This is a genomic window from Oerskovia sp. 140933, assembly GCF_059651515.1.
In genome coordinates, this window is sequence record NZ_JAMXIO010000010.1 from 1 (window position 1) to 115,343 (window position 115,343).

The following is a 115,343-nucleotide window of genomic DNA, read 5'->3' on the forward strand; positions in this document are numbered from 1 at the left end:
CACGTCAGAACGACCGCAACCCCGTTCTCGGCACCCGGGTCACTCGCCCGGGTAGACCACGCCCACCTGACGACGGACCTCGTCCATGGTCCGCATGACCTCGAGCGTGCCCTCCCACGTCATGCGGGGGCTCTCGGTCAGGCCGGCCTCGAGGCAGCGCGCGACCTCGGCCGCCTGGTACTGCTTGCCCTCGCCGCGGAATCCCTCGTAGCGCCACTCGGCGCCGTCGTGGCGGACCACGCGGAACGACGTCGGGGCGTAGAACGTGCCCTCGACCTCGACGCGCCCGGCCGTCCCGGAGATCGCCGCGACGTTGGGCGTCTGCGACCACAGCGTGGTCGACAGCGTGGCCAGGGCCTGCCCGTAGCCGAGCGTCATGCCGAGCTGGCCGTCGACCCCCGTCTCCGTGAGCGCCCCGACCGCGGTGACCGACGACGGCGCCCCCAGGACGTCGTGGGCGAACGACACGGGGTACACGCCCAGGTCGAGCAGTGCGCCGCCTGCGAGCCCGGGCGCGTAGAGCCGGTGCTCGGGGTCGAACGGGAAGTACTGGCCGTGGTCGGCGGTCACGTTGACGATCTCGCCGATCTCGCCGCGCGCGATCACTCCCCGCAGGGCCGCGACGTGCGGCAGGAAGCGCGTCCACATGGCCTCCATGACGAACACGCCCGCGGCCCGCGCGGCGTCGAGGATCTCGCGCGCCTCGGCCTCGTTGCGCGTGAACGCCTTCTCGACCAGGACGTGCTTGCCCGCGGCGATCGCCAGCAGCGCGTGGTCGCGGTGGTGCGAGTGGGGCGTCGCGACGTACACGACGTCGACCTGGGGGTCCTCGACGAGGTCGGTGTAGTCGGTGTGTGTCGTGTGGATGCCGTGCTCGGTCGCGAAGTGCTCGGCCCGGGCGCGGTCGCGCGAGCCCACGGCCACCACGCGGGCGCGCGTGTGGTCGCGCACGGCCTCGGCGAACGAGCCCGCGATGTTGCCGGCGCCGAGGATGCCCCAGCGCACGGGGGGCGCCGTCCGAGGATCGGGCACGACGCCGGAGATCACCTCGGGGAGGTCGGCGGCGGTCGCTGCGAGACGGGGCAGGGAGTCGGGGCGGTCGGTCGGTGCCGCGGTGCGGGCGTCGTTGCTCATGGGCTCACGCTATCCCCGTGAGAGCGCTACCACGGGTCATTGCCCGAGGTGTGGTCGCAGGACGCGACCAGGTGGCGCGCTCTCGAACCCCTCGATCGAGGTCGTCCCGCCCGCCAGGACGACCTCGCCCCGTCCTCGACCCCGCCCTCGGCCCGCGACCGTTCACTCGCCCGGGTACACGACCCCGAGCTGCGCCCGTGCCGCGTCCATGACCCGCATCAGGTCCAACGTGTCCTGCCACGTCATGCGCGGGCTCTCCGGCACGCCGGCCGCGACGCACCGTGCGACCTCCGCGGCCTCGTACTGCTTGCCCGCCGGCACGAACCCGTCGTACTCGCGCCGCGCCCCGTCGGCCCACACCACGCTGAACGCCGTGGGCACCATGAACCGGTCCGCGACCTCGATCCGGCCCCCCGTACCCGCGACCACGAGCGACGTCGCGGACCGCGCCAGGACCGACGAGGACAACGTCGCCGTCGCCCTGTCCCCGTACCGCAGCACCACGGTCGACTGGGCGTCCACCCCGGTCGGAGCCAGCAGACCGACCGCCGTGACGGCGTCGGGCACGCCCAGGAGGTCCATGGCGAACGCGAGCGGGTAGACCCCGATGTCGAGCAGCGCCCCACCCGCGAGCTCGGGCGCGAAGAGCCGGTGCGACGGGTCGTACGCCGCGGCGGACCCGTAGCCCGCCGTGACCGACCTGACCTCCCCGACCTCGCCCTGCGCGATCAGCGCCCGGATCGCCGCCACGTGCGGCAGGTGCCGCGTGAGCATGGCCTCCATGACGAACACGCCCGCGGCCCGCGCCGCGTCGAACACCTCGCGGGCCTCGGCCTCGTTGCGCGTGAACGCCTTCTCGACCAGGACGTGCCGGCCAGCGGCGATCGCCAGCAGCGCGTGGTCACGGTGGTGCGAGTGCGGAGTCGCGACGTACACGACGTCCACGTCGGGGTCGGCGACCAGCGCCTCGTACGAGCCGTGCACGGCCGCCGAGGGGGCGTGCCGCTGCACGAAGTCCCGCGCACGGTGCTCGTCCCTCGACCCCACGGCCGCCACGTGCCCCTGGGTGAAGGCCCGCACCTCGTCCGCGAAGTCCGCCGCGATCCTGCCCGCGCCGAGGATCCCCCAGCGCACTGGCGGGGCGTCCCCCGGGGAGGGCACGGCGTCGAGCACGTTCACCACGGCGTGAGAGACCATGCCTCCACGCTACTGCCGACCGCTGGTCCCGCGGCCGGGCGCGGCCCGCGGGCGGCCGCACAGGGCCGACGCGCGCGGCCCGCGGGCTGCCGCACCGGGCCGACGTGTCGCACGTCGTGCCCGTCCGGGGTCAGGATGGAGACTCGTCGACCGAAGGGGGCCTCCGATGGAGCCCACGGCTTCCCCGACCAGCCCGCCCGGGTCCGCCCGGCCGGGGGACGCGCCTCCCGGGGCTGCGGCGTGGGCCCGCGGCCTGGTCAAGACGTACGGCCAGGGCGAGACGGCCGTCCGCGCGCTCGACGGCGTCGACGTCGACTTCCGGTCGGCCGAGCTCACCGCGATCATGGGCCCCTCGGGCTCGGGCAAGTCGACGCTCATGCACTGCCTGGCCGGGCTCGACGCGCCCACGTCGGGCAGCGTCGTGATCGGCGGGACCGAGGTGAGCCGGCTGTCGCAGCGCCGTCTCACGGCCCTGCGGCGGACCCGGATCGGGTTCGTGTTCCAGTCGTACAACCTGGTTCCGACGCTCACGGCCGCGGAGAACATCACGCTCCCGCTCGACATCGCCCGGGTCCCGGTGGACCGGGCCTGGTTCGAGGAGGTCGTGTCCGCGGTGGGCCTGGGCGACCGCCTGCACCACCGGCCGTCCGAGCTCTCGGGCGGGCAGCAGCAGCGGGTCGCGTGCGCGCGGGCCCTGGTGTCGCGGCCGTCGGTCGTGTTCGCCGACGAGCCCACGGGCAACCTGGACTCGCGCTCGTCCGCCGAGGTCCTGGGCTTCCTGCGGCGCTCGGTCGACGAGCTGGGGCAGACGGTCGTCATGGTCACGCACGACCCGCGCGCGGCCTCGTACGCGCACCGCGTCCTGTTCCTGACCGACGGGCGGATCACGGCCGACCTCTCCGCACCGACGAGACGCGACATCCTCGACGCGCTCGGGCAGGCGGAGGAGGACTGATGCTGCGGGTCGCGCTGCGCGGGGTCCGGGCGCACCTGGTCCGCTTCCTGCTGTCGACTCTCGCGGTCATGCTCGGCGTCGCGTTCGTCGTGGGGACGTTCACGTTCCGCGCGATGCTGTCCTCGACGTTCGACGAGATCATCGCGACCACGCTCGTCGCCGACGTCTACGTGCGCGGCGCGGAGGAGATCGACGACACGACGAGCGCGGGCACCTCGTTCGGGACGCCCCACAGCCCTGTCCCGGTCACGCTCGCGGACACGGTCGCGGGGGTCGACGGCGTCGCGCGCGCCGTGCCCGACGCGTCGGGTCCGATCGTCCTGGTCGCGGCCGACGGCACGGCCGTCACGACGTCGGGCCCCCCGAGCATCGGGATCGCGGTGGGCCCCGACGAGCCGACCGTGACCCTCGCGAGCGGCGCCTGGCCCGTGGGCGGCGCGCAGATCGCCCTGGAGGAGAGCGCCGCGTCCGCCGCGGGCCTGACGACGGGCGACACGACGACCGTGGTCCTCGCGGGCGCCCCGCAGCCCGTCGCGGTCACGGGGATCTTCGCGATCGAGGCCGCCGCGGCGGGCACCATCCTGGTGGGGCTCGACCCCGCGACCGCGCTCGCGACCTACGCGCCGGACGGCACGGTCCCCACGATCTCCGTCTACGCCGAGGGGGACGTGTCCGAGCAGGACCTCGCCGAGCGCGTCGCGCGGGTCCTCCCGGCCGGCACCGAGTCCGTCACGGGCGAGGCCGTGCGCGAGGAGGCCCGCCAGGGGGTCGAGGAGATCCTCGGGTTCATCGAGACGTTCCTGCTCGTCTTCGCGGCGATCGCGCTGTTCGTCGGTGCGTTCATCATCGCCAACACGTTCGCGATGTCCGTGCGCGAGCGTCAGCGCGAGTTCGCGCTGCTGCGGGCGCTCGGCGCCTCGCCCGCGCAGGTGTTCGCGTCGATCGTGGCACAGGCCGTCGCGGTGGGGCTGCTGGGCGCGGCCACGGGCGTGGTCCTGGGACGGGTCCTGGTCAGCGGGCTGCGCGCGGTGTTCGGCTCGACGGGCATGGAGCTCTCGGGGCGGGTGCCCCTGAGCGCGACGTCGGTCGTGGTAGCGATCTCGCTGGGCGTCCTGGTGAGCGTGATCGCGGCCGCGGTCCCGGGCCGCCACGCGGCCCTCACCCCGCCGGTCCAGGCCATGCACGACGACGTCGCACCGGACCGCGGGACCGGCACCCGGGCGGTGGTCGGGCTCGTACTGGTGGTGGTCGGCGCCGGCCTGCTCGTGCTGGCCTCGCGGCTCGGCAGCTCGGCGTCGGCCGACCCGACCGGGTGGGCTCCGGTCGACGACCTCGACCCCCGCGTCGTGCTCGCGGTCGGCGCGGGCGCGGTCCTCGTGGGGGTCCTGGTGCTGTCCCCCGCGATCGCGGGGGCCGTCATCACGGTGCTCGCGGTCCCGGCCGTCGCCGCGATCCGCCCGCTCGGGCGCCTGGCCCGCGGCAACGTCACGCGCAGCCCGCGACGCACCTCCAACACGGCCGGTGCGCTCCTGATCGGGATGGCGCTCGTGAGCGCGACCGGGGTCATCGCGGCCTCGACGCAGGCCTCGGTCCGGTCGATCGTCGACGAGCAGATGCGGGCCGACTACGTGGTCCAGGCCGCAGCCGCCACGGGCGCGCTCCCGCCAGGGGTCACCGATGCCGTGACCGGGCTCCCCGCCGTCGGGCAGGCGCTCGCGCTGCAGCTCGGGACCCTCGACGTGGACGGCCAGGCCAGCGGCGCCACGGTCGTGCCGCCCGGGTTCTTCACCGAGGCCCTCGACGCGCCCGTGGTCGAGGGCGACCCCGACCGGGCGCTCGACGACGGTCAGGCCGTGGTCCGTCGGGCCGCGGCCCGTGACCACGGCTGGGAGGTCGGCGACGCGCTCACCCTCACGAGCGACGACGGCGCACGCACCGTGGAGGTGCGCGTCGGGGCCGTCGTCGACACCCAGGTCATCTCGTCCGACGTGGTGCTCGCCGACGCGACGTACGCGAGCGTGGGCGCACCCGAGATCCCGACGTGGGCGATCTACGTCACGGCCGCTCCCGGCACCACGACCGCCGAGCTGCGCGATGCGCTCACCGACGCCGTCAAGCCCTTCCTCGTGGTCTCGGTCCTGGACCGCGAGGAGCTCGCGAACGCGGCCGCGGCCCAGGTCGACCAGGTCCTCGTGATCCTCTACGCGCTGCTCGGGCTGTCGATCGTCATCGCCCTCCTGGGCATCGTCAACACGCTCGCGCTGTCCATCATCGAGCGCACGCGCGAGATCGGGCTGCTGCGTGCGGTGGGCCTCGGGCGCCTCCAGCTCGCGGGCATCATCACGATCGAGTCCGTGCTGACCGCGGTCTACGGGACCGTGCTGGGTGTGATCACGGGCATCGCGATCGCGGCGGCCCTGCCGGGGGTGCTCGCCGAGCAGGGGCTCACGAGCCTCGCGATCCCCTGGGGGCAGGTGCTCGCGGTGCTGGGGCTCGCGGTCGTGATCGGGCTCGTGGCGAGCGTGTGGCCGGGCATCCGGGCCTCGCGCCTGCCGGTCCTGGAGGCCGTCACGGTCGACTGACGCGCCCTGCGCCCCGGCGCTCGGGGGCCCGGCTCGCGCGTCGGGACACCGTCACGTCCACGTCGCTACCGCGCCTCGACGGGCGACTGCGTGACGGCCGGGTTCCGGTAGCGACGCAGGGGCACGTTGCGCCACGCGACCAGCCCGACGGCGACGCTCGCCGCGAGACCGCCCGCCACCAGGGCGACGGGCGCCGAGGTCAACGCCGCGAGGACCCCGCCGCGGAAGTTGCCCACCTCGGGGCCCGCGACCCCCACGACGTGCTCGACCGAGGACACTCGGCCGCGGAACTCGTCGGGAGTCTCGAGCTGGACGAGCGCGCCGCGCGTCACGACCGACACCGTGTCCGCCGCCCCCGCGACCGCGAGGCACGCGAGCGCGAGCCACAGCGGTCCGGCCAGCCCGAAGCCCGCGAGCGCGACTCCCCACGTCGCGGCGGCGGCGAGCTGCAGCGCGCCCGACCGCGGCGCGCGCGTGACCGCACCGGACAGCAGCCCGGCACCGATCCCGCCCACCGCGACCGCCGAGAGGAACAGCCCGAGGGTCCGCGGGTCGCCGTCGAACCGGATCTCGTTGACGAGCGGGAACAAGGAGACGGGCATCGCGAGCACGGTCGCCGCGACGTCCGTCGCGAACGAGCCCCGCAGGGTCGGCCGCTTCCAGACGATCGACCAGCCGCCCGCCGCAGCCCGACGACGACCGGGCCGTCCGTGGTCCGCCGGTCCGCCGCCCGGCACCTCGACGGGCGTAGGCACAGGCGCAGGCACAGGCGCGGGTGCGGGTGCGGCGTCCGACGCGGGCGGCGCGGGCGGCGCGGGCGGCGCGGGATGCGTGGGCACCGGCGGGAGCGGCGGCAGCCGCACCAGCCCGAGCAGGGCGACCACGGCCGCCGCCACCTGCACGCCGTAGGCGGCCGCGAGGTCCCAGCGCGCGACGACGAGGCCTGCCAGCGCCGGCCCGACGAGCATGGCGACCTGGAACGCGAGGTTCTGCAGCGCGAGCCCGGCCGCGACCTGGTCGGCGGGCAGGAGGCGCGGCGGCACCGTCCGGCGCGCGGGCGAGCCCAGCGCGTTGCACGCCGCACCGAGGCTCACGAGACCGAGCAGCACCCACACGGACCGGTTGCCCGCGAGCGCCTGCGCGGCGAGGCCCACCGCGGAGAGCACCTGGCCGGCCGACGCGAGGCGCATGATCGTGCGGCGGTCGTGCACGTCGGCGAGGTGCCCGCCGACGAGGCCGAGGGCGAGCAGGGGCACGGCGGTCGCGAGGCCGATCGCACCGGTCCACACCGGGCTGCGCGTGAGCTCCCACACCTGCAGCAGCACCGCGACCGTGGCCACCTGGAAGCCGAGGCCGCCGACGGCCGAGCCTGCCCACAGGTCGCGATAGGCGGCACTGGTGCGCAGCGGGCGCAGGTCGAGGAGGTCGTCGCGCACGTCAGGGAGTCTCGGGTCCCGGCGTGCCGGGCGTCTGCACCGGGTGGCCCGCGGCGTCGAGCCGCTCGACGAGCCGGGCGCGCAGGGACCTGCTCGCGAGGACGCGTTCGAGGTCGGCGACGACGGCGCTCAGCGCGTACGGCAGCTCGTCGTCGATCTCGGCGATCGACTCCTCGGTCGCGCGCCACTCGGCCTCGAGGAGAGGGACGAGCGCACGAGCCTTGTCGGTGAGCGCGACGCGGCGCGTGCGGGCGTCCTCGCCGGACTCGGTCTGCACGAGTCCTTCGCTGCGCATCGCGGTCACGGTCTGGCTCATGGCCGAGTGCGTGCGGCCCAGCGACGCGGCGAGCTCGCGGATGGTCAGCGGCCCGGTGTGGGCGAGTCGGATGAGCGGGTAGACGAAGCGCGGTCGCACGCCGTCGACCCCGCGGTCGGTGTAGACGGTGCCGATCTCGTCGTCGAGCCGGCGCAGCAGGGCGTGCAGGGAGTCCCAGCGTCCGGGGACGGCGGTCGGGTCGATGGATGTCACAGCACTGTTATAACAGCACTCATACAAACCTGTCGAGGCAGTGCTCCGACAGGCGGTGGACCGCTCCTCGACATAGCGTCGAGGAGTCGACGGTCCGCCGGAGCGAACCTCCACGCGCGGCCGCGACGTCCCTGTCCCTACCCGAGGAGGTCCCCATGTCCGAGGTCCCGATCCGCACCCTCATCAGCCCCCTGCGCTACGTGCAGTCGCGCGGCGCGCTGTCCCGGCTCGGTGAGTTCGTGGCCCCGATCGGCACCAAGCCGCTGATCGTCGCCGACGACGTGGTCTGGGACATCGTCCAGGACACCGTCGCCGAGTCCTTCCAGGCCGCGAACCTGCCGCGAGCGCGTGAGGGCTTCGGCACCTACGCGACGGCGGCCGAGGTCGACCGGCTGGCCCGGCGCATCCGCGAGACCGGCTCCGACGTGATCGTCGGGATCGGGGGCGGCAGCACGATCGACGCCGTCAAGGCCGCCGGGCACCTCGAGGGGATTCGCTGGGTCTCCGTACCGACCGTGGCATCGACCGACGCGCCGTGCTCCGCCCTGTCCGTCATCTACACCGACGAGGGCGCGTTCGAGGAGTACCGGTTCTTCCCGCACAACCCCGACCTGGTGCTCGTCGACACCCAGCTCGTGGCCGACGCGCCGGTCAGGTTCCTCGTCGCGGGCATCGGTGACGCGCTCGCCACCTGGATCGAGGCGCGCGCCGTGGCGCAGGCCCACAAGACGACCATGGCGGGCGGACTGCCGCTCATCACGGGCACCGCGCTCGCCGAGCTCTCGTGGAAGATCCTGTGGGAGAACTCGCTCGCGGCGATCGAGGCCGTCAAGGAGCACCTGGTCACGCCCGCGGTCGACGCCGTGGTCGAGGCCAACACCCTCCTGTCCGGGCTGGGCTTCGAGTCGGGCGGTCTCGCGGCGGCCCACGCGATCCACAACGGGCTCACGGCCGCGCCGCAGACCCACGGGCTCACGCACGGCCAGAAGGTCAACATCGGGTCCCTGACCCAGCTCGTGCTCGAGGGCGCACCGTCGCAGGAGATCCGCGACTTCGTCGAGTTCACGACGCGCGTCGGGCTGCCCAACACGCTGACCGAGATCGGGCTCACGACGGCCGACGTGGGCGACCTGCGCCGGGTGGCCGAGGCCGCGACGGCACCGGGAGAGACCATCCACGCCATGCCGTTCGAGGTCCGCGTGCCCGAGCTCGTCGACGCGCTGCGCTCGATCGAGGGCCTGTCGCGCTCGATCCGGGCGGACGCCGGGCTGCCCGAGCCGGTCAAGCACACGCACCACTGAGGACGCGAACGTCGAGGCCCCGGCCTGCTCCCTCCAGGGGCAGGCCGGGGCTTTCGACGTGCGCGGGCCCGGCACGGTCCGCCGGCAGCGACCGCTACTTCTTCTCGGCCGTCGCCTTCTTGGCCGGCGCCTTCTTCGCGGCGGGCTTCTTGGCGGGGGCCTTCTTGGCCGGGGCCTTCTTCTTCGCCGGGCCCGCCGCGCGCTTCTCCGCGAGGAGCTCGATGGCCTGCTCGGGCGTGATCGACTCGGGCGTCACGTCGCGCGGCAGCGTCCGGTTGGTCTCGCCGTCGGTCACGTAGGCGCCGAAGCGGCCGTCCTTGATCACGATGGGCTTGCCCGACGTCGGGTCGTCGCCCAGCTCGCGCAGCGGCGGCGTGGCGGTCGTGCCACGACCGCGCTTGGGCTGCTTGTACAGCTCGAGCGCCTCCTCGAGCGTCACCGTGAACATGGCCTCCTCCGACGGGAGGGTGCGCGAGTCCGTGCCCTTCTTGAGGTACGGACCGTAGCGGCCGTTCTGCGCGGTGATCTCGACGCCCGTCTCCGGGTCCGTGCCCACGACGCGCGGCAGGGACAGCAGGCGCAGCGCGTCCTCGAGCGTCACCGACTCGAGCGACATGGTCTTGAGGAGCGACGCCGTGCGCGGCTTGGGCAGCGCGGCCTTGGCCTTCTTGAGGGCGGCCGCCGAGAGCCCCTCGTCGAACGTGGGTTCGGGGAGCTGCTCGGTCACGTAGGGGCCGTAGCGTCCCGCACGGGCCACGATCGGGTGCCCCGACCCGGGATCCGTCCCCAGGATCCGGCCGTCGTCGGCCCCCGCGGCGAGGAGCTCGCGCGCCTTCTCGACCGTGAGCTCGTCGGGGGCGAGGTCGTCCGGGACCGAGGCGCGCGGAGGGTTCTCCCCCTCCTTCACCGGCACCGAGAGATCCTCGACGTAGGGTCCGTAGCGCCCCACCCGGAGCTGGATGCCCTCGCCGACCGGCACCGAGTTGATGTCCCGCGCGTCGATCTCGCCCAGGTCGTCGACGAGCTGACGCAGCCCCTCGCCCTCCTCGCGGCCCGTGCCGTCACCGAAGTAGAACCGGGTCAGCCACGCGACGCGGTCCTTGTCGCCCGCCGCGATCGCGTCGAGGTCCGCCTCCATCTCCGCGGTGAAGTCGTAGTCGATGAGCCACTCGAAGTGCTCCTCGAGCAGGCGGATCACGGCGAACGCGACCCAGCTCGGGACGAGCGCCTGGCCGCGCGGCAGCACGTAGCCGCGGTCCTGGATGGTCGAGATCGTCGACGCGTAGGTGGACGGGCGGCCGATCCCGCGCTCCTCGAGAGCCTTGATGAGACTGGCCTCGGTGTAGCGCGGCGGTGCCGACGTCGAGTGCCCGTCGGCCGTGAGGTCACGGCCGTGGAGCAGGTCGCCCTCGGCCATCTGCGGCAGGCGGGCGTCCTCGTCGTTGCGACGACGCCCCGACTTCGCGGGCGTGCCCTCGGCGGACTCGCTCGCGTCGTCGGTGCCCTCCTCGTACGCGGCGAGGAAGCCGCGGAACGTGATGACCGTGCCGGATGCCGCGAACACGGCCTCGGGGGCCGGGCCGCCCGGCTCGTACGTCGTCCCGGCCAGCGGTGCCACGGCCTGGAGGCGGACGGGGGCCGCCAGCCGGACCGACGCCGTCGAGCCCTTGGCGTCCGCCATCTGCGAGGCGACCGTGCGCTTCCAGATGAGCTCGTACAGCTTGAACTGGTCGCCGCTGATCTCCCGGGCCACCTGGGCCGGGGTGCGGAACGAGTCGCCCGCGGGGCGGATGGCCTCGTGGGCCTCCTGGGCGCCCTTCGACTTCGAGGCGTACACGCGCGGCGAGCCGGGCACGAACTCCGGCCCGTACAGCTCCGCGGCCTGGCGGCGCGCGGCGTCCGTGGCCTCGGCCGACAGCGACGGGGAGTCCGTACGCATGTAGGTGATGTACCCGTTCTCGTACAGCGCCTGCGCGGTGCGCATGGTCTGCCGCGAGTTGAAGCGGAGCTTGCGGCTCGCCTCCTGCTGGAGGGTCGAGGTCGTGAACGGCGCCGCGGGGCGACGCGTGTACGGCTTGGTCTCGAGGCTGCGGACCGCGAAGTCGGCCCCCTCGAGCCCACCGACCACGGCCGAGGCCACCTGCTCGTCGAGCTGGACCGCGCCGTCGCGGGCCGCGGCGGGCTTGAGCCGGCCGCGGTCGTCGAAGTCGCGGCCCGAGGCCACGCGCTTGCCGCCGAGCTGGACCAGGCGCGCGTCGAAGCCCTTGTCGGCGTCCTGCGCCCCCTTGTCGGCGAGCGAGAACGTGCCGGACACGTCCCAGTACTCGGCCGGGACGAACGCCATGCGCTCGCGCTCGCGCTCGACGACCAGCCGGGTCGCGACCGACTGGACACGGCCTGCGGACAGGCCCTGGCGGACCTTGCGCCACAGCACCGGCGAGACCTCGTAGCCGTAGAGGCGGTCGAGGATGCGGCGCGTCTCCTGCGCGTCGACCAGGTGCTCGTCGAGGTCGCGCGTGTTCTCCAGAGCCCGCTCGATCGCCTCGCGCGTGATCTCGTGGAAGACCATGCGGTGCACGGGCACCTTGGGCTTGAGCTCCTCGAGCAGGTGCCACGCGATGGCCTCGCCCTCGCGGTCCTCGTCGGTCGCGAGGTAGAGCTCGTCGGCGTTCTTCAGGGCGCGCTTGAGCTCCGCGACCTTCTTCCTCTTGTCCGCGTAGACCTCGTAGTACGGCTCGAAGCCCTCGTCGACGTTGACCGCGAACTTGCCGAACGGGCCCTTCTTCATGTCCGCGGGCAGCTCGGACGGCTGCGGGAGGTCGCGGATGTGCCCCACGCTCGACTCCACCTCGAAGTCGTCACCGAGGTAGCCCTGGATCTTGCGTGCCTTCGTGGGGGACTCCACGATGACGAGCTTGCGACCTGAGGACATCCGTTCCTGCTTTCCGTTGCTGCTGACTGTGGCTCGTGCCCGGGGCGGTCCCCGGGTGGGCCGAGAGATCACCGGGTCGGCCGAGAGGTGTGACGTGTGCGCGGGGCGTCGGGCACGGCGTGCGCCCTGGATCCCGCAGACCTGTTCCCACCGGCAGCCTATGACGTTACGCCACTCGCGCCGGGCGGCACCTTATCCGCTGTGGACGGCCCGCGGGGTCGACGGGCCGTGGACGAGCCGTGCCGGCCGGGACGTGGCCTGCCTCAGCAGGAGCAGCACCGCGAACGACACCGACGTCACGGCGACGACTCCCAGCGCGCCGCCCACGTAGGCCGTGGTCTCCGCGACGTCCGTCATGTCCCAGCTCGCGGGGTGCACCTCGCGCAGGCACCACGCCGCCCCGAGCGCGGCCGCGGCGCCGCCGAGGATCATGAGGACGGCCAGGACGACCGACCCCGGGTACCCGCTCCCCCGCCCGGCGGGCAGCTCGTCGAGCGCGCTGGACGGCGTGAGCGCGAGGGCGAGCGCGGCCCAGGCCGTCACGACGAGGACCGCCGCGACCACGTCGCTCGGCCGGTGCCAGTGCCCGACCAGGGTCGAGACGCCCGTCGCGACCGTGTACGTCCCGCCGAGCACCGCCACGGCCGGGCGCGCGGCCCGCGGGACGGCGAGGAGCAGCGCGACCGCGACCGACGCCGCGACCGTGGTGTGCCCGCTGGGCAGCGTGTTCCCCACGCCCCAGCCGCCGATCAGGTCCGGCCGGTCGAGCACGGCCTTCTTGAGGAACTGCGTCGTGATGTTGGACCCGACCACGACGAACGCCACCTGGACGGCGAGCCCCCAGCGCCGCCGCAGCAGCGCGATGCCCATCGCGATCCCCAGGCCCAGCACGACGAAGCTCACCGAGACGACGTCGAGCACGGGCTCCGCGACCGCCCACAGCGTGCCCCGCCCGTAGTCGGAGCCGCGCAGCGCCGCCTGGTCCAGGTGCTGGCCCTGCTCGGTCGCGACGAAGTACCGCCAGACCTGCCACACCAGGACCGCGGAGACGAGGGCCGTGACGCTCGCCGCGACCCTGGCTCCCACGTTCGTCGCCCCGAGGTCCGGCGAGTGCCGGGGACCACCGGCTGCGCCTCGCGGCGAGGCGGGTGGCCGGACGTGCGGCGGGGGCGACGCGGCGGGAGGAGAAGTCACCCGTCCACCGTAGGTCACGGCGTGTGGGGATCCGGCGAAGAGAACGGGCAGGTCAGCGCGTGGCGGTGGGCGGTCCTCGCGTCATCCGCGCAGCTCGGTCGGCACCTCCCCGTGCCCCTCGTGCAGGAGGCAGGCGACCGACCGGCCCGGCTCCCCGACGCCGGGCAGCCCCAGGGACGTGGGGCCCAGCGCGGGGTGGACCTCGGCGCACGCGTCCATGACGTGCGCGCAGCGCGGCCGGAACGGGCACCCGCTCGGGAGCGCCTGGAGGTCGGGCGGGGACCCGGGGATGCCGACGAGAGGCCGCTTGGGACCGTGCAGGGGCGGGAACGAGTTGAGCAGCCCGTGCGTGTACGGGTGGCGGGGACGCCGGTACACGTCGCTCGCCGAGGCCTGCTCGACGATCTCGCCCGCGTACATGATCGCGATGCGGTCGGCGACCTCGATGAGCAGCGAGACGTCGTGCGTGATGAACACGACCGAGAAGCCCAGGCGGTCGCGCAGCTCGATGATCTGCTCGACGATCTGGCGCTGCATCACGACGTCGAGCGCGGTCGTGGGCTCGTCCATGATGAGGACCTTGGGCTCGAGCGCGAGCGCCATCGCGATCATGACGCGCTGGCGCATGCCGCCCGAGAGCTGGTGCGGGTACGCCGAGATGCGGTCCGTCGCGATCCCGACCATCGACAGCAGCTCGGCGGCCCGCTCGTTGCGGTCGAACCGCGACATGTCCGGGCGGTGCGCGGCGATCGCGTCGGTGAGCTGCTTGCCGACCCGGTAGACCGGGTTGAGCGAGTTCATGGCGCCCTGGAACACGATGGCCGTGTCCTGCCAGCGCGAGCGCCGGAGCTCCTTGTCGCTCATGCGCAGGAGGTCGACGGGCTCGTCGCCCGTGGCCCCCGTTCCCCCGTGGAACAGGACCTCGCCGCCCGTGATGAGGCCGGGCGGGGGCAGGAGGCGGGTCGCGGCGTACACGAGCGTCGACTTGCCGCAGCCCGACTCGCCCGCGATCCCCAGGACCTCGCCCTCGTGCAGCGTGAGGTTCACGCCGCGCAGGGCGCGCACGGGCTCGGGGCCGTAGCCGTAGGCGACGTGCAGGTCGCGGATCTCGAGCACGGGCCTCCCGGACCCGGCGGGGGCGCCGGGACGGGCGTGGTCGGTGACGGTCATCGGACGTTCTCCTTGCGTGCGGTCGTGCCGTCGGTGTCGCGGTCGTCGTGCGAGGGCCCGGAGGACGTCCCGCCCGGGGTGGGCGTGCTCGCCCCCGTGCCCGACGCCGTCGCACCGGTCGGTGCGGGAGACGCACCCGGGCGCGTGGCGCCGTCGGGCCTGCTGGTGGTCGCGCCTCCCGCTGCCGGCGCTCCCTCGCGGACCACGGCCGTGAAGCCGATGCGCGGCGAGATGCGGCGCTTGCGCAGGGCGCGCGGGCTCGCGCCCGTCGAGCGCAGGCGCGGGTTGACGAACTCGTCGATCCCGAAGTTGATGAGGGTCAGCGCCATGCCGAGCAGCGCGATGCACAGGCCCGCCGGGACGAACCACCACCACGCGCCGCGCGAGAGGGCCTGCTGCTGCTCGGCCCAGAAGAGGATCGTGCCCCAGTTCCAGTCCGAGATGGACGTCACGCCGATGAAGGCCAGCGTCGTCTGCATGAGGATCGCGAACGTCACGGTGCCCACGAAGCTCGACGCCATGATGGCCGTCAGGTTCGGCAGCGTCTCGAACCACACGATGCGCCACGTCGACTCGCCGTTGGCGCGCGCGGCCTCCACGAAGTCGCGGCGACGCAAGGACAGGGTCTGGGCACGCAGGATGCGCGCTCCCCACGCCCAGCTCGTCGCCGCCAGGATGAGCGCGACCGTCAGACCGCCCGCGTCGGGGAGCTGGCCCGCGACGATGATGATGAGAGGCAGCGCCGGGATGACCAGGAAGATGTTGGACAGCGACGAGAGCAGCTCGTCGCTCACACCGCCCAGGAAGCCCGCGCTCACTCCGACGAGGATTGACAGGAGCGTCGCCCCGATGCCCGCGACGAAGCCGACGATCATGACGCCGCGCGTGCCCACGAGGATCTGGGAGAACACGTCCTGGCCCACGTGCGTGGTGCCGAGCCAGTGCGCACCGCTCGGGGGCTGGAGGATGTCCGAGGACATCGCGCTCGGGTCGTAGGGCGCGATCCACGGGCCGATCACCGCGAGGACCGCGAAGAAGCCCAGGATCGCGAGCCCCGTGAAGGACTTGCCGTTGCGCAGGAACAGGAGCTTCTGCTTCTTGCGCGAGCCCTTGCGGCGCACGGGCGCCTCGGGAGCGAGGGGCTCGGCCCCGCTGTCGAGCTGGGCGTGGTCCATCTGGACGGGGATGCCGGTCATCTTCTCAGCCCTCCTGTCGGGTGCGCGGGTCGAGGACCACGTACGCGAGGTCGGCGAGGATGTTCGCCACGAGAACGGACAGCGTGATCATGAGGAAGATGCCCTGCATGAGGGGGTAGTCGTGCGCACCGATCGCCTGCAGGAGCGTGAAGCCCACGCCCTGGTAGGAGAAGACCTTCTCCATGACGAGCGTCCCGGACACGATGAACCCCAGGGACAGCGCGAAGCCCGAGACCTGCGGCAGGATCGCGTTGCGGGCCGCGTAGCCGAACATCACGCGGCGCTCCGAGAGGCCCTTGGCCTGCGCGACGGTGACGTAGTCCTCCGAGGTGACCGTGACGGTCATGTTCCGCATGCCGAGGATCCAGCCCGCGACCGAGGACAGCACGATCGTGATCGCCGGCAGCGTGCCGTGCCGGATCACGGAACCGACGAACTCCCAGCTCCAGCCCGGCACCAGCCCCGGCTGGTAGGCGCCCGACGACGGGAAGATCGGCCACGTCACCGAGAAGAGCATGATCGCGACCAGGCCCAGCCAGAAGTACGGCACCGACGAGAAGAACGTCGTGACCGGCAGGAGGCCGTCGGCCCACGACCCGCGACGCCAGCCGATGACGACGCCCAGGAACGAGCCGAGCAGGAAGCTGATGACCGTCGCGATGCCGACCAGACCGATGGTCCACGGCAGGGCCTGCGCGATGACCTCGCTCACGGTGCTCGGGAAGAGCATGATCGACAGCCCCAGGTCGCCCGAGAAGAGCATCTTCCAGTAGTCGACGTACTGCTCCCAGAGCGAGGCGCCGGAGTCGAGACCGAACAGGACGTAGAGCGACTCGCGGGCCTCGGAGCTGATGCGCCCCTGGTTCTTGTTGATGAAGGACGACACCGGGTCGCCGTCCATCATGCGCGGGATGAAGAAGTTGATCGTGATGGCCGCCCACGCGGTGACCACGTAGAAGACGATGCGTCGCAGGAAGTACTTCATGCCGACACCCCCACGCGTGCGGAGCCGAGCTCGGGGAGCAGGTCGGGATCGTCGACCGCGGACGCCTCCACGTAGCCCCAGCAGGCCACCTGACGACCGTCTCCCACGGGCACCAGTCCGGGGACGGTGCTCCGGCACAGGTCCGTCGCGAACGGGCAGCGCGGGCTGAACCGGCAGCCCGCGGGCGGGCGGACCATCGACGGCGGCTCGCCGTTCGCACCCGTGCGGTCCTGCGCCGCGAGGTTCTCCGGGTCGGGTGCCGAGCGCACCAGGAGCTGGGTGTACGGGTGCGCGGGCTCCTGCGTCACGAGCTCGCTCCCGCCGTGCTCGACGATGCGGCCCGCGTACATGACCCGGGTCTCGTCGGCGAAGTACCGGGCCGAGGCGATGTCGTGCGTGATGTAGAGGATCGCGATGCCGAGCCGGTCGCGCAGGTCCTTGAGGAGGTTGAGGATGCCGATGCGGATCGACACGTCGAGCATCGAGATGGGCTCGTCGGCGAGCAGGACCTCGGGGTCCGCGGCCAGGGCGCGGGCGATCGCGACACGCTGGCGCTGGCCGCCCGAGAGCTCGTGCGGGTACTTGTCGACGTACCGCTCGGGCTGGAGCTGGACCCGGTCGAGCAAGGCCCCCAGGGCGTCCTCGAGGGCCTGCCCGCGCAGCCTCGGCTGGTGGATCCGCAGCGAGCGCGTGAGCGTGTAGCGGATCGTGTGGACCGGGTTGAGCGACCCGAACGGGTCCTGGAAGATCATCTGCACGCGCCGGCAGTACCGGCGGAAGGCGCGGCCGCGGTGCGCGGTCACGGGCTCGCCGTGCAGCAGGATCTCGCCCGACGTCTGCGTGTACAGGCGGGCCATGAGGCGGGCGATGGTGGACTTGCCGGACCCGGACTCCCCCACGAGCGCGACGACCTGGCCGCTGCGCAGAGAGACGTCCACGCCGTCGACCGCGTGCACCACGGCGTTCGAGCGCAGGCCCCGGACGGGGAAGTGCTTGGTGAGCCCGCGGGCCTCGAGGACGGGCGCGTCGGGCGGGGGCGCGAGGGCGCCGTGCGTGTCGGAACTCATGGTGAACCTGACTGCTGGGGGGAACGGGGTGGAGTCAGCGCTGACCAGCTGCTCGTGAGGGGGCGGGGCCGCCGCCGGGCCGTGGTCGGGCCTGGCGGGAGGCCGAGGAACGAGGCCGGATGGTAGGCCCGGCGACGGCCCCGCCCCCTCACTCACGAGCAGTCACGCGATCAGGAAGCCGGCTTCAGCTTCGTGAGGATGAGCGACGCGTTGGCCGTCGTCGGCTGCGGGTTCGCGTACGGGTCCTCGTCCGAGGGCCAGCCCACGAAGTTCTTGGTCGAGTACTGGGCCGCGGCCGGGCGCCCGAGGAGCGCGATGGTCGGGACCTCGTCGACGAAGACCTGCTGCACGGTCTCGAGAGCGGCCGTGCGCTCGGCCTCGTCCGTCGCGTTGGCGTAGGTGGCCAGGGCCGCGGTCGCCTCGTCGCTCGTGAAGCGGCCGAAGTTCCAGTTGGCACGCTCGCCGAGCGGCATGTACTGGGCACCGTCCATCTGGTTGGAGTACGTGTCCCAGGGGGTGGCCCCGCCGTCGGTCCAGTGCATCGAGGCCTGGAAGTCGCCCTCGGCGATCGCGGTGAACCAGGCGTCGGCGTTCTGGCCCTCGACCGTGGCCGTGATGCCCAGGGGCTTGACCGCGTCGGCGACCATCTGGAGCTCGGTCAGGTAGTCCGACCAGCCCGTCGGGTTCGTCAGCGTGAAGGTCACGGCGTTGCCCTCGGGGTCCTTGAGGGTGCTGCCGTCGAGGGTGTAGTCCGCGTCGGCGAGGACCTTCTTGGCGCCGTCGACGTCGACCGTGTACTTCTCGCCCTGGAAGGGCGCGGTGATGAAGTCGGTGCCTGCGGGCTCGGGCATGCCGGTGACGTTGGTCAGGGGCGGGAAGACGCCCGACGACGCGAGGTCGGAGATCTGCTGACGGTCGAGGACCATCTGGACGGCCTTGCGGACGGCGACGTCGTCGAACGGCGCGGTCTCGGTGTTGAGGAACAGCGCGTCGACGCCCAGGCCCGTGGGCGCCCACTGGTTGTTCACGTCGGGGTCGGCCTCGATGTAGACCTTCTCGTAGTCGGGGATGAACGTCCACCCCCACTGCGCCTCGCCCGAGACCAGGGCGTTGGTGAGCGCGTTGTTGTCGTTGTACGAGCTGTAGCGCAGCTCCTTGACGCCGAGCTCGCCGCCCCAGTAGTCGTCGCGGGCCGTGAGGGTCGCGGCCTGCGCGGTCCAGGACTTGAGGGTGTACGGGCCCGTGCCGACGGGCTCCTCGTTGGTCCAGGTCGTGGGGTCCTCCACGTCCTTCCAGACGTGCTCGGGGACCACGAAGAGCTGGAGGATCTGGGCCTGCTTGACGAACTGTCCCGAGGTGAACGAGACCGTGACCTTGTTGCCGTCGACCGCGATGTCGCCGAAGGGCAGCGCGAACGTGTTGAGGCCCTCGTTGTCCTTGCGGATCTGGAACGAGTAGGCGATGTCCTCGGCCGTGAAGTCCTCGCCGTCGGACCACGTGACGCCGTCACGGGCCGTGAGGGTGAGCTGCGTGTAGTCGGCGTTCCACTCCCACTCGCTCGCGAGCCACGGCGTGGGGTCCTCCGAGGGCCGCACGGTGTTGACCTGGGCGAGGGGCTCGTAGATCGCGAACGCGTAGCCCAGCGACATGGCCGAGGACGTGTTGGCGAAGGGGTTCGAGTTGTCGGTCTGCGGGCCGTTGGGCATCCCGATGGTCAGGACGTCCGAGCCGCCTGCCGACGATGTGCCCCCGTCTCCGCTGCTGCCGCTGCACGCGGTGGCGACCAGGGCGAGCGTCGTGAGCCCGATGATCGCCGTGCTGATCCTGCGCTTGTTCATGAGTGCCTCCTTGCACTGAAAATCTGGACGAACCGTACGTGCGGTTCGCGACGAACCGGTCATCTAGCGGGTAGAACTGGGTCGAGCGGGCGGTGCGGTGGTGCTGGTCGTGCCGGCTGTGCGGTCGGGGGACGGCGGCGCGTGGACGGCGTCGTCCCCCGGGGTCAGGCGGGCAGGGGCGCCCGGAGCCGGAGGTCGCGGATCGACCTCCCGGCCCGCAGGACGTGCCCGCCGGCAGCGGTGACCCACTGCTGCGACGGGACGTCCCAGGTCTGGAGGGCGCGCACGGGGATGCGCACGCGCGCCGTGGTGGTCTCCCCCGGGGCGGCGTCGACGACCGCGAAGCCGCCGAGCCAGCGCACGGGGCGGCGGGGAGCGTCGGGCGCACCCGACGAGAGGTCGGGCTCGACGTAGACCTGGACCACCTCACGGCTCGTCCGGGTCCCCGTGTTGCGGACGGTCACGTCGAGCAGGACGTCCGGGCTGCCGCCGGGCCCGGCACCCCCCTGCTCGTCGGGCAGGCCCGGTGCCCCGGCGAGGGTCGCGCCCACGTACTCCCACGTGGACCAGCCGAGGCCGTGACCGAACGGGGCCGCGGGGGACGCCCCCGTGCGCTCCCAGGCGCGGTAGCCGACGTCGAGCCCCTCGGCGTACTCGACGACGCCGTCGAGCGGGATCGCGTGCGGGACGGGGACGTCCTCGACGCGCGCGGGCAGGGTCCACGGGAGGCGACCGGAGGGTTCGGTCACCCCGAGCAGCGCGTCGGCGAGGCCGGTCCCGGCCTCCTGACCGCCGAGCCACGCCCACAGGACGGCTGGGGCGTCGTCGAGCCAGGGCAGCAGGACCGGGGCGCCCGCGTTGACGACCACGACCGTGCGGGGGTTGGCCTGCAGGACGAGCTCGACCAGCCTGTCCTGGTTGCCCGGCAGGTCGAGGTCGGGACGGTCGTAGCCCTCGGACTCGACCTCCTCCGTGGTCCCGACCACGACGATCACGACGTCGGCCTCGCGGGCCGCGGCGACGGCCTCGTCGAGCAGCTCCTGGGTGGTCGCGCCGGGCAGCCGGTGGACCAGCTCTCCGCGGACGAACGACGCGTACCCGACGGCGTGGACCACCTGGAGGGTCGCGTCGAGGTGCGCGGCGCGGGCCTCGGCGACCTCGACGGTCACGGTGCGCGCCACGGGGTGGTTGTGCCCCGAGCTCAGCACGACGTCCTCGTCGACCACGACGTCGCCGGTCGAGACGACCCTCCCGTCGACGGTCACGGTGTGGACGCCCACCGTGCCGATGCCGAGCTCGTGCGTGCCGGGCTCGTCGAGGTCGACGACGGCGCGGACCCGCACGGCCGCGGCGTCGGCGCGGACGTCCTGGATCCAGCCGTCCCACGCGGGCGCTGTGCGGGACTCGAGGACGGTGCCGTCGGCGTCGAGCAGCTCGACGCGCAGTCCGGGGGCACCCGTGACCGGGTCGCTGCACCGGCCGGGGACGTCCAGGGCGGGCGGGTTGGAGCGCGAGCGGGCGCCGTCGTGGACGAGCAGGCGCGTGCCCTCGGGCAGGCCCGCGCGGATCTCCTCCGCGGGGGTCGAGACGCGGTCCGGGACCACGAACGACGAGCCGCCGCCCTGGAGGAACGGGGTGGTCGCGGCGGGGCCGAGGAGGGCCACGGTCAGCGGGCGGCCGGGAGCCGCGAGGGCTGCGGGGTCGAGGGGCACGAGCCCGGCGGTCGCGCCGCGACCCCCCTCGCCCGCGGGAGCGGCCACGGGCTCGTTCCTGAGCACGACGACCGAGCGTGCGACGAGCTCACGGAGGAAGGCGGCCGACGCCTCCCGACCCGTGAGCCCGTCGCGGGCCGACGGCGCGGAGGAGGGTGCGCCGTCGGGCTGGGGACCGGTCACCGGTGCGGTGCCGGGAGCAAGGGTTCCCCCGAGGTCGAGCGCGCCGACCCGGTGGGCCAGGCGCAGGAGGCGCAGGACCTTGTCGTCGAGCTCGCCCTCGGCGACCTCGCCCGAGCGGACCGCGTCCAGCAGGCCGTCGCCCCAGGGGCCGTCGGGGCCCGGCATCTGCAGGTCGAGACCGCCGCGCACGGCGCCGCCGATGCTCTTGGTCGCGACCCAGTCGCTCACGACGACGCCGTCGAAGCCCCACTCGTCCTTGAGGACACCGGTGAGCAGCGGTCGGTGCTCGAGCACGGGGGCCGCGGTCTCGCCGTCGTCGACGCCCGAGTAGGCGCCCATGACGCTCCAGGCCCGGGCCTCGCGCACGACGCGCTCGAACGGCGGGAGGTAGACCTCGCGCAGCGTGCGCTCGTCGAGGCGCGCGAGGTAGCGCGTGCGCTCGGTCTCGGAGTCGTTCGCGACGTAGTGCTTGACGCTCATGCCGACGCCGTTCTCCTGGGATGCGCGCACGAGCCGGACCGCGATCTCCGCGGTCAGGTGCGGGTCCTCGGAGTAGCACTCGAAGTGGCGGCCGCCCACGGGCGTGCGCTGGAGGTTGATCTGCGGGGCGAGGACCACGTCGACGCCGTGCCGGCGGGCCTCGGTCGCGAAGAGCGCCCCGGCGCGGGCCGCGAGGTCGACGTCCCAGGTCGCGGCGAGCGCGCTGGGGGCGGGGAACATCGCGGAGGTCTGCGGTGCGGCCGGCTCGCCGTGCGCGTCGGTGGCACCGCCCGTGCCGCGCACGCCCACGGGGCCGTCGGACATCGCGACGGCCCGCAGGCCGATGCGCTCGACCGGGGTCGTGGTCCACATGCCGGCGCCGACGACGAGGGAGACCTTCTCCTCGACCGTGAGCGCTGCGGCGAGGAGCACGAGGCGTTCCTCGGGCCCGTCGACGACGACCGCGCCCTCAGGGCTGACGTCGGGGGTGACGTCGGTCGTGACGTCGGTCGTGACGTCGTGGGTCTTCAGTGACACCAGGTGCTCCGTTCGGACGGCGTTGTCTGCTGGCCGACATACAACCACACTTACTGACTCGTCAGTAAGTCAACGCAGATCACAGTATGGTTGCGGTCATGACAGAGGCGACACCGGCGCGAACACGCCGCCCGCGCAAGGGCACCGCAGCCCGGCGCGAAGAGATCCTGCGCGCCGCGATGCGCGTCTTCGGGTCCAAGGGGTACCACCAGGGCTCGCTCGCCGAGGTCGCCGAGCAGGTCGGGATCACCCACGCCGGGGTGCTCCACCACTTCGGCTCCAAGAACCAGCTCCTCATCGAGGTGCTCGAGTTCCGGGACGTCGTCGACGTCGAGCACCTCGAGGGCAAGCACATCCCCGGCGGGCTCGACCTGTTCCGCCACCTGGTCACCACGGCCAGGATGAACGCCGAGCGCCCGGGCATCGTGCAGGCCTACACCGTCCTGACCGGCGAGTCCGTGACCGACCAGCACCCCGCCCGCGACTGGGCCACGAGGCGGTTCGCAGGCCTGCGCGGCGACATCACGAGCGCCCTGCGCACCGTGATCGACGAGCGCCGCGCAGCCGGGCTCCTGACCCCCGAGGACGACGTCGAGCTCGACCCGGCCGCGCTCGACCGCGCGGCCAGCACGATCATCGCCGTCATGGACGGGCTCCAGACCCAGTGGCTGCTCGACCCCGAGGCGGTCGACCTCGCCGAGGCCACGGCCTTCGCGATCGAGGCCATCCTGGCCTCGACGCTCGCGGCGTCCCGCAGGGAGCGGCCGCTGGACTGAGGACGCACGACGGCCCCGGCGTCGCCCCTCACAGGCGATTCATAGGATCGCCACAGGCGCCGCGAAGCCACCGCGCGCACCATGGACGCATGACCACGACCCCCGCGCCCACGGAACCGCTCGTCTCCCCGCGCGCCCCCGAGCGCCTGACCCGGGCCGACGGCTCCCCCGTGCGCGTCCTCGTGGTCGACGACGAGCCCAACCTCGCCGAGCTCCTCACCTCCGCGCTGCGCTACGAGGGGTGGGACGTCTCGACGGCCCTCGACGGCCAGTCCGCGATCCGCACGGCCCGCGAGGTCGGACCCGACGTGATCGTGCTCGATGTCATGCTCCCCGACCTCGACGGCCTGTCCGTCCTGCGCCGCATCCGCGCCACCTCCCCCGACGTCCCGGTCCTGTTCCTCACGGCCCGCGACACCGTCGAGGACCGCGTCGCCGGGCTGACCGCGGGCGGCGACGACTACGTGACCAAGCCGTTCAGCCTCGAGGAGGTCGTGGCCCGCCTGCGCGGCCTCATGCGCCGGGGCGGCGCGACCGCGCGGCGCGAGGACTCGACCGTCGTCGTGGGCGACCTGGTCCTCGACGAGGACTCGCACGAGGTGTTCCGCGGCGGAGACCCCATCCACCTGTCGGCGACCGAGTTCGAGCTCCTGCGCTACCTCATGCGCAACGCGCGCCGTGTCATGTCCAAGGCGCAGATCCTCGACCGCGTCTGGAACTACGACTTCCGCGGGCAGGCCAACATCGTCGAGCTCTACATCTCCTACCTGCGCCGCAAGATCGACAAGGGGCGCGCGCCCATGATCCACACGCTGCGCGGCGTCGGGTACGTCATCAAGCCCGCCGAGGGGGCGTCCGTGCCCGCGGGCGGCACTGGGTCGGCGGGCAGCACGCCCGACGGCGCCGCGAAGGCCTGACGCGTGACCTCACCCCGGACGTCGCTCACCGCCCGCCCGCGGACCCTGCGCCGACAGCTCGTCGTCGTCCTCGTCGGGATCCTGCTCGTGCTCAGCGTCGCGCTCGCCGTGTCCTCGACGCTCGCGCTGCGCACGAGCCTGGTCGACAAGCTCGACCAGGAGCTGACCCAGGCCAGCGAACGCGCCGAGCGCGGACCGTTCGACCGACCCGGCGGGGTCGCGCCGCCCGGGACGTCGGACGGCACCCCGGACGGCACCCCCGACGGCACGACCGGCGGCACCTCGGGCGACGGCAGCGGGCAGACCGACGGTACCGCCGACCCGGCAGACCCCGGCACGTCGTCGGACGGCTCGGCCCAGGACCCCGGCGCCGGGACGTCCCCGACCGGTGCTCCGCCGTCGGGCACCGAGTACCAGAGCCCCCTGCCCCCCGGGCAGGGCGCCGGGACCATCAACGTCGTCTACGACGACGGCGAGGTCCAGTTCGCGGGGTACGTCGACGACCTGGGCGACCGTCGCGAGCTCGACGCCGCGCAGATCGCCGACCTCGAGTCCGTGCCCGCGGACGGGAGCCCGCACGACGTCGAGGTCACCGACCTCGGGACGTTCCGCGCCATCTCCACGACGACCCAGCACGGCGAGCCGTCGATCACCGCCATGAGCACCGAGTCGGTCACGCAGACCCTCGAGGGCTACCTCCTGGTCGAGGTGGTGCTCGCGGGCATCGGGATCGCGCTCGCGAGCGTGCTCGGGACGTGGCTCGTCCGACGCTCGCTGCGGCCCCTCGACTCGCTCGCCGACGCGGCCGTGCACGTGTCCGAGCTGCCGCTCGACCGCGGTGAGGTCGAGGAGATCCCCCGCGTCGACGAGCAGTTCACCGACGAGCGGACCGAGGTCGGGCAGGTCGGTGCGGCGCTCAACCGCATGCTCGACCACGTCGAGGCGTCGCTCACCGCCCGGCACGAGTCCGAGACCCAGGTCCGACAGTTCGTCGCCGACGCGAGCCACGAGCTGCGCACCCCCCTCGCCTCGATCCGCGGGTACTCCGAGCTGGTCCGCCGGTCCCCCGACCAGGTCCCGCCCGACACCCTGCGCGCCCTCGACCGCATCGAGTCCGAGGCCGTGCGCATGGGCGAGCTCGTCGAGGACCTGCTGCTCCTCGCACGGCTCGACGCAGGGCGCCCGCTCGACCGCGAGCCCGTGGACCTCGCGGCCCTCGCGATCGACGCGGTCGCGGACGCGCACGCGGCCAGCCGCGACCACGTGTGGGAGCTCGACCTGCCGCTCGCCGCGGGCGACGAGCCCGTGCTCCCCGACGACGGCCCGCCGCACGGCACGGAGCCCACCGCGGGCGACGACGAGCGTGACGAGCCCGGCCCCGGCGACCGGCCGCGCACCGGCGGCGACACGCTGACGCTCGACGGCGGCGGCATCCTCGCCGAGGGGGACGCCCTGTGGGCCGACGGGGACGACGCGTTCGACATCCCCGACGTCACGGTCGTGGGCGACGAGGCGCGCCTGCGCCAGGTGTTCGCGAACCTGCTGGGCAACGCCCGCGTCCACACCCCGCCCGGCACGCGCGTGGTCGTGGGCATCCGGCCCGACGGCGACGACCACGTGGTCATCTCGGTGACCGACGACGGTCCCGGGATCCCGGCCTCGCTGCGCCCCTCGCTCTTCCAGCGGTTCAGCCGGGGCGACTCTGCGCGCAACCGGGTCGGCGGCTCGACCGGGCTGGGTCTCGCGATCGCGCAGGCCGTGGTCCAGGCGCACGGGGGCGAGATCTCCGTGCGGGACGCGACCGCGGCAGACCTCGCCCGGCCGAGCGACGCGGGCCGGCCGAGCGCGACCCGACCGGGGGCCGACGACGCGGGGCGCGCTCCGACGTCGGGCACGACGTTCGAGGTGCGGCTGCCGCGGAACGTCGTTCCGTAGCCGGTCGAGAACGGGGTTGAGGTCGCCATTCGTCGGATGGCGACCTCAACCCCGTTCTCGGCACCGGGACGAGCGGCTCAGAGCGCCGCGTGCGCCTCCTTCTCGGCCTGGTACTCCTCGATCGTGAGCGTCCGCAACCTGGAGTTGCGGCCCGTCGGGTTGTCGACGTACCCCACGGCCGAGATGTACGGCTCGATCACGTGGATCTTCTGCAGCGGCGTCACGATGAGCAGCTGGAGACCCAGGCTCTTGAACAGCTCGAGCGCGAACCGCGTCGACTCGTCCGACCCGCGACCGAACGCCTCGTCGATCACCACGAACCGGAACGCCTTGGACCGCACCGCGCCCCAGTCGAGCTTGAACTGGTACGCGAGCGAGGCCGCGAGGATCGTGTAGGCGAGCTTCTCCTTCTGACCACCGGACTTCCCGCCCGAGTCCGAGTAGTGCTCGTGCTCGACGTCGTCCTCGCGCGACCGCTCAGAGGCCGACAGGACGAACCAGCTCCGCACGTCGGTCACGCGGCGCTTCCACGCCTCGTCGGCCTCGGCCTGCCCCTCGCGCCCGCGGAACCGCTCGACGATCGCCTTGACCCGCAGGAACCGCTCCTCCGAGTAGTACGCGACCGTCTCCTCGCCCGTGTCCTCGTCGCGGCGGCCCTCGAGGTCCAGCCCCAGGACGCCGTCGGTGCACGCCCGCAGGTCCGCGCGGAACTCGCGCACCTCGGTGTTGGGGGTGGGCGCCATCTCCAGGCGGATGTACCGCCCCGGGTTGTAGTCGATCGCGCGCAGCGAGTCGTTGATGATCTCGACGCGCTCGCGGATGAGGTCGGCCTGCTTGGACAGCTCGGCGTGGAAGCCCGCGATGTCGCGGATCGTGTTGGTGTTCAGGTACGTCTTGAAGTCGACCTCGAAGCGCGGCAGGTCGTCGCGCGTGAGCCGCTCGTGCAGCGCCCGGTACTCCGGGGCCGAGCGCACGTCGTTGTCGAGCTCCGTGGTCTCGACCGGGTACGCCGCCCGGAACGCCGTCATCTGGGCCGCGATGCGCGTGCCGAGCTGGCCCTGGCGGGCCTGGGCCTCCTCGACCTGTGCCGTGAGCCGGGTCCGCAGGGCGCTCTCCACCGCGTCGGGCTCGACGTCGCCGGGCGCGCCGCCCTGGGCGGCGGCCTGCGTCCCGGCCTCGGTGTCGAACAGCCGCGCGAGCTCGTCGACCAGCCCCGCGTCGAGCGGCCCCTGCTCGGTCAGGACGCGTGCCGACCGGTCACGCTGCGTGCGTGCGCTGTCGAGCGCGTGCTTGTCGGCGCCCGCCGCTGACAGCAGCGCGTCGCGCTCGGACGCGATGCCCGCGGCCCGGCGCGCGAGGTCACGGAGCTGGTCCGCGATGCGGCTGAGCTCGGTCGACGCGCCCTCGATGCGCCGCTTCTCCTCGTGGAGCTCGGCGATCGCGCGCACGGGCTCCTCCCAGTCGAGCTCGCGCCACTCGCGGAAGACGTCGAGCCGGTTGAGTGCTCCCGAGCGCGAGATCGCCGCGTTCTTCTCCCGACCGACCTCGTCGCGCCGCTCCTCCAGGGCCGTCCGCCGCGTCGCGACGTCGGTGGCCTCCTCGAGCAGCGCGTCGATCTTGGCCTGGTTGCTCCAGCCCAGGACGTAGGCGCTGCGGTCGCGGACCGCGCGGCGGTCGTCCTTCTCGTGGTGGCTGGCCGAGTGCTTGACTTGCCCCTCGCGCGTCACGGCGCGCGGTGCGCGCTGGAAGTCGGCGAGCGTGTCCGCGCACACGTAGTCGGCGCGGCGTTCGAGCTCGTCGCTCAGCCAGGTCGCGAGCTCGCCGTCCTTGACCTCGAGCAGGTCCGCGAGGAGCGGCCCGTCGTCCCGGCTCGCGACCTTCCCGACGCCGCCGCGCGCCGTCCCGGAGCGGCCCCCGGCGGGCGCGGGCACGCGGTGGTAGACGAGCTTGGAGCCCAGGTCGTGCGAGTTGATCCAGGCCGAGACGGCGTCATAGTGCTGGGCGGGGACGAGCAGCGAGAGCGCGAAGCCTCGCAGCACGCGCTCGGCCGCCCCCTCCCACTCGGCGTGCTCGGCGCGCACCCCGACGAGCTCGCCCGCGAACGGCAGGTCCGCGTCCGTGAGCCCGACGTCGGAGCACAGGCGGGCACGCAGGTCCAGGCTCGCGCGGGGCAGGTTGGACTCGCGGTCGGCCAACGACCGCAGCTCGGCGTTGATCTCGCGGGCCTCGGCCTCGACCGCGCGCAGCTCGGCGGCGACCTCTCCGGCCCGGCCCTCGATCTCGCCGAGGACGTCCTGGGCCGCGGACTGGAGGTCGGCCGCGCGCTCGCGCAGGGCCGTGAACTCGTCGCGCGACGCCACGGGCTCGAGGCCCGCAGCCACCAGGTAGCGCGCGTACTCGTCGGCCTTGGCCCGGCGTTCGGCACGCTCGACCTCGAGGCGCGCGACCTCGCCCTCGATCTGCGCGAGCCGGTCACCGCCGTGCCCGGCACGCTCGACCTCGAGGCGCTGGCGCTCGGCGTCGAGCAGCGCGAGCTCCTCCTTGAGGCGGTCCAGGCCGTCGGCGCGGGCCGCGGTCGACGCCTCGAGCTCGCCGATCCGCACGTCGAGCGCGTCGACGCGCCTGCCCGCGGTGAAGCCGCGCAGCGCCTCGCGCTGGGCCGCCAGGGTCCGGACCTGCTCCCCGGCGGCGTCGTACGCGTCGGCGTCGGCGAGCAGGGGCGCGAGCTGGTCGATCTGCGCGCGGGCCTTGACCACGGCGTCGTGCGCGCTCGTGAGGTCGTCGAAGTGCGCGACGAGCTTCTCGGTCCAGCGGGCCGCGTCGAACGGCTCGAGCATGTGCTCGCGCACGAACTCGTTGAGGTCGCCCACCGACTTCATGGACACCGTCTGGTGGAACAGCTCCATGGCCTGCTCGGACTCGATGCCGAGCAGGCGCCGGAAGTCGCGCCCGTACTCCGGGAAGTGGTCGCGGATCTGCGCTCCCGACTCGCGCAGGCGGCGGCGCAGGACGTTGATGTCCCCGTCGAAGCCCGCGAAGTCGTCGGCGATCGTCATGGGCGAGGTGCTCGTGACGTAGAAGCGCTCGGGCTGCCCCTGCGCCCCGTCCTTGAGCCAGAACACCTGCGCCAGCACGGCGCGGGAGTCGAACCCGCGGTTGGCGAACTCGCCCAGGATGACCGAGTAGGTGTGGCCGCGCCGCAGACCCACGTGCCGCGAGGCGCCCGTGACCTCGTTGCGCTCGGACTTGTAGTGCCCGGCCACGTAGGAGCGCAGCGTGCGCTCGCGCGTGTCCGCGCCGGCCGCCTTGTTGTAGCTGATGCGGTTCGCGGGGAGCAGGAGCGTCGTGATGGCGTCGACGATGGTCGACTTGCCCGAGCCGATGTCTCCCGTGAGCAGCGCGTTGCGGCCCTCGAGCTCGAAGCTCCACGCGTACTTGTCGAACGTGCCCCAGTTGAGGACCTCGAGGCGGTCGAGGCGGTAGCCCGACCGCTGGTCCAGGTCCGCTGCCGCGTCGTGCAGCTCGACCGCGCTGAACAGTGCCTCGGCCATCAGACGTCCTCCCTCTCGGTGCCGGGTCCGTCGCCGCTGCCGACCGGGTGTCCGTGGTTGCTCTCGTCGCCGTCGCGCGCCACGCCGGCCTGCTCGGCACCGACCAGGGCGCCGCCGTCGCGCGACGCCAGCTCGGCCGCGTACTCCCCGAGGCGTGCGTCGAAGTCCGCGAGCCACTGGCCGTCGACGAACGCCTTGAGGATGCGCCGCACCTCGTACGTGTCCGGGGTGTCGGGCACGGGGCGCAGGAAGCCCAGCTCGACGACGCGCCGCACGTTGGCCTCGACGCGGTCGCGCGCACGGGCCTCGTTGCTGGACCCGGGCAGGAAGACCTTGACGAGGTCCACGATCTCGTCGCGCGTCAGGACCAGGCGCGTGTCGCCGCCCTCGGAGTCGAACTGCGCGAGCCGCTTGCGCAGCAGCGCGAGCAGCAGGCTCACGTCGAACGACAGCTCACGGCGCGCGACGAGGCGCGGGATGAACGTGCCGTCGTGCTCGTCCTCGGGCTGCGCGCGCAGGTACGCGTACCCCTCGGACTCGTCGATCACGATCTCCAGGCCGAGCGTCGCGACGAAGTCCCGCGCCTGCGCCTCGAGCGCGAGCAGGTCGCGCCACGTGCGCGTGCCCGCCTCGCGGTAGACGACGCCCTTGACGAGCGACGTCACGACGAGCGAGAGCTCGGGGCTCTGCCCCCCGGGCTGCCCGGGGCGTTCGGTCCGGACGGGCTGCTGGCTCACGGGGTTCCCTCCTGGGGGGACGGCTGGGGGGACGGCTGGGGAGACGGCTGGTCGGTCGTGCCGGGCGGGGCCTGCGCGAGCGAGCGCGCGACCGCGCCCGCGAGGTCCTTGGCGCCCGTGCGGGCGAACGTCACGCGCGGGACGCGGGCGACGCGCACGCGCGGTCCGGCGGGCCGCACGGGGTACCCGTCCTCGTCCACGGCCGCGGCGTCCGGGGAGTCGGGCGCGTCGACGACCCACCGCACCTCGTCGGTGTGCGCGGGGTCGTGCACGACGGCGAAGCGCGGGTCGTCGAGCGACAGGTACGTCACGAGCTCCGCGAGCCCCTGCTCGAGGGGGTTCTCCTCGACGAGCTGCGCGAGCGAGACCTGGCCCCGGCGGCGCAGGGCGTCGCGGACCGTGCGGCTCAGCCGCTCGGGGTCCACGTGGACCTGCGTGAACAGGGCCGACGCGTCGAAGTCCGCTACGCCCGCGGTCACGCCCTCGCTCGCGAGCGGCTCCTGGTGCTGGGGCCGGTACAGGGGGCGCTCGGTCGGCAGGTGCACGTCGACCGAGGTCGCGTCCATGGTCGTCGCGAGCGGCCCGGTCTCGGCGGCCCCCAGGCGCAGGCGGTCCGGCGCGTCGCGCAGCGCGAGGGCGCGCGACTCGATGCTGCGTAGGACGTCGATCACGCGCCGGTTCTCGAGCCACACCTGGTCGTCGAGGAAGCGGCGGAGCTGCTCGGACAGGACGCGCACGGTCGACTGCGTGCGCTCGCCCGCGTCGAGCCAGTCGTAGTGGATGCGGCGCAGGCGGCGCCCGGCAGCGCGACCGGTGATGCCGGGGGCGGCCTCGCCGTCGTCCCCGACCTGCTCCTCGAGCGCGGGCAGCGCCTGGACCTTCTCGACGAGCCCGGCGAACTCCTCCTGGCGCTGGCGGTCCAGGAGGAAGTCGTAGAACGCGTGGAAGCTGCGGCCCTGGTCCGAGTCCGCGATCGCGGACCTGCTCCCGACGACCGCGTCCAGCAGGTCCCCCTTGGCGCCGTCCCAGCCCGTGATGCGCTCGCGCATCTCCCGGTCGAGGTTCCGGAAGTTCGCCTCGACCTCGCGGAAGTCGGCGAGCAGGTCGGCGGCCGTCCCCGTGAGCTGCTGGTAGCGGTCGCGCTGGGCGGCGGCGTCGAGCAGCGAGAGCTGGCCCGCGCGCACGCGCTCGATCTCCTCGTCGATCCGCGCCCGCCGCGCCTCGAGCTCGCGCAGTCGCGCGTCGGCGTCGGACTCGGTGCCGACGGTGAGCTGGCGCAGCAGCTCGAAGACCGTGTTGAGACGCGACTCGGTACCGACGAAGCTGCGCTCGCGCAGCGCGGAGACCCACGAGACGGCCTTCTCGACCGCGGGGGTCGCGTCGTAGTGCGCCTCCTCCGAGCCCGTCGGGTAGAACTTGCGCAGCCAGCCCTGCTCGGGCGCGGACCAGTGGTCGAGGTAGGCCTTGGGCGAGCGGGGATACCTGCGGGGCTCCGTACCCGGGTCGCCCCCCTGCGGCCCGACGGCGTCGGTCCCCGCCACGGGCACGTCCCCGTCGGCCGCAGGCCGGGGCTGCGCGCGCGCAGGCACGGGGCCGTCGATCGCGTACAGCGCGTCGTCGAGGAGCGAGACCAGCTCGGCCTCGCCGATCGAGCGGACGTTCTGCTCGACGAAGACCGTGCCGAGGAAGCTCAGCGCGAGCGGGGCGTTGTCCGAGCGCAGGAGGCGCCAGGCGGGGGTGCGCCGCAGGGCGTCGATGTCGTCGTGCTGCACTCAGGCCCTCTCGTGCGTGTCTGTTCTCGGTGCCGACCGGTGGGTGGTCCGTGCGCCGGATGGAGCGGTCGCTGCAGGGGGACCGCACGATCAGCCGCACGGAGCATCCTAGGCGCCGGGCCCGACGATCCTCGGATCGGCACGGCCGCCAGGCGCACCGGGTCCGCGGGCGCGTCGCTCCGGGCGCAACCTCCGCCGCGTCCTCCGTCGAACGATGTACGCGTGGCGGGCGAGGATCGGCGGGGTGGGCGACGCCGTCGGGCCCGGACCCGACCAGCATGGACACCATGGCGACCCTCCTGGAGAACCCCCTGGTCCTGCTCGTCCTCGCGTGCGAGGTGGGCTTCTGGGTCGTGCTCGGCGCGGGCCTGTTCGCGCGGTACGTGCTGCGTCGGCGGCGGCTCAGCACGGTCCTGCTGCTCAGCGTGCCGCTCATCGACCTGCTGCTCGTGACCGTGTCCGTCGCGGACGTCGCGAGCGGGTCGCCCCCCGAGGCCGTGCACGGGCTCGCGGCCGTGTACCTGGGGTTCACGGTGGCGTTCGGGCACTCGGTCGTCCGGTGGGCCGACGCGCACGCCGCGCACCGGTCCGGCGACGGGCCGAAGCCCGTCAAACCACCCGGCGACGGCCTGGCGGGCCTGGTCCACGAGGTGCGCGAGCTCGGCAAGGCCGTGATCGCCGCGGTGATCGCGCTCGGGGTGATCGCGACCCTCTCGACCGTCGCGGGCACCGGGCTCGTCGCCCCCGACCGGTGGCCCGACGACCCGCTGTGGACCTGGGCGCTGCGCGTCGCGGTCGTGCTCGGGGCATGGGTCGTGCTCGGTCCCGTGTGGGTGCTGCTCGGGCTCGGGAGCGGCGCGAAGGACACGGGTGCTGGGCGCGGCGAGGGTCCGGCCCCCGTCGGGTCGGCCGGGCCGGACGAGCCCGTGGCACCGGCGGACCCGGCGAGGGGCTACCGGTCGGGCGGCGCGAACGGCGACCGGTCGCCGAACCGGTCGAACGTGTCGAGGTAGCGCGACCCCCACGACACCCGGGTGATCTCGTCGAGCCCGAACCACCTCGGCGCCCGTTCCCAGCGCCCGGCCGTGCCGAGAAACCTCAGCCCCAGCCCTTCGGCCGTCAGCTCCTCGACCGCCCCGGGGAAGCACTCGTCGGGCGCCGTGCCCTCCGCGTGCACCGCGAGCACGCGGTTCGCCCGGGCGACCGACCGGACGACCCCGTCGACCGACGCGAGGTCGACGTCGAGGTCCGGGAGCGGCGGGGGCCACGCCCCGAGCCCGGACGCGGCCCGCTCGACGAAGCGCTGGTCCGAGCGCCGCGCCCGACGGACCCGCGTCACGTCCTCGGTCCGGATCGCCTCGTAGCCGTCGGCGTGCGCCCGGTCCGCCAACGCACCGACGAGCGTCCAGACACCCGTCGCGAGCACCACCCCGTCCAGCAGGTCGACGCCAGGGCCCAGGGCGCGGCGGTGGATCGTGACGACCGCACCGGTCGTGCGCGCCTCGTCGAGGGTGGTCGTGCGGGACATGGCCGGAGCGTACCGTCCGGGCCCGCCACCCGACCGACCGTTGCGGGCCCGGGCCGGACCGGCCCGCGGGCGAGCACCGCAAGGTCAGGCGTCCAGCCAGTCCTTGGCCGCCGCGAGCAGCTCCGCGTCGTCGAGCGACGCGTCGAGCCGCAGCCGCGGGTCGGTCCAGTCCGCGAGCGCCCGGGCCCGCTCGGCGAGCGACTCCCACCCGGGCTCGGGCAGGGCGGGGTAGCGCGTACCGCGGGCCGTGAGGCGCTCGCGGTGCAGGTCCTCGTCCAGGAGCTGCACCTCGACGAACCAGAGCCGGGTCCCGACGCGCGCCGCGAGGTCGACCCACTGCTGCCGGGCCGCCGGGTGGTCGTTGACCGCGTCGACGATGACCGCGTGCCCCAGGAGCAGGTTCTCCTCCGCGACCGACTCCACGGCGAGGTAGGCACCCAGGCCCGTGACGTCGTCGTGCACGGCCCCTGCCCGGAGGTACGCGTCCTCGACGGGGTCGACGCTGAGCACCACGGCCCTCAGGTCGCGCGCGAGCAGGCGCGCGAGTCGACTCTTGCCCGTCCCGGGAAGTCCCGCCATCGCGATCAGCACGATCGTGAGACTAGGCCCTCCATGTTTCCGGGGCGCGTCGAGCGTGCGTGGCGTCAGCCGCCCCCGGTCGAGAACGGGCGTCTGCGCGGTCGAGGACGGGGCCGAGGCCGCCACCGGACCGGTAGCGGCCTCGACCTCGTCGTCGACCGGAGCCGCTACGGCGTCGTCGCTCCCAGGGTGTACGCGCCGGAGCCCGCGTACGCGTGGACCACGTACCGGTAGTACCCGGCCGTCCCCGTGTACGTGAGGGCCTCGGCCGCCCCCGGCGACGTCGACGACGCGACGTTCGCCCACGCGGACCCGCTCCACTTCTGCAGGTACAGGTCCAGGTCAGACCCGGCCGGGCCGCTCAGGCAGACGCGGTGCACGCCGCTGCCCTGGACCGTGACGTAGGAGCCGTTCGGCTGGGCGACCGACGCCCCGGCCGAGACGCTGCCCTGGTAGGACCGCGCGTAGCCCGCGCACCCGACCGGCGGAGGCTCGGTGCCCCCACCACCCGACGTCACGAGCGTGAGCCCGTACGCGGACAGCGCCTCGTTGACGGGCTGGAAGTACGTCGTCCCGCCCGACGAGCAGTTGCCCGACCCACCGGACGTCAGGCCCTGCGCCTGGTTGCCCGCGACGAGCGAGCCACCCGAGTCGCCGGGCTCGGCGCACACGTTCGTGCGGATGAGCCCCGAGACCGTCCCCTGCGGGTACGTCACCGAGCTGTCGTACGCCGCGATCGTGCCGCACCGCCAGCCCGTCGTGGAACCCGACCGGCAGACCGACGACCCCACGGGCGCGGCCGTCGAGCCCGCGACCGCGACGCGGCCGCCGCTGTAGTTGTTGACCGCCCCGACCGGGGTGTTGCCCGCGTCGACCTGCACCCACGCGTAGTCGTTGCCGGGGAAGCTGGACCCGCGGAACGTGCCGCCCGGCCCCGAGGTCCGGGTGCCCGTCGTCCCGCAGTGCCCGGCGGTCACGAACCCGCCGTTCACCGCGAAGCCCACCGAGCACCGGCCGCCCGAGCCCATGGTGTACGCGTTGCCGCCGACCACGTCGATCAGCGGCCGGGGAGCCTCGGTCGTGGTCACGTAGGTCACCGCGTCGGCGGGGACGCCCGCGCTCGCGGCCGCCCGCTCCGCGAGGGCGCGGCCGCCGTCGTGCACGTTGACGACGACCTGGTTGGTCGTGACGTCGACGTACCAGCTCGGGACCGCGGCCGGGTCGGTGAGCTCGCCGTCGAGCGCGACCTTCCACGCGTCGAGCTCGGCGAGCGTGTGGTCGACGACCACGGGCGTCGCCCCGGCCGCCCGGACCTCCTTCGCCTCGGTGCCGTCGGCGACGCCGACGTACAGCCTGTTCCGGCCGGGGTCCACCCAGGCGCCCGCGTAGGCGTCCAGGTTCTCGGCGAGCGCGTCCTCGGTGCTCGCCGCGTCGGACTGGAACGCCAGACGCTTCGTCGCGTCCTTGGCGGTCAGCCCCAGGTCTCGCTGGAGGGCACGGAGCACCTCGGGCGAGACCTTCGAGGAGGTCTGGGGTGAAACGGTCGGAGCGTCGGGGGTGGGTGGCGCCGCGCTCGCGGCGAGCGCCGTGGGTCCGGCAACCATCGCCGTCGCGGCGCACGCCGTGGCGAGCGTCCTCCAGAATGATCGTGCCATCTCGCTGTCCCTTCGTCGGGTCCCGGGATCGCCGGGTGAACGAGGCTCACGCTAGGGAGCGGGACGTGGGGCGCACAGATGCCAGCCAGGTCATACCGGGGCGTTATGTGAGGGTCTCCCCGTAGGAGTCGAGCCAGCACAGGTAGCGGGGGCTGCGGCTCACGGCGTCGTGGTGGGACCGCACCGCGGCGTCGACGAGGACCTCGACGGGCAGGTGCGACGCGCCGCCGCGCCAGCCCACGTAGTGCGCCCACCGCAGCGGGGCGTCGTCGAGCGGGACGACCTGCGTCCCCGGGGTGTCGGGGAACGTCGGCTGGACCAGGGCGACCGCGTGGCCGGCCTGGACGAGGTCGATCACCGTCGGCCGGTCGGCCTCGCTCAGGCCCGACGGCGTGAAGCCCGCCCGCGCGCACGCCTGCGCGAAGCACCGCTCGAAGCAGCCCTCGCCCGGACCGCTGAGCCACACCTCGTCGGAGAGGTCGCCGAGCGAGACCGACGAGCGGTCGGCGTGCGGGTGGGCGTCCGGCAGCAGGACGAACACGGGGTCGACGTCGACGCGCCACCACGTCACGCCTCCTGGGGTCGGCGGGCTCGCGTCGGAGCACAGCCCCACGAGGGCGACGTCGAGCGTGCCGACCGCGAGCTGGTGCGCGGTGTCGTCCACCGACCAGCTCGTGGCGGTCGTGACCCGGACCTCGGGCAGCCCCGTGAAGAGGCGGTGCACGAACCGCCCCGAGAGCGCGCTCGCCACCGTCCCGACGCGCAGCGTCCCCGGGCCGTCCTCGTCACGGTTCACGTGCTGCTGCACGTCGTCGAGCAGGGACTCCATGGCGGGCAGCACCATGCGCGCCCTGCCCAGCACGAGCTCGCCGAGCGCGGTCGGGTGGGCGCCGCGCTGGTCGCGCGTGAAGACCTGCCCACCGAGCGCGCGGTCGATGCGGTTGAGCTGCGCGGTCAGGGCGGGCTGCGCGATCCCGAGGGCCGCCGCGGCCCGCGTCACGCTGCCCTGGGCCGCGACGACCACGATGAGCCGCAGGTGACGGAGCTCGAGGTCCATGGGCCTGAAACTAGCGCGGAGGGTGGGTTCCCGCGCCTCGTCGGCGGCCACGGGGTTCCGCGCGGTCGAGCACGGGGTTGAGGCCGTCATCGCTCGGATGACGACCACAACCCCGTGCTCGGCCGGTCGCGGCCGGTCGCTGGTCGGGCTCAGCCGGCCTGCGCCGAGACCTGCGCCGAGACCTCGGCGTCGCTGCGCAGGATGCAGAGCTCGTTGCCCTCGGGGTCTGCGAGCGTGACCCACCCCGAGCCGTCGGGGCGCCGGTGGTCGGCGAGCTGCGTGGCCCCCAGGCCGAGGAGGCGCTCGACCTCCTGCTCGCGCGTGGCGTCGGTGGGCCGCAGGTCCAGATGGAGCCGGTTCTTGAGCTCCTTGCCTTCCGGGACCTCGATGAACAGCAGGCGTCCGCGAGACTCGGCCGGGGCGTCGGTGCCGCCCGGCGGGAAGATCATGCACTCCTCGTGGCCCGGCAGGTTGGGGTCGTCGGGGTCCTCGACGTAGCCGAGGACACCGCACCACCAGACCGACTGCGCGTAGGCGTCGCGAGCGTCGAACGTCGTGTGCTGGATGCGGGAGGTCATGGGCTCAACCTAGGCAGGCCCGGCGACCGGCGCACGGCCATTCCGGTCGCCGCGGTCGAGCACGGGGTTCCGCGCGGTCGAGCACGGGGTTGAGGCCGCCACCACCCGGTTGACGACCTCAACCCCGTGCTCGGCACCTCGCGCCGGAGAGGCTCAAGGCACCAGGAACCCGTCCCGTACGAGGCCCCGCACCGCAGGCAGCAGCTCGCCCGCGAGGTCCCCGACCGGCACCTCGAACAGGGACGCGATCGCCCCGATCAGCTGGCCCACGGTCAGCTCGCCGTCGCTCGCGCCCACGAGCGCGGCCAGCCCGGTCGACGCCTGGAGCCCACGTCCCAGGCCGTCTCCCTGCCGCACGATGACGACGTTCGGGTCCTCGGCGCCGGGCGTCAGGTACCGCTCCTCGGTCACGTCGGGCGCCACGGACAGCCGGGACGACGCGAGCGCGGCGTCGTCGCGGGCCTCGAGCCAGTCGTGCGCGGCGAGCGAGGCCGCGAGGTGCCCGCCGAGCGGCTGGCGCACCGACCCCGTGTGCTCCTCGAGGCGGCGCAGGCTCACGCCGTGGCCATCGGCGGGCTTGCGGAGCGTCACGATCCCGAACCCCACGGCCTCGACGTCGCGCGTCGCGAAGTCGTCGAGCCACGCCTCGTACGACGCTGCCCACGCGGCGGGCTCACGCTCGGGCGTCGTGCCGCCGTCGCGGATCCACGTCTCGGCGTACTCGGCCGGGTCCAGGACCTCGCGCTGGACGACCCACCCGTCGAGCCCGGCCTCGTCGAGCCACGCCCCGACGCGCTCGGTCCACGGCTCGCCGCGCCGGTGCTCCCAGTTGCCGAGCATCTGCGCGACGCCACCCGGTGCGAGCACGTCCCCGACGCCCAGCACCAGGTCGCGCACCAGGTCGTCGCCCGCACGGCCGCCGTCGCGGTACTCGTACTCGGGGATGGTCCCCGCCCCGGCGGCGCGCGGCGTGATGACGAACGGCGGGTTGGAGACCACGAGGTCGAACTGCTCGCCCGCGACGGGGTCGAGCATCGAGCCCTCGCGCAGGTCCAGGCTCACCCCGTCGAGGGCCGCGTTGAACTCGGCGAACCGCAGCGCACGCCGGGAGATGTCGGTCGCGACGACCGACCGCGCGTGCCGCGACGCGTGCAGCGCCTGGATGCCGCAGCCGGTCCCGAGGTCGAGCACCCGCCCCACGGGAGTGCGCATGGTCACCTGTGCGAGCGTGATCGAGGCCCCGCCCGCCCCCAGCACGTGGTCTCCTGCGAGGCGTCGTCCGGTCGCGAGCTCGCCCAGGTCGGAGGCCAGCCACCACTCGACCGGCCCGGCCGCGTCGGCCGCGGCGTAGGGGCGCAGGTCGAGCAGGGCGCGGACGCCGTCGTCGGGCCCGGCGCCCGCCGCAGCGACGAGGCCGAGGCGCGCCGCGCCGTCCGTCCCCACCCCGGGCAGGGCTGCGTCGAGGTCCGCGCGGCGGACCTCGAGGCCCAGCAGGAAGAGCGCGGCGAGCACCGCGCGAGGCTCCCTCCTGCCCGACGGCGTCGCTCCCGTCGCGTCGTCGAGCGCAGCCCGAGCGACTCGCAGCGCAGGCACGGCCTGCTCACGGTGCAGGGCCGCGGACGCGAGCGGGCCGAGGAAGTCCTCGACCCCGTCGACCGTGTAGGAGGCGGCCGCGAGGTCGTCGCGCAGGAGCGGCAGGAGGTGTGGGTCGATCGTGGGTTCACCGAGGGGCATACGACCATCCTCCCCCGACCCTGCTCACGCGCCGCACGCCGGGCCGGCTCGGGTCACCCTCCGCAGGTGGTGTCCAGGTACTCCGTCACACGCGCCGACGCGGCCGTCATCGCGTCGGTGTCCAGGTCCTTGCCGGCGTCGTCGAGGGCCTTGACGATCTCCTTCGGGGAGTCGCTGTCGGCCTTCGCGAGAGCCGTGGCGGCCGTCGAGACGTACGACGTCACGGTCTTCCAGTCGGCCGCGACGTCCGCGGGCGGCTCGACGCTCGTGAGCGCGACGCGGGCGTTCTCGAAGCCCGTGACGAGGGTCCGCGGGTGGTCGACGCTCATCGAGACCTGCGCGGTGTTGGCTGCCGCCCAGGCCGCCTCGACCTCCGCGCAGAACGACGTGTCGACCGCGGGGTCCGGCTCGGTCCCCTCCGCGGCCGCTGCCGCAGCCTCCGCGTCGGCGGCCGAGGCGGCGTCGGTCGCGGCGTCGACCGCGGCGCTGTCCGTGCCGGCGTCGGCGGTGCTCTGGGTGGCCGTCGGGGACGAGGCGGGGGTCGCGGCGCCGCCTCCGTCCGAGCATGCTCCCAGGGCGAGGAGTCCGACGACGGCGAGCGCCGCCGTCGGGCGCAAGAACGAGGTACTCATGCCTCCATGATGCGGGCTCGGGCCCGTGCGCCGAAACTCCCCGCCCACCGGAGGTCGGCCCATGGTGTCCACGACGAGCCCGGTGTGCGTGACGGCCGAGCGCGATGAGGCCGGACATGAAGACGACCTCGACCATCGGGGGCCACGAGTCGTGAGGCAGCGGGCCCGACCCCGGTCCTCGCTGATAACCATACGGGCGTATCAATTACTGCTGGTGCGCTGCCGTACCGGATTGCGCCTTTTCTCCCTAGGATGGTCACGTGGACGCGACACAGGGGGACCCGCACCGAGGACGATCACGCATCGACGACGACCCGTCCCCCGGCGGGACGGCCCCACCGGCGCCCACCCGGACGGTCGGGCGGGTCGCGCCCGGCGCGCGGCCGCGCAGCAACGACGCACGGACCCCCGTCCAGACGCGCAGCAACGACCGGCAGCGCGCCATGATCAACGCTGCCGCCAGGCTGCTCATCTCCGAGGGGTTCGGCGCGGTCACGCACCGGCGGGTCGCCCGGGCCTCGGGCGTGCCTCAGGGATCGGCCTCGTACTACTTCCCGTCGAGCTCCTCGCTCGTCAAGGCCGCCGTCGAGGCCGCCGAGGACCTGCGCTGCACGGCCGCGACCGAGCGTGCCGAGACCCTCGTGCGACGGGACCGCGGGACGACCACGACCGCCCGCCTGCTCATCGAGACGTTCTACGCGCCCACCGTCGACGACTCGGTCGTCGACGTCCGCCTCGACCCGATGCTCACCGCCATGCGCGACCCCGCGCTGCGCCCCATCCTGCGAGCGTCTCGACCCCGCCTCCTCGCCGCCCTGAGGACGGTCCTCGAGGCGAGCGGCTACGAGCACGTCACCGACGTCGACCTCCTGGGGCACTTCATCGACGCGTCCCTGCTGTCCGCAGCGTCCTACGGGACCGAGGACGTCCTCGACCGGGCGACGGAGACCACGGCGCGGCTGCTCGAGCACTGGCGCTGAGCCTCCGTCGAGGACCTCCGGGTCACCGCTCCGACGGGGACTCTCCCGGCACGGTCGACCCGCGCACCACGAGGCGCGGGGCGAGCACCTCGTGCCGGTCCTCGCCCCGACCGCCCAGCCGTTCGAGCAGCAGCTCGACCGCGAGCTCCCCCATGCGCCCCCGCGGCTGGTGGACGCTCGTGAGGCGGGGGCGGGCCCGCCGGGCGAGCGCCGAGTCGTCGTACCCGACGACCGCGAGGTCCTGCGGCACGCACAGGCCCCGGTCGTGCGCGTGGTCCAGGAGGTCGAACGCCTCGACGTCGTTGCGCGCGAACACTCCCCGGTAGCCGTCCTCGACCAGGTCCGCGACCGGCACGCCGGGGCCGACGACACGGATCTCCTCGGTCAGGCCGTGGCGCCGCATGGCGGCCTCGTACCCGGCCCTCCGTGCGAGGCCCGCGGGGCGGGCGCTCCCGCTCACGTGCGCGATCCGCGAGCGCCCGAGGCCCACGAGGTGGTCGACCGCGAGCGCCGCGCCCCGCGCGTCGTCGTTGGTCACGGTGTCGACGCCGTCGACCGCGCCCAGCGGTCGCCCGACCATCACGACGGGTGCGCGGCGGGCGGCGGCGCGCAGGTGCTCCTCCTCGAGCCAGGAGCTGATCACCACGAGCCCGTCGACGTTGAGGCTCAGCAGCGTGTCGAGGTGGCCCGCGAGGTGCCCACGGTCGCGGGACCCGTGGACGAGGAGCACCGAGAAGCCCGCCTCGCGGGCGGCCTCCTCGACGCCCGTGACGATCTCGGTGTGGTACGGGTTGTCGAGGCTCGACAGGACGGCCCCGAGGAGCATCGTGCGGCCCTGCTTGAGGCTGCGCGCGAGGGCGTTGGAGCGGTAGCCGAGGTCGTCGGCCGCACGCCGGATGCGTTCGCGCGTGCGCTCGCTCACGCCCGGGTCGCCGCGCAGGGCGAGCGAGACGAGCGACTTGGAGACGCCTGCGTGGGCGGCGACGTCGAGGAGGGTCGGGCGGGGGTTCACCGGTCCATTCTCCCCTCCGGACCGCCCTGGTCTGGAACGTTCCATATGTTCGGTCGGCGTTCGCCCGCCGGACACCCGGGGGACGCCGGGCCGTCGCTCCCCGTACCTACGGTCCCACTGTGACCACGACCGACCTGCCTCGCCCCGTGCCCCTCGCCGGCGCCTCCGCCGTCCCCTCCGCCGCAACCGACGCCCCGGCCGACGCCCCCCTGCCCACGCTCCCGACCGTCGAGGTCGGCGGGACGGACCGACGCCCGTCGCCCGGCCTGGGCGTGCGGCCCGACGCGCTGCTCCTCGACTTCGGCGGCGTGATCTTCCAGACGACCAAGCGCCCCGAGGGCTACGGCGAGCTCGCGGCCCACCTCAGCGAGGTGCTCGGCCGCGCGGGCCACCGTCGCTCACCCGAGTCGCTCGAGCCCGTGCTGCGCGGGGGCGTCAAGGCCCTCAAGGACTGGAAGAACGCGTCGAGCCGCCGCCTCGCACCGCTCGAGCTGGACCACCGGACGATCTGGCACGACTTCCTCGCCTCCCCCCTCCCACCGGCCGAGCGCGAGGTCCTCGCGGGCAGCGCGGGCACGCTCCTGGCGCGGCTGACCGCGACCCTGAGCGAGCACTCCGTGCGCCCCGGGATCCCCGAGCTGCTCGCGACCGCGACCGAGCTCGGCGTCACGGTCGGGATCGTGTCCAACGCCCACTCGGGCCGCGCGCACCGCACGCTGCTGGCCGCGCACGGCCTCGACGAGGCGTTCGGCGTGCAGGTCTACTCGGACGAGGTCGGCCTCCGCAAGCCGCACCCGGGCATCATCACGATGGCCGCGCGTGCGCTCGGGACGACGCCCGGGCGGACCTGGTACGTGGGCGACACGCTCGACCGCGACGTCGTCGCCGGACGTCGCGCCGGCGTGGGGGCCGTGATCCTCACGCGCCACCACAGCGACGTCCCGCCCTACCCCGTGACCGACACGGCCGACGCCGTGCTCGACACCCCCGAGGGCATCGGTGACCTGCTGCGGGCGTCGGAGCCCGTCGCGCCCACCAGCACCCTCGACAGCACCCTCGACGCGGCGGGGGCGACGGGGGCCGAGACGCGCGCGCCGAGCGCACGGCCCGCGGCGCCCGCGCCCGCGGGACGCCCGTCGGCGCTCCTGCTCGACCACGGCGGCGTCGTCGTGACCTCGGTGCCCGACGACGCGGCGCGCCTCGCGTTCGGCCGTCACCTCTCGCAGCGGCTCGCCGTCGCGGGGTACACGCTCTCACCCGAGGAGGCGGTCGAGGCCGTGGCCGGGGCGCGCGTGCGCCACCGCGCCTGGAAGGACCGGCACGAGGGGGCACCCGCCGCGGGCACTCCCGCGGACCCCGCAGCCGGGTTCGTCGAGGACGTCGAGGAGATCGACGCGACGACCTTCTGGGTCGAGCTGGTCGGCCCGGCCCTCGCCCACCTCGGGGACGGGATCGAGGACTGGCTGCGCGCCGAGGCGTACGCGCTGATCCTCGAGTACGCGCGCTCCAAGAGCCTGCCGACCCTGCGCCCGGGGGTGCGCGACGTGCTCGAGGCCGCGCGCGCCGGCGGGGTCCCCGTCGCGATCGTGTCCAACACGGTCTGCGGACGAGCGGTCCGCGACGAGCTCGAGGCGTTCGGGATCGACCACCTCGTGGGCGTGCACGTCTACTCGGACGAGCTCGGCCACCGCAAGCCCGACCCGGTCACGGCCCGCACGGCCCTGACCGCGCTCGACGCCGACCCCCGGTCCGCGTGGTTCGTCGGGGACAAGCCCCACCGTGACGTCCTGGCCGCGCGCGGTGCGGGCGTCGGGACCGTCGTGCTCGTGCGCGGCGGGTCGAGCAGCGACGCGACCCTCGACGCGGCCGACGGCGCCCTCCGGCCCGACCACGTGATCGCCGAGGTCGGGGACCTCCTGACGCTGTGGGCGCCCGCTGTGCCTGCGGCGCCCGCGCGGCACGGCCGCTGACCCGGCAGCCCAGGCCCTTCCCCCTCACCGCACGACCTGTCACCCACCGCAGCACCGACCGCAGCACCGACCGCCCCAGGAAGGCACACCATGAACGGCTCCGCGAGCTCCACCGCCCCGGCCCGTCAGTCCCCGCCCCCCTCGTCCTCCCGGAGGCGGGCGGCCCCCGTGAGCGCCCTGCGCCGCCGCCTGCACGACCCGGACGGCATCAGCAGCTCCCAGAAGCTCATGATCCTCGTGCTCTCGATGACGCTGTTCGGGGTCTCCGACATCGTCACCGGGATCGTGCCGAGCATCGAGGTCGGCCCGTTCGAGCTCGAGGTCGCGTACTTCGCGTTCATCCCCGTGGTCCTCGCCGCACTGTTCTGCCCGCTGTGGGTCGCGATCGGCGCACCGCTCGGCGAGATGGTCTTCTCCGACATGCTGCTCGGCGACTTCGGCGGCCTGGGCGAGCTCGAGGGCTTCCTCCAGCTCCTGCTGGGCATCTACGTCGCGGGCTGCATCGTGCGCGACCCGCGCAACCGTCGCCAGCTCGTCGCGGCGGCGCTCGCCCTGGTCTCGATCGACAAGGTCTCCTCGGGGCTCATCGACCTCGCCAAGGTCGGGATCGGGATCGACCCGGAGACGCTCGAGGAGTCGAACGGGTTGTTCCAGGCGGTGCTGGTGTCCGAGTCGATCGAGCTCGTCATGGCGCTGCTCGTCACGGGCGTCCTGTTCGGCGCCCTGCCGGCCCTGTGGCTCGCTCCGCGCCTCTACGGGAAGATCGAGCCGCTCATGGGCCTGCGCCCGCGCGACCCCCAGAACCCGCCGCGGCTCGTCGGGCCGCGCGGCACGCCGTTCTGGCTCATCGGTGTCCTGGCGCTGCTCGGGGCCGTGGCGATCGGCGTGGTCTCGCAGTGGGAGGAGTTCGTGGGCCGCGAGGGCGGCCTCATGACGCTGGGCGCGTTCCAGCCCGACTTCGTCGACGAGTACGGCACGGCCTACCTCTGGGTCGCGCTGACGGTGGCCGCGCTCGCGGTCGCCGGGGCGTGCGTGCTGGTCGCGGTCCTGCGTGCCCGACGGCGCCGCGACGCGGGTGCACCGCTCACCCCGTCCTCGCAGCAGCAGGCAGCGGACCGGGGCGAGGCCTGATGCCCGCGCCGGCCCTGGCGATCGAGGTCCGCGGGCTCACGTTCCGCTACCCGGGCGCCGAGGAGGACACGCTGCGCGGGGTCGACCTGCGGATCGAGGCGGGCGACTTCGTCGCCGTGGTCGGCGGCAACGGGTCCGGCAAGACCACGCTGTGCAAGACGTTCAACGGCCTGGTCCCGCACTTCTGGTCGGGCGACCTCGCGGGCTCGGTCCACGTCCTGGGCCAGGACACGGCAGAGGTGGGGGTCGCCGAGCTCTCGCACAGCGTCGGGTACGTCTTCCAGGACTTCGGCAACCAGCTCGTGCGCCCCACGGTGCGCGACGACGTCTCGTTCGCCCCCGTGAACTTCGGCCTGGTCGACTGGGAGGAACGCACCACGACCGCGCTCGAGACCCTCGACATCACGTCGCTGGCCGACCGGTTCACCTGGCAGCTCTCAGGGGGCCAGCAGCACCTCACGGCCATCGCGGGGGCGATCGCGCTGACCCCCTCGGTGCTCGTGGTCGACGAGCCCGTGGCCGAGGTGGACCCGCACCGCGCCCAGGAGATCTACGAGCACCTGTCGCGGCTCAACCGGGAGCTCGGCATCACGATCGTCGTGGTCGAGCACCACGCCGAGTTCGTGGCCCGCTACGCCCGGTCGGTGGTCCTCATGGCTGACGGGCTCCCCCGCTGGCACCTGCCCGTGGCCGAGGCCCTGGCGCGGACCGAGGACCTCGAGGCCGCGAACATCCCGGTCCCGCAGGTCACCGCGGTCGCCCGGGCGTTCGAGCCGCACGGCCCGGTGCCCTCGACCGTCCCCGCGGCGATCGGGTGGCTGCGGGACCGGCGGCTCGCCGGCCCGGCGGCGACGGGGCTGGGGCAGGGCCCGGTCGGGGGCGCGGCGACGGACAGCGCCGGGGCAGACGGCCTGGTGGCCGACGACCCGAGCACCAGCGCCCCGGTCGCGACGGCCGTGCACCGCGGCCCCGTCATCGCCCGCGTCGAGCGGGTCACCCGTGCCTACCGCACGCTCGCCGGTCCCCGGTCGGTCGTGATCGACGGGCTCGACCTGGACCTGCACGAGGGCGAGCGCGTGGCGCTCGTGGGCTCGAACGGTGCCGGGAAGTCGACCCTCCTCAAGCTCCTGTCCGGCCTCGACGTGCCCGACGCGGGCAGCGTGAGCGTCGACGGGACCGACACCCGGACCGTCTCGGCCGCCGAGCTCGCCGACACGGTCTGCTACCTGTGCCAGCGCCCCGAGGAGATGTTCCTCAAGGACTCCGTCCGGGCAGACGTCGCGATGCACCCCGCCGGACGACGGGTGCCCGGCACGGCGTCCCTCGTGACCGAGGTGCTCGACCGCGTCGACCTGACCTCGCTCGCCGACCGGGACGGGCGGCTGCTGTCCGGCGGCCAGCAACGGCGGGCGACGCTCGCCGTCGGGCTCGCGATGCGGCCCCGCCTGCTGCTGCTCGACGAACCCACGTCGAGCCTCGACCTGCGCAGCCGCGACGACGTGATCGACATGCTCGCGGCGCTCGCGGCGCACATCCGGTGCACCGTGATCGCGACCCACGACATGCACCTGGTCGCCGAGTGGGCGGACCGGGTGATCGTCCTCGACCAGGGTCGGGTCATCGCCGACACCGATCCCCGGACCCTCTTCTCGCGCCAGGACCTCCTGCGCCAGGCCCGGCTCGTCCCGCCACAGGTCGTCCAGCTCGGGGCGGCCCTCGGGCTGGAGCCCGTCCCGCTGTCGGTGCCCGAGCTCGTGGCCCGGCTGTCCCTGCGGTCCACGACCCCCGACACGACCGCACGTACCGACGGGAGGCTCTCGTGAGCAGCACCGGCGCCACGACCACGCTGTCCGCGGAGGTCCCCCCGCGCTCGGCACCACGCACCGACGCTCCCCCTCCGACCGGCGCCGGGCGCGGGCGGTCCTCGCGGCTCCGCCGGGCCGACGGCGAACGGCTCTCGCTCGAGTGGATCAAGCTCGAGCTCATGCGCGTCGCCTACGCGACGCGCGGCGGGTTCCTCGCCCGGCGCGACCCCCGCGCGGTGCTCTTCTGGTACGCCCTGTGCGGGCTGGCCCCGTGGTTCACGTACGACCTCACGGTGCTCGCGATCCTGTCCGTGATCGCGGCGGGCACCGCGCTCGCGGCGAGGATCGGGCCCCTCCTGCTCGGGGTGTTCGCGCTCGGGATCGCAGGGCAGTGCCTCTACCTGCTGGCGCTCGTCTGGTTCCTCCAGGGCGACGCGACCGCGATCCACGGGCTCGCGGTCATCACGCTCAAGCTCGGCACGGTCTCGCTCGTGAGCATGGCCGCGTTCGTCTCGCTCGACCCCGAGAAGCTCTCCGACGCCCTCCTCGCGCTGCACGCCCCCGCGATGCTGGGCTTCGGGGTCAGCTACGGCTACCGGATGCTGCCGCTGCTGATCGACGAGTTCCACACGATCGTCGACGGCCACCGCCTGCGCGGACCACGCGCGACCCGGCACGGCCTGCTCGGCTGGCGCACCGCGAGGCGGGTCTCGCTCATCGTCGTCGAGTCGTTCTACCCGCTCATGCTCAACACGGCCAAGCGGACGCGGACCACGGTCGAGGCCCTCGAGACCAAGGGGTTCACGACCGAGCGGCGCGACGACGCCGGTCGCCGCATCCGCCTCGCGCACCTGGCGTTCGGTGCGGGCGACGTCGTGCTGCTCGCGACCTCGCTCGCCGTCGTGGTCGCGGCGTTCGCGGTGGGCACGGCGTGGCCGGTGCTGGGCTGAGCCGGTGAGCGGCGCGTCAGGCGCGGGCCGGGTGATCGCCCCGCCCGCTCCTGACGCGCCGGCGCACGAGCCTCAGCTCGCACGCACCGCCTGCGGCTCCTCCGCCATCTGCTCGCGGTCCACCCGCGCGGCGCGCAGCCTCGACAGGATGACCGCGCCGAACGCGATGCCCGCCGCGACCACCGCGATGCCGATGCGCAGGACGTGGTTGGCGTCCTCGGGCACGCTCAGGACCACGACCGCGGGCGCGATGAGCACCGCGACCAGGTTCATGACCTTGAGCAGAGGGTTGATCGCCGGGCCGGCCGTGTCCTTGAACGGGTCGCCCACGGTGTCCCCCACGATGGTCGCCTCGTGCGCGGGCGACCCCTTGCCGCCGTACGCGCCGTCCTCGACGATCTTCTTCGCGTTGTCCCACGCGCCGCCCGAGTTCGCCAGGAAGACCGCCATGAGCACGCCCGCACCGATGGCCCCCGCAAGGAACCCCGCGAGCGGACCCACCCCCAGACCGAAGCCCACCGCGATGGGCGCGAACGCGGCCAGCAGGCCGGGCGTCGCGAGCTCGCGGAGCGAGTCGCGCGTGCAGATGTCGACGACCTTGCCGTACTCGGGGCGCTCGTCGTACGTCATGATCCCGGGGTGCTCGCGGAACTGGCGGCGCACCTCGTAGACGATCGCGCCGGCCGCACGCGTCACGGCGTCGACCGCGAGGCCCGAGAACAGGAACACCGTCGCGGCCCCCAGGATGACCCCGACGAGCGTGATGGGCGAGATGATCGAGTACTCGAGCATCGACACGACGAAGCCCGTGCCCGGGTCGGTGATGTCGGCGAGCGCACCGCCCACCGCGTCCGCGTAGGACCCGAACAGCGCGGTCGCGGCGAGGACCGCGGTCGCGATCGCGATGCCCTTGGTGATGGCCTTGGTCGTGTTGCCCACGGCGTCGAGGTCCGTGAGGATCTGCGCGGCCTCCGGGTTTCCGTCGCCCGCCTCCCCGACGGACATCTCGTAGATGCCCTGCGCGTTGTCCGACACCGGGCCGAACGTGTCCATCGCGACGATCACGCCCACGGTCGTCAGCAGCCCGCAGCCCGCGAGCGCGATGAGGAACAACGACAGCCAGACCGACCCGCCCGCGATGAGGAAGACGCCGCAGATCGCCGCCGCGATGATGCCCGCGGTGTACACCGCGGACTCGAACCCGACCCCGATCCCGGACAGGACGACCGTGGCCGCACCCGTGCGCGAGGTGGCCGCGACATGGAGGGTGGGCTTCGACGTCGTGCCCGTGAAGTAGCCCGTGACCCACAGGATGACGCCCGCCAGGACCACGCCGATGAGGACCGCGAGCGCCGCGACCACGCGCGGGTCGCTCGTGACGTCGCCCAGGTCCGCCGTGCCCGACAGCTCGGAGAACGACGACGGCAGGTACACGAACGCCGCGACGCCCGCGAGGACCGCGCCCAGGAGCGCCGAGAGGTAGAAGCCGCGGTAGATGGACCGCAGACCGTTCTCGTCGCCGCGCACGCGCGTGATGAACACGCCCAGCACCGCGACGAACGCACCGATCGCCGTGACGATCAGCGGGAAGACGAGCCCCTGCTCCCCCATGGCGGCCTTGCCCAGGATGAGGGCCGCGACGAGCATGACGGCGTACGACTCGAAGAGGTCCGCGGCCATGCCCGCGCAGTCCCCCACGTTGTCCCCGACGTTGTCCGCGATGGTCGCCGCGTTGCGCGGGTCATCCTCGGGGATCCCCTGCTCGACCTTGCCCACCAGGTCCGCACCGACGTCCGCCGCCTTGGTGAAGATCCCGCCTCCGACGCGCATGAACATCGCGAGCAGTGCAGCCCCGAACCCGAACCCCTCGAGCACAGCCGGAGCGTCCCCTCGGTACAGCAGCACCACGCCGGCCGCACCGAGCAGGCCTAAACCCACGACGGACATCCCCACCACGCCCCCGGTGCGGAAGGCGACGCGCGCGCCCTCCGCCCGGCCGCCTGGCCGGGTCGCAGCCGCCGCGACGCGCACGTTGGCGCGCACCGCGAGCCACATGCCCAGGTAGCCGATGCACGCCGAGAACCCGGCACCGACGAGGAACGCGACCGACCGGCCGACCTTGATCCCGGCGTCGCCGGGCAGGAGGAACAGCAGTCCGAACACGATCACCGCGAACAGGGCCAGGGTCCGGAACTGCCGGTTGAGGTAGGCCGACGCCCCTTCCTGGATGGCCTGGGCGATGTCCTGCATCTTCGCGGTGCCCTCCGGGGCGGCCAGGACCTGGCGTCTGAGGACGAACGCGAAGACGAGCGCAGCGAGGCCTATGGCCCCGATCACCGCGACGATCGTGAGACTGGTGGAGCTGAGCGTGAGCATCCGTCCTCCTTGACGACTGCTGGACCGGGGTCACCGGCTGGCCCCCGGCACCCCCGGAGGATGCGCCCGAGTCTAGCCATGTGTGGCATGGGTCACGCGACGGGCAGGACGGCGCGACGAGGCACGTCCGACTTCACCCCCAACGATCCGACGACGCCGACCGTCATGATCAGTGACACCGCCCACCACGGGCGGTCGGGCGAAGGAACGAAGGGGGAACGGTGGCCGACTGGGAAGACGAGCTCGCCGCGCTGACGACACAGCGCGGGACGGCGCTCGTGGAGTACGCCTACCTGCTGTGCGGGAACAGGCGTGACGCGGAGGACGTGGTGCAGGACGCACTCGTCAAGGTGTTCTCGAGGCTGCGCGGGAGGGGCCCGGCAGCGGCACGGCAGAGCACGTCCGTCGCGACCGGGAGCGGGACCCGCCTCTTCGCGCTCGAGGACGCCGCAGGGCACGACGGTCCCACCGTCACGCACCTCGAGGCGTACGTGCGTAGGACGATCCTCACGCTCTACCTCGACGGCTACCGGCGACGGCGGCACTGGCTCGGGCTGCGGCACGTCGTCGCGCGGAGCGACTCCGTGCCCGGGCCGGAGTCGCCGGCCTCCGCCCGTGCGGACACCGCCAGGGCGCTCGCGGGGCTGACGCCTCGCCAGCGCGCGTGCGTCGTGCTCCGCTACTACGAGGACCAGACGGTCCCACGCATCGCCGAGGACCTCGGGTGCGCCGAGGGGACCGTCAAGCGACACCTGTCCGACGCGATGGTCGTCATGCAGCGGACTCTCGGGGCGACGCCTCCGGTCGCCGCGGCCCCGGTCCCCGCACCGCGCACGACCACGGTCGTCGCACCGGATCTCTCCTCGACGCGCCCCGTCGAGGCATCACCGAGCACGGCGAACGGGAGGAACCCGAAGTGAGCACCACCGACAACGGCCCCGCGAACCACGAGGACGGCATCGGGCGCGCGCTGCGCGACCTGGTCGACGACGCGTCCCTCTCCGGGATCGGCACCCACCTCGACGTCGTCCGGCGGCGCACGCACCGCCGTCGGGCCGCGAAGAAGGCCGCCCTCGGGGCGACCACGGCGTGCGTCGTCAGCGCGCTCGGCATCGCGGCCTTCTCGCTGCCCCAGGTCACGCAGCCCGCTCCCGTCGCCCCGGCGGAGTCGCCCGCGCCGGCGCCGAAGCCCTCCGAGACGCCGGTCGCGCCGGACGAGACCCCGACGTTCCCCCCGGGCATCACGGACGCGGCCCTCGCGTGCCGGCAGCCTGCCCCGGCACCGACGGGCGACGACCTCCCCGCCCACCTGACCGTCGGGGTGCCGGACCTCACGGTGCGGACCGCCACCTCGGCGGTCGCACCGGTCGTCCTGACCTTCGACGGCGACGCACGCCTGCGCTACGTCGACTCGGCCACCGGCGCCTACGTGGTCGCCCAGGACGGCGTGATCGTCAGCTCCTCGCTGCCCGCCGCGCAGAGCACGGGCGAGGCGACCCCCGCAGCGGGCTCCTCGGCCTCCTGGGAGGTCGGCGTCGCAGCGGTCGCGGCGTGCGACCCGGCCGGCACCCCCACCCCGCTCCCCGCGGGCGACTACGAGGTCTTCGCGCTGCACCGCCTCCCGCTCACGGGCTACTCGGCCCTGGGCCAGGACGGGACCTGGGGCGCCCAGACGACCGGGACCCTGTTCGACGGGTGGCTCGTCGGCGCCCCGGTCCCGCTCACGGTCACGCCCGAGCCCGCACCGGTCGTCGTCCGGGACGTCCTGTACGCGGACACCTCGCCCGTCTTCGAGGCGCTGCGGGAGGCCGCGGCGGCGGGCGCTCCAGCCGCCGTCGACCTCTTCGTCGACGAGGCGTCCTACCCGGTCGGGGAGGGACCTGACGGTGAGCTGACGATCACCGTCACCCCCGACGACGACATCGGGGAGCGGTCCCGCGCGACCAGCGACGACGGCTGGGCGCTGATCGTCCGCGGCGGGAAGAAGTTCATGGACCACCCGGAGGACGGCCAGTCGTTCGCCCGACTGGTCGGCACCTACTCCGTGACCCTCGACGACTCCGGCGGCACGCCGACCTTCACCCTCCAGGTGGTCGACGGCGGGACACCGGCCGAGCCTCCGGCGAGCACGGACGAGGCCGTCTGCACGGCCTACTTCGACGTCATGAACGGCGTCGAGGGGGCGTCCGACGCGACGTCCCTCGCCCTCGACGGGGACCTCCTCGCCCTGGCCGCCGACACGGCCCCGGCCGCGAGCTCCGCGATCTACGGGGACGTCCGGTCGCGGTGGGTCGACTCACCCCGTGTCTGGTGGGCACTGGTCCGCTCTGTCGACCTCATGCGGACGGTCGACCTCGCCGGTGACTCCATCGTCGGCGCGTGCTCGGTGTTCTGGGACCACTGAGCCGTTCCACGGTGGCCACGGCCCCGTCCACCCCGGGAATCTCCCGGCGGTGGGCGGGGCCGCTGCCGTCCCACCTCACGTCCACCCCGCTCCTGCGCTTGAATGAGGTCACCGACCTGCACCGAGGAGCACCCATGCCCCGCTCGACCACTCCCTCCCGCACGACCGCCCCGCCGTGGGCGGAGGCGGTCGCGTCGTGGACGGGGAGGATCGTCCAGGCAGTCGCCTTCTGGCTCGTGCTCGCCCTGGTCCTGCTCCTGTTCGCCCCGGGGTTCGTGCGGACCGTGAGCGACTGGCTCGCGGTGCTGAACCTCCCGACGTTCCCGAGCGTGTTCTCGGTGGTCCTGGTGGGGGTCATCGCGAGCGGTCTCCTGCGGCGGCAGCGCGCGGCCCTGTGGTTCGTCGTGCTCGTGTGGCAGTTCCCGGTCGCGGTGCTGGGGCTCGCGGTGGGCCTGCTGTGGGTCTTCGACGACGACAAGGAGGCCCTGCGGGCCGACGGCCTGGTGCTGTCTCCCCTGGAGATCGCGTCGTGGGTCGTGGCGGTGTCGGCCGTGGTGCTGCTGGTCGCGGCCCGGTTCGCGTTCCCTGCCCGGGTCAGCAAGGGCGCGTGGTGGCGCGCGATCCTCGTGCTGGTGGGCGGGGTAGCGGTCTCCGCGTCGCTCACCTTCCTCCTGCTCGAGGTCTTCCCGAACACGCTGCACGGGATCCGCAACCGGGTGAACTGGAGCCTGTCGGTCGCGATGGGGCTACGGCCCAGCGACTACCCGCTCCACGCGGACGGTGCGGGGCCGGCGTGGCTCGCGCTCGTCGCCGGCCTGGTCTCGGCCCTGGCGCTGGTGCTCGCGATCGCGGTCTTCATGCGGTCCACGCCGCACGACGCCAAGGTCGAGGCCGCGGACGAGCTCGCTGTCCGCAGGCTCCTGCTCGAGCACCCGAGCGACGACTCCCTGGAGTACTTCGCGACGCGCTGGGACCGCAGCGCGATCTTCTCCCAGGACGAGCGCGCGGCCGTGTCCTACCGGGTCGTCTCGGGCGTGTGCCTCGCGGCGGGCGACCCGATCGGTGACCGGGCGAGCTGGCCCGACGCGATCGAGCAGTGGCGCTCGCACGCCCGGCGCTTCGGGTGGGTGCCCGCGGTGCTGTCGACGAGCGAGCTGGGCGCCAAGGCGTTCCAGGCGGTGGACCTGCACCCGATCGCGCTCGGCGACGAGGCGATCATCAACACGCGGACGTTCACGCTCGACGGCCCCGCGATGCGGTCGGTGCGGCACGCCGTCGCCCGCCCGGCCCGCGAGGGCTACCGGGTCCTGGTCCGCCGCCAGGCCGAGATCCCGGAGGACGAGCTCGCGGCGCTGGTCGCCGCGGCCGACGAGTGGCGGCACGGCGAGGAGCGCGGCTTCTCGATGTCGCTGAGCCGCCTCGGGGACGCGGCCGACCCGCGCGAGATGATCGTCTCCGCGCACGACGCCGACGGGAACCCGCGCGGCCTGCTGTCGTTCGTGCCGTGGGGCCGCAGGGGCCTGTCGCTCGACGTCATGCGGCGCCACCCGCAGGCGGTGAGCGGCGTGACCGAGCTCATGGTCACCGAGCTGGTCGCGGCCGGGCGCGGCACGGGGATCGACAGGGTCTCGTTGAACTTCGCGATGTTCCGCGGGTCGTTCGAGCAGGGGTCGCGGATCGGCGCGACGCCTGTGCAGCGGTTCAACCGTCGCGTCCTGCTGGTCGCCTCACGGTTCTGGCAGCTCGACTCGCTGTACCGGTCGAACGAGAAGTACCTGCCGGACTGGAAGCCGCGCCTGCTCTGCTACCAGAACGCGAGCCAGCTCACGCAGGTCATCCTCGCGGTGGGGCAGGCCGAGGGCTTCCTGCCGAACACCCCGAACCTGTTCCACCGCCGGGACCGGTCGCCGGACCTTCACCGGCCCGAGGTCTCCGCGGCCTTCGCCGAGGCCGTGCGGGCGCAGGAGACCGCGCTGCTCACGGTGTCCGCGCCGACGCGCCGCCTGACCGAGCAGCAGGCCATGCGGCACGCCAAGCTCGAGGTCCTGCGGGCGGCGGGCATGGAGCCCTACCCCGTGTCGGTCCCGCGCACGGTCTCGGTCGGCGAGGCCGTCCGGATCGGCACGTGGCTCGCGTCGCCCGGCTCCCCCGCGGCGACGTCCCGGCCCGACGGCGCCGCACCGGTCGGGGCCGACGCCTCACCGGGCACGGTGGACGCCCCGGGCACGGTGGGCGCCCCGGGCACGGTGGACGCCCCGGCCGACCTGTCCGTCGTCGGGCGGGTGGTGCGGCTGCGCGACCACGGCGGCGTGATCTTCGCGGACCTGCGCGAGGGCACCGACGAGATCCAGGTCATGTTCACCGCGGACCGCCCCGGCCCGGACCTCGCGCTGTGGCGCCGGGCCGTGGACCTGGGCGACCAGGTGAGCGTCACGGGAGACCTGACCCGGAGCCGTCGTGGCGAGCTGTCGCTGCACGGCACGGCCTGGTGCATGGCGTCCAAGGCCCTGACGTCGCCGCCCGACAAGCACCGCGGGCTCGCGGACGCCGAGGCCAAGGTGCGGCTCAAGCACATGGAGCTGGCCCTCGACACCCGCACGGCGCAGATCCTGCGGGGGCGGAGCGCCGCCGTGCGGTCGCTGCGCGAGTCGCTCGCGGCCCGCGACTTCATCGAGGTCGAGACCCCGATCCTCCAGCGCGTGCACGGCGGCGCCAACGCCCGGCCCTTCACGACGCACATCAACGCGTACGACCTGGACCTGTACCTGCGCATCGCGCCCGAGCTGTTCCTCAAGCGGCTCGCGATCGGTGGCGTCGGGCGGGTCTTCGAGCTGGGCCGCAACTTCCGCAACGAGGGCGTGGACGCGACCCACAACCCCGAGTTCACGTCGCTCGAGGCGTACCAGGCCTACGGCGACTACACGACGATGCGCGAGCTCACGCGCGAGCTCGTCATCGAGGCGGCGATCGCGGTGCACGGCGAGCCCGTCTCGCGCCGGGCGGACGGGACGGTCGTCCGGCTCGACGGCGAGTGGCCGGTCCGCACCGTGCACGGGGCCGTGTCCCGGGCCGTCGGCCAGGAGGTCACCCCCGACACCCCGCTGACCACGCTCCAGGCGATCTGCAGCGAACGCGGGGTGCACATCGTCCCGGACGCGACGCACGGCGCGATCGTCACCGAGCTGTACGACGCGTTCGTGGAGGGGCAGACCGTCGAGCCGACCTTCTACACCGACTTCCCCCTCGAGACCTCGCCCCTGACGCGCACGCACCGCCGGGACCCGCGGCTCGCCGAGCGCTGGGACCTCGTGGCGTTCGGCGCCGAGCTCGGGACGGCCTACTCCGAGCTGATCGACCCCGTGGACCAGCGCGAGCGCCTCACGCAGCAGTCGCTGCTCGCCGCCGCCGGCGACCCCGAGGCCATGGAGGTCGACGAGGAGTTCCTGTCCGCCCTGGAGTTCGCGATGCCGCCCACGGGCGGCCTCGGGATCGGGGTGGACCGGGTGTACATGATGCTCATCGGGGCGAGCATCCGCGAGACGCTCGCGTTCCCGTTCGTGCGCCCGTCGGGTCGTGGCTGAGCCCGCGGGGACGCACCTGGCCAACCCTCGCGTTCCGGACACGGCGTGACCGGGGGCGCAGTTCCGGTGGGTGGCTCGTCCGGACGAGTTTTCCGCACCACGGTGCCGTCCATGCCGTCTCAGGTGTCGGGGGCGTCACACAGACGGATAACGAACGAGTAACGTAGGCCGCGATCGGGCGCACGACGGACGGCAACGACCACTGGCTCCCGCACCACGAAGTCAGTACCCCGACCTCCTGCCGGAGGCCGTCCGAGAGCACAGGAGTCCCGTCAGGTGGAAACGTCCGCACCGGTCCAGCAGCGCCCGCACGGCGCCGCACCGACCCCCACGCGACGTCAACGTCAGGCCGAGCTTCGAGCACGCGAGCTCGCTGCCGCCGGACTCGACAACCGCTCCCGCCCCGAGCACGCGCCGGTCCCGCACCGCCACACGGCCGGTCGCCCCGCGACGTTCGCTGCGTCCCAGGCCGCCCCCACGGTCCCGGCAGCCCACGCCGCGCACACCGCTCCCTTCACGCCGGTCGCCGAGGCGGCCCCCGTCGCCCCGCGGACCAGCGCGTTCGCCCAGGTCGCGCCGGCCCCTGCGGACGCTGCGACCGCAGCGACCCCGTGCGCCTTCCCCTTCCCGCCCACGGGCATCCGCCGCGCGGCCCCCGAGCCGGTCGGCTCGATGCAGACCCCGTCCGGCGAGATCCCCGTGGTCCTGGTCCCTGCGCCGACGCCGCTGCGCTCGGTCCCCACTCCTGTGGTCGCCCCCGCAGCCGTGGACGCGGCCGCTCCCGCGGCCGACGTGATCTTCCCGCCGCTCAGCCGCCGCGACCGCCGGTCGGGCGCCCCGGCGACCGGCGCGACCCCCGTCGCGCCCCAGACCCCGGCCCGCGGCACCCTGTTCGGGTCCCGCCTCGTGGCGCGCGCCGCGACGGGCGTCGCGTTCGTCGGTGCGCTGGCGTGCGTGCCCATGATCGTGCCGGGTACGGCGTCGGGAGACCTCGCCCCCGGTGGGCAGCGCTCTGACCTGGCCGACGACGAGAACGACAGCACGACGACGCTCGCCGAGCAGGGCCCCTCGGGGGAGGACGAGCTGCTGGAACGCGCTCAGGCCCTCCTCGCGGGCACCGACGCCGACGCAGCCGTCGCCGGGAACCCGCAGGCCCTCGAAGCCGCCCGTGCTCAGCTCCTCGCACTCACCGACAGCATGCTCGCCCAGCGCAGCGAGGGCTCGCAGCGCGCGTCCCGCTCGTCCGAGCGCACGTCGCTCGAGGACAGCACCACGGTCGCCGACCTGACGGTCGGCGAGGGCGGCGCGGCACCCGTGACGGGCGAGGACATCGAACGGGCCATGGAGCAGTTCGCGATCCAGCGCGGGGACTACGGGGAGATCGCGTCCGCGGTCGTCACCCCGGCCCCCGCCACACCGCAGGAGCTCGCGGCCGAGCGTCGCGTGCGTGCCGCGACCCTGCTGGCCCAGTGCGGATCGTCGAGCTACTCCAACGGCAGGATCCCGTCGTCGGCGATGACCTCGCTGTCGTTCGCGTCGGGCCACATGCTGCGCTGCGACGCTGCCGCCATGTTCGAGGAGCTGTCTGCCGCGTACGCGCAGCGCTTCGGCAGCTCGATCCCCATGACGGACTCGTACCGCTCCTACGGGCAGCAGGTCTCGACGCGCGCGGCGAAGCCCGGCCTCGCAGCCGTGCCGGGGACCTCCAACCACGGTTGGGGTCTCGCGGTGGACCTGGCGGCTCCCGCGTCGAGCCCGGGCTCCGCCCAGTACAAGTGGCTGCGCGCGAACGCCCCGCTCTTCGGCTGGGACAACCCCAGCTGGGCCCGTCCCGGCGGCTCCAAGCCCGAGCCCTGGCACTTCGAGTACGCGGCCGGCTGGTAGCAGCGCCTCACCGGAAGGCCGCCCCCGGATCAGGGGCGAGCGCCCCCTCGGGCACCTGACCGCGCAGGACCTGCGCGACGACGTCGGGCCTCGTGAGCGGGAACAGGTGCCCTTCACCCGGGAGGCCGTAGACCCTCGCCCCGAGGTGCGCGCCGAGCTCGCGCGCCTCCCGCAGGAACGGGCCCTGACCGCGTCGTCCCCACCCGACGAGCTGGACGGGCCGGACCGCCAACCGCTCCAGGGCGTCGGCACGGGCCGCGAAGAGGCGGGTGACGCGTTCTGCCTGGGCCCAGCTCTGCTCGTACTGCCCCACCATGAGCCGCCATCCCTCGGGGGTGCCGTACCGGCGCGCGGCCTCGTCGTCGGGCATGGGGTCGGGGCGGTGCGTCCCGTCGTACCAGGCCCGACGACGCAGCGAGGCTCCGCGTCTCGTCACCGCCCGGCAGCGCGAGAGCAGGGCGCCCCCGGCATGGATCAGGCGCTCGGCGAGCAGGGTGAGCCCGACCGGGGCGGGACGCTCGGGGCTGCGCGGCAGGAACGGCGTCGTCGGGTCGAGCAGGAGGACCGCACCGAGCTCGTCGGGGTGCGTCAGCGCCCACTCGATCGCGGCCAGCCCGCCCACGCTGTGGCCCACGAGGCCGATGCTGGCAGGTGCGTGCCGACCGGACAGGCCCAACGCCGCCCGGATGCTCGCCACGGGCGCGGTGACCGCGGTCTCCCACGAGTCGAGGACGAGGACGGTCGCGGCCGGGAACTGCTCGCGCAGCACGCGGGCGACGGGCTCCATGTCGGAGGGGGCGAGCAGGAGACCGGGCAGGACGACCCACGTGCCGGGGGGCGGTGCCGCGGTCGCCGGGATCATGCGCCCCAGTCCATCACGCGCGCCGGGGACCTGCCTCGGCGAGGGCGTGGACGGGCGCGGCAGGCGGAGGTCGGCGAGACGACCGGGGGCGCCGCGGACGCTGCGGGGCCGCCAGGACCTGCGCCGCGAGCACGAGCACGACCGCGAACGCCACGACCTGGACGCGCTGCACGATCCCCGTCCCCACGGGCAGCGGGCTGCCGAACAGGCCGATCGCCCCCGTCGCGACCCCCAGGACGGGTCCCAGCGCGCCCGCGAGGCGCGCCGAGAGCCCCAGGAGGCTGCGCCGTCGGGCACGTGCGAGCCCCACGACCCCCGCGCTCGCGACGAACGACCCCACGCCCGACGCCACGGACGAGTACGTGTGCGCCTGGTGAGCGAGGCTCACGGACCCCGCGTCCTCGCGCGCGGCGCACTCCCCCAGCGACAGCGCGCAGTCGAGCGGCAGCAGGGCGTCGGCCACGGTAGCGACCCCGAACCCCACCAGCGCCCATGCCGTGATGCACTGCGCGAGGCTCGCGGCGGGGTGGCCGAGCGCACGGCGACGCCGGTGCGCGAGCACGAGCAGGACGAGACCCGTGACGACGAGGACCCCCGCGACGAGGTCGGTCGACCGGAAGAGCCCCGACGTCGGCTGGTCGAGCGCCGCGAGCTCGGACAGGTAGGAGCGAGCCGGGTCGAGGGGCCACCCGACCACCGCTTCCAGGACGACCCCCGCATAGAGGACCCCTGCCAGAGTCAGGAGCGCCTGGGCGACCACGGCGAGCGGGCACCTTCCGACCGTCGGCCGTGCCGTCATCGGTGCACCACTGGTCCTCCCGTCCGCCGGCCTCCTGTCGGATCACCCCACGAATCCACCCTCGCCCGCTACAACGTTCTGACGGACCTGTTCGTCTCCGGTGACGAGAGGATAGTTCGTCCACCCCGAGGAGCCACATGTCGAGCACCACCCCCAGCGAGGGACGGCGCGTGCACGCAGCCGACGCGCGCCTGACGGAGCTCGTCCGTGCGCGTGGACCAGCCCTGGTCGGCTACGCCTACCTGCTCGTGGGGGACAGGGGGGCAGCGGAGGACCTCGTGCAGGAGGCGTTCGTGAAGGTGTTCGTCCGCGTGCGGGACGCCGGTCCGCCCGACGCGATGGAGGCCTACGTCCGGCGGACGATCCTCACCCTGCACATCGACTCCTACCGCAGGTCTCGACGGTGGGCAGGGGTCCGGCACCTGTTCGCGACACCGGAGCGCCACGAGCAGCACGCCGACGTCGAGCAGGCCACGGACATCCGGTCGGCGCTCGCGTCCCTCTCGACCCAGGAGCGTGCGTGCATCGTCCTGCGGTACTTCGACGACCTGACCGTCCCGCAGACGGCCGAGCGGATGAAGCTCCATCCCGGAACGGTCAAGCGCTACCTCCACCACGCGGTCGCCAAGCTGGAGTCCGTCCTCGGCCCGTTGGACGACGGCGCGGTCACCCACGACGAGGACCTGACCGTCCTCCCCCTCCTCTCCCGACCCACCAACTCCCGGAGCGCTGACTCATGACGAGGATCGACGACGAGCTGCACGCACTGAGCGAGACCGTGGCGCACGACACCGTCGGCCCGGCCCCCGAGGACGTCGTCCTGCGGGTGCACCGCTCGAGGCGCCGACGTCGGACCGCCCTCGCGGGCGGGGTCGGCGGCCTCGCGCTCGCCGTCGCCCTGACCGCGGGCGCCGTGGAGCGGTCCGCGATCCGGCCGGACGCCACGGGGCCCGCGGAAGCGCCGGTCGCGTCTGGCCCCCTCGCGGGCGACACCGTCCGGTGCGGCACGCCCGAGAGCGACATCGTCCCGACGACGACGCTCACCCTCTCCGACGTCAACCCCTGGGAGGTCGAGGTCACGAACGTCTCCGACACCCCGTTCTTCGCCGCCTCCAACGGGTCGGCGCGCACGGTGCTGGTCCAGGACGGTCGGGTGGTCGCCATGACGCTGATGGAGGGGCAGCCCCTCGTCCCTGTCGACGTGGGACCTGGCGAGTCACAGGTGCTGGGCGTCGCAGGGGCCCAGGTGTGCACGGGTGGGGAGGACGACGGGACCTCCGTCGTCCCGGCGGGGACCTACACGGCCTATCGCGTGCTCCAGGTCGACGAGCTGGCCGGGCCTGACGCGCTCGACACCTGGGACGGTACCAATGGCACGCCGGTCAGCATCGTCTCGGCGCCCTTCTCGCTGGAGGTCACCGACAGTGTCGACGCGTCCTCGTTCGCGTGCGGTGCGGCGGTCCCGGACCACCTGGTCGTCGAGGCCGGGCTGCGGCTCGTCGCCGGTTCGACCGGGGCCCTGCCCGAGGACAAGACCCCGGACCTGTCGCTGTCCCTCGTCAACGGGACCGCTTCGTCGGTCACGATCGACGCCGACGGGGGCGCTGTCCACCTCGTGCAGGGCGGCGTCGTGGTGGCCGAGACCGTCGGCTTCGAACGGGGCCTCCAGGCGACGCTCGCTCCGCACGACTCCGTGCCGGCCAGCTTCGTGGCCCCCGACTGGTGCCCCGGCGTCGACGCGACGCAGCTCGACCCGTCGAGGATCGTCGCGTACGGCACCCTCGTCGTCGCTCCGTCCAACGGGACGATCTCGATCATCGCGACAGGAGGGCCCTGGCGGGTCTCGGATGCCGACGTCGCCCGGATCGGCACCGAGATCGGTGGCGTCGTCAGCCTGGGCCCGTGAGGGTCGGACGGTCTCAGGCCACGAGAGCCTCGACGCCCGCGACGATGCGGTCGATCCCGAACTCGAGCTCGGCCTCGGCCGAGTACGCGGACTGCTGCAGCTCGCCGACCGTGGCACCCACCCTGCCGGCGACGACGAAGGTGCTCATCGCGCTGATCCGTTCGAGCAGCGGCGCGTTGGCCGTCCACCACTCGTCGTCGGTCTGGCCGCTCTCCTCGTGCGCGAGGCGGGCCGCGCGGGATCGTCGCGCGGCCGTCGTCGCCTGGCCGACGACGAGGGTCACGGTCGCGTCCATCGCGACGTCGCTCAGGCCGACGCCCTCGATCGCGCGGAGCTCGACGTCGTACTTGCGGGTCTCCCCCGGGCCGAGGACGGGGCGGGCGAGGTCGATGTCGAGGAGCCACGGGTGGGCCGCGAACAGGTCCCAGTTGGCGCGAGCCACGGAGCGCAGCCGGTCCTGCCAGGTGTCGCCGGGGGCCTGGTCCTGGGGGTACAGCTCGCCGTAGGCGCGGTCGACCACGAGGTCCACGAGGTCGTCCTTGTTCTGGACGTAGGTGTAGAGCGACATGGTGCCGATCCCCAGCTCGGCGGCGACCTTGCGCATGGACAGCCCGGTCAGCGCCCCCTCGGAGTCCGCGAGCCCGACGGCGGCCCTCGCCACCTCGTCGGGCGTCCGGGACTGCTGGGGTCCTCGCGCGCCGCGGTCCCCGTGCAGGCCCCAGAGGAGGGCGAGGGTGCGCGCGGGGTCGCGGGGGGTGGCAGGGGACGACGGCGTCGGTGTCGGCACGGAGGGCCTCCTCGGGAGCGATCGGGGATGATCGAGGGAGGGCTCGAGTCGCCCGACCTGTCGAGAATGTTCTGCGTACATCGTACGTTGATCGGCTCGGAAGTCCGCCGTACGACGCACCAGGAAGAGAGGTCCCGTGCCGCGACCCGCGCCCCACCCGACAGCCGTGCCCGAGGCCCCGGTCGACACCGTGCTGGGCGTGCTCGACGCCTGGGCCACGGGCGACGGCAGCCCGGCCGAGGTGTTCTGGGGCGCCGTGTGCGCCGAGGCCCTCGCGCACGTGGCGGCGGGCCGCCTCGTACCCGAGGTCGCGGCCGGTCGCGCCGGGTGGAGGGTCGGCCCGCTCGACGGCGGCTCGCTCGACCGCGTGGACGCCCTCGCGGACGCCATGCCCGTCGGCACGACGGACCTCGACGTCGCCCCCGCGGCCCGCGACGCCCGACCGCCCGCGGGGGACGACCGGGCGGCACGCACCGACCGGGTGCGTCACGTCATGAACGCGGTCGCGGACCTCTGGGTCCGGCACGCGGGAGCGGGCGCCGACGCGCCGCGCGGCCTGGCGGGCACGCTCGTCGGCGGCGCTCCGGACGAGCCCGGCCGGTCCCCGCACGCTGCCGCCGGCGACGACGCCGCGGTCCCCCCGGACGGGCTGGCCGACTGGTCGCGTGACGCCGCGGCGCTGCTGGACCCCCGGGTGACGGTCGTCCTGCGCCTCGAACCGGTGGCCGGTCCCGGCACGTCCCCCGCCGAGGACGACCTCGCGACCCACGACTGGCTCGCGACCGTGGTCGTGCGCGGTCACGACGGCTCGCGCACGGCCGACGAGCTGTGGTCGGCCGCACGGTCCGACCCCTCGGCCCGCGAGGCGGTCGGCGACGTCCTCGTCCTGCTCCGCGCGGGCGCCGCAGCATGGTCGCCCCTCGACGGGCTGCTCGACCAGCCCGTGCCCCGGGCGCTCGTCCTCGCACCGGCCGACGTGCGTGAGCTGCTGGACGAGGGCGCGGCGGCACTCGGCGCGACGGGGATCACCGTCGAGTGGCCCGCGAGCCTCGCCGGTCAGGTCCGGTCCGTCGCGGTCTTCTCACCGGGCGAGGCACCGACCGGCGCGACCGGCGCGCTCCCCGCCCTGCTGCGGACCCCGGCACGCGGCACGGCGCACCGCGGCCCGTCGGCGCCCATGACGCTCACGCACGAGCTGACGCTCGACGGCGTGCGCCTCACCGCGGCCGAGCGCGAGCACCTGGCGCGCGTGCACGCGCAGGGGCGCTCCGCCGTCGTGCAGCTGCGGGGGCGGTGGGTCCTCGCCGATCCCGCCGTGGCGCGTGCCGCGGCGCAGCGCCCGGCCCAGCCCGTCTCGGCGCTCGACGCGGTCTCGGCCGCCCTCACGGGCGTGGCGCGCGTGGGCGACCAGGACCTCCTGGTCACGCCCACGCCGTGGCTCGACCGGCTGCGAGCCGAGCTCGAGGACCCCGCCCCGGCGCGCGACGTCGTCGCTCCCGAGGGGCTGCACGCGTCGCTGCGCGACTACCAGCTCGACGGGCTGCGCTGGCTCGCGCGCCTGACCGGGCTGGGCCTGGGCGCGTGCCTCGCGGACGACATGGGCCTGGGCAAGACGATCACGCTCATCGCGCTGCACCTGCACCGCGCCGGCGCCCAGCGCACCGTGCCCGACGACGCCGCGCCGCCCGCCGGGGGCGGCACGGGTGGCGGGCCCACCCTGGTCGTGTGCCCGGCCTCTCTCCTGGGCAACTGGGAGCAGGAGGTCCGCCGGTTCGCGCCGGGCGTCGCGGTGCGACGCTTCCACGGCGCGTCGCGCGACCTGCGCGGGGCCGCCGACGGGTTCGTGCTCACGACCTACGGGACGGTCCTGTCGGACGCGTCGCGCAAGGCCCCGGTGCTCGCGGCGCACCACTGGGGTCTCGTCGTCGCGGACGAGGCGCAGCACGTCAAGAACCCGGGGTCGGGCACCGCGAAGGCTCTGCGCACGATCCCCGCCGAGGCCCGCGTGGCCCTGACAGGGACGCCCGTCGAGAACAACCTGACCGAGCTGTGGGCCGTCATGGACTGGCTCGTCCCCGGGCTCCTGGGCACGCGCGGGGAGTTCCGGCGCCGGTGGGCGGACCCGATCGAGGGGACCCGCGACCCCGTGCTGGCCGAGAGGCTGTCCCGCCTGGTCCGCCCGTTCCTGCTGCGACGGCGCAAGTCCGACCCGGGGATCGCGCCCGAGCTGCCACCCAAGACCGTGACGGACCAGGTGGTTCCCCTCACGGCCGAGCAGGTGGGTCTCTACGAGGGCGCCGTGCGGTCTGCGCTCGAGGAGATCGACCGCGCCGAGGGCATGGGGCGGCGCGCCATGATCGGCGGGCTGCTCACGCACCTCAAGCAGATCTGCAACCATCCGGCCCAGTACCTGCACGAGGAGGAACCGCGGCTGTCGGGGCGCTCGGGCAAGCTCGACGCGTTCACCGAGCTCGTCACGACCATCAGGGCCGAGCAGGGCGCGATCCTCGTGTTCACGCAGTACGTCGCGATGGCCCGCCTGCTCGAGTCCTACCTCGCACGTCGTGGGGTCGCGACCATGCTGCTGCACGGCGGGACGCCCGTGGGCCGGCGTGAGCAGATGGTCGCCCGGTTCCAGGCCACCGAGGGGCTGCCACCCGTGTTCCTCCTCTCGCTCAAGGCCGCGGGCACCGGGCTCAACCTCACGCGGGCCGACCACGTCATCCACTACGACCGGTGGTGGAACCCCGCCGTCGAGGAGCAGGCCACCGACCGGGCGTACCGGATCGGTCAGACCCGGCCCGTCCAGGTGCACCGCCTGACGAGCGAGGGAACCATCGAGGAGCACGTCGCCCGCATGATCGAGTCCAAGCGCGAGCTCGCCGACGCCGTGCTGGGAGCCGGCGGCGTCGAGGGGGCGATCTCCGAGCTCGGCACCGCGGAGCTGGCCGAGCTCGTGTCGCTGCGCGTGGGCGGACCTGACCGCTTCCCGGTCACGAGCGACGAGAGGGGGCGCCCGTGAGCGCCGTCGGCTTCCCGGCCTTCCCTCCGACGGGCACCGCCGCGAAGGGTGCCGTCCGCCGCGGCCAGTCGTGGTGGGCTCGCGCCTGGGTGAGTGCGATGGAGGAGTCCGCGCTCGACGCGGGACCGCTCAAGAAGGGGCGGGCGTACGCGCGGACGGGACGGGTCGGCCCGATCACGGTCAGCCCGGGCGCCGTCCAGGCTCGCGTACAAGATGATGACGGCGAGATGTACCACACGGTCGTCTCGCTCGAGCCGCTGACCGACGACGAGTGGGACCGTCTCCTGCGCGCCCTCGCCGCACGCTCCGGACGCCTCGCCGCGCTCCTCGCGGGCGAGATGCCCCGCGACGTCGTCGCCGCCGCCGCGGACGCCGACGTCACGCTCCTGCCCGGCATCGGCGACCTCGAACCCGAGTGCGACTGCCCCACCTGGGACCTGCCCTGCCTCCACGCCGCGGCGCTCAGCTACCAGGCCGGCTGGCTGCTCGACGCCGACCCGTTCGTGCTGTTCCTCCTGCGCGGACGCTCGCGCGAGCAGATCCTCGACGGGCTGCGCGACCTCTCGACGCCGGGACCGGCAGCCGCCGCGGCAGCCCCCGACCCGACCGACGCCCGCGCGAGCGACGCCGGGACCGACGCGCGGGCGAGCGACGCCGGGACCGACGCGCCGCCGTCGGGCTCGCGCGTCCTCGGAGAGCTGCCCCCGCCACCCGACGTCCCCGAGCCCCCGCCCGCCACCGACCTGCTGCCCGGCGTCCCGGACCGGACCCCCGACGGGACGCCCGTGGACCTCGTGGCGCTCCGCGCCGTGCTCGCCGCAGCGGCCCGCACCGCGGCCGAACGGCTCACCGCCCTGGACCGCTGACCACCGGCACGGGTCGGCGCAGTCGGCGCGGTCGACGCGGCTGACGCGGCCGGCCTCAGACCGAACGTTCGAGGAGGACCATGACCTCGTAGTGCGTGGTCTGCGGGAACATGTCGAGCACCCGGCCCCGCACGGGGAGCAGCGACGGCATGGCCGCGAGGTCCCGGGCCAGCGACACGGCGTTGCAGCTCGAGTAGACGACCCGCTGCACGGTCGACGACTCGAGCCAGCCCGCGAGCTCCGCACCGATCCCGCGCCGCGGCGGGTTCACGATCACGAGGTCGGGAGCCCGCTCGGCCGAGAGCGCGAACGCGGTCGCGTCCCCGGCCCGGAACGTCACGTCGTCGAGCCCGGCCTGCGCGGCGCTGCGCTCGGCGCTCACGATCGCCTCGCGGCTCGACTCGATCCCGACCACCTCGCGCCCGGGCGCCGCGCAGTGCAGCGCGAAACCTCCCACACCGCAGTACAGGTCCCAGACGCTCGACGGCGCGGACTCGTCGACCCACTCGCGCCCCTGGCGGTACAGGGCCGCCGCGACCTCGGTGTTGGTCTGGAAGAAGCTCTGCTGACGCAGGTGCATCTCGATCCCGTTGACGCGCATGGTCAGGGTGTCCGCGTCGGTCAGCAGGATCTCCTGGTCGCCCTCGAGCGCGGCCTTGTGCTCGGGCAGGATGTTGACCGACACCACGCGGGCCTGCGGCAGCGCGTCGAGCAGGCTCGGCAGGTGCTTGCGCAGACGCGAGACCGGCTCCTGCGAGCGCAGCACGAAGCGCACCATGAGCTCGCCGTCGGGCGACTGCGTGACCAGCAGGTTCTTGAGCTCCCCGCGTCGCGTCGTCACGTCGTACGGCGTGAGGGCGGCCCGCGTGACGAAGTCCGCGAGGACGGGGAAGACGGCCTGGAGGTCGGCCGGGTAGAGGCCGCAGTCCTCGAGGTCGACGCCGCGCCCGCCCGCGTCGAGGATGCCGAGCGTCGGGTGCTCGACCGTGCCGCCCACGACCATCTTGGCCTTGTTGCGGAAGCCCGACTCCCGGCTCGCGACCGGACGTTCCCACCGCAGCCCGGCGTGCGCGGCGAGCAGGTCGCCCGCGTGCCGCTGCTTGTCGGCGAGCTGGGCGGCGTACCCCTGCCCCATGAGGGTGCACGAACGGCACTCGTGGGCGTCGAAGTGGGGGCACTGCATTCCCCCGATCCTACGGGGCGAGGCTGGGAGCGACCGCCGCCGCCCGCGGCCTACGGTCGGTCGCGGCGGCCGATCACGACGGTCGCCCCGAGGTCGTGATCGGACTCGACCCGGGCCGTGAGCCCCGCGCTCTCGAAGAGCCCGACGGCGACGGGCGCCTGGCGCGCGCTCGTCTCGATCAGGAGGTGACCACCCGGGGCGAGCCACTCCGCGGCGGCTGAGGCGACGCGACGGTGCACGTCGAGCCCGTCGTGCCCGCCGTCGAGCGCGACGCGCGCCTCGTGGAGCCGCGCCTCGGGGGGCAGGGTCTCGATCGCGTCGGTCGGGACGTAGGGGGCGTTGACGACGAGCACGTCGACGGTCCCGCGCAGCCGCTCCGGCAAGGCGTTGTACAGGTCCCCCTCGTACACCTGTCCAACGAGGTTGCGTCGCGCGCAGCGGACGGCCGCGGGATCGACGTCCGCCGCGTGCAGGTCGATGCCCGGGTGCCGGTCCCGCAGCACCGCGCCGAGCGCTCCCGTGCCGCAACACAGGTCCACGACCGTCGACCCATCCCCCGCGAGGCCGGCGGCGAGCGTCGCGAGGGCCTCAGACCGACGCCTCGGCACGAACACCGTGGGCTCGACCAGGATGCGCAGGCCGCAGAACTCGGCCCAGCCGACGACCTGCTCGAGCGGCAGCCCGGCGACCCGGCTCGCGACCATGGCCCCCAGCTCCGCGGGCGACGTCGCCGCCGCGACGAGGACCTCCGCCTCGGCCTCCGCGAACACGCAGCCGGCGGCACGCAGGGTGAGCACGATGTCCGACGAAGTCATGGGAGGACCGACGCTACTCCCCCACGCGCGGGCAGGCGGACAATGGACGCATGCCCGACGACGCAGCCCCCGCCCGCCCGACCGTCACCGCCGCCCGACAGGCCATCGCCGCCACCGTCCCGTCCGCCCAGGCGCGGGACCACGCCCAGGACCTCGCGCGGTTCGTCGAGTCCTCGCCCTCGTCGTTCCATGCGGCCCACGAGGTCGCCCGGCGCGCCGTCGAGGCAGGATTCACCCTGCTCGACGAGGCCGACGCCTGGCCGACCTCGACCGCGGAGGGGCGCTACGTCGTCGTGCGGGACGGCGCGGTCATCGCGTGGGCCACGCCCGCGGGGGCCGGTGCCACGACGCCCTTCGCGATCCTCGGCGCGCACACCGACTCCCCCGGCTTCAAGCTCAAGCCCAAGCCGACCACGGGCCGCGAGGGCTGGTGGCAGGCGGGCGTCGAGGTGTACGGCGGCCCCCTGCTCAACTCGTGGCTCGACCGCGAGCTCGAGCTCGCCGGGCGCCTCGTGACGCTCGACGGCCGCAGCCACCTGGTGCGCACCGGGCCCCTGCTGCGCATCCCCCAGCTCGCGATCCACCTCGACCGCGGCGCCAACGACGGCCTGACGCTCGACAAGCAGCGGCACACCCAGCCCGTGTGGGGACTCGGCGCCCTGGGCGCTCCCGACGCCGACCTGCTGGCGCTCCTCGCCGAGCACGCGGGCGTCCGGGCCGCTGAGGTCGGCGGGTACGACCTCGTCGTCGCCGACACGCAGGCCCCCCGGATCTTCGGCGCGCACGAGGAGCTGCTCGCCTCGGGGCGGCTCGACAACCTGCTGTCGGTGCACGCCGGGCTCACGGCGCTGCTCGACGTCGCGTCCGGTGGTGGCGCGACCACGGGCCAGGGCGGCGAGGCGCCCGTCGCGGTCCTCGCGGCGTTCGACCACGAGGAGATCGGCAGCGAGACGCGCTCGGGCGCGAGCGGGCCGTTCCTCGCCGACGTGCTGGCCCGGATCAGCGGCGGGTTCGGCGCGAGCGACGAGGACCGGCACCGCGCGCTCGCAGCGTCGCTGTGCGTGTCGAGCGACGTCGGGCACTCGGTCCACCCCAACTACCCCGAGCGCCACGACCCGGCCAACCGACCGATCGCGGGCGGCGGCCCCATCCTCAAGATCAACGCGAACCAGCGGTACGCGACCGACGCCCACGGCGCAGCGGCCTGGGCGGCGGCCTGTGCTGCCGCGGGGGTGCCGAGCCAGGAGTTCGTCTCGGAGAACACCGTGCCGTGCGGGTCGACGATCGGGCCGCTGACCGCGACCCGGCTCGGGATCCGGACGGTCGACGTGGGCGCGCCCATCCTCTCGATGCACTCGGCGCGCGAGCTCACGGCCGTCGCGGACCCGTACCACCTGTCGCGGGCGATCGCCGCGGTCTTCGCGGGCTGAGGCGCGCGGTGCCGAACCCGAGGTTGGTCAGGCACCCGCCACCGTTTGCCTGACCAACCTCGGGTTCGGCACGCGCGAGGACCAGGTGGGAGACTCGGAGGCGTGCCCAGACCGTCGCGAACCCCGGAACCGGACGACGCGTCGAACCACCCGTCGGACGGCTCGTCGACCGTCGGCCGCCCGGACGCGGGACCTGGCACACCCACCGTTCCGGACCGTCCCGGCGCCCTGCTCGACGTCCTGCTCGCGGGCGGCCGCCGCGCCGACCGGCTGACGCACGTCGAGCACCTGCCCGGGCGCCCCGGTCTGCACGCCGACTGGCCCCGCTGGGCCGACGCCTCGCTCGTCGCGGGCTACCGCTCGATGGGGGTCGAGCGGCCGTGGGCCCACCAGGTCGAGGCAGCCGAGGCAGCGTGGTCCGGCCGGCACGTCGCGCTCGCGACCTCGACCGGCTCCGGCAAGTCCCTGGCGTTCTGGCTCCCGGCACTCACCGCGGTGCGCGCCGACCGCGCGGCCGAGTCCCTGGCACCGGGCCGGATCGAGAGCGCCCGCTCGCGTGGCACGGTCCTCTACCTGAGCCCGACCAAGGCCCTCGCGGCCGACCAGGTCGACGGCCTCCAGCGACTCCTGGACGCGTCGCGCGCCAACGACGTCAAGATCTCGACGTGCGACGGCGACACCTCGTTCGAGGAACGCAAGTGGGTCCAGGAGTACGCCGACGTCGTGCTGACCAACCCCGACTTCCTGCACTTCGCGCTCATGCCCAACCACCGGCGCTGGGCGAGGTTCCTGCGCAACCTGCGCTACGTCGTCGTCGACGAGGGGCACTCCTACCGGGGCGTGTTCGGGGCGCACGTGGCCCTGGTGCTGCGGCGGCTCGCGCGGCTCGCGGCGCACTACGCGCCGACGCCACCTCCCGGGACGTCGGCCGCGGACGGCGCCCCCCGAAGCCGCCTCACGTTCGTCGTCGCGTCGGCCACCACGGCCGACCCCGCGGTCAGCGCCGGGCGCCTCGTCGGGGTCCCGCCCGAGCAGATCGTCACGGTCGACGCCGACACGAGCCCCGCGGGCCGCAAGACGTTCGCGCTCTGGCAGCCCCCCGAGGTCCTGGGCTACGAGGCCGCGCAGGCCCGCGCCGCAGCGGCCGACCCGGCCGCCGACGCGGCCCTCGCCGAGTCCCTGCTGATCGACCCCACGGCCCACGACGAGCTGGGCCTCACGAGCGACCCCGACGAGCCCGCCACCCCGGGCGACTCCCCCGAGCGACCACGACGGTCCGCGACGGCCGAGGTCGCGGACCTCCTGGCCGACCTCACGGCGGCCGGCGCCCGGACCCTCGCCTTCACGCGGTCGCGGCGCGGCGCCGAGTCCGTGGCGACCCAGACGCAGGACCACCTGCGCGTCGTCTCGCCGCAGCTCGCGCGCCGGGTCGCGGCCTACCGCGGCGGGTACCTGCCCGAGGAGCGCCGCGCGCTCGAGCAGGCCCTGCGCAGCGGCGCGGTCCGCGGCCTCGCGACGACCAACGCGCTCGAGCTCGGTGTCGACATCTCGGGCCTCGACGCGGTCCTCATCGCGGGCTGGCCGGGCACGCGCATGTCGGTCTGGCAGCAGGCGGGCCGCGCCGGGCGGGCGGGCGCCGACGGCCTGGTCGCGTTCGTCGCGCGCGAGGACCCTCTCGACACCTACCTGGTGCACCACCCCGAGGCGATCTTCGCGGCACCGCTCGAGGCCACGGTGTTCGACCCCGCCAACCCGTACGTCCTCGCGCCGCACCTGTGCGCGGCGGCCGCCGAGGTCCCGCTCCGGCAGGCGGACCTCACGACCTTCGGCGACCCCGCCGCGGTGACCGAGCTCCTGGGCGTTCTGGTCGCACGGGGCGCGCTGCGCCGTCGGGCGTCCGGGTGGTACTGGACCCACGCCCAGTCCGCCGCCGCGATGACGGACCTGCGCGGCTCGGGCGGCTCGCCCGTGCGCGTCGTGGAGTCGGGCACGGGGCGCCTGCTCGGCACGGTCGACGCGGCCTCGGCCGACGGCTCGGTCCACGACGGCGCGGTCTACGTGCACCAGGGCGTGAGCTACGTGGTGGAGACGCTCGACCTGCGCGACGGCGTCGCGCTCGTCGCGCGCCGCGACGTCGACTTCGGGACGTGGTCGCGGTCCGTCACGGAGATCTCGATCCACGGGATCTCCGACCGGGACACCGGCGAGGCCCCGGCGGCGGTCCCGGGAGAGGACCCGGGCGACGGCCCGACGGCGGAGCCCGCCCCGGGCGACGACCCGTCCGCCCCGCAGGGCTCGGCACCGAACGAGGTCACGCATCCCGCGATCCACCGGTGGTGGGGCCCGATCGGCTGGGGGTTCGGGCCCGTCGAGGTCACGAGCCAGGTCGTGAGCTTCCAGCGCCGGCGCCTGCCGGACCTGCAGATCCTGGGCGTCGAGCCGCTCGACCTGCCCGAGCACACCCTGCCGACGACCGCCGTGTGGTGGACGGTCCCGGCCGAGGTCCTCGAGGCCGCAGGGATCGACGCCGAGACGGCGCCGGGCGCGCTGCACGCGGCCGAGCACGCGTCGATCGGGCTGCTGCCGCTGCTCGCGACGTGCGACCGCTGGGACCTGGGCGGGGTGTCGACCGCGATGCACGTCGACACTGAGCAGGCCACGGTCTTCGTGTACGACGCGTACCCGGGCGGTGCGGGCTTCGCCGAGCGCGGGTTCCACCTGGGCGCGACGTGGCTGCGCGCGACCCGTGCCGCGATCTCGCGCTGCCCGTGCGCGGACGGCTGCCCCGCGTGCGTGCAGTCGCCCAAGTGCGGCAACTTCAACAACCCGCTCGACAAGGCCGCGGCGGTCCGGCTGCTCGACGCCGTGCTCGCGCACGCGCCTGCCTGACCGTTCGCACGCACTCGACGACCGCAGGTCGTCACCGCGCCGACGCCGGTCCTGCCCGTGCGGCAGCCCGCGCCGTCCCGAGCGCCCCGGCCCACCCCGTGGCCTCGCGCGTGACGTCGACCCGGACGACCCCGTCGCCCTGCTCGACGCACGCCACGACCTCGGCGCCGTTGCGGTCCGCGGTCTCCCGCGCCGTCGGGCACGCCTCCCACCCCCGCTGGAGGGCGGTGGCGGCGGCGAGCGCCGCGAGGTCAGCCGCTGCCTGAGCCTGCCCGCGAGCCGCCTGGGCCGAGGCGAGGGCGGCGAGGGCGAGCCCCAGCACGAGGGTGACCGCGACGAGGCCCAGCGCGAGCACGGTCCCCGAACCGCGCTCGCGCCCCGTCGCGGCGCGGCGAGGCCCACGCCGGTCGGCCGTCGCGCGCGGGCTCACGGCTCGGCCCAGGCGACCGCGGCGCCGCGGGCCTGGAGCGGCGAGCGCGAGAGCCAGCCGCCGACCACCGGCTTGGCGACCCGCACCTCGACCCAGGGGTCGCCGCGCGAGACGGTCACGGTGGCCTCGCTCCCGGCCACCTGCCCGACGACGGCGCGCACCGCCGCGTCGTCCTCGCCGATCGCGACGGCCCGGGCTCCCGCGCGGGCGGCGTCGGCCGCCTGGAGCTGCGCGTTCGCCGCGGCGGCGAGCGTGAGGACGGCCGCCAGGACGAGGACGACCGCGGGCATCGCGAGCGCGAGCTCGGCCGTCACGGTGCCGCGTTCACGGTCCCGCGACCCGTCCCAGGGGCGGCTGCCCGGTGCCCGGCCACGAGGCCGCCCCCGCGTCCTGGCGCCCGCCACGTCAGCCGACCGACAGGGCGCGCTGGATGATGCCGAGCAGCATCTCGCGCACCTCGCCGCTCCGCAGGATCGCGATGAGCAGCCCCGCGAACCCGACGGCGGCGATGGTCGCGACCGCGTACTCGGCGGTCGCGAGCCCTGCCTCGGGGTCCTCGCCGCGGGCGCGGGCGAGCAGCCCCGCTCCTGTCTCTCTCGCTCGGTGCATGACCGTCATGGGTGCCTCCTGGCTCTCGTGGCCCACCCGTCGCGGGCCGTGCTGTCCACTGTGGCGAGCCCGGCGCGGGGCGCGCTGGGCCGGAGACCGCCGCTGTGGAGCGTGGCGCTGGCGGATGCCCTGTGGACGGCCCGCCCAGTTGCCACCGCAAGTCGAAGGCACACGCTTCGAAGGACTACTCGGGACTGATCCACACGTTGTCGTTCTGGATGTTCGCGACGCGCCACAACCCGCCGGGCAGCTTGTCGACGGGCACCGCGATGCACACGTCGCCCGTCGACGTGCCATCCGCGTACAGAGTCCCTGCGTTGTAGAGCGCCCCGTTCGTGAAGCACATCGTGCCCGAGGTGACGTCGAAGCTGGTGCCGTCCGCTGCGACGTACTCGAACCAGACGTGCGCCCAGGCCGCGGCCCCCTCGTTCGCGAGGTCGATGCCCTGGCCTGCCAGGGCATCGGCGTCGACAGTGACGGAGAAGTTACCGATCAGGAACGCCTCGCCCGGGACGGGGCCCGGCAGATACTCGTTCTCGGCTGCGACGACGGCAGCACCGTCGGGATTGCTCGCATTGAGCTGGACCGTCCACGCGGACTCATCGCTGAGTCGGCGAGACTCTCCGATCGCGAGAGGGGCTTCCCTCGTGCCTGTCGACGGCACCGTCTCTTCGGGAGCCGGAGAGGGCTCGGGGCTGGTCGCCTCGGCAGACGCGCTGTGGCTCGGCGTCACCTCCGGCCCGCTCTCCGCGAAGCACGCAGTCAGAACGAGTGCCACGCCTGCACCGCCCACGACGGTGGCAAGTCGGGTACGCATAGGAACCCCTGACATCTATCACGAGCAAGCCTTGACATCCACGGTACTGCCGGGGGCCGTGCTCAGAGGGGTGAAAGTTCGACCCTGCCAGTGCGCCACGCAATTGCTCTAGGTCGCGTCCTGCCGTGCCAGCCAGCCGAGGATCGCCCGGTTCGTCTCCTCGGGCTTCTCCTGCTGGATCCAGTGCCCGCAGTCCAGGCTGACGACGTCCACCTGGGGCACGAGGTCCGCCAGCCGCTCCGATCTCGCGACCGCGTCCCGGTCGCCGTAGATCATGAGAGCGGGCTGGCGGACGAACGGGTCCACGCCCGCCAGCCGGTGCCAGTTGCGGTCCAGGTTCCTGTACCAGTTGATGCTGCCCGTGAACCCTGTCGACTCGAACGCGGACACGAAGACGGCCAGCTCGCCGTCGCTCATGACGGGCTCTCCGAGCGGGGTCTGCGCCCGGGCGAGGTTCATCATGGCCATGCCGGGCTGAGGCTCCGCGGCGGGCTCGTTCTTCCGGTACATGTTGCGCAGGAACTGGAACGTGTTGTCGTCGAGCACGGCGTCAGCGACGCCCGGCCGGCGGTTGAAGTGGACGAAGTAGAAGTCGCCGCCCAGCACGTCCTCCATGGCCTCGATCCACGGCCGCTCGCCGCGCTCCTGGTAGGGCAGGCTCAGGTTGACGATCCTGCTGACCCGGCCCGGGTGCAGCAGGGCCAGCCCCCAGACGACGTTGGCTCCCCAGTCGTGCCCGACGAAGGTGGCGTCCTCGTAGCCGTAGTGGTCGAGGAGCGCGACGAGGTCCCCCGTCAGGTGCTGGATGTCGTACGCCGTCACCTCGGTCGGACGGGACGACCTGCCGTATCCCCGCTGGTTGGGGACGATCACGTGGTAGCCCGCGCCGACGAGCGCGGGCACCTGGTGGCGCCAGGAGTAGGCGTGCTCCGGCCAGCCGTGGCAGAGCACGATCGGCTTGCCCGCGTTCTCCCGGCCTGCTTCGAAGACTTCGAGCTCGACACCGTTGACGGGCACCAGGGTGGGCTCGGGGAAGTCGGGGGTGGTGGGACTCGTCCGTGGGTTCATGCCGCCATGGTGCACACCGGAACAGGTCAACCCGTGGCCGGTTCTCCGGCGTCCCACCCGCACGGTCGCGCCCTGTGGGCGGCCGCCGCCCTCCGGGTGCCGGGGCGGACCATGGAGATCGGCACACCGCTGGGCAGCGCTCCCGCGTGGGCCGCAGCCGCCGGTCTCGCACCTGCTCGACGACGGCTCAGCCGCCGAGCACCCCGCCGCCCAGGGACAGCAGCACGGGAAGCAGCCCGATCAGCAGGAACGCCGGGAGGAAGCACACCCCGAGCGGCAGCACGAGGTGGACGGCGAGACGGGCCGCGGCCTGGCGCGCGAGCGCCTGCTGGTCGGCGCGCAGCTGCTCCCCAGCCGCTCGCAGCGACTCCCCCGGCGCAGCGCCCTGCTCCCACGCGAGACCCAGCGCAGACCGCACCACGGCGAGCCGGGCCGGCGCCCCTGCCCACGCCTCGGTCCAGCCTGCCCCGAGCACGACCGCCGCCCCCGCACGGTGGAGCGCGGCGCCGTCGGGCCCTCCGACGGCGCGACCGACGGCCTCGAGCGCGCGCGGCACGCTCGCCCCCGCGCGCACCGCCGCGCCGAGGAGCTCGAGCAGGACCCCGATCTCCACCTGTCCCGCGGGTCCCGTCGCAGGGCCCGACGGCGCCGCCCGCCGCGTGAGGTCGGCGAGCCGCGCGCGGACCCCGGCCCGCGCGCCCCACCACGGGCTCGACGCGAGCAGGCTCCCGCACGCGACGGCCGCGACCACGGCCCAGTCGACGGTCCGAGCGATCGTCACGGCGGTGCCCCTGCTGCTCGGGCCCGCGTCACGAGGCGCCCGGACCACCGTCGACCGATCAGCAGCAGCACCCCGCCGACGAGCAGCCCGGCCGAGCCGGCACCACCGCCGAGCGCGGTCGCGACCGGGTCCACCCCCAGCGCCGCGCCGAGCAGCACCCCCACGAGCGGCAGCCACAGGAGCACGCGGGCCGTCGCCGCAGGACCGGCGAGGGAGGCCTCACGGTCCGCCCGTGCCTCGGACTCGGCCGCGAGCGCGTGCGCGATCGACTCCAGCACGGTGCCGAGCGGCGCCCCGACGTCGGAGGCTAAGCGGCTCGCGGCCACGACGGCCGCGACCTGCCCGTCCGCCTCGGTGGACCCGCGAGCGCCCACGACCGCGAGGAGGTCGCCGCGGTCCGGCACGCCCTGCGGGTCGACCCTGATCCCCGCGGCGGACACCCATGCGGCACCGGGCGCCGCCCCCGCGCGCAGCAGCGAGGCGACGTGCGCGACGACCAGGCGCACGGAGGTGGGCGCGGCCGACCGGCGCCGCACGGGCCACCGGCCTCCCGCGGGGCCCCGGCCCGCACGGCCGCCCACGACCTCCGCCGCGCCCCGGCCGCCGGGCGCCACCGCGAGCCACACCGCGCACGCGACCAGCAGGCCGACGCTCACGCCCCACCCCACCGGTCCACGAACGCGTCCCACCCGGTGCCGTAGACGGGTTCGCGCACGCCGTCCCACGTCGCGACGGGGTCGACCACGAGCTCCCCGCGCGCATCACGCCGCACGACGCCGATCTCGGCGAGGTGCCGTACGCGCGCGGCGCGGCGCAGGTGCAGCACGACGTCGAGCGCGCCTGCGGCCTGTGCTGCGACCGCCTCCCGGGGCATCCCGGCCAGGGCGGCGAGCGCCTCCAGCCGGGCGGGGACCACGGCCGCCGCGTTGGCGTGGATCGTGGCCAGCCCGCCGTCGTGCCCGGTGTTGAGCGCCATGAGGACCTCGCGGACCTCGGCACCCCGGCACTCGCCCAGGACGATCCGGTCCGGGCGCATGCGCAGCGCGTTGCGGACGAGGTCCGCGAGGTCGACGGCCCCGGCGCCCTCGACGTTGGCCCGCCGGGCCGTGAGGGGGACGACGTGCGGGTGGTCGGGGACGAGCTCGCGGGCCTCCTCGACGCACACGATGCGTTCGTGCCCGGGGACCAGCGACAGGAGGGCTGCGAGCAGGGTCGTCTTTCCCGTCCCGGTCCCCCCTGAGACGAGCATGTTCGCGCGCTGCGCGACCAGCCGCCGCAGCACGGGGGCCCACGGAGGCGGCAGGCCGCCCGCGTCGACGAGCTCGTCGAGCGTGAAGGCCCTCGACCGGAGCACCCGCAGCGAGATCACGGCCCCGGACTCGCACACGGGCGCGATCGCGGCGTGCAGCCGGGTGCCGTCGGGGAGGCGGGCGTCGACGAGCGGGCTCGCGTCGTCGAGCCGTTGCCCGCCCGCGGCGGCCAGCCGGACGGCGAGCGCGCGCACCTGGGCGGGGCTGCCCAGGTGCACGGGGGCGTGCTCGAGCCCCGCGCCGCGGTCGACCCAGACCTCGGCGGGCGAGTTGACCAGGACGTCGGTGACCTCGGGGTCCTCGAGCAGCGGTTGGAGCGGCCCGGCACCGTAGAGCTCTGCGCGGGCGCGCCGCGTCAGGTCGGCGAGCGCCTCGCTGCCGAGCACCCGTCCCGACCCGCGCAGCGCCGCACGGAGCTGCGTGTCGTCGGCCGGTGCGCCGCCGACGAGCCGACCGCGCACCTCGGCGAGGAGCGCGTCGTCGAGCCCGTCGCCGCTCATGCGACGGCCCGCCCGCCCGGTGCACCACCGACCGCGGCCGCCAGCTCGGCCCCGGCCCGCCCGAGGGGGCGCCGGGCACGGACGTCGGGGCCCTCGCCTCGTTCGACGCGCGCCGCGAGGGTGCGGTCCCACGGGACCACCGCCGCGAGCGGCAGCCCGACGGCGTCGCTCACCTCCCACGGGTCGAGGCGCCCGGGGGCCGGGCGCCGCGCCACGAGACGCAGGGCCCGCCCGGCCCCCAGCCGGGCTGCGAGGTCCGCGGTCGCGACGGCGCCGGCGACCGAGGGGAGGTCGAGCGGTGTCACCAGGAGGAGCGTGTCGCACGCACCGACGAGCGCCGCCTGCTCGGTGCCGCCGGCACCGGCCCGCTCGAGGACGGACCGGGGCAGGTCGAGGACCAGGACGTCGCACGCGTCGGCCAGGGCCGAGCACACGTCGAGGACCACGCCGTCGTCGAGGAGCACCGGGTCGGTGCGACGAGCGCCGAGGACGGGCACGTGGCGCCAGGCCGGGAGGAGGTCGGCCAGGGCGCGGCCGTCGACGGCGCCTCGCGCGTCCCGCAGGTCGGACCAGCGCGGGCCGTCCCGGTGGTCGACGCCCAGCAGCACGTCGTTCCCGCCGCCCCGGGTCTCGAGGTCCACGAGGACCACGCGTCGCCCGGACCGGCGCAGCCCGTCCGCGAGCGCCGCGGCCGCCGTGCTCGTCCCTGCCCCGCCTCGTGCGCCGACCGCGCCCACCACGGCTGCCACTGCCCTGCCCATGTCGTCCCCCTCTCGCGGGCCCGCACCGGGCCGGGTCCATCCTGGGGCGAGACGGACGCGCGTGGGGGCTGCGCCGTCGGGCCTGTGGACCACCCGCGACGGACCGCTCCTGTGGACGGCCTCCCGCCTTGCCGGACCAGCGGCGGGCGGGAGGTCAGAGCGCCAGGTACTGGTGGGCGAACGCGACGGCCATCCCACCCTCGCCGACCCCGGCCGCGACCCGCTTGACCGAGCCCGAGCGCACGTCCCCGACCGCGAACACCCCGGGCGTGCTCGTCTCGAGGGCGAAGGGGCGCCGGTCGGCCGCCCACTGCGGCGCGGCGGCCGCGTCCGCGCCCGTGAGGACGAACCCGTGCCCGTCGCGCGCCACCTGCGGCGGCAGCCAGCCCGTGACGGCGTCGGCGCCGATCATGACGAACACGACGGGCAGGTCGCGGCGGGACGTGGTCCCGGTCGCGGAGTCGAGCACGTCGAGCGTCTCGAGCGCCCCGTCGCCGTGGAGCCCGGCGATCTGGTGGCGCGTCTCGACCCGGATGCCCGGGTTCGCCGCGATCTGGTCGATCAGGTACCGCGACATGCTCGCCCCCAGCGACTCGCCGCGCACGAGCATCGTGACCGACCGTGCGTGCCGCGAGAAGAAGATCGCGGCCTGCCCGGCCGAGTTCCCGCGCCCACGATGCAGACGTCCTGCCCCTGCGCGAGCGCCGCGTCGCTGCGCGCGGCCCCGTAGTACAGGCCGTTGCCCAGGAAGCGGTCGGCCGACGCGAGCGCGAGCGAGCGCCACTCGACGCCCGTCGCGACGACCACGACGGGCGCCCGCAGGGTGTCGCCGCCGTCGAGCACGACCAGGTGCCCGCCCGGCTCGATCGCGCGGACCGTGCGCGTGACGACGATCTCCGCCCCGAGGCGGCGCGCCTGCGTCAGGGCGCGGCTCGCGAGGTCGTCGCCCGAGATGCCGTACGGGAAGCCCGTGTAGTTCTCGATCCGGGTCGACGTCCCGGCCTGCCCACCCGGGGCCAGGCTCTCGACGACGAGCGTGCGCAACCCCTCCGCGGCCGCGTTGACGGCGGCCGTGAGTCCTGCGGGGCCGGCCCCCAGGATCACGACGTCGTACTCGGCCTGCGCCGGGTCGACGGCGAGCCCCACCGCGCGGGCGACGTCACGCATCGCGGGGTTCGTGAGCCGGGTCCCGTCCCGCACCTCGAGGACGGGGTGCGCTCCGCCGTCGGGCTCGTCGCCGGAGCGGTCACGACCCGGTCGAACGGGACGTGGTTGCGCGTCAGGAACGTCGCGAGGTCCCGGACCCCGGCGTCGAGCCGGGGCCCGAGCACGCGCGCCTCCGCGACGGGCTTCTCGGACGCGTGCGCCTGGAGCGCGTCGAGGTAGGAGCGCGCGAGCCCTGCGACGTGGTCGGGCACCGAGGGGGCCATGGCCGCGAGCGTGTAGAACACGGGAGCCTCGAGCTTGATGACGCGCGACGCCTCGGTCGCGCGGCCGCTCGCGGGGAACGCCGTGCTGAGCGTCATGGGGACCTCGCCGAAGAACATGCCGGGCGTGCGCACCCCGATCACGCGCTCGTCGCCGTTGACGACCTTCGTGATCTCCGCGCGCCCCTCGATCACGACGAAGAACGCCCGCTCGTCGCCCTCGTGCGCGAAGTACTCCCCGGGCAGGAGGTGGATGTCCTCGACCGCACCCACGAGGAACTCGAGCGGCTCACGCGGCAACGGCTCGAACATCCCGACACGGCGGAGCTCGTCGAGCGTGATCATGCGCGCCTCCAGCGGCCAGGTCCTCGCGGTGGCCGGCGTCGCGGCCGCGGTGCCGTCCTCCGGCGAACGTACCGCGACCCGGCGCTCTCGACACCCGCTCGCGGGGGCACGTCCGAGAACCGGGACATACCACCCCGCCGACGACGCGTTGCGGCTAGGCTCGCCGGGTGACCCATCTCCAGGACTCACCGCAGCCCGGCCACCGCCCCGCCACCGGCGCCCGCGAGGGGCGCCCGCGGAAGGTCGCGGCGTTCTTCGACCTGGACAAGACGATCATCGCGACGTCGTCGACCGCGGCGTTCTCCAAGCCGTTCTACGCGGGCGGGCTCATCAGCCGCGGCGACGTGCTGCGCAGCGCGTACGCGCACTTCCTCTACATGGTGGGCGGCGCCGACGCGGACCAGACCGAGCGCATGCGCTCGCACCTGAGCGCCCTGGTGACGGGCTGGGACGTGCGGACCGTCTCGCAGATCGTCGAGGAGACGCTGCACGAGTACATCGACCCGGTCGTGTACGCCGAGGCGGTCGAGCTCATCGTGAGCCACCACGACCGGGGGCACGACGTCGTGATCGTCTCGGCCTCGGGGTCGGAGGTCGTCGAGCCCATCGCCGCCGTGCTGGGCGCGGACCACTACGTCGCGACGCGCATGGAGATCGTCGAGGGCCGGTACACGGGCGACATCGACTTCTACGCGTACGGGGAGAACAAGGCCGTCGCGATCCGCGAGCTCGCTGAGACCCACGGCTACGACCTCGACGCGTCCTACGCGTACTCGGACTCGATCACCGACGCGCCCATGCTCGGGGCCGTCGGGCACGGTTTCGCGGTCAACCCGGACCGGACGCTGCGGCGTCTCGCGGGAGAGAGCGGCTGGGGCACGCTCACGTTCACGCGGCCGGTCACGCTGCGCACCCAGCTCTCGCCGCCGCGGACCGCCGCGGTCGTGGGCGGCGCCGTGGTGCTCGCGGTCGTGGGCTGGCTCGTGTGGCGGGCGGCGCGCAGGCGCTCGGGCGGGGGCACGGACCGCTAGCCGTTCGAAGGCGCGGGGTCCCCGTTGTCCGGCTCCTCCCGGCTCGGGATCGAACACCGCGTGGAGGTTCGCCCGCGCGCCCGCCGGGCCCTTGCGCGACGGCTGGGACGGGAGTATCACTGAGGAACAACAGCATCAGGGGCGGGCGGAACCCACGCGCGAGAAGTCCACGCATAGGACTGGCTGACCGGGCTTGACCCGTTGCAGCACTACCCTCGCAGCACGCTTGTTAGCCCCCGCCCCGCTGGCGAGCACGGCGTCCCTCCGGGGGCGCCGTTCCCGTGCCGGGACGGTGCCGCATACCCTGATCCCCATGACCTCAGCGCCGAGCGTTTCCTCGTCCATCACCGTCCGCCTCCAGGTCGAGGCCAGGCCGACGGCGGTCAGCGAGCTCACGACCGCGATCGAGCAGACGGGCGGGATCGTGTCGGCCCTCGACGTCACGGCGTCGGGGCACGAGCGGATCAGCGTGGACGTGACGGTCGCGACGCGCGGCGAGTCGCACGCGGCGGAGATCGTCGAGGCCCTGCGCGTGCTGCACGGGGTCGCGGTCGACAGGGTCTCGGACCGGACGTTCCTCCTGCACCTGGGCGGCAAGCTCCAGATCGAGTCCAAGGTCCCGATCCGCAACCGTGACGACCTGTCGATGATCTACACGCCGGGCGTCGCGCGGGTGTGCGAGGCGATCGCGGCCCGCCCCGAGGACGCGCGTCGGCTGACGATCAAGCGCAACACGATCGCGGTCGTCACGGACGGGTCGGCGGTCCTGGGCCTGGGCGACATCGGCCCGCTCGCGTCGCTGCCCGTCATGGAGGGCAAGGCCGCGCTCTTCAAGCGCTTCGCGGACATCGACGCGTTCCCCATCGCGCTCGACACGCAGGACGTCGACGAGATCGTGCGCACGGTCAAGGCCGTCGCGCCGGTCTTCGCGGGGATCAACCTCGAGGACATCTCGGCCCCGCGCTGCTTCGAGATCGAGCGGAGGCTCCGCGCCGAGCTCGACATCCCGGTGTTCCACGACGACCAGCACGGCACCGCGATCGTCGCGCTCGCGGCGCTGACGAACGCGCTCAAGGTCGTGGGCAAGGACCTGGCCGAGGTGCGGATCGTGCTGTCGGGCGCCGGGGCCGCGGGGACGGCGGTCCTCAAGCTGCTCCTGGCCGCGGGCGCGCACGACGTCGTGGTGGCCGACGTCGACGGCGTCATCCACCCCGACCGCCCGGGCCTGTCCCCCGCGCTCGCCTGGACCGCGATCAGCACCAACCCCCGGCACGTGAGCGGGACGCTCGTCGAGGCCCTCGCGGGGGCCGACGTGTTCATCGGGGTCTCCGCGCCGGGCATCCTCACGGGCGACGACGTCGCGACCATGGCCCCCGACTCGATCGTGTTCGCGATGGCCAACCCCGAGCCCGAGGTGGACCCGGTCGACGCCGCGCAGCACGCCGCGATCGTGGGCACGGGCCGCAGCGACTTCGCGAACCAGATCAACAACGTGCTCGCCTTCCCCGGCGTCTTCCGCGGCCTGCTCGACGCGCAGTCGCACAAGATCACCGACACCATGCTGCTCGCCGCGGCCCGCGCGCTCGCCTCGACGATCCACGAGGACCAGCTCAACCCGACGTACATCGTCCCGAGCGTGTTCAACCCCGAGGTCACGACGGTCGTCGCGGCCGCGGTCGAGGCCGCGGCCCGTGCGGAGGAGGCCGCCTCGCCCGTCGTGTGAGCGACGCCCGGCCCGGCTGGACCTCGCGCCGCGGCGACGTGCCCGACGACGCCGCGCACCGCCGTCGGGCACCTCGCCCCCGGCACGTGCGCACCTCGCCCGGGCCGACAGGTCAGTGCCCCGCCGGTTCCCTCCGCAGGTCCGCGAGCGCGCTGACCTGCGAGCAGCACGCCGCGAGCAGCTCCTCGTCGTGGCTGATGAGCAGGACCCCCACGCCCTGAGCGGCGGCCTCGGCCTCGACGAGGCGCACGAGCGTCGCGGTCGTCGCGGCGTCGAGCATCGCGGTCGCCTCGTCGCAGATCAGGTAGCGCGGCCCCTGCGCGAGGGCCCGGGCCAGGCAGGCCCGCTGGAGCTGGCCGTCGGAGACCTGGTACGGCCGACGCGTGAGCAGGTCGGGGGTCAGCCCCACGCGCGCCGCGACACCCTCGACGTCGACCGGGCGGCGCGCGACCTCGGCGGGCTGCGCGATGATCGAGCGCAACGACAGGCGCGGGTCGGTCGAGGCCCGCGGCGACTGGAACAGCATCGCCACGGAACCCCGCAGCTCCCGCTGCACCGCGAACCTCGTGCCCGTCGCGACCTGGTCGTCGACGCTCACGCTCCCGGCGCGGGGTGGGTCGAGCAGCGCCAGGACCCGGGCGAGCGTCGTCTTGCCCGTGCCCGAGGGGCCGGAGAGCCCCACGATCGTGCCCGCCGGGACGCTGATCGACACGTCGGTCAGGACAGGCGGCCTGCGTCGGTAGCCCGCGACCACGCCGTGCGCCGCGAGGCTCATCAGGCCACCTCGTCGCGCAGCGTGCGGTACGAGCGGTCGCCGACCTGGACCAGGGCCGTCGGTCCGCCCGACTGCCGGGTCTCGGGGCGGCGCAGGTGGTACACGCAGTCGTCCGGCAGGTCGGTGAGCTGCGGCGGCAGCCCCGGCAACGGGTGCATCCCCCGCGAGGGCAGCGCGCCCAGGAGGTCGCGCGTGTAGTCGTGCCACGGGTCGTCGAACACCTCGGCCGCCGGACCCGTCTCCATGAGGCGCGAGGCGTACATGACGGCGAGCCGGTCGGCCACGCCCGTGCGGACCAGGGACGCGAGGTCGTGCGTGATGAGCAGGACCGCCGCGCCGTCGTCGGCGCACTCGCGCAGCAGCCCCAGGATCCTGTCGGTCAGGGCACGGTCGAGGCTCGCGGTGGGCTCGTCCGCGACGATGACCGAGGGGTCGCCCGCGAGCGCCCCCGCGACGGCCACACGCTGGGCCATGCCGCCCGAGAGCTCGTGCGGGTAGCAGGCCAGGGCCGAGGGGTCGAGGCCCACACGCACCGCGAGGTCGTCGCTCGTGCGCTCCGAGCCGAGGGCTGCGATGGTCTCGTCGAGCTGGGAGCGCGCGGTGCGCACGGGTGTCAGGTGCGTGGCCGCCGACTGCGGGACGAGGGCCGCGTGCCGCCCCCGGAAGGGCTCCCCCGAGAACACGTCGACGACCCCCTGCGCGGTCGTGACCGTGATGGTCCCGGTCCGCCACGCACCCGCCGGGAGCTGGTCCATGACCGCGGAGGCCAGGATCGACTTGCCGCAGCCCGACTCGCCCACGAGGGCCGTGACGGTACCCCGCGGGACGTCGAGGCTCACGTCGCTCGCGGCGTGGACCACCGACCCGCCGGGCAGGGGCAGGCGCACGGTCAGGTTCTCGACGCGCAGGCTCACAGTCTCAGCTCCGAAGGTTGGGGTGGGGTGATGACCTTGCGCAGGGCCTGTCCCGCGAACGCCACCGCGAGGGTGACGACCACGAGCACGGCCGCGGGGAACACGAGCGTCCACCACCCGCCCAGGAGCAGCGAGCTGCGTGCCTCCTCGAGCAGCGTGCCGAGGCTCGGTTCGTGCGGGGGCAGCCCGAAGCCCAGGAAGGACAGCGTCGACTCGTGCCACACCGCGTGCGGCAGGAGCAGCACCACCGCGATCAGGGCCTGCGGCGCGGTCGCCGGGACGAGGTGGCGCACCGCGACCTGCCGGCGGCTCGCGCCCGCGAGCACCGCCGCGTCGACGAACGGGCGCTGCCGCAGGCTCAGGATCTCCGAGCGCACGATCCGCGCGACCTGCGTCCAGTGGGTCAGCGCGATCGACAGGACGATCGCGACGAGGCTGCCGCGGAACATCGCCACGATCACGATCCCGAGCAGCAGGTGCGGCAGCGCGTTGACCGCGTCGGTGCTGCGCATGATGACGCGGTCCGGCCAGCCGCCCCAGAACCCGGCCGCCGTCCCGACCACGACCCCGATCACGGTCGCGAGCAGCGCGCACAGGAGCGCCACGAGGAGCGAGGTCCGGATGCCCGACGCGATGCGCACGAACAGGTCGCGGCCCGCGGAGTCGGTGCCGAACAGGTGCTCGCCCGACGGCGCGAGACGAGCCTGCGAGAAGTCCGTGACGCGGTCGTCGACCCCCGCGAGCCACGGGACCAGGACCGCGTAGAGCACCACGACCGCCAGGACCGACCCGGCGACCAGCAACCGACGCCTAGCCATCGGTGCTGACCCGGGGATCGATGAGGGCCACGACCACGTCGGCGAGGAGCGACCCGATCATGACCACGAGGGTCGTCCCGATCGTCAGGAACGCCAGGAGCGCCATGTCCAGGTCGCGGGCCGAGGTCACGATCGCCCCGGCCACACCCGGCCAGCTGAAGACCTCCTCGACCAGGACCGCCCCGACGACCAGCTCGGGCAGCCGCACCCCGACGACGTTGACGAACGGCGCGAGCGACGTCGGCACGATGTGACGGCGCGTGACGACCTGCGTCGGGACGCCTCGCGAGACGGCCCCCGCCACGAAGTCCTCGCCCTTCGACGTCACGACCGACTCGCGCACAGCGAGCAGGAGCCACGGCACCTGCGAGATCGCGAGGACCACGACCGGCAGGACCAGGTGGCGCAGCACGCCCCCGACCGTCGGGTCCGAGCCTGCGTCCGAGAGCCCCGCAGCGGGCAGCCACCCCAGCGTGAGCGCGAAGACCGCGATCGCGGCGAGCGACAGGACGAACGGTGGCAACCCCTGCACCACCACGCACAGCGCAGTGACCCTCCGGTCGAGGATCCCGCCGCTGCGCACGCCCGCGGTGATACCCAGCAGCAGGGCGATCACGACCGCGAGCGCCAGCGCGGACCCCGCGAGCAGCAGCGTCCACGGCAGACGCTCGGCGACGACCTGCGCCACGGGCTGGTTGAACGATCGCGACAGGCCCAGGTTCCCGCCGAACAGGTCCTGGACCCACCCCCCGTACGTCGAGTACCAGGGCTGCTCGAACCCCAGCTGCTCCGAGATGATCGCCTTGTCGGCCTCGCTCGTGGTCATGTACCGGGTGCCGAGGTACCCGACCAGGGGGTCGAACGGCGAGTACCTCGCCGCCGCGAACAGCCCGGCCGAGACGGCGGCCAGGACCGGCACGACGAAGAGGAGGCGGCGACCCACCATGCGCCAGACGTCACGGTGGCGCCCACGTCGCAGGTCCCGCACCGAGGGTGCGTCGCCCTCCGGGGGGCGGGAGGCGCCGTCGGGCACCGTGCCGGACCGGCCGGGCTCGGCGGGCCCACCCCCTGGCCCGTTCCGGGGGGCCGGGCGCTCCCCGCGCCCCGCCTGGACCGTGGTCACCGGTCCCGCGTCCAGGACTGCAGCGACCACCACGGGCCCCAGGTCACCCCGTGCGCGTGCGGTTCGAGGACCTGGCCGGACATGTCCCACCCCGCGTCCTTCGAGACGTACGTGTGGTCGAGGAAGACCAGGTACACGTATCCCGGGTCCTTGACGTACGCGTCCTGGACCTCACGGTAGGCCGCGTCGCGCTCGGCCTGGTCGAGGCTGCGGCGCCCGACCTCGAGCGCGGCGTCGACCGTGGCGTTCTGGTAGTCGCTCGCGTTGTCGTAGACGCTGCCGACGTCCGGCTGGACGAACACCGAGCTCAGGGCACCGTAGGCCTGGGTGTCGGGGTCGAACGGCTCGTCGCCGCCGCCCAGGAGGGTCGAGTCGGTGTTGATGCGCGGGTCGATCCGGTCCCAGGACAGCGCCTCGAGGTTCACCTCGACGCCCACCGCGAGCGCGTCCGACGCGAACGCCTGGGCGAGGTCGCGACGGACGGTGTCGACCGAGTTGTACATGAGAGCGATCTGCGCGCGCTGCCCGTCCTTGACGCGGATGCCGTCCGCGCCCTCGACCCAGCCTGCGTCCGTGAGGATCTGCTCGGCCCGGGCCGGGTCGTGCTCGAACACCGCGTCCGGCTCGTACGCGTCGCCGTAGACCTCGGGGAACGGGGTCGCCGCCACGCGGCCGTGCCCGCCCAGGACGTTGTCGATCATCGATCGCCGGTCCGCTGCCAGGTTGAGCGCCATGCGCACCGCCGGGTCCCCCGAGACCGGGTTGTCCGTGGGGAGCGAGAGGCCGCGCCAGTCGGCCGAGGTGTGCGCGGTGACGGTCGTGCCGTCCTTGCCCTCGAACGTGTTCGCGAGCAGGGGCGGCAGGTTGGTTCCGTCGATCTCCCCCGAGGCCATGCGCTGCGCGCGCGAGTTGTCGTCGGGGACGTAGAGCAGGGTGAGCCTCTTGACCTCGGGTGCGCCGTCCCAGTAGTCCTCGTTGGCCTCGAGGACCGCACGGTCCGGGGACAGGTCGACGAGCGTGTAGGGGCCCGTGCCGACCGGCTCGGTGTTGAGGGGGGACTCGGCAGCGAGGCCCGGGGTAGCGACGGCCTCCGACGGGACGATGCCGATGAGCATCTTCGTCAGGAGCGGCGCGTAGGAGTACGCGAGACGGAGCTCGACCGTGTCGTCGCCGGTCTGGACGACCTCCTCGATCATGTCGAACGACGAGCGCGCCTCCGACGCGGACGCCGGGTCGAGGATCGCCTCGTACGTCGCCACGACGTCCTCGGGGCCGAGGGTGCTCCCGTCGGAGAACGTCACGCCCGGTCGGAGCGTCACGGTCCACACGGTCGCGTCCTCGTTCGCCGTGGGCAGCTCGGCGGCGAGCGCGGGCTCGAACCCCGGCATCCCCTCGCCTCCGGTCAGTCGGACCAGGCCGTCGTACATCTTGGCCTCGCCCGCGGCCCCGAAGCCCGCGACGGGGTTGTACCCGCCCAGCTCGTAGCCGTCCGCGAGGACGATGCCGTCGGTGCTGTCGGCCCCCGCGGCGCTCCCGCCGCCGGTACTCCCTCCGGGGGCGGTGCACGAGGCGAGGACCAGCGCGCCGCTCAGGGCGATCACCGGGAGGACAGGACGTACTGCTCGAGATCGCGCCACGACGTTCCCTTCGCAGCGCGCGCGACGTCGCGCGCGCCTGGTCAGTACTTCGGGTTGCTCCCATCGTCACACCGTTGCGACCGTGTCGCATGAGGACCTCGTGCGCGCGCGACGGCTCGTGGGCTTTTGTCAGCACCTTCTCCCATTTCGGAAGACAGTGACGCGGGTCACCCGATCGGGTCTAGACTCGGCCCGGTCGGGGCAGGACAGGCCCCGTCGCTCGACGTGTCTCGCCCCCTCCCGGCCTCCTCGCAACCGGCCGGAGGGACCCCACGTCACGAGCCCCGCACCAGAGTCGATGCGCACCGGAGGTAAGAGTGCCTGAGAATGTGACCACCACCGAGACCAGGGTCGACGGGCAGGCCGGGTCCCCGGGTCTGGAGAACCTCCTCCACGAGGAGCGCAGCTTCCCGCCCAGCCCCGAGTTCGCCGCCCAGGCCAACGCCCAGCCGGCGCTGTACGACGAGGCCAGGGCCGACCGTCTCGCGTTCTGGGCACGCCAGGCCACCGAGCTCGTGTCGTGGAGGACGCCCTTCACCGAGACGCTCGACTGGTCGAACGCGCCCGTCGCGCGCTGGTTCGGCGACGGCACGCTCAACGCGGCCTACAACGCGGTGGACCGCCACGTCGAGGCCGGCAACGGCGACCGCGTCGCGATCCACTTCGAGGGCGAGCCCGGCGACACGCGCACCGTCACGTACGCGGACCTGCAGCGCGAGGTCTCGCGCGCGGCCAACGCGCTGAACGCGCTCGGCGTGACCACGGGCGACCGCGTCGTCATCTACCTGCCCATGGTCGTCGAGGCCGTCGTCGCCATGCTGGCCTGCGCCCGCATCGGCGCCCCGCACTCGGTCGTGTTCGGCGGCTTCTCGGCCGACGCGCTGCGCAGCCGCATCGCGGACGCCGAGGCCAAGGTTGTCATCACGGCGGACGGCGGCTACCGCCGCGGGTCCGCGTCGGCGCTCAAGCCCGCTGTCGACGAGGCCCTCGCCCCCAAGGAGGGCGCCGCGCCCACCACGGTCGAGCACGTCCTGGTGGTGCGCCGCACCGAGCAGGACGTCGAGTGGACGCAGGGACGCGACGTCTGGTGGCACGACGCCCTCGAGGCGGCCGACGTCCAGCACACCCCCGTGTGGGTCGAGGCCGAGCACCCGCTGTTCATCCTCTACACGTCCGGCACCACCGGGAAGCCCAAGGGCATCCTGCACACGACCGGCGGCTACCTGACGCAGGCCGCGTACACGCACAAGAACGTGTTCGACCTCAAGGCCGAGTCCGACGTCTACTGGTGCACCGCGGACATCGGCTGGGTCACGGGCCACTCCTACGTGACCTACGGCCCGCTGCTCAACGGCGCGACCCAGGTCATCTACGAGGGCACCCCCGACTCCCCTCACCAGGGCCGCTGGTGGGAGATCATCGAGAAGTACAAGGTCTCGATCTTCTACACCGCGCCCACCGCGATCCGCGCCTGCATGAAGTGGGGCGAGGAGATCCCGAACAAGTTCGACCTCACGAGCCTGCGGGTCCTGGGATCGGTCGGCGAGTCCATCAACCCCGAGGCGTGGATGTGGTACCGCCGCGTCATCGGTGGCGACAAGGCCCCGATCGTCGACACGTGGTGGCAGACGGAGACGGGCGCGATCATGATCTCGCCGCTGCCGGGCGTCACCGCGACCAAGCCGGGCTCGGCCCAGGTCCCGCTGCCGGGCATCGTCGCGGACGTCGTCGACGACAACGCGCAGCCGGTCCCGAACGGTGGCGGCGGCTACCTGGTCCTGTCCGAGCCGTGGCCGTCCATGCTGCGCGGCATCTGGGGAGACCTCGAGCGCTTCAAGGACACGTACTGGTCACGCTTCCCCGGCATCTACTTCGCGGGCGACGGTGCCAAGAAGGACGAGGACGGCGACATCTGGCTGCTCGGCCGCGTCGACGACGTCATGAACGTCTCGGGCCACCGCCTGTCGACCACGGAGATCGAGTCCGCCCTCGTCTCGAACCCGCTCGTCGCGGAGGCCGCGGTCGTGGGCGCCACGGACGAGCTCACGGGGCAGGCGGTCGTCGCGTTCGTCATCCTGCGCGGCGAGCACGCCGCCCGAGCGGCGGACCCGGACGGAGCCGCGGCCGTCGAGCTCGAGCTGCGCAACCACGTGGCCAAGGAGATCGGGCCCATCGCGAAGCCCCGCAAGATCCTCGTGGTGCCCGAGCTGCCCAAGACGCGGTCGGGCAAGATCATGCGGCGCCTGCTGCGCGACGTCGCCGAGAACCGCACGGTCGGGGACGCGACGACGCTCGCGGACTCGTCGGTCATGACGCTCATCGCGTCGGGCCTCGCGAAGCCGGCGGGCTCGGAGGACTGACCCCGGGTGCCGAACCCGAGGTCGGTCAGGCAACTGCCCCTTGTCGCCTGACCGACCTCGGGTTCGGAACGCTCACGCCGGCTCGGCCGTCGCGTCCGTCGACGGCCCGACGCCGTCGCTCGCCTCCCCGGCCTCGGCCGCCTCGTTCGCGGGGCTCGTCGCGAGGACCACGCAGCCCGCGAGCGCGACGAGCGCCGCGACGACGACCGCCGGGTCCCATCCCGAGCGGATCGTGTCGCCCAGCACCGCGATGCCGACGGCCCCGGGCACCACGACCTCGATCACCGAGAGGATCGCGGCGTTCGTCCCCACCTTGCCCCGTTCGAGCGAGCGCAGGTAGGCGAGCGCGCCCACGACCCCGAACAGCACGATCGCGATCGCGAGCGGCTGCAGGACCGTGTCCCAGAGGTCGCCCGAGGCGTGCGCGCCGCGCGCCGCGACGGCCGCCCCCGAGTAGCCGAGCGCGCCGATCACCGCGAGCAGCACGGGCGTCCCGGCCTTGTAGAGGACCAGCGCGACGACCGCGAGCCCCACGGCCACCCCGATGAGGACGGGCGTGAACCAGTCGGGCGGCACGGGCGCGGGCTGCTCGCCGCCCGCGATCCCCAGGACCACGAGGGCGGCCACGATCGCGGCCATCGCGGCGACGTCGATCCGCCGCATGGGCACCGACAGGAACACCCTCGCGAGCAGGACCGTCACGACGAGCGAGCTCGCGAGCACGGCCTGGACCACGAACAGCGGCAGGTGGTCGAGGGCGACGAGCGAGAACAGCCACGAGACCAGGTCGACCATGAACGCGAGGATCACGAGGGGCTGGAGCACGACCGCGAGGCCCCGCGCGCGGCGGGCCGCGACGGCCTGCATGACGGTGCTGACGCCGTAGCCGACCGCTGCGGTCACGGCGGCGAGCAGGCTGAGGAACACGGGGCCTCCTGTGGGGTCGTGCCCAGTCTCCCCGGCAGGGGCCCGCGCCGCGCGGCGACCCGCTCGCGGCCGCACCCGGCAGACGCACGCCCCGCGCCGTCGGCGCGACACGGTGCCGGGCTCGCGTCCGTCCGGACACAGGGAGAACCCCTGCCGTTCACGGGGTCGAAACGCACCGTGGCTAGCGTGACGGCATGCGGATCGAACCCCTCACCTTCCCGGCGCCCGGCGGTGGCGCGCTCCTCTCCTCGTCCCCGCGCGGCGGGACCGCGGTCCGGCCAGGACGCCAGGGTGGCTCCGGCCGGCCCGGCCCGCCGACCGCACCGTCGACGGGGCTCTCGCTCCTCGACAGCCTCGTGGCGCGGACCACGGACCTGTCGTGCCTCGCGGCCGTGCTGGTCGACTGCGTGCAGGGCGGCGCGAGCGTCGGCTGGGTCAAGGCGCCGACCACGGAGCAGGCGACGGCGTGGTGGTCGGCGTTCCTCGCGGACCCGGACCACCGCACGTGGGTCGGGCGGGACGACGCGGGCCGGATCGTCGCGACGGCGTCGCTCGCCCTGACCCCGCAGGCCAACGGTGCGCACCGCGCCCAGGTGGTCAAGGTCCTCGTGCACCGGGAGGCGCGCGGGAACCGGTTCGCGCCGGGGCTCATGGTCGCGATCGAGCGCTACGCGCGCGCCGAGGGACTCACCCTGCTGACGCTCGACACCGAGACGGGCAGCCTCGCGGAGTCGCTGTACCGCCGCTGGGGCTGGTCCGAGGTCGGGGCCGTCCCGGGGTACGCGAAGGTCGCGGGCGGTGCGCTCGTGTCGACGACGATCTTCTACAAGCAGCTCGGCGGGCGCTGAGAGCCCGTGCCAGGACCGTCGGCCCACAGCCGCTCGCGCGTCCCGGCACCACCTGCGTCAGGACGAGTGCTGCCTCTGCACCACGCTGGTCCTGACCGCCCGGGGCAAGGGCGCCCCGAGCACCCCTCCTAGGTCGCGACGCGCGGCGCGCGCAGCAGCCGTCCCGCGACCACCACGAGGTACACGACGAGCAGCGCCGCGGCGCCCCACCCCAGCGCGGCGTAGGACGAGACCGCGATGACGACGCCCGCGAGCACACCGCCGGCCGCACCACCGAGGTTCATCGCGAAGTCCGAGAGCCCCTGGACCTGGGTCCGGTCGGCCGCGGGGGTCGCGTCGATGAGCAGCGCCGACCCGGCGACCAGCCCGAACGACCAGCCCACGCCCAGCAGCACGAGCCCGACCGTGAGCCGCGCCGAGTCGTCGCTCGGGGCGCCGGCGACGATCACGGCCGAGACGAGCAGGACGACGCCGCCCACCGCGAGGACGCGAGCGTGCCCGACCCTGTCCGCGGCCCACCCGATGAGGGGGCTCAGCACGTACATGCCGGCGATGTGCGCGCTGATGACGATCCCGATGATCTGCAGGCTGGCGCCGCCGTGCCCCATGTGCACGGGCGTCATGGACATGAGCCCGACCATGACGAGGTGGCTCACGACGATCGCCGCGAGCGCGAGCTGCGCGGTCGTGGACGCGCGGATCACGGCCCACCCGGCGGCGAGACCGGCACGGAAGCCGGGACGGGGAGGCACGGGGGCGGGTTCCCCTGCCGTCGCGCGGCCCGAGGCCGCCCGGGCCGCGGCCACGTGCAGCGGGTCGGGGCGCAGGAGCAGCCAGACGGACAGCGCGGCGGCGGCGAACGCGAGCGACGCGACGAGCAGGGGTGCGGCCGACGTGCCGTGCGCCCCGCCGGGCGCAGGCAGCAGACCGAGGTTCTCGGTCGCACCCGCGAGGTTGGGTCCGAGGACGGACCCGATCGTGGTCGCCCAGATGACGACCGAGAGGTCGGTGGCGCGACGTTCGGGGCGGGCCAGGTCGGTCGCGGTGAACCGGGAGGCGAGCCCGGTCGCGGAGCCCGCGCCGAACAGCAGCATCCCGGCGAGCAGCAGCGGCCACGTCTGGAGCATGGTCGCGGCCGCGGCGAGGAGCGCCCCGAGGAACGCGACGACGTAGCCCGTGGTGAGCGAGCGGCGTCGGCCGTGGCGTTCGGCGAGGCGCGAGAGCGGCAGGGCGACGATCGCGGCACCCACGACGGCCGTGGTCTGGGCGAGGCCTGCGACCGCGTCGGAGCCCGACAGCTCGGACGCGATGAGCGAGCTCACGGCGATGCCGGTCGCGACCCCGATCCCGCCGAGGACCTGGCTCGTCGCGAGGACCGCGACGGTCCTGCGCTGCACGTGGTCGACGGGGTGCCCGGCCGGGTCGTCGGTGGGCTCGGGCAGGGGGGCGGTGGTCACCTCGGCAGCCTAGCGGCGGGCCCCACGACCGGGCCGTCGGACCGGACGAGACCGCCGGGCCCTGCCGGTGCCGCCGGTGCTGCCGACCGGTCGTCCAGCACGCGCAGCACGGCACGCACCGCCTCGCGCCCGGCCCGGTTCGCCCCGACGGTCGACGCGCTGGGCCCGTACCCGACGAGCTGGACGCGCGGGTCGGCGACCACGGTCGGACCGTCCATGACGATCCCGCCGCCGGGTCCCCGCAGCCCGAGCGGCCCGAGGTGGTCGAGCGCTGCCCGGAAGCCCGTCGCCCACAGGATCACGTCGGCGCCCTGGTGCGTCACGCCGTCGGGACGGACCCCCTCGTCCCACGCGACGCCGTCGGGCACGACGCGCGAGAACACGGGCAGGCGACGCAGGACGCCCGACGCGATGCCGGCCTCGTACGCGGGCGTGAGCGGCAGGCCCGTGACGGACACGACCGACTCCGGCACGAGGCCCGCGCGCGTCCTCTCGTCGACCAGCGCGACCGCGTCGCGCCCCCGGTCCGCGTCGAACGGGCCGCCGACCCACACGGGCTCGCGCCGCGTGACCCACGTGGTCGAGGTCGCGTGCGGCGCGATCTGGAGCAGGAGCTGCGTCGCGGACGCACCCCCGCCCACGACGACCACGCGCCGACCGGCGAAGTCCTCGGCCCGCCGGAAGTCGTGCGTGTGGAGCTGCGTGCCCGCGAACGTCTCGCGACCCGGGTACCAGGGCCAGAAGGGCCTGGTCCACGTGCCGGTCGCGTTGACGAGCGTCCGGGCGCGCCAGGTCACGGGCCCGTCGGGCGTGGTCGCCTCGACGAGCAGCGCACCCGCCGGGTCGTCGCGCACCGTGCGCACCGCGACCGGGCGCAGCACGCGCAGGTCGTTGACCTGCTCGTACGCCCCGAAGTACCGCCCGACGGCGGTGCTCGCGCTCTCCTGCGGGTCGCCCGCGTCGAGGGCCAGGCCGGGCAGGTCGTGCACCGCGTGCGTCTGCGCCATGGTCAGGGAGGGCCAGCGGAACTGCCACGCACCGCCGGGCGCGGGCGCGGCGTCGAGCACCACGGAGGTGCGGGGCGTGCCCGGGGAGGCGCCGCCGTCGGGCCCGGACGGGCGGCCGTCGCGCCCGAGCGGGACGAACCCCCGGCGCCGCAGGTGGAACGCGGCCGAGAGACCGGCCTGGCCCGCGCCCACCACGAGGACGTCGACGTCGTAGGGGACCGGTGCGGTCGAGGTGCTCACACCCGTAGCAACCGCGCGGGGCCCAGGACCCATCCTCCGCGCGGCCGTGACGCGCCGCACAGCGCCGGGCCGCGGGTGGGGACGCCCGGTGGACGTCCCGTGGACCCCGGTGGCCGCACGGACGGCCGCCCGGTGGAACCCGCGCGCGGAGGGCACCCTGGAGGGGTGAGCCCGTCCCCTGTCCCGGGGGGTCTGCTGCCGGGCGCGTCCCCGTCGCCCGGCGCAGCCCCGCCGCCCGAGCCCGACACCGTCCCGACCCTGCCCCCTGCGGTGCTGCGCGAGCTCGCCGGGCGCAGCGACTGGGTGTCGTCGTGGTGGACGGTCGGGCTGCTCGCGGCCGCTGCCGTCCTGGTCGCGGGCCTCGTCGTGCTGGACCGGCGCCGACGGGCCGCACGCCCCGCGGAGGGCACCGGGCGGCCGCGGGGCGCGTGGCGCGCCTGGGTCGGGACGGTCGCCTCGGGACTTCTGGTGGTCCTGTCCGTGTCGGTCGCTGTCAACGCCTACGCGGGCTACGTCCCCAACGTCTCGGCCGTCCGCACCACGATGGCCGGGTGGGGGCTCGTCGACCCGCCACCCAGCCACCGCGACAAGCCCTCCGAGCGCGCCGGTTCTGCGGCGACCGGGTCGGTGACCTCGACGCTGCTGCCCGCCCCCGACCTGCGCATGGCCGACGGCTCCACGTGGGTCTACACGCCGCCCGGCTTCGACCCCTCGGCGGACACGCGGTACCCCGTCCTCTACCTCTTCCACGGCAGCCCCGGCCGGCCGAGCGACTGGTTCGCGGCGGCCGACAGCGCGAACGTCGTGGACACCCTGCTGAGGGCAGGGCTCGTCCGGCCCATGATCCTCGTCGCGGTCGACGTCAACGGGACCGGACCCTCCGCGCACGACACCGAGTGCCTGGACTCGACAACGGGCGGCGCGCAGGTCGAGACCTACGTGACCGACGTCGTGGTCCCCTGGGTCGACAAGACCTTCCCCACCGTCCCGGACCGCGAGCACCGTGCGATCGGCGGGATGTCCTCGGGCGGGTTCTGCGCGCTCAACCTGGGGCTGCGCCACCTCGGCACGTTCAGCACGATCATGGCGCTCGAACCCTACGGCGACCCGGGCGCCGGCGGGCGCGCGATGCTCGCGACCCCCGAGGAGCTCCGCGCCAACTCCCCCAGCCGCTACGTCCCGACCATGGACTTCACCGCGCCCGTCGCGGTCTTCCTCGACGGCGGGACCGAGGCCCCCCGGACCGACCGCGAGGCCAACCGTCGGCTCGCCGCGGCCCTCGTCGAGCGCGGTCAGACCGTCGAGCTGCGCGAGGAGCCCGGCCAGGGACACACGTGGGCCATGGTCCACGCGGGGCTGCCGTACGGGCTGGTGTTCGTCTCGGAGCACCTGGCCCGTCCCTGAGCCGTCGCGCCCGCCCGGTTGTGATGGGATGGAACCATGCACTCCCCCCTCGAGATCGGCCCGCTCGACCCGGCCACCGCGGACGAGGTCCGCGCCCTGGCCGCCGCCGCCCAGGAGGCCGACGGCGTCGCCCCCCTCTCCGAGCAGCCGCTCCTACGGCTGAGCACCGACGACGAGCACCTCACGCACGTCGTCACCTACGACGGCGCGGGCACCGTCACGGGGTACGCGCAGATCGACCGCGGCGGCGACGTCGCGAGCGCCGAGCTCGTGGTGCACCCGGCCGCGCGCCGCCGTCGGACCGGCCGCATGCTGCTGCGCACCGCACAGCGCGACGCGACACTGCCCGCGCGCTCGGGCGAGCCCGGCCAGCACGGCCGCACGCTGCACGTGTGGGCGCACGGCGACCTGCCCGCCGCGCGCGCGTTCGCCGCGGACGCGGGCCTCGTCGTCGTGCGCGAGCTGTGGAAGATGGGCCTGGACCTGCGGTCCGGGACGTGGGAGCGCCCCGAGATCCCCGCGGGCCTGCGGCTGCGCACGTTCCGCCCCGGGCCCGACGACGCCGCCTGGCTCCGCGCCAACGCCCGCGCGTTCGCGCACCACCCCGAGCAGGGCCGCCTGACGCAGGCCGACCTCGACGCCCGGACCGCCGAGGACTGGTTCGACCCCGAGGGCTTCTTCCTCCTGGAGCGGGAGGACGGCACGCTCGCGGGCTACCTGTGGACCAAGGTGCCCACGGACCGGAGCGCGGCCTCGGGTGCGCCCGTGCGCGAGGGCGAGATCTACGTCGTCGGCGTCGACCCCGACGCGCAGGGGCAGGGCCTCGGGAAGGTGCTGACCGGCGTCGGGCTCGCGCACCTCGCCGCGCGAGGGCTCGACCGCGCCGTCCTCTACGTCGACGGCGACAACACCGCCGCGACCCGCACGTATCTCGGGGCCGGCTTCGGCAAGGACACCGTGGACGTGCAGTACGGGCCGCCGCAGTGAACCACGTCACCCAAAGTTCACCGAGTGATGCCACCATGAAGTCATGACCGATTCCACCGTCCGTCCCGGCGTCCGGAGCTCCGCCCGCCCGGGCCAGCAGCCGGAGGCCGCCCGCGCGTCGGGACCGCGCGCCGTCCTCGACCCCGAGCTCGCGGCGCACATCGCCGAGCACATCGCCGAGGAGGAACCGGTCACGGGCACGATCGACGTGGAGGTGCTCGAGGCCGAGCCGCTGCCCGCGGACCGGTTCGCCGACCGCGAGCTGAGCTGGCTGTCTTTCAACCAGCGCGTGCTCGAGCTCGCCGAGGACGAGTCCCAGCCGCTCCTGGAACGGGTCCGCTACCTCGCGATCTTCGCGTCCAACCTGGACGAGTTCTTCATGGTCAGGGTCGCCGGCCTCAAGCGACGCATCGCGACGGGCCTCGCGGTCACGGCCGCCTCGGGCCTGTCCCCGCGCCAGGTCCTCGACGCGATCAGCGAGCGCGCCCACGAGCTCATGGCGCGCCACGCCGCGGTCTTCACCGACCAGGTGCAGCCCGCGCTCGCGACCGAGGGCATCTCCCTGCTGCGCTGGGAGGAGCTCGACACGCGCGAGCAGGAGCGCCTGCACAAGTTCTTCCGCAAGCAGATCTTCCCCGTGCTGACCCCGCTCGCCGTGGACCCTGCACACCCGTTCCCGTACATCTCGGGGCTCTCGCTCAACCTCGCGGTCGTCGTGGTCAACCCGACGACCGGCAAGGAGCACTTCGCCCGCGTCAAGGTCCCGCCCCTGCTCCCGCGCTTCATCGCCGTGGACTCGCGCGGACGCCCGTCGGCCCCCAGCTCGCAGGCAGCCGACCCGGACAAGGGCCCCACGTCGTTCGTCCCGCTCGAGGACGTCATCTCCCAGCACCTCGACCACCTGTTCCCGGGCATGGAGGTGCGCGAGCACCACACGTTCCGCGTGACGCGCAACGAGGACGTCGAGGTCGAGGAGGACGACGCGGAGAACCTGCTCCAGGCCATGGAGAAGGAGCTGCTGCGCCGCCGGTTCGGGCCGCCCGTGCGGCTCGAGATCGCCGACGGGATCAGCCCCCGCATCCGTCAGCTCCTCGTGCGAGAGCTCGACGTGGCCGACGACGAGGTCTACAAGCTGCGCGCGCCGCTCGACCTCACGGGGCTCAACCTCATCGCGGACCTCGACCGCGCGGACCTGCACTACCCACGGTTCGTGCCGACGACCCACCGCTTCCTCGCGGAGGTCGAGAGCGCGAGCCCGACCGACGTGTTCGCCGCGATCCGCGAGCGCGACATCCTGCTGCACCACCCGTACGACTCGTTCTCGACGTCGGTCCAGACGTTCCTCCAGCAGGCCGCGGCCGACCCGAACGTCCTCGCCATCAAGCAGACCCTGTACCGGACGTCGGGCGACTCCCCGATCGTGGACGCCCTGATCGACGCGGCGGAGGCCGGCAAGCAGGTCCTCGCGCTCGTCGAGATCAAGGCGCGCTTCGACGAGCAGGCCAACATCTCCTGGGCCCGCAAGCTCGAGCAGGCGGGCGTGCACGTGGTGTACGGGATCGTCGGGCTCAAGACGCACTGCAAGCTCTCGCTCGTGGTCCGCCAGGAGCCCGAGGGCCTGGTGCGCTACTGCCACGTGGGCACGGGCAACTACAACCCCAAGACCGCGCGCCTGTACACGGACCTCGGGCTGCTCACCGCGGACCCCGAGGTCGGCCAGGACCTCACGCGCCTGTTCAACCAGCTCAGCGGCTACGCGCCCCAGTCGCGCTTCCACCGGCTGCTCGTCGCGCCCCGCTCGGTGCGCTCGGGGCTCGTCGAGCGGATCGAGCGCGAGGCGGTCGCAGCCCGCGAGGGCCGCGAGGCGTGGGTCAAGTTCAAGGTCAACTCGGTCGTCGACGAGACCATCATCGACGCCCTGTACCGGGCCTCGCAGGCCGGGGTCAAGGTCGACCTCGTGGTCCGCGGCATCTGCGCGATCCGTCCGGGCGTGCCCGGACTGAGCGAGAACATCCGCGTCCGGTCCATCCTGGGCCGGTTCCTGGAGCACTCGCGGATCTTCGCGTTCGCCAACTCGGGCGGGCCCGCGATCGCGGACGGCCCCGTGTCCGGGGCCGAGGTCTTCATCGGGTCGGCCGACCTCATGCACCGCAACCTCGACCGCCGCGTCGAGACCCTGGTGCGCCTGGTGGACCCCGACCAGATCACGGGGCTGATCGACCTCGTCGACGTCTCGATGGACGACAGCACCGCGTCGTGGCACCTGCAGAGCGACGGGTCCTGGGTGCGGCACGCCGTCGGGCCGGACGGCCCGCTGAACGACATCCAGTCCATGCTCATCACGCGACAACGCCGGCGGCTGGGCATGGGTCGATGAGCTCGTCCTCGTTCGCACCGCTCGTCGACTCGCTCGGCCCCACGCACGTCCCGCACGCCCCCGTGATCGAGTCCGCGGGCGGGCTCGTGTGGCGCGTGCGCGACGGCGAGCTGCAGGTCAAGCTCGTGCACCGTCCGCGCTACGACGACTGGTCGTGGCCCAAGGGCAAGCTCGACCCGGGAGAGGCGTTCCAGACCGCCGCGGTGCGCGAGGTCGCCGAGGAGACGGGCAAGCCCGTGGTCCTCGGGGTGCCGCTGCCCGGCCTGCAGTACCTCACGCCCGAGGGGCGCGTGAAGCGCGTCCACTACTGGGCCGCGCGGCAGGCCAAGCGGGTGCGGGACGCGGGGCCGCTGGCCGCGCGCGCCCCCGTGCCGCCCGTGTCGGTCGACGAGATCGACGACGCCGTGTGGCTCGGCGTCGAGGAGGCGGCGCGGCGCGTGACCCGCAAGGCGGACCGGGGGCCGCTGGCCGCCCTGGCCGAGGAGTTCGCCCAGGACCGGCTCGCGACCCGCGTGGTCGTGATCGCCCGCCACGGCAAGGCCGTGACCCGCGCGGCCTGGCACGGCGCCGAGGAGGACCGACCGCTCACGCCCGCGGGCCACGCGCAGTCGGTCGCGCTGGTTCCCGTGCTCGCGGCGTACGGCGTCAACACGGTCGTGACGAGCCGGTGGAACCGGTGCGAGCAGACCATCTCGCCGTACGCGGAGGCCGCGCGCCTGGACCGGGTCTCGATCGACCACCTGTCCGAGGCGCAGCACGAGCGGTCGCCGTCGCGGGTCGCGCGCACCGTGCGCGAGCTCCTCGAGTCCGAGCGGTCGACCGTGCTGTGCACGCACCGGCCCGTCCTGCCCACGGTGCTCGACGTCCTGGGGCAGCACTCGCGCCGCCCCGTCGCGAACGCCCTGCCGAGCCGGGACCCGTTCCTGGAGCCGGGCGAGATGCTCGTGGCGCACGTCGCGGACACGTCGCGGGGGCCGAGGGTGCTCGCGGCGGAGAAGGTCGCCCCACCGCTGCACTAGTCGGCCCCCGCCGCCAGGTGCCGAGGCGCGGCGTCGGCGTCGGCGTCCGGTCGCCCGGTCGCCCGACGCCCGGTCGCCCCGGCGTCGCGTCCTAGAGGACGCCGTCGAGCGACCCGGCCTCCCGGTCCAGCAGCGACGCGTAGGCGCCACCGGCCGCGAGCAGCTCGACGTGCGTGCCCTGCTCGACGACGCGACCGGCGTCGAGCACGACGATGCGGTCCGCGTCGGCGACGGTCGACAGGCGGTGCGCCACGACGACGACCGTGCGCCCGGCGCCCGCCTCACGGACCCCGGCCAGGACCCGGGCCTCGGCGGCTGCGTCGAGGTGGGAGGTCGCCTCGTCGAGGACCAGGACGGGCGAGTCGCTCAGCAGCGCCCGCGCGACCGCGAGCCGCTGCCGCTGACCGCCCGAGAGCCGTTCGCCCATCTCGCCGACCACGGTCGCCAGCCCGTCGGGCAGCGAGTCGACCACCTCGTCGAGCGCGGCGCGGCGGCACGCCTGGGCGATCTCCTCGGCCGTGGCGTCCGGCCGGGCCATCCGCAGGTTCTCCTCGATCGTGGTGTTGAAGAGGTAGGGCCGCTGCTGGGCGACGGCGACCGTCGCCCGCAGGTCCGCGAGCCCGAGCTCCCGGACGTCCGTGCCGTCCAGGCGCAGCGCCCCGGAGTCCACGTCCCAGCAGCGCACGAGCAACGAGGCGATCGTCGACTTCCCGGAGCCGGACGCGCCGACGAGGGCCGTCGTCGTGCCTGCTGCCGCCGTGAAGGAGACCCCGCGCACGGCGGGCTCGGCGCGCACCCCGGCGGCGTCCGCGCCGACCGGGTACGTGAAGGTGACGTCCTCGACCGTGACCGTGGGCGCCCGGCGCGGGGCCGGGGCCGGGTCGGACGGCTCGGTCACGACCGGCGCGGCGTCGGTGACCTCGAAGATCCGTCGGGCCGAGGCGTAGGCCTGCTCGAGGTCGGCGGCGAAGTCCTCGACCGCGAGCACCGGGCCGAACGCGCCGACCGTGAGGGCGAGCACGACCGCAGCACCCTGCCAGGTCATCGTCCCGGCGTCGACCATGCTGGTCACGAGGACCAGCTCGGCAACGACCGCGAGCGCGACGAGCGCGGTGTTCGCCCCGCGGCGCAGCGCGATCCAGCGCCCGATGCCCGTGAGCGACCGGGCCGAGCGCGCGTCGAGCTCGGCGAGCTCGCGCTGACGGGCGTCCTCGTGGTTGAAGGAGAGCACCTCGCGCACCCCCTGGACGGTGTCCGTGACGTGCTGGGCGATGTCACCGCGCGTGGCCCGCAGGGTCGCCGACGCCCGTGCGGTCGCGGCCCGTCCGCACCACGGGACGACGACACCGACCGCGAGCAGGAACGGCAGCAGGACCAGGGCCACGGCTGGGCTGATCCCGACGGCGAGACAGCCGAGCGTGACGACCGGGACGATCACGGCCGTGGTGGCCGGGACGAGCGTGTGGGCGAAGAACACCTCGACCCGGTCGACGTCCTTGGTCACCCGGGAGAGGAGGTCTCCGGTACGCCGGCCCTCGACCGCGGCGGGGGCCTGCGGCTCGAGCCGGTCGTAGAAGAAGATCCGCAGCAGGGCCAGCGCGTGGAACGCGACGTAGTGCCCGGCGAGCTGTTCGAGGTACCGGCACACCCCCTTGACCAGGGAGAGCACGACCATCACGGCGATGATCGCGCCGACGGGTGCGGCCGCCGGGACGCCTCGCGTGCCCGTGACGTCGGCGACCACGGCACCCACTCCCCATGCCGCGACGGCGAGCAGCGCCATCCCGATGAGGAGCGCCAGGGTCCGGAAGACCGCCGAGACGACGAGCGGGGCCAGCACGGGGCGGCCCACGTCGAGCAGCCGACGCCGCAGGGCGGCGCGGGTGAGGGGGGCCGCCGGGGCGGGTGCGGCGTCCGTGGCCGTCGTGACGCTCGGGGGCGTGGTGGCCTGCTGGGTGGTCATCGGATCGTCCCGTCGGTCAGCGTGAGCACCCGGTCTGCCCCGGCGATGGTCGCCGGGCGGTGCGAGATCATGAGCACGGTGCGGCCGGCACCGAGGCGGTCGAGGGCTTCGAGGATCGCCCGCTCGGACGCGAGGTCCACCATGGAGGTGGGCTCGTCGAGCACGAGGACCGGGGCGTCCTTGAGGAAGGCCCGGGCGATCGCGAGGCGCTGGGCCTGTCCGCCGGACAGGGAGAGCCCGCGCTCCCCGACCGGGGTGTCCAGCCCGGCGGGCAGGGCCCGGACCACCTCGGCGAGGTCTGCGTCCGCGAGGGCCTGCCAGCAGTCCGCGTCGCTCGCCCCGGGCGCGGCGACGAGCAGGTTGTCGCGCAACGTGCCGGTGAAGAGGAAGGTGTGCTGCGCGACGACGGCGACGTGCTCACGCACCCAGGCGACCGGGACCTCGGTCAGGTCGTGCCCGCCGAGGCTCACCCGCCCGGAGTCCGGCCGCAGGGCGGTCTGCAGGAGGGACCCGGCGGTCGTCTTGCCCGAGCCGCTCGGGCCCACGAGGGCCACCTTCTCCCCCGGCGCCACCTCGAACGTCACGTCCTGCAGGACCGGGACGCCCTCGGTGTAGGCGAACCCGATCCCCTCGAAGGAGACGCCAGCCTCGGTGAGCGGGCCGGGGTCCACGACCCCGGGGGCGTCGACGACGTCGGGCTGCTCGGCGTGGAGGCGGCGGATCTCCCGGACCGAGGCCATGCCGCCCATGCCGATGTAGAAGAACTGACCGATCCGGTCGAGCGGCTCGAGCAGGAGGGTCGAGAGCAGCACGAGGGCGAGGGCCTGGCCGGCGGTGATGGCGCCGTCGGCGAGGCGGTTCATCGCGAGGGCCGCCGCGCCCGTGATCATCGCGAGCGAGAACACCGAGTCGACGACGAGCAGCACGACCTGGTTGCCGGCGAGCATCCGCATGACGTGCTTGCGGACGTCCTCCGCGGCGTCGGCCAGCGTGGCGCCCATCCGCTCGCCCGCGCCCAGCAGGCGCAGGGTCGTCAGGCCCTGGAAGGCGTCGAGGAACCGTGCGGACAGCAGGCGTGAGCTGGCTCGGTACCGCTGGCTCACGGAGCGGAACGCCGCCTGGAAGCCGCCGACCGCGAGCGGGATGGCGGGCACGCCCGCGAGCAGCCAGAGCGCCGCGACGGGGTCGATCGTCAGGGCGACGACGAGCAGGACGACGAGCGGGACGGTCATCGAGGCGATCATCGGCCCGACGAAGGTGCCACGGTACGCGGCCGCCCGCTCGACGCCGTCGGTCGCGGTCGAGACGATGCGTCCGGCGCGCTCCCGCGTGCGCTCGGCCACCCCGAGCGCCAGGACGTGCCCGACGACGCCGCTCCGCAGCGTCCGCTCCTCGCGTGCCTGCTCCCGGGCGCCGAGGGTGGGCACCGCCCACGCGGCGACGCCCGCCAGCAGCGCGAGGGCGACGAGCAGGGCGACGGGCGGGCCCTCCCCGACGAGCAGGTCGTCCATGGCGGTCCCGACCCCGAGGAACAGGAGGGCGAGCAGGAGGGACGAGGCCCAGGAGAGCGCGACGGCGCGTGCACGGTTCACCGTTCAACGCTATCCGCGCGCAGTTTAGGACAGGCTGTCCAAAGGTCCGCAGCGCACGGCCGAAGGTCCCGATTCTGACACGCCTTCAGATGCGAGGGGACGAACCGTCACCTCGCCCGAGGGGACGGTTCAGAGCAGGATCGGCGACAGGACCCAGTACATGATCGCGGCCACGAGCGCGGCGGCGGGGATCGTCAGGACCCACGCGACGGCGATGTTCTTCGCGACGCCCCACCGCACGGCGGACAGCCGCTTGGTCGCGCCGACGCCCATGATCGCCGAGGTGATGGTGTGCGTCGTGGAGACCGGGGCGTGCAGCGCGAACGCGTTGACGTAGAGCACGATCGCGGACACGGACTCGGCGACGAACCCGCGCGCCGGGTCGAGCTCGATGATCTTGCGCCCGAGCGTCCGCATGATGCGCCACCCGCCCGAGTAGGTCCCGGCGGAGATCGCGGCCGCGGCGGCGAGCTTGACCCACAGCGGGATGCCCTCGTCGGGGCTGGCCCAGCCGACGGTCAGCAGCGCCATGAAGATGACGCCCATGGTCTTCTGCGCGTCCTGCAGGCCGTGGCCCAGGGCCATGGCCGCGGCGGACACGGTCTGCGCGAGGCGGAAGCGGCGCGTCGTCTTGGACGGGGCGGCGCGGCGGAACGCCCACAGCAGACCGACCATGGCGACGAACGCGAGGCCGAAGCCCACGAGCGGCGAGAAGACCATCGGGAGGACGACCTTGTCGACGATCGCCTGCCCGTAGATCATGAGGCCGCCCGCGAGCCCGGCACCCACGAGGCCGCCGATCAGTGCGTGCGTCGACGACGACGGGAGGCCGAACCACCACGTGATGAGGTTCCACACGATGGCGCCGACGAGGGCGCACAGCACCACGATGAGCGCCTGGTGGGAGTCCACCCCGTTGAGGTCGACGATCGAGGTCGCGATGGTCTCCGCGACCTCGGTCCCCAGGAGCGCTCCGGCGAAGTTCATGACGGCGGCCATGATGAGGGCTGCGCGCGGGGTGAGGGCGCGCGTCGAGACGGACGTCGCGATCGCGTTGGCCGCGTCGTGGAATCCGTTCGTGTAGTCGAAGCTCAGCGCGAGCGCGACGACGAGGACGACCAGAGCGAATTCCACGGGGCTCAGGACTCCTTGAGCGCGATGGTCTCGACCATGTTCGCGACCTTCTCGAACGCGTCGGCGGCCTGCTCGAGGATCTCGATGACCTCCTTGAGCTTGATGAGGAGGATCGGGTCGGCGACGTTGTCGAAGAGCTCGGCGAGGAGCTTGCGGTGGATCTTGTCGGCCTGGTTCTCGAGGCGGTTGACCTCGACCCAGTACTCGGCGAGGTCGTTGAGCGAGCGCAGGCGCGGCATGGCCTCGGCGGTCAGCTCGGCGGCGCGCTGGAGGACCTGGACCTGCTCGCCGACGCGGGCGGGCAGCTCCTCGATCTTGTACAGGACGATGAGGTCCGCGGCCTCTTCCATGTAGTCCATGCAGTCGTCGAGCGCGGAGGCGAGCCCGTAGATGTCGTCACGGTCGAACGGCGTGACGAACGTCTGGTTGAGGCGCCGCATGATCGTGTGGGTCGCGTCGTCGGCCAGGTGCTCGGTCTCCGCCAGCTTCTTGGCGAGCTCCTTGCGGGTGGGCCGGTCGGCGCCGAGGAGCTCGGCCAGAAGGTTTGCCCCGGTGACCAGGTGCTGCGCGGAGTCAGCGAGGAGGTCGAAGAACGAGGTATCGCGCGGGGTGAGGCGCAAGCGCACGGGAGGCTCCGGAAGGGCTGGACGCTGATGGGGTTTCACAGGCAGGTGACGACCGCTCGGGGCGATCGTCACCTGGATGTCACAGGTGTTCTGTTGAGAGGTGACGCTGTGGTGACGGGCGGTCGACGCGCGGGTTGACGCACGGTCGACGCTCGTCAAATGTAACCGAACTGTCGCCCGAACGTTCAATCGCTCGGGCAGCCTGACGGGGGCTCCGTCACGGCCTGCTCAGGGCAGGTCGAACGGTGCTCACGTCATGGTGGGGGGCGACGCCGGGCCGGGAGCGCCTGTCGGCGCGAAGGCCGCTCGAAGCGGCTGATGTTGGAGCCCGGGGCTACCGCGACCCGACGTCGTGAACAATCGTACGCCCGTGTTCCGGAGGCTTCGAACCTGCAGGTCAGGGGTCTTTCCCGGGCCTCGCGGGACGCTCCTGGGCGCCCGTCGGCACGGGTCCCGGAGCGTCGGGCCGCGACGCACCGCGGCCCGCGATGACGCCGCGTCGGCGACCGGCGCCCGACGTCGCAGCGTCAGTCGAGCCTGTCGGCCCGCCAGAGCGCGGCGGAGTGCTCGAGCTCCTCGGCCGTGCGCAGGAGCGAGGAGGCGCCGCGCGTCATCCGGAGCGCGGAGTCGGGGTCGACGGCGTCTCGCGTGTCGGCGTCGAACGCGGCGCCCGTGGCGAGGATGCGGCAGAACGCGGCGGCTCGTTCGAGGGCCACGGCGAGGTCGCCGGCGAAGACCCCGGAGAGGACGGCGTCTGCGAGCTCGCGCACGTCCTCGGGGCCGGGTGCGCTCACGACGCCGGCGACGGCTTCCTGGACGGGGGCGGCGTCGACGCCGAGGCGGTAGCGCAGGGTCACGGTCTGCGGGTCGCGGCGCACCCACTCCCGCAGGACGTACAGGCGCCAGAGCGCTCCGGGCAGGGTCGCGGGGGCCGAGTCGGCCCAGAGGCCGGACACGACGTCGAGCCCCTCGGTCTCGACGAGGCGGATGAGGCGTTCGACGACCTCGGGATCCTCTGCGGCGCGCGCTCCGTGCACGATCGCGGCGGCGGTCGTGTGGGCGATCTGGTCGCGCAGCGCGGGGTCGAGGTCCCCGGGGAGCTCCTCGGCCTCGCGGGGGTCGAGCATCGCAGGGCGGCGCGGGCGGTGGTTGGGGCTCGGTTGTTCGCTCACGTCTCGATCGTACGCACGCGACCCGCGGGGGCGGCGGGCGGGGGCCCCGCCAGGTCCGGTCAGGAACGAGGTCCGGCACGGCCGTCCAAGAACATGTCCGCTGCAACTATTGCCTTCAGCAACCATGTGGGTTTATGGTTGCTTGCAGCAACTAAGGAGATCTCTCGCGTGCCCCTCTCCCCCACCCCGTCCCTCGCCTCGCCCCTCGACGACCCCGCGGCCGCCGACCGCGCGACCCCCTCGCCCTACGACGGACCCGTCAAGGAGCTGACGATCGCGCTCGAGGAGCTCAACCGCGCCCAGCGCGAGGTCTCGGCCCGCCTGGCGCGCGAGCTCGACTTCCCGCGCGCGTCGCTCGGCACGCTCCGCCTCCTGCAGCGCTGCGGCCCCCTGCAGGTCACGGAGCTCGCTCACCACCTGAAGGTCGACCTGTCGGTCGCGAGCCGCCAGGTGACGCACCTCGTCGAGGCCGGCCTCGTCGAACGGACCGCGTGCGACGACGACCGGCGGGCCCGCAGCGTGACCCTGACCCCCGAGGGCAGGGAGAAGGTCGACGAGACCTTCCGCCTCCTCGCGAGGCGCACCGCCGGCACCTTCGCCGGCTGGACCGCCCAGGAGCTCCGCGAGTCCGTCCACCACCTCGGACGCCTGACCGAGGCGCTCTCCGGCTCCTGACCGACCGCACCACCCGCACGACCTCTCGCGCACCAGACCGACCACCCGGGCGCCCCGCCCCACCGGCCCGACCTCCGCCGTCGGGCCCCGCCATGACGTTTCGACCTCAATGCACGACCTATGAATGTGAGACCTGTATGAGCGCTACCACCACCATGACCCGCAAGGAAGTGCTGGAGTCACTGTCCGGCATCCTGCTCGGGATGTTCGTCTCGGTCCTCGCGACCTCGGTCGTCTCGAGCTCGCTCCCCAAGATCATCAGCGACCTCGAGGGGTCGCAGTCGTCGTTCACGTGGGTCGTCACCGCGACCCTCCTGACGACCACCATCTCCACCCCCATCTGGGGCAAGCTCGCCGACCTGACCAACCGCAAGGTCCTGATCCAGCTCGCGCTCGTCGTCTCGGTCCTCGCGTCGGCCCTCGCGGGCCTGTCGCAGAACGTCGGCACCCTCATCACGTTCCGCGCCCTCCAGGGCATCGGCGCCGGCGGTCTCATGGCGCTCGCCATGGTCCTGATCTCCGACATCATCTCGCCGCGCGAGCGCGGCAAGTACATGGGGCTCATGGGCGGGATCATGGCCGTGAGCCAGATCGGCGGCCCCCTCCTCGGCGGCGTCCTGACGGACACCGTGAGCTGGCGTCTCAACTTCTTCGTCGGCCTGCCGTTCGCGATCGCCGCGATCGTCGTCCTCCAGCGCACGCTCCACCTGCCGCCCATCCCCCGCCGCATCGTGAAGATCGACTACTGGGGCGCGCTGCTCATCAGCGTCGGCGTCTCGACCCTCCTGCTGTGGGTCACGTTCGCGGGCAACACCTTCGAGTGGGTGTCGTGGCAGAGCGCCGTCATGGTGATCGGCTCGCTGCTCGCGCTGGTCGCGGCCGTGCTGGTCGAGAAGAGCGCGGCCGAGCCCATCATCCCCCTGCACCTGTTCAAGAACCGCACGTTCGTCCTCGCGGTCCTCGCGAGCGTCGCCGTGGGCGTCGCGATGTTCGGCACGGCCGTCTTCCTCAGCCAGTACATGCAGGTCGCTCGCGGACGGACCGCGACCGAGTCCGGCCTCCTGACCATCCCCATGATCATCGGCACCTTCGTCGCGTCGACCCTGATCGGGCAGCTCATCACGCGCACCGGTCGCTACAAGGCGTTCATGGTCGCCGGCGGCGTGCTCCTGGTCGGTTCGCTGTTCGCGCTGTCGACCATCGACTACCAGACGAGCTTCGTGCTCATCAGCATCTACCTGTTCGCGCTCGGGGCGAGCATGGGCATGCTCATGCAGAACCTCGTGCTCGCGGTCCAGAACACGCTCGACATCTCCGAGATGGGCGCGGGCACCGCGACCGTCGCGTTCTTCCGCACCCTGGGCGGCACGATCGGCGTCTCGGTCCTGGGGGCGGTCCTCGCGAGCAAGGTCACGTCCTCGATCCAGGCCGGACTCGCCTCCATGGGCGTCCCGTCCGACGCGACGGGCGGCACCGTGCCCGACCTCAACACCCTCCCGGCCCCGATGCGCGACCTCGTGGAGCGCGCGTACGGCGACGGCATCGCCGACATCTTCCTCGTGGCCGTGCCCCTCGCGGTCATCGGGCTGATCTGCGTGCTGTTCCTCAAGGAGGTCCCGCTCGGGACCAAGTCCGGTCTCGACGAGCGCCTCGAGCGCGACCTCGCGGCCGGCCTGCCGGACCTGACCGACGAGATCGAGCAGGAGCACGAGGGCGACCACGCCGAGGAGTCCGTCCTCGCCGGGGCCGGCGCGACGTCGTCGGGCTCGCCGAGCGGGGCCACCGGCACCTCGACGCGACCCGCCGAGGGCACCGCTCCCGGGGGCAGCGCCTCGCGCTGACGCCCACCTGCCGGCCCTCACCCGGGGCCGCCGTGGATGCTTGTTCCGCGGCGGCCCCGTCGCACGCCATGATGGGGCGTGTGACCCCGCCCTCGCCGATCGACCAGCCGGAGCCGACTGTGTCCCTCACGCCCGCCACACCCCCCGCCGACGAGTCGCCGCTCTCCGCGCTCGAACGCGAGCTGCGCGTCCTGACGCGCCGCGCCGGCTCGTCCGCGAACGCGATGGCCAAGCGCATCCACCCCGACCTCGACGCGAGCGCCTACCCGCTGCTCGCGCACATCTGGGCCAACCCGGGCGTGCGGGGGTCGGACCTCGCGCAGCAGTTCGGCGTCGGGCGCGCGACCATCTCGCGCCAGCTCGCCCGGCTCGAGTCCGTCGGGCTGGTCGACCGCGAGGTCGACCCCGAGGACTCGCGCGGGCAGGTCATCACGCTCACCGAGGCCGGTGCGACGCTCCTGCGGACCACGCACGAACGACGCGTCGACTCGATCTCGCAGGCGCTGAGCGACTGGTCCTCCGAGGACGTCGCGGCCCTCGCGGGCCTGCTGCACCGGTACTCGGAGGATCTCGTGCGCTGGCAGGCGACGCACTGACGGTGGCGCCGGGGACGCCCGCCGCGCCCGGACCGGGGCCGCACGGCGCCCGACGGCGCAGCCGCCCTCGCGTCCTGGCCGTCCTCGCGGGCGTGGTCGTCCTGGGACTCCTGGTGACGACGCAGGTCCCCGACCCGGTCGGCGACGCGGTCGGCGACCTGCTGTACGCGGTCGCGGCGTACGCGGCGTTCGTGCTCGTGACCCCGCGGTCGCGACCGTGGGTCGCGGGCGTCGTGGTGCTCGCGTGGTGCTGGCTCGTCGAGGCTCTCCAGGCGACCCCGCTCGTGGGGGTCGTGCTGGACGTCGCGCCCGCGGCGGCGTGGGTGCTCGGGAGCACGTTCAACGCGCGTGACCTGCTGTTCTACCTGCTGGGAGCGATGTTCGCGACGGGCCTCGACGTGCTCGCCGGTGTCGCTCGTCCTCGTCGTGCCGACGTGCCGGAGCGGGCGTGACCTCGAGGTCACGCCCGCTCCGACGATCACCTGCCGTGCCGACTCAGGCGCCCGCGTCCTCGAACGTCAGGCTCAGGCTGTTCATGCAGAACCGGTCGCCCGTCGGGGTCTGGGGGGCGTCGTCGAACACGTGCCCCAGGTGCGAGCCGCAGTTCGCGCACCGCACCTCGGTGCGGACCATGCCGTGGCTGCGGTCCTGGATCAGCTCGACCGCGTCCGACTCCTTGGGCGCGTAGAAGCTCGGCCACCCGCAGTGCGAGTCGAACTTGGTGTCCGAGCGGAACAGCTCGTTGCCGCAGGCCCGACACCGGTAGATCCCTTCCCGGTTCTCCTCGAGGAGCTCTCCTGTCCAGGGGCGCTCGGTGCCCGCCTGGCGGAGCACGGCGTACTCCTCGGGAGCCAGCTCCTCCCGCCACCGGGCGTCGGGCTTGGCCACCGGGTACACCTTCTGCGAGAACAGGTTGCCGGTCGTGTCGTGGGTCTCGTTGGTCATGCTCCACCTCCGACAGCGACAACCGCGCCGGGTGTCCGGGTGTTCCCGGTCGGCCGCGGGCGCGGGGGTCGCTCAGCCGTTGACAAGCCCTTCGTGAGCGCTAACATGGCCACACCGAGGCGCATGTGAGCGCTCACACCGGGAGTCGGCAACTAAGCCGACGAGCTGCACAGCGAAAGGAGACTCCTCGCGGCAGCCCGGTCGAGCGCTCGGCGCCGACCACGACAGCAGCTCCACCCGCCCGGCGGCGTGCCCCGCTGCCCGGCGACGGACCGGCGTCATGGGTACCGATCCACGCGCACCACACGAATCAAGGAGGATTTATGAGGCGACACGAGAGACGACCGACGGTCCGGGGCGTCCTGGCGGGAGCGGTCCTCGCGGCACTGCTCTCCTCCGCGCTGTCCGTGATCCCGTCCCAGGCCGCCGAGACGGAGCTGATCGTCAACGGAGGGTTCGAGGACGGCACGACCGGGTGGATCGTCAACGACGGCAACCCGACCGACGACGGTCTGCTGTCCACGACCTCGGACGCCTACGCCGGGCAGGGCGCCGCGCTCATGACGCAGCGCGCGACCACGGGCTCCGGCCCGCTCCAGGTGCTGAGCGGCAAGGTCCAGGCGGGCGAGACGTACGACCTGTCGGCGAAGATCCGCTACGACGGCGCCGACGCGCCCGCGTCCAAGCAGTTCTTCGCCACCATGCACTACGGCGGCGGCACCTACACGAACCTGGTGAGCGTCACGGCCGTCAAGGGCGCCTGGGCCACTCTCCGCGGCACGTTCACCATCCCGGCGACGCAGAGCACGACGACAGCACGCCTCTTCTTCGAGACGCCCTGGACGAGCAACCCGTCGAGCGACCCTGCCACGCACCTCATGGACTTCAGGCTCGACGACGTCTCCCTGACCGGAGCCGCACCGCCCGCACCGCCGTCCAAGACCATCGAGGTGCTCGGCAAGGTCCCGGGCGAGCACAACCCCGTGATCTCCCACAAGTTCGGGGCCGACGCCTACGGGTTCGTCGACGACGGTCGCGTCTACCTCTACATGACGAACGACACCCAGGGGTACGCGCCGAGCTCGGTCACCGGGGTGTCCCCCCAGATCGACTACGGGAGCATCAACCAGATCACCCTGATCTCGTCCGAGGACCTGGTCAACTGGACCGACCACGGCGAGATCGACGTCGCAGGCGCCGGCGGGGTCGCCCCGTTCACCGGCAACTCGTGGGCGCCCGGAGTCGCGAAGAAGATCGTGGACGGTCAGGAGAAGTACTTCCTGTACTACGCGAACGGCGGCGGTTCGAGCAACGTGATCACCGGCTCCTCGCCCCTGGGGCCCTGGACCAGCGAACGCACCAGCACGCTCATCGACGGCAGGACCCCGGGCACCGAGGGCGTGGCCTGGAAGTTCGACCCGGCACCGCTCATCGCGACGGACGGCACCCCCTACCTGTTCTTCGGCGGCGGACCGGCCGCGACGAGCATGCCCGCCGCAGAACGCTTCAACAACCCGAAGAACATCCGCGTCATCCAGCTCGGCGAGGACATGGTCTCGACCACGGGGACCGCCGCGGTCGTCGACGCGCCCGTCGCGTTCGAGGCGGCACAGGTCTTCGAGCGCGACGGCATGTACTACCTGTCGTACTCGTCGCACTTCGGCGGCGCCGACTTCGGTGGCAACCAGGTCAAGGTGCCCGGGTATCCCGGTGGCGGCCAGATCGGCTACATGATGTCGACCGACCCGATGTCGTGGCCCAAGGAGACCTACTCCGGCGTCCTGTTCCCCAACCAGAGCCAGTTCTTCGGTGCCGGCACCGGGGGGAACAACCACCAGTCGGTGTTCGAGCTCGACGGGAAGTACTACTTCACCTACCACGCGCCGACCCTCAACAAGCGCATCAACGGCGACGTCACGCAGGGCTACCGCAGCACCCACCTCCAGGAGCTGACGTTCAACGCGGACGGCACCATCCAGCAGGTGGTGGGCGACTTCGCGGGCGTCGACCAGGTCAAGAACGTCGACCCGTACCAGACGCTCGAGGCCGAGACCTTCGCGTGGCAGCAGGGCCTGGCGACCAAGAAGGTCGGTACGGGATCGGCCCAGTTCGGCGACGACGCACCCCACCTCGTGGTGCACGACGTCGACGACGGAGACTGGTCGGCACTGTCAGCCGTGGACTTCGGGGCGGGGGCCGCGAGCGTCACCGCGCGGGTCAGGCCGTTGGTCGCCGGGGCGAGCATCGACGTCCGCCTCGACGACCGTGCCGGACCCGTGGTCGCGACGATCACCCTCGACGCGGAGATCGGCGACTGGGTGGATGCGTCGGCGGACCTCACCGACGTCTCCGGCATCCATGACGTCTACTTCACGTTCTCCGGGCCGTCCGGGAGCGACCTCGTGGAGCTCGACACGTGGTCGTTCGCCGCCGCGTCCGAGACCCCGACCCTCGACGTCTCGGTGGCGGCCGCTGCGCGCTGCCTCGCCGGCAAGGTCTCCCTCACGGTGCGCGCCGTGAACGACGGCGCGGGTCCCGTCGACGTGACGATGTCCACGCCGTTCGGACGCAAGACCTTCGAGGGGCTCTCGCCGACGAGGAGCGCGCAGCAGACGTTCGCCACCAGGGCAGGCAGCGTGCCGGCCGGGGCGGTGACCGTCACGGCGCGGGCGACCGTCGACGGCCGGGACGTGACGACCACGCACGAGGCCACGTTCGACGCGACGGACTGCGCCCAGCGGTAGGCGCACCCGCGCTCCCGAGGCCCCGGCACCGGGGCCTCGGACACGCCGCGGGAAAGGGTGAGGGCCCCGGCGGTGATCCGCAGATCACCGCCGGGGCCCTCACGCACCGAGGATCAGTACGACGACGACGAGTACACCGTCGCCGAGCCGCCACCGCGCTGCGCGCGACCACGGCCACCACGACGACGAGCCTGCGCACCAGCGCCGCCCTCGCCGCCCTGCGCCGACTGGCCGCGACCACCCTGGGCGCGCTGCGCCGTCGGGCCGGCGGACTTGGCCGGGGCCGCGGTGCGCGTCGCACGCGTCCCACCGTTGCGCGACGGCGTGCCGCGACGGGCCTGCGTCTGCGGCGGCGTGATGTCCGCGGGGCGCACGTACTCGGCGACCTCGCCGACGAGCGACGTGATCGCCGCGTCACCCGGGGCGACCGACTGCGGCTGCGCCGTGATCTTCGCCTTGCGGGTCAGGTCCTTCACGTCGCTGCGCTGCTCGGGGAGCATGACGGTCACGACGACGCCCTCGGAACCGGCGCGAGCCGTACGGCCCGAGCGGTGGAGGTACGCCTTGTGCTCGGCCGGCGGGTCGACGTGCACGACCAGCTCGATCTCGTCGACGTGGATGCCGCGCGCCGCGATGTCGGTCGCGACGAGCACGCGGACCGAGCCGTTCGAGAACGCCTCGAGGTTGCGCTCGCGCGCCCCCTGGCCGAGGTTGCCGTGCAGGTCGACCGACGGGATGCCCTGCGCCGTGAGCTGCTTCGCGAGCTTCTTGGCCTGGTGCTTCGTCCGCGTGAACAGGACGCGACGGCCCGTGCCCGACGCGAGCTGCT

General features: G+C 73.9%; 89 protein-coding genes and 1 pseudogene (1 of these 90 running past the window's edge). 35 read left to right on the forward strand and 55 right to left on the reverse strand.

Going from position 1 to position 115,343, the window contains the following annotated elements:
- Positions 1-39 precede the first annotated feature (39 nt).
- The gene (locus NHG27_RS07305) at positions 40-1,134 is read right to left on the reverse strand and encodes a Gfo/Idh/MocA family protein (RefSeq protein WP_497015497.1); all 1,095 of its coding nucleotides are present in this window, start codon (positions 1,132-1,134) and stop codon (positions 40-42) included.
- Between the two features lie 162 nt (positions 1,135-1,296).
- Complete coding sequence (locus NHG27_RS07310; RefSeq protein ID WP_497015499.1) at positions 1,297-2,331, reverse strand: Gfo/Idh/MocA family protein; 1,035 nt, start codon at positions 2,329-2,331, stop codon at positions 1,297-1,299.
- A 166-nt stretch (positions 2,332-2,497) separates the two neighbouring features.
- Between NHG27_RS07310 and NHG27_RS07315 the strand changes: the two genes are divergently transcribed.
- Together NHG27_RS07315 and NHG27_RS07320 are read left to right on the forward strand one after the other, a co-directional pair.
- A complete protein-coding gene (locus tag NHG27_RS07315; RefSeq protein ID WP_193718097.1) occupies positions 2,498-3,286 on the forward strand; it encodes an ABC transporter ATP-binding protein in 789 nt (262 codons plus the stop codon).
- Entirely contained in the window at positions 3,286-5,868 is a 2,583-nt protein-coding gene (locus NHG27_RS07320) for an ABC transporter permease (RefSeq protein ID WP_497015501.1), read from the forward strand. The genes NHG27_RS07315 and NHG27_RS07320 overlap by 1 nt, the downstream gene beginning before the upstream one ends.
- Before the next feature lie 65 nt (positions 5,869-5,933).
- On the opposite strand, the gene NHG27_RS07325 is transcribed toward NHG27_RS07320, so the two are convergent.
- Positions 5,934-7,304 (reverse strand): MFS transporter, encoded by a 1,371-nt coding sequence (locus NHG27_RS07325; RefSeq protein ID WP_497015503.1) that lies wholly within the window; start codon positions 7,302-7,304, stop codon positions 5,934-5,936.
- Between the two features lies 1 nt (position 7,305).
- The gene (locus NHG27_RS07330; protein WP_497015504.1) at positions 7,306-7,833 is read right to left on the reverse strand and encodes a MarR family winged helix-turn-helix transcriptional regulator; all 528 of its coding nucleotides are present in this window, start codon (positions 7,831-7,833) and stop codon (positions 7,306-7,308) included.
- Positions 7,834-7,988: 155 nt separating this feature from the next.
- Between NHG27_RS07330 and NHG27_RS07335 the strand changes: the two genes are divergently transcribed.
- Entirely contained in the window at positions 7,989-9,134 is a 1,146-nt protein-coding gene (locus NHG27_RS07335) for a glycerol dehydrogenase (RefSeq protein ID WP_497015506.1), read from the forward strand.
- A gap of 94 nt (positions 9,135-9,228) precedes the next feature.
- On the opposite strand, the gene topA is transcribed toward NHG27_RS07335, so the two are convergent.
- From topA to NHG27_RS07375, 8 genes are all read right to left on the reverse strand, one after another.
- Positions 9,229-12,066, reverse strand: a complete 2,838-nt coding sequence (gene topA, locus NHG27_RS07340) for a type I DNA topoisomerase (RefSeq protein ID WP_497015508.1) — start codon at positions 12,064-12,066, stop codon at positions 9,229-9,231.
- Positions 12,067-12,258: 192 nt separating this feature from the next.
- Complete coding sequence (locus tag NHG27_RS07345) at positions 12,259-13,260, reverse strand: phosphatase PAP2 family protein (RefSeq protein ID WP_321575180.1); 1,002 nt, start codon at positions 13,258-13,260, stop codon at positions 12,259-12,261.
- A gap of 81 nt (positions 13,261-13,341) precedes the next feature.
- Positions 13,342-14,430, reverse strand: a complete 1,089-nt coding sequence (locus tag NHG27_RS07350) for an ABC transporter ATP-binding protein (RefSeq protein WP_497015510.1) — start codon at positions 14,428-14,430, stop codon at positions 13,342-13,344.
- Positions 14,427-15,626 carry an ABC transporter permease gene (locus NHG27_RS07355; protein WP_497015512.1) on the reverse strand — a complete coding sequence of 400 codons (1,200 nt, stop codon included), beginning with the start codon at positions 15,624-15,626 and terminating at the stop codon, positions 14,427-14,429. Before NHG27_RS07355 ends, NHG27_RS07350 begins: the two co-directional genes overlap by 4 nt.
- Before the next feature lie 4 nt (positions 15,627-15,630).
- Positions 15,631-16,611: an ABC transporter permease gene (locus NHG27_RS07360; protein WP_377618377.1), complete on the reverse strand. Its 981-nt coding sequence runs from the start codon at positions 16,609-16,611 to the stop codon at positions 15,631-15,633.
- A complete protein-coding gene (locus NHG27_RS07365; protein WP_497015514.1) occupies positions 16,608-17,678 on the reverse strand; it encodes an ABC transporter ATP-binding protein in 1,071 nt (356 codons plus the stop codon). The genes NHG27_RS07360 and NHG27_RS07365 overlap by 4 nt, the downstream gene beginning before the upstream one ends.
- Before the next feature lie 170 nt (positions 17,679-17,848).
- On the reverse strand, positions 17,849-19,516 hold the full coding sequence (locus NHG27_RS07370; RefSeq protein ID WP_497015516.1) for an ABC transporter substrate-binding protein: 1,668 nt from the start codon (positions 19,514-19,516) through the stop codon (positions 17,849-17,851).
- A 164-nt stretch (positions 19,517-19,680) separates the two neighbouring features.
- Positions 19,681-22,428 (reverse strand): beta-d-glucosidase, encoded by a 2,748-nt coding sequence (locus NHG27_RS07375; RefSeq protein ID WP_497015518.1) that lies wholly within the window; start codon positions 22,426-22,428, stop codon positions 19,681-19,683.
- Positions 22,429-22,526: 98 nt separating this feature from the next.
- Here NHG27_RS07375 and NHG27_RS07380 point away from each other — a divergent pair, with 98 nt between their 5' ends.
- The 3 genes from NHG27_RS07380 to NHG27_RS07390 all read left to right on the forward strand — a co-directional run bounded on the left by NHG27_RS07380 (position 22,527) and on the right by NHG27_RS07390 (position 26,056).
- Positions 22,527-23,204, forward strand: a complete 678-nt coding sequence (locus NHG27_RS07380) for a TetR/AcrR family transcriptional regulator (protein ID WP_497015520.1) — start codon at positions 22,527-22,529, stop codon at positions 23,202-23,204.
- A gap of 89 nt (positions 23,205-23,293) precedes the next feature.
- Entirely contained in the window at positions 23,294-24,121 is an 828-nt protein-coding gene (locus NHG27_RS07385) for a response regulator transcription factor (protein ID WP_497015521.1), read from the forward strand.
- 3 nt (positions 24,122-24,124) lie between these two features.
- Positions 24,125-26,056 carry a sensor histidine kinase gene (locus NHG27_RS07390; protein ID WP_497015523.1) on the forward strand — a complete coding sequence of 644 codons (1,932 nt, stop codon included), beginning with the start codon at positions 24,125-24,127 and terminating at the stop codon, positions 26,054-26,056.
- Positions 26,057-26,133: 77 nt separating this feature from the next.
- Here the strand turns inward: NHG27_RS07390 and NHG27_RS07395 are convergent, their stop codons facing one another.
- The 3 genes from NHG27_RS07395 to NHG27_RS07405 are packed head-to-tail and all read right to left on the reverse strand — an operon-like array spanning position 26,134 to position 32,116.
- Complete coding sequence (locus tag NHG27_RS07395; RefSeq protein ID WP_497015526.1) at positions 26,134-29,607, reverse strand: ATP-binding protein; 3,474 nt, start codon at positions 29,605-29,607, stop codon at positions 26,134-26,136.
- Complete coding sequence (locus tag NHG27_RS07400) at positions 29,607-30,344, reverse strand: DUF4194 domain-containing protein (RefSeq protein ID WP_193718090.1); 738 nt, start codon at positions 30,342-30,344, stop codon at positions 29,607-29,609. The genes NHG27_RS07395 and NHG27_RS07400 overlap by 1 nt, the downstream gene beginning before the upstream one ends.
- On the reverse strand, positions 30,341-32,116 hold the full coding sequence (locus NHG27_RS07405; RefSeq protein ID WP_497015529.1) for a DUF3375 domain-containing protein: 1,776 nt from the start codon (positions 32,114-32,116) through the stop codon (positions 30,341-30,343). The genes NHG27_RS07400 and NHG27_RS07405 overlap by 4 nt, the downstream gene beginning before the upstream one ends.
- Before the next feature lie 287 nt (positions 32,117-32,403).
- On the opposite strand from NHG27_RS07405, the gene NHG27_RS07410 reads away from it, so the two are divergent.
- The gene (locus NHG27_RS07410; protein ID WP_497015531.1) at positions 32,404-33,129 is read left to right on the forward strand and encodes a hypothetical protein; all 726 of its coding nucleotides are present in this window, start codon (positions 32,404-32,406) and stop codon (positions 33,127-33,129) included.
- Here the strand turns inward: NHG27_RS07410 and NHG27_RS07415 are convergent.
- The 7 genes from NHG27_RS07415 to NHG27_RS07445 all read right to left on the reverse strand — a co-directional run bounded on the left by NHG27_RS07415 (position 33,069) and on the right by NHG27_RS07445 (position 39,879).
- Entirely contained in the window at positions 33,069-33,644 is a 576-nt protein-coding gene (locus tag NHG27_RS07415) for a hypothetical protein (RefSeq protein ID WP_497015533.1), read from the reverse strand. The genes NHG27_RS07410 and NHG27_RS07415 overlap by 61 nt on opposite strands.
- 84 nt (positions 33,645-33,728) lie before the next feature.
- On the reverse strand, positions 33,729-34,235 hold the full coding sequence (locus tag NHG27_RS07420) for a P-loop nucleotide/nucleoside kinase family protein (RefSeq protein ID WP_193718086.1): 507 nt from the start codon (positions 34,233-34,235) through the stop codon (positions 33,729-33,731).
- 155 nt (positions 34,236-34,390) lie between these two features.
- Positions 34,391-35,878 (reverse strand): S1 family peptidase, encoded by a 1,488-nt coding sequence (locus tag NHG27_RS07425; RefSeq protein WP_497015535.1) that lies wholly within the window; start codon positions 35,876-35,878, stop codon positions 34,391-34,393.
- Positions 35,879-35,981: 103 nt separating this feature from the next.
- Positions 35,982-36,935, reverse strand: coding sequence for a LysR family transcriptional regulator (locus NHG27_RS07430; RefSeq protein ID WP_497015537.1), 954 nt, complete (start codon positions 36,933-36,935; stop codon positions 35,982-35,984).
- A gap of 149 nt (positions 36,936-37,084) precedes the next feature.
- Complete coding sequence (locus NHG27_RS07435; RefSeq protein WP_193718083.1) at positions 37,085-37,513, reverse strand: VOC family protein; 429 nt, start codon at positions 37,511-37,513, stop codon at positions 37,085-37,087.
- A gap of 153 nt (positions 37,514-37,666) precedes the next feature.
- Entirely contained in the window at positions 37,667-39,247 is a 1,581-nt protein-coding gene (locus tag NHG27_RS07440; RefSeq protein WP_497015540.1) for a DUF7059 domain-containing protein, read from the reverse strand.
- A gap of 53 nt (positions 39,248-39,300) precedes the next feature.
- Positions 39,301-39,879: a hypothetical protein gene (locus tag NHG27_RS07445; protein WP_497015541.1), complete on the reverse strand. Its 579-nt coding sequence runs from the start codon at positions 39,877-39,879 to the stop codon at positions 39,301-39,303.
- Positions 39,880-40,139: 260 nt separating this feature from the next.
- On the opposite strand from NHG27_RS07445, the gene NHG27_RS07450 reads away from it, so the two are divergent.
- On the forward strand, positions 40,140-40,859 hold the full coding sequence (locus tag NHG27_RS07450; protein ID WP_497015542.1) for a TetR/AcrR family transcriptional regulator: 720 nt from the start codon (positions 40,140-40,142) through the stop codon (positions 40,857-40,859).
- Between the two features lie 22 nt (positions 40,860-40,881).
- Here the strand turns inward: NHG27_RS07450 and NHG27_RS07455 are convergent, their stop codons facing one another.
- Positions 40,882-41,871 carry a LacI family DNA-binding transcriptional regulator gene (locus tag NHG27_RS07455; protein ID WP_321575177.1) on the reverse strand — a complete coding sequence of 330 codons (990 nt, stop codon included), beginning with the start codon at positions 41,869-41,871 and terminating at the stop codon, positions 40,882-40,884.
- Positions 41,872-41,990: 119 nt separating this feature from the next.
- On the opposite strand from NHG27_RS07455, the gene NHG27_RS07460 reads away from it, so the two are divergent.
- From NHG27_RS07460 to NHG27_RS07475, 4 genes are all read left to right on the forward strand, one after another.
- Positions 41,991-43,841 carry an HAD family hydrolase gene (locus NHG27_RS07460; RefSeq protein WP_497015545.1) on the forward strand — a complete coding sequence of 617 codons (1,851 nt, stop codon included), beginning with the start codon at positions 41,991-41,993 and terminating at the stop codon, positions 43,839-43,841.
- A gap of 168 nt (positions 43,842-44,009) precedes the next feature.
- A complete protein-coding gene (locus NHG27_RS07465; RefSeq protein ID WP_497015546.1) occupies positions 44,010-44,972 on the forward strand; it encodes a DUF8171 family membrane protein in 963 nt (320 codons plus the stop codon).
- Positions 44,972-46,795 (forward strand): ABC transporter ATP-binding protein, encoded by a 1,824-nt coding sequence (locus tag NHG27_RS07470; protein WP_497015547.1) that lies wholly within the window; start codon positions 44,972-44,974, stop codon positions 46,793-46,795. Before NHG27_RS07465 ends, NHG27_RS07470 begins: the two co-directional genes overlap by 1 nt.
- Positions 46,792-47,727, forward strand: coding sequence for an energy-coupling factor transporter transmembrane component T family protein (locus NHG27_RS07475; protein WP_497015549.1), 936 nt, complete (start codon positions 46,792-46,794; stop codon positions 47,725-47,727). The genes NHG27_RS07470 and NHG27_RS07475 overlap by 4 nt, the downstream gene beginning before the upstream one ends.
- A 72-nt stretch (positions 47,728-47,799) precedes the next feature.
- Here the strand turns inward: NHG27_RS07475 and NHG27_RS07480 are convergent, their stop codons facing one another.
- Entirely contained in the window at positions 47,800-50,103 is a 2,304-nt protein-coding gene (locus NHG27_RS07480) for a sodium-translocating pyrophosphatase (protein ID WP_497015551.1), read from the reverse strand.
- A gap of 221 nt (positions 50,104-50,324) precedes the next feature.
- Here NHG27_RS07480 and NHG27_RS07485 point away from each other — a divergent pair, with 221 nt between their 5' ends.
- The 4 genes from NHG27_RS07485 (at position 50,325) to NHG27_RS07500 (ending at position 57,972) form a co-directional block, all read left to right on the forward strand.
- Positions 50,325-51,023 (forward strand): sigma factor-like helix-turn-helix DNA-binding protein, encoded by a 699-nt coding sequence (locus NHG27_RS07485; RefSeq protein ID WP_497015552.1) that lies wholly within the window; start codon positions 50,325-50,327, stop codon positions 51,021-51,023.
- A complete protein-coding gene (locus NHG27_RS07490) occupies positions 51,020-52,507 on the forward strand; it encodes a hypothetical protein (protein WP_497015554.1) in 1,488 nt (495 codons plus the stop codon). Before NHG27_RS07485 ends, NHG27_RS07490 begins: the two co-directional genes overlap by 4 nt.
- A gap of 134 nt (positions 52,508-52,641) precedes the next feature.
- Positions 52,642-56,088 (forward strand): bifunctional lysylphosphatidylglycerol synthetase/lysine--tRNA ligase LysX, encoded by a 3,447-nt coding sequence (gene lysX, locus NHG27_RS07495; RefSeq protein ID WP_497015555.1) that lies wholly within the window; start codon positions 52,642-52,644, stop codon positions 56,086-56,088.
- A 276-nt stretch (positions 56,089-56,364) separates the two neighbouring features.
- Positions 56,365-57,972, forward strand: a complete 1,608-nt coding sequence (locus tag NHG27_RS07500; RefSeq protein ID WP_497015556.1) for a M15 family metallopeptidase — start codon at positions 56,365-56,367, stop codon at positions 57,970-57,972.
- A gap of 7 nt (positions 57,973-57,979) precedes the next feature.
- Here the strand turns inward: NHG27_RS07500 and NHG27_RS07505 are convergent, their stop codons facing one another.
- Together NHG27_RS07505 and NHG27_RS07510 are read right to left on the reverse strand one after the other, a co-directional pair.
- A complete protein-coding gene (locus NHG27_RS07505) occupies positions 57,980-58,834 on the reverse strand; it encodes an alpha/beta fold hydrolase (RefSeq protein ID WP_497015558.1) in 855 nt (284 codons plus the stop codon).
- 13 nt (positions 58,835-58,847) lie between these two features.
- A complete protein-coding gene (locus tag NHG27_RS07510; RefSeq protein WP_497015560.1) occupies positions 58,848-59,633 on the reverse strand; it encodes a DUF998 domain-containing protein in 786 nt (261 codons plus the stop codon).
- A 137-nt stretch (positions 59,634-59,770) separates the two neighbouring features.
- Here NHG27_RS07510 and NHG27_RS07515 point away from each other — a divergent pair, with 137 nt between their 5' ends.
- A complete protein-coding gene (locus NHG27_RS07515) occupies positions 59,771-60,373 on the forward strand; it encodes a SigE family RNA polymerase sigma factor (protein WP_497015563.1) in 603 nt (200 codons plus the stop codon).
- On the forward strand, positions 60,370-61,539 hold the full coding sequence (locus NHG27_RS07520) for a hypothetical protein (RefSeq protein WP_497015568.1): 1,170 nt from the start codon (positions 60,370-60,372) through the stop codon (positions 61,537-61,539). The genes NHG27_RS07515 and NHG27_RS07520 overlap by 4 nt, the downstream gene beginning before the upstream one ends.
- Before the next feature lie 13 nt (positions 61,540-61,552).
- On the opposite strand, the gene NHG27_RS07525 is transcribed toward NHG27_RS07520, so the two are convergent.
- Positions 61,553-62,326 carry a TetR/AcrR family transcriptional regulator gene (locus NHG27_RS07525; protein ID WP_497015571.1) on the reverse strand — a complete coding sequence of 258 codons (774 nt, stop codon included), beginning with the start codon at positions 62,324-62,326 and terminating at the stop codon, positions 61,553-61,555.
- Between the two features lie 166 nt (positions 62,327-62,492).
- On the opposite strand from NHG27_RS07525, the gene NHG27_RS07530 reads away from it, so the two are divergent.
- On the forward strand, positions 62,493-65,348 hold the full coding sequence (locus NHG27_RS07530) for a DEAD/DEAH box helicase (protein ID WP_497015572.1): 2,856 nt from the start codon (positions 62,493-62,495) through the stop codon (positions 65,346-65,348).
- Entirely contained in the window at positions 65,345-66,214 is an 870-nt protein-coding gene (locus NHG27_RS07535; RefSeq protein WP_497015574.1) for an SWIM zinc finger family protein, read from the forward strand. Before NHG27_RS07530 ends, NHG27_RS07535 begins: the two co-directional genes overlap by 4 nt.
- A 55-nt stretch (positions 66,215-66,269) precedes the next feature.
- Here the strand turns inward: NHG27_RS07535 and rlmC are convergent, their stop codons facing one another.
- Positions 66,270-67,397, reverse strand: coding sequence for a 23S rRNA (uracil(747)-C(5))-methyltransferase RlmC (gene rlmC / locus NHG27_RS07540; protein WP_497015575.1), 1,128 nt, complete (start codon positions 67,395-67,397; stop codon positions 66,270-66,272).
- A 50-nt stretch (positions 67,398-67,447) separates the two neighbouring features.
- Positions 67,448-68,212: a putative protein N(5)-glutamine methyltransferase gene (locus NHG27_RS07545; protein ID WP_193718065.1), complete on the reverse strand. Its 765-nt coding sequence runs from the start codon at positions 68,210-68,212 to the stop codon at positions 67,448-67,450.
- Between the two features lie 50 nt (positions 68,213-68,262).
- On the opposite strand from NHG27_RS07545, the gene NHG27_RS07550 reads away from it, so the two are divergent.
- The gene (locus NHG27_RS07550) at positions 68,263-69,642 is read left to right on the forward strand and encodes a M18 family aminopeptidase (protein ID WP_497015576.1); all 1,380 of its coding nucleotides are present in this window, start codon (positions 68,263-68,265) and stop codon (positions 69,640-69,642) included.
- A gap of 228 nt (positions 69,643-69,870) precedes the next feature.
- Positions 69,871-72,531 (forward strand): DEAD/DEAH box helicase, encoded by a 2,661-nt coding sequence (locus NHG27_RS07555; RefSeq protein ID WP_497015628.1) that lies wholly within the window; start codon positions 69,871-69,873, stop codon positions 72,529-72,531.
- A 31-nt stretch (positions 72,532-72,562) separates the two neighbouring features.
- Here NHG27_RS07555 and NHG27_RS07560 read toward each other — a convergent pair whose 3' ends face one another.
- The 11 genes and pseudogenes from NHG27_RS07560 to NHG27_RS07610 form a co-directional block, all read right to left on the reverse strand.
- Entirely contained in the window at positions 72,563-72,961 is a 399-nt protein-coding gene (locus NHG27_RS07560; RefSeq protein WP_497015577.1) for an Rv3654c family TadE-like protein, read from the reverse strand.
- Positions 72,958-73,275: a TadE family type IV pilus minor pilin gene (locus NHG27_RS07565; RefSeq protein WP_321575172.1), complete on the reverse strand. Its 318-nt coding sequence runs from the start codon at positions 73,273-73,275 to the stop codon at positions 72,958-72,960. Before NHG27_RS07565 ends, NHG27_RS07560 begins: the two co-directional genes overlap by 4 nt.
- 91 nt (positions 73,276-73,366) lie before the next feature.
- Positions 73,367-73,579 (reverse strand): DUF4244 domain-containing protein, encoded by a 213-nt coding sequence (locus NHG27_RS07570; protein WP_193718062.1) that lies wholly within the window; start codon positions 73,577-73,579, stop codon positions 73,367-73,369.
- Positions 73,580-73,754: 175 nt separating this feature from the next.
- Positions 73,755-74,234, reverse strand: coding sequence for a hypothetical protein (locus tag NHG27_RS07575; protein WP_193718061.1), 480 nt, complete (start codon positions 74,232-74,234; stop codon positions 73,755-73,757).
- A gap of 261 nt (positions 74,235-74,495) precedes the next feature.
- Positions 74,496-75,455 (reverse strand): alpha/beta fold hydrolase, encoded by a 960-nt coding sequence (locus NHG27_RS07580; RefSeq protein WP_497015581.1) that lies wholly within the window; start codon positions 75,453-75,455, stop codon positions 74,496-74,498.
- Between the two features lie 187 nt (positions 75,456-75,642).
- Positions 75,643-76,236, reverse strand: a complete 594-nt coding sequence (locus NHG27_RS07585) for a type II secretion system F family protein (protein WP_497015582.1) — start codon at positions 76,234-76,236, stop codon at positions 75,643-75,645.
- Positions 76,233-76,892, reverse strand: a complete 660-nt coding sequence (locus NHG27_RS07590; RefSeq protein WP_497015584.1) for a hypothetical protein — start codon at positions 76,890-76,892, stop codon at positions 76,233-76,235. The genes NHG27_RS07585 and NHG27_RS07590 overlap by 4 nt, the downstream gene beginning before the upstream one ends.
- The gene (locus NHG27_RS07595; RefSeq protein ID WP_193718059.1) at positions 76,889-78,046 is read right to left on the reverse strand and encodes a TadA family conjugal transfer-associated ATPase; all 1,158 of its coding nucleotides are present in this window, start codon (positions 78,044-78,046) and stop codon (positions 76,889-76,891) included. The genes NHG27_RS07590 and NHG27_RS07595 overlap by 4 nt, the downstream gene beginning before the upstream one ends.
- Complete coding sequence (ssd, locus tag NHG27_RS07600; protein WP_193718058.1) at positions 78,043-78,807, reverse strand: septum site-determining protein Ssd; 765 nt, start codon at positions 78,805-78,807, stop codon at positions 78,043-78,045. The genes NHG27_RS07595 and ssd overlap by 4 nt, the downstream gene beginning before the upstream one ends.
- Positions 78,808-78,961: 154 nt before the next feature.
- Positions 78,962-79,974: pseudogene (locus tag NHG27_RS07605) on the reverse strand (NAD(P)/FAD-dependent oxidoreductase).
- On the reverse strand, positions 79,908-80,579 hold the full coding sequence (locus NHG27_RS07610) for a Crp/Fnr family transcriptional regulator (protein WP_497015588.1): 672 nt from the start codon (positions 80,577-80,579) through the stop codon (positions 79,908-79,910). Before NHG27_RS07610 ends, NHG27_RS07605 begins: the two are co-directional and overlap by 67 nt.
- Positions 80,580-80,746: 167 nt before the next feature.
- Here NHG27_RS07610 and NHG27_RS07615 point away from each other — a divergent pair, with 167 nt between their 5' ends.
- Positions 80,747-81,610 (forward strand): HAD family hydrolase, encoded by an 864-nt coding sequence (locus NHG27_RS07615; RefSeq protein WP_193721276.1) that lies wholly within the window; start codon positions 80,747-80,749, stop codon positions 81,608-81,610.
- A 313-nt stretch (positions 81,611-81,923) separates the two neighbouring features.
- A complete protein-coding gene (locus NHG27_RS07620) occupies positions 81,924-83,333 on the forward strand; it encodes an NAD-dependent malic enzyme (protein WP_193721275.1) in 1,410 nt (469 codons plus the stop codon).
- 112 nt (positions 83,334-83,445) lie between these two features.
- On the opposite strand, the gene NHG27_RS07625 is transcribed toward NHG27_RS07620, so the two are convergent.
- The 5 genes from NHG27_RS07625 to NHG27_RS07645 form a co-directional block, all read right to left on the reverse strand.
- Positions 83,446-84,108 (reverse strand): ABC transporter ATP-binding protein, encoded by a 663-nt coding sequence (locus NHG27_RS07625; RefSeq protein ID WP_497015592.1) that lies wholly within the window; start codon positions 84,106-84,108, stop codon positions 83,446-83,448.
- Positions 84,108-85,022: an ATP-binding cassette domain-containing protein gene (locus NHG27_RS07630; RefSeq protein ID WP_497015593.1), complete on the reverse strand. Its 915-nt coding sequence runs from the start codon at positions 85,020-85,022 to the stop codon at positions 84,108-84,110. Before NHG27_RS07630 ends, NHG27_RS07625 begins: the two co-directional genes overlap by 1 nt.
- Positions 85,019-85,840, reverse strand: a complete 822-nt coding sequence (locus NHG27_RS07635; RefSeq protein WP_193721272.1) for an ABC transporter permease — start codon at positions 85,838-85,840, stop codon at positions 85,019-85,021. Before NHG27_RS07635 ends, NHG27_RS07630 begins: the two co-directional genes overlap by 4 nt.
- The gene (locus NHG27_RS07640) at positions 85,833-86,786 is read right to left on the reverse strand and encodes an ABC transporter permease (RefSeq protein WP_497015595.1); all 954 of its coding nucleotides are present in this window, start codon (positions 86,784-86,786) and stop codon (positions 85,833-85,835) included. Before NHG27_RS07640 ends, NHG27_RS07635 begins: the two co-directional genes overlap by 8 nt.
- A 173-nt stretch (positions 86,787-86,959) precedes the next feature.
- The gene (locus tag NHG27_RS07645) at positions 86,960-88,564 is read right to left on the reverse strand and encodes an ABC transporter substrate-binding protein (protein ID WP_193721271.1); all 1,605 of its coding nucleotides are present in this window, start codon (positions 88,562-88,564) and stop codon (positions 86,960-86,962) included.
- Positions 88,565-88,929: 365 nt separating this feature from the next.
- On the opposite strand from NHG27_RS07645, the gene acs reads away from it, so the two are divergent.
- The gene (gene acs, locus NHG27_RS07650) at positions 88,930-90,960 is read left to right on the forward strand and encodes an acetate--CoA ligase (RefSeq protein ID WP_193721270.1); all 2,031 of its coding nucleotides are present in this window, start codon (positions 88,930-88,932) and stop codon (positions 90,958-90,960) included.
- A gap of 72 nt (positions 90,961-91,032) precedes the next feature.
- Here the strand turns inward: acs and NHG27_RS07655 are convergent, their stop codons facing one another.
- Positions 91,033-91,887 carry a hypothetical protein gene (locus NHG27_RS07655; protein WP_497015597.1) on the reverse strand — a complete coding sequence of 285 codons (855 nt, stop codon included), beginning with the start codon at positions 91,885-91,887 and terminating at the stop codon, positions 91,033-91,035.
- Between the two features lie 194 nt (positions 91,888-92,081).
- Between NHG27_RS07655 and NHG27_RS07660 the strand changes: the two genes are divergently transcribed.
- Complete coding sequence (locus NHG27_RS07660) at positions 92,082-92,735, forward strand: GNAT family N-acetyltransferase (RefSeq protein ID WP_497015598.1); 654 nt, start codon at positions 92,082-92,084, stop codon at positions 92,733-92,735.
- Positions 92,736-92,863: 128 nt separating this feature from the next.
- Here the strand turns inward: NHG27_RS07660 and NHG27_RS07665 are convergent, their stop codons facing one another.
- Together NHG27_RS07665 and NHG27_RS07670 are read right to left on the reverse strand one after the other, a co-directional pair.
- The gene (locus NHG27_RS07665) at positions 92,864-94,192 is read right to left on the reverse strand and encodes an MFS transporter (RefSeq protein WP_497015600.1); all 1,329 of its coding nucleotides are present in this window, start codon (positions 94,190-94,192) and stop codon (positions 92,864-92,866) included.
- Positions 94,189-95,439: an NAD(P)-binding domain-containing protein gene (locus NHG27_RS07670; RefSeq protein WP_497015603.1), complete on the reverse strand. Its 1,251-nt coding sequence runs from the start codon at positions 95,437-95,439 to the stop codon at positions 94,189-94,191. Before NHG27_RS07670 ends, NHG27_RS07665 begins: the two co-directional genes overlap by 4 nt.
- 165 nt (positions 95,440-95,604) lie before the next feature.
- Here NHG27_RS07670 and NHG27_RS07675 point away from each other — a divergent pair, with 165 nt between their 5' ends.
- Genes NHG27_RS07675 through NHG27_RS07690 form a run of 4 tightly spaced genes read left to right on the forward strand, consistent with a single transcriptional unit; the run spans position 95,605 to position 101,226 of the window.
- Positions 95,605-96,843, forward strand: a complete 1,239-nt coding sequence (locus NHG27_RS07675) for an alpha/beta hydrolase (protein ID WP_497015605.1) — start codon at positions 95,605-95,607, stop codon at positions 96,841-96,843.
- A gap of 36 nt (positions 96,844-96,879) precedes the next feature.
- The gene (gene mshD, locus NHG27_RS07680) at positions 96,880-97,830 is read left to right on the forward strand and encodes a mycothiol synthase (RefSeq protein ID WP_497015607.1); all 951 of its coding nucleotides are present in this window, start codon (positions 96,880-96,882) and stop codon (positions 97,828-97,830) included.
- Positions 97,831-97,873: 43 nt separating this feature from the next.
- Entirely contained in the window at positions 97,874-100,207 is a 2,334-nt protein-coding gene (locus NHG27_RS07685) for an RNA degradosome polyphosphate kinase (protein WP_193721264.1), read from the forward strand.
- On the forward strand, positions 100,204-101,226 hold the full coding sequence (locus NHG27_RS07690; RefSeq protein WP_193721263.1) for an NUDIX hydrolase: 1,023 nt from the start codon (positions 100,204-100,206) through the stop codon (positions 101,224-101,226). The genes NHG27_RS07685 and NHG27_RS07690 overlap by 4 nt, the downstream gene beginning before the upstream one ends.
- A gap of 91 nt (positions 101,227-101,317) precedes the next feature.
- On the opposite strand, the gene cydC is transcribed toward NHG27_RS07690, so the two are convergent.
- The 5 genes from cydC to NHG27_RS07715 form a co-directional block, all read right to left on the reverse strand.
- Positions 101,318-103,189, reverse strand: a complete 1,872-nt coding sequence (gene cydC, locus NHG27_RS07695) for a thiol reductant ABC exporter subunit CydC (RefSeq protein ID WP_497015611.1) — start codon at positions 103,187-103,189, stop codon at positions 101,318-101,320.
- Entirely contained in the window at positions 103,186-104,781 is a 1,596-nt protein-coding gene (locus NHG27_RS07700; RefSeq protein WP_497015612.1) for an ABC transporter ATP-binding protein/permease, read from the reverse strand. The genes cydC and NHG27_RS07700 overlap by 4 nt, the downstream gene beginning before the upstream one ends.
- Before the next feature lie 129 nt (positions 104,782-104,910).
- The gene (locus tag NHG27_RS07705) at positions 104,911-105,915 is read right to left on the reverse strand and encodes an inorganic phosphate transporter (protein ID WP_193721261.1); all 1,005 of its coding nucleotides are present in this window, start codon (positions 105,913-105,915) and stop codon (positions 104,911-104,913) included.
- Positions 105,916-105,920: 5 nt separating this feature from the next.
- Positions 105,921-106,541, reverse strand: coding sequence for a DUF47 domain-containing protein (locus NHG27_RS07710; RefSeq protein WP_193721260.1), 621 nt, complete (start codon positions 106,539-106,541; stop codon positions 105,921-105,923).
- Positions 106,542-107,068: 527 nt separating this feature from the next.
- Entirely contained in the window at positions 107,069-107,668 is a 600-nt protein-coding gene (locus NHG27_RS07715) for a hypothetical protein (RefSeq protein WP_497015630.1), read from the reverse strand.
- 213 nt (positions 107,669-107,881) lie between these two features.
- Between NHG27_RS07715 and NHG27_RS07720 the strand changes: the two genes are divergently transcribed.
- The 4 genes from NHG27_RS07720 to NHG27_RS07735 all read left to right on the forward strand — a co-directional run bounded on the left by NHG27_RS07720 (position 107,882) and on the right by NHG27_RS07735 (position 111,277).
- Positions 107,882-108,388 carry a MarR family winged helix-turn-helix transcriptional regulator gene (locus NHG27_RS07720; protein ID WP_497015614.1) on the forward strand — a complete coding sequence of 169 codons (507 nt, stop codon included), beginning with the start codon at positions 107,882-107,884 and terminating at the stop codon, positions 108,386-108,388.
- A gap of 137 nt (positions 108,389-108,525) precedes the next feature.
- Positions 108,526-110,229, forward strand: a complete 1,704-nt coding sequence (locus tag NHG27_RS07725; RefSeq protein ID WP_497015616.1) for an MDR family MFS transporter — start codon at positions 108,526-108,528, stop codon at positions 110,227-110,229.
- Positions 110,230-110,348: 119 nt separating this feature from the next.
- A complete protein-coding gene (locus NHG27_RS07730; protein ID WP_497015618.1) occupies positions 110,349-110,825 on the forward strand; it encodes a MarR family winged helix-turn-helix transcriptional regulator in 477 nt (158 codons plus the stop codon).
- A gap of 2 nt (positions 110,826-110,827) precedes the next feature.
- Positions 110,828-111,277 carry a DUF2809 domain-containing protein gene (locus NHG27_RS07735; RefSeq protein ID WP_497015620.1) on the forward strand — a complete coding sequence of 150 codons (450 nt, stop codon included), beginning with the start codon at positions 110,828-110,830 and terminating at the stop codon, positions 111,275-111,277.
- A gap of 43 nt (positions 111,278-111,320) precedes the next feature.
- Here the strand turns inward: NHG27_RS07735 and msrB are convergent, their stop codons facing one another.
- A complete protein-coding gene (gene msrB / locus NHG27_RS07740) occupies positions 111,321-111,770 on the reverse strand; it encodes a peptide-methionine (R)-S-oxide reductase MsrB (RefSeq protein ID WP_193721257.1) in 450 nt (149 codons plus the stop codon).
- Positions 111,771-112,093: 323 nt separating this feature from the next.
- Between msrB and NHG27_RS07745 the strand changes: the two genes are divergently transcribed.
- Positions 112,094-114,514 carry a family 43 glycosylhydrolase gene (locus tag NHG27_RS07745; RefSeq protein ID WP_497015622.1) on the forward strand — a complete coding sequence of 807 codons (2,421 nt, stop codon included), beginning with the start codon at positions 112,094-112,096 and terminating at the stop codon, positions 114,512-114,514.
- Positions 114,515-114,627: 113 nt separating this feature from the next.
- Here the strand turns inward: NHG27_RS07745 and NHG27_RS07750 are convergent, their stop codons facing one another.
- Positions 114,628-115,343 carry the 3' portion of a DEAD/DEAH box helicase gene (locus tag NHG27_RS07750; RefSeq protein ID WP_497015635.1) on the reverse strand. The gene runs 709 nt beyond the window's last position, so only the last 716 of its 1,425 coding nucleotides appear in the window; the start codon falls outside the window, past its right edge; its stop codon occupies positions 114,628-114,630.

What these genes read in the sequence shown, in the direction of transcription:
- NHG27_RS07440 (WP_497015540.1), bottom strand. Translation starts at nt 39,247, where the DNA reads ATGCCCCTCGGTGAACCCACGATCGACCCACACCTCCTGCCGCTCCTG.
- NHG27_RS07335 (WP_497015506.1), top strand. Translation starts at nt 7,989, where the DNA reads ATGTCCGAGGTCCCGATCCGCACCCTCATCAGCCCCCTGCGCTACGTG.
- ssd (WP_193718058.1), bottom strand. Translation starts at nt 78,807, where the DNA reads ATGGGCAGGGCAGTGGCAGCCGTGGTGGGCGCGGTCGGCGCACGAGGC.
- NHG27_RS07550 (WP_497015576.1), top strand. Translation starts at nt 68,263, where the DNA reads ATGCCCGACGACGCAGCCCCCGCCCGCCCGACCGTCACCGCCGCCCGA.
- NHG27_RS07435 (WP_193718083.1), bottom strand. Translation starts at nt 37,513, where the DNA reads ATGACCTCCCGCATCCAGCACACGACGTTCGACGCTCGCGACGCCTAC.
- NHG27_RS07360 (WP_377618377.1), bottom strand. Translation starts at nt 16,611, where the DNA reads ATGAAGTACTTCCTGCGACGCATCGTCTTCTACGTGGTCACCGCGTGG.
- NHG27_RS07520 (WP_497015568.1), top strand. Translation starts at nt 60,370, where the DNA reads ATGACGAGGATCGACGACGAGCTGCACGCACTGAGCGAGACCGTGGCG.
- NHG27_RS07415 (WP_497015533.1), bottom strand. Translation starts at nt 33,644, where the DNA reads ATGTCCCGCACGACCACCCTCGACGAGGCGCGCACGACCGGTGCGGTC.
- NHG27_RS07580 (WP_497015581.1), bottom strand. Translation starts at nt 75,455, where the DNA reads ATGAACCCACGGACGAGTCCCACCACCCCCGACTTCCCCGAGCCCACC.
- NHG27_RS07515 (WP_497015563.1), top strand. Translation starts at nt 59,771, where the DNA reads ATGTCGAGCACCACCCCCAGCGAGGGACGGCGCGTGCACGCAGCCGAC.
- NHG27_RS07320 (WP_497015501.1), top strand. Translation starts at nt 3,286, where the DNA reads ATGCTGCGGGTCGCGCTGCGCGGGGTCCGGGCGCACCTGGTCCGCTTC.
- NHG27_RS07480 (WP_497015551.1), bottom strand. Translation starts at nt 50,103, where the DNA reads ATGCTCACGCTCAGCTCCACCAGTCTCACGATCGTCGCGGTGATCGGG.
- NHG27_RS07430 (WP_497015537.1), bottom strand. Translation starts at nt 36,935, where the DNA reads ATGGACCTCGAGCTCCGTCACCTGCGGCTCATCGTGGTCGTCGCGGCC.
- NHG27_RS07640 (WP_497015595.1), bottom strand. Translation starts at nt 86,786, where the DNA reads ATGGTGGGTCGCCGCCTCCTCTTCGTCGTGCCGGTCCTGGCCGCCGTC.
- NHG27_RS07385 (WP_497015521.1), top strand. Translation starts at nt 23,294, where the DNA reads ATGACCACGACCCCCGCGCCCACGGAACCGCTCGTCTCCCCGCGCGCC.
- NHG27_RS07715 (WP_497015630.1), bottom strand. Translation starts at nt 107,668, where the DNA reads ATGCTCGACCCCCGCGAGGCCGAGGAGCTCCCCGGGGACCTCGACCCC.
- NHG27_RS07445 (WP_497015541.1), bottom strand. Translation starts at nt 39,879, where the DNA reads ATGAGTACCTCGTTCTTGCGCCCGACGGCGGCGCTCGCCGTCGTCGGA.
- NHG27_RS07660 (WP_497015598.1), top strand. Translation starts at nt 92,082, where the DNA reads ATGCGGATCGAACCCCTCACCTTCCCGGCGCCCGGCGGTGGCGCGCTC.
- NHG27_RS07610 (WP_497015588.1), bottom strand. Translation starts at nt 80,579, where the DNA reads ATGATCACGCTCGACGAGCTCCGCCGTGTCGGGATGTTCGAGCCGTTG.
- NHG27_RS07410 (WP_497015531.1), top strand. Translation starts at nt 32,404, where the DNA reads ATGGCGACCCTCCTGGAGAACCCCCTGGTCCTGCTCGTCCTCGCGTGC.
- NHG27_RS07470 (WP_497015547.1), top strand. Translation starts at nt 44,972, where the DNA reads ATGCCCGCGCCGGCCCTGGCGATCGAGGTCCGCGGGCTCACGTTCCGC.
- NHG27_RS07395 (WP_497015526.1), bottom strand. Translation starts at nt 29,607, where the DNA reads ATGGCCGAGGCACTGTTCAGCGCGGTCGAGCTGCACGACGCGGCAGCG.
- NHG27_RS07690 (WP_193721263.1), top strand. Translation starts at nt 100,204, where the DNA reads ATGAGCTCGTCCTCGTTCGCACCGCTCGTCGACTCGCTCGGCCCCACG.
- NHG27_RS07310 (WP_497015499.1), bottom strand. Translation starts at nt 2,331, where the DNA reads ATGGTCTCTCACGCCGTGGTGAACGTGCTCGACGCCGTGCCCTCCCCG.
- NHG27_RS07595 (WP_193718059.1), bottom strand. Translation starts at nt 78,046, where the DNA reads ATGAGCGGCGACGGGCTCGACGACGCGCTCCTCGCCGAGGTGCGCGGT.
- NHG27_RS07370 (WP_497015516.1), bottom strand. Translation starts at nt 19,516, where the DNA reads ATGAACAAGCGCAGGATCAGCACGGCGATCATCGGGCTCACGACGCTC.
- NHG27_RS07625 (WP_497015592.1), bottom strand. Translation starts at nt 84,108, where the DNA reads ATGAGCCTCGCGGCGCACGGCGTGGTCGCGGGCTACCGACGCAGGCCG.
- NHG27_RS07380 (WP_497015520.1), top strand. Translation starts at nt 22,527, where the DNA reads ATGACAGAGGCGACACCGGCGCGAACACGCCGCCCGCGCAAGGGCACC.
- NHG27_RS07505 (WP_497015558.1), bottom strand. Translation starts at nt 58,834, where the DNA reads ATGATCCCGGCGACCGCGGCACCGCCCCCCGGCACGTGGGTCGTCCTG.
- NHG27_RS07745 (WP_497015622.1), top strand. Translation starts at nt 112,094, where the DNA reads ATGAGGCGACACGAGAGACGACCGACGGTCCGGGGCGTCCTGGCGGGA.
- NHG27_RS07620 (WP_193721275.1), top strand. Translation starts at nt 81,924, where the DNA reads ATGACCTCAGCGCCGAGCGTTTCCTCGTCCATCACCGTCCGCCTCCAG.
- NHG27_RS07315 (WP_193718097.1), top strand. Translation starts at nt 2,498, where the DNA reads ATGGAGCCCACGGCTTCCCCGACCAGCCCGCCCGGGTCCGCCCGGCCG.
- topA (WP_497015508.1), bottom strand. Translation starts at nt 12,066, where the DNA reads ATGTCCTCAGGTCGCAAGCTCGTCATCGTGGAGTCCCCCACGAAGGCA.
- NHG27_RS07305 (WP_497015497.1), bottom strand. Translation starts at nt 1,134, where the DNA reads ATGAGCAACGACGCCCGCACCGCGGCACCGACCGACCGCCCCGACTCC.
- cydC (WP_497015611.1), bottom strand. Translation starts at nt 103,189, where the DNA reads ATGACCACCCAGCAGGCCACCACGCCCCCGAGCGTCACGACGGCCACG.
- rlmC (WP_497015575.1), bottom strand. Translation starts at nt 67,397, where the DNA reads ATGCAGTGCCCCCACTTCGACGCCCACGAGTGCCGTTCGTGCACCCTC.
- lysX (WP_497015555.1), top strand. Translation starts at nt 52,642, where the DNA reads ATGCCCCGCTCGACCACTCCCTCCCGCACGACCGCCCCGCCGTGGGCG.
- NHG27_RS07355 (WP_497015512.1), bottom strand. Translation starts at nt 15,626, where the DNA reads ATGACCGGCATCCCCGTCCAGATGGACCACGCCCAGCTCGACAGCGGG.
- msrB (WP_193721257.1), bottom strand. Translation starts at nt 111,770, where the DNA reads ATGACCAACGAGACCCACGACACGACCGGCAACCTGTTCTCGCAGAAG.
- NHG27_RS07570 (WP_193718062.1), bottom strand. Translation starts at nt 73,579, where the DNA reads ATGACGGTCATGCACCGAGCGAGAGAGACAGGAGCGGGGCTGCTCGCC.
- NHG27_RS07545 (WP_193718065.1), bottom strand. Translation starts at nt 68,212, where the DNA reads ATGACTTCGTCGGACATCGTGCTCACCCTGCGTGCCGCCGGCTGCGTG.
- NHG27_RS07685 (WP_193721264.1), top strand. Translation starts at nt 97,874, where the DNA reads ATGACCGATTCCACCGTCCGTCCCGGCGTCCGGAGCTCCGCCCGCCCG.
- NHG27_RS07425 (WP_497015535.1), bottom strand. Translation starts at nt 35,878, where the DNA reads ATGGCACGATCATTCTGGAGGACGCTCGCCACGGCGTGCGCCGCGACG.
- mshD (WP_497015607.1), top strand. Translation starts at nt 96,880, where the DNA reads ATGCACTCCCCCCTCGAGATCGGCCCGCTCGACCCGGCCACCGCGGAC.
- NHG27_RS07365 (WP_497015514.1), bottom strand. Translation starts at nt 17,678, where the DNA reads ATGAGTTCCGACACGCACGGCGCCCTCGCGCCCCCGCCCGACGCGCCC.
- NHG27_RS07635 (WP_193721272.1), bottom strand. Translation starts at nt 85,840, where the DNA reads ATGGCTAGGCGTCGGTTGCTGGTCGCCGGGTCGGTCCTGGCGGTCGTG.
- NHG27_RS07350 (WP_497015510.1), bottom strand. Translation starts at nt 14,430, where the DNA reads ATGACCGTCACCGACCACGCCCGTCCCGGCGCCCCCGCCGGGTCCGGG.
- NHG27_RS07725 (WP_497015616.1), top strand. Translation starts at nt 108,526, where the DNA reads ATGAGCGCTACCACCACCATGACCCGCAAGGAAGTGCTGGAGTCACTG.
- NHG27_RS07510 (WP_497015560.1), bottom strand. Translation starts at nt 59,633, where the DNA reads ATGACGGCACGGCCGACGGTCGGAAGGTGCCCGCTCGCCGTGGTCGCC.